Origin of the sequence: Paraburkholderia xenovorans (assembly GCF_046030735.1) — a bacterium.
GTDB classification, from domain to species: domain Bacteria; phylum Pseudomonadota; class Gammaproteobacteria; order Burkholderiales; family Burkholderiaceae; genus Paraburkholderia; species Paraburkholderia xenovorans_A.
The window spans coordinates 113,966-223,774 of the sequence record NZ_JAQQBV010000009.1 but is presented as its reverse complement, the minus strand read 5'-3'; the positions used below and the strand labels follow the sequence as shown (position 1 = coordinate 223,774).

Here is a 109,809-nt window from a genome sequence, read left to right as displayed (position 1 = left end):
TCCTATACCCAAAAACGCAAGAAGCAACGCTTTACCAGAAACCGCATAACGGGTCTGGATTTTGAAAAAGAAATGTTCGATAGCCGCAAGAGCTATCAGATACTTTTCCCTACCTTGAACATCCAAGAGCTATTCCGTGATGACGTAGGCTTTAGAACGATGCAGAAGTTCCGCGATACGCTATTCCAGCGCATAAGGGATGCCCAAGCCTATGAACGCAAACGTAGGCGTATGGGTAGGCCACTAAAAGACCATGAGCGCACCATTCTGCATGACATACACGCATTGATTTGGCGACAGGAAAGTGGAAATGGCCGTGCTCGTGATAGCGGTGATGGGAACCATCATCTCCATATCGTGGCATTCGTATCAGTCAGCAGACGCGATCACGTAAGGGCCTGCGAGGAACTGGGTCTGGCGTGGCAGCGTATTACGCAGTGGGGCGATTTTGACAACGCAAACCGTTATGCTCATTCGTACAAAAACAAGTGGGGCGTAGCCATCGGCTATGTCCACCGCGATGACGAGAAAAAGCGTGAGGCATTACGCAAGCTCATCGGTCTGTATATGGCCAAAGTCACGCAGGTTCCTATCGATTGCGATGAGGACGACAAGCTGTTCGGCACTCGGAAATTTTCCGTCGAGTAGCGCTCCTCGGCTTCGGGGGAAGGATAGCCGGCCATATGCAGAATCAGAGGTTAGCAGGCGACAGCTCTATTCGTTCCCGTGCTTGTGGTGGCGCAACGTGCTCTATAGCCCGCAAGATCCGGCGTTTGCCGAGTTCGAACGCGAGCGCGAGTTGCCGTGGCATGGACGCACGTTTGGCACTTCGAGACTTGACTGAAAGTTTCTACTTCATTTGACGGACTAGGTTCCGGAGGCCGGAAGCTGAAGCAAACTGTCCTCGCATGAAAGCCTCCTGCACGGCTGGAAGCCCCGCTGGGCATAGGTTTCAGGGGGGGCGGCGCAGCCTGTGAGTGTAAGCTGAGCTAGCTAAAGCGGCGGATGTGGCGACGGCCTGACCAGCGGTTCGGCTCCAAAATCCCTCCTCATCGAGAACTATACGGCAAGCGCTACCTCGGTGCCGAGAGATTGCGCCGCTGCCGACAGGCTGTTTGCTGTGGGGTTCTTCGACCGGAAGCGCAGAACTTCATTAGTCGCGGAGACCGAAATCGACCCAATTTGGTCACAGAGAATCGCGAGGCCGAACGACAGCTATGAAGGTACAGCCGACCTACGACCAGCTTACCCCCATGCCTGCTTCCTTCTTTGCAATGCAGCTTACGTCACCACAGATGCCGGTCCCAAAATGCACGGTCCGTCAAGTCAGGCGTTTCCCCCTCGTAAGCGCTGGAATACCACTCGAAAAACTCTTCGGGCGCTTCTCCATCATTTAGCCACTGGCGAAGCTTTCCCACCGCTTTATCTGCGCGTTTTACGGATTTGTTCGAATCGTTCGGGCAAACCCCGTTTTCAGTTTCGTTAAGCCTCAACTCTTTATACTGCAGAGGCTTTTGCGCATCATCCCAGGAATATTCGGAAGTATTGCCGGGGAAAAAGTCCTCTCCGAGCTCGGAGACGTAGATTGCTTCGCGAGTTATTCCTGCCAGTTCAGCGAGCGCGACGTTCGCGTCCGTACACATCGTTTCAAAATACTCCCCCGCGTCCATCGCTTCGGCAAGGATGCCCGAGACAGCCTTCGCATCCTTCGTTTTTTTTAGTTTCTCATTGAGCTCTCTCACCTTCTTGAGTTCGGCCTGAGCTTCTCGCAGAGAATCTGCATACTCTTCCTTTTCCTTCAAAGAATTTTCGAGCAGAGTGCGCTGAACGGTCGGGGAAGGGGGAATTTTCCCCAAATTTCCCGACAGTCCTTCCAAGAATTCGTCGCGCTTCGCGTTCCATCTGGGTGTAGGCAGCGCCGTAATCTCTAAGCGGCTAGCGAGTTCGTCGCGAAGTTCATCAAGGTCCTCTGCTGAATTGATGCGTTGTGCCTGGAGCCCAGCGAGAACTGCTTTCATTTCACCGAAATGTACCGGTGGGACCAGGACAGGAATAAAGTCCTTTGATTGGAGCCAGACTCCTCCAAGCTCACACATGCAAAAAGGGCTGTTATAAAAATTCTCGGATATCAAGGCCACTACCGTGGTCGCGCCGTCCAAATGCTGATGGATAGATGACTTGAAGTCCGTTCCAGGTCTGATTCCTTGGCCCTTGATGGATGAACAGAAAATGTCAGTCGGTTGAACGCCAATCCCCGATTCGAGTAACGTTACGAACGACTTGACTACCGGTCCATCGGCGACTGCATGACTGATGAATAGCTTTTTGTTTTGTGTTTGTATCTTCTTCGTCATGTTCTCGAAAATAAAAGTGACGCACAATTTTGTGCTGCGGTTGACAGCGGACGCCAAGAAAATGATGGTGCGCTTTACTGGCATCTCGCCTGACGGGAACGTTCTCTAGCATTCATGGCTCAATTCGGCCATGACGTCTGAGAGGTCCTGCGGTTCAGGCTCGCGAGCATTGACGGGCAGCAGAGCCTGCTCGGAATTTTACTAGATAGAAGGCGCGTGCTTCGATTGCGCGGGTTCGGTGGACGGGGTAGCCAAAGGCTTGTAACGCCCATTCGCAGGCTCGTTGCGCGTGCTCGTCATCCACCAAGTCGACTCCTTCTTTGTAGGTACGGTAATAATCTAGGCGGTATGAAGACTCAGGCGGCTTCCCGCTCAGGCGTTGGAGCCAATCGTCGGTGATGGGAAACCTTGCGGGGTCATAGAAATGCAAAAATTTTGAACCACTAACCATTGAGTTCTTTGCGACGCGACTCGCCAGTTGAATCAGTTGCGATGTGTCTGTCCGCATGTTCAACTCCTGTGCAAGCGCCCGCGCCGAGTCGAAGTCGATGCGCAGCGCGCCCCGCATAGGCATCCATCTATATTGGCGGTAGATGCGCTCAAAGAAATCGACCACGAGTTGCTCGGTCCAGCCGTCCCTCGTCGCAGACTCGAAGTCACTCAGAATTCCCTGATATGTCTCAATGTAACGGTCTGATGGGAGCGCATTCGGAAAGTCGGCCGCATCTATTGCCTCGTGAAGCCGGTCACGGATAGTTTCTCTCGAAAAAAGCATCGGACACCAACGATTCAGGACAAACTCGAAGTGTTCGCGTTGCTTTTTCCGCTGTCAATCCTGGGCGTTGCAGTTCAACAATGTTCGAGTAGATTGACTGATTGACACTGCCTCGCGTCTGGCTCGCTCGGCTCATCGGTTCCCAAGGTCCGGTGCTTTTCGTGGGGTTAGTGGCGTCGCTCCGAGTCGGCTTTCTGGAATCCGCAGGCGAGAACCAAAGTTTCCGTTTATGCCGCGCGGAATTTCCTCAGAAAAATCCCGCTCAATTGTGATCTGAGCGAGCGCAAACCGGGCGCTGAGGTCGACGTACCCTAGAAGTTGCTCAGACGTCGGTACACGACTGCAAGCCAGCCGCGCATCGTGGTCATCGGCTGGAATGAGTCGTTAGACCGCACGAGAAATAAGAAGCAGGAATCTGGGAAACTTAAAACCTCGCCCTGACAGTTCCCGCACCTTCGTCACAGGGAGCCCGACGCCTTCGAGAGCAGACATGTATCGATCAAGGGGATGGTGAAAGTGAGTTGTAAGCATGTCGCTGGCTTGCTTGCGAATTTTGAATTCGCCCTCCACAGCAAACGACTTGCCGTAATCGAATTTGGGATCGGATGCATACCCCCAGTAGAGAGGCCAGAAGCAGGGATGCGGAACAGTCGCAATAAACAGCGCATCCCTCTTCAATATCCGTCGCGATCCTGAGAAAAAGGCCTCTAAGTCGGGCGCGCTACTCGCAGCCATGTTTGAGATCGCAGCATCAAAACGCGGACGCGACCGTCGATGCGCATATTCTTCAATGCTTTCAGCATGGTAAGTTATCGACGGGCTCGCGTGTCGTGTCTGAGCAATCGCAATTGACTCGCGACTCGGATCTAACCCGACGGCGATCTTCGCTCGCGACGCGACGCGAGAAGTGAGCCAGCCCGTGCCACAGCCGACGTCTACCAAGCAGTCAACGGCCGTAAGCTCGTCAAGTATCGCAGGCGCCAGTACGTGATTGGCGCTGTGATCTTTTCCTGAGGAGATTTGCTGCTCTCGCAACCCCGCTATTGCGTCCCACTCACGCGTAATACGCGACAAGCTTTTAGTTTTTCTTAAACTTATCATTGGCGGACCTAATAGAGCGAATGACATCGTGTGCCATCGAGTAAGTGGGGTGTGAAGAGTCAAGTTCCTCAATAATGTGGGGCTCGTGGGGCTTTTTTCGACCGACAGCCACGTATGAAGAGGCGTGATTGCCTGCATTCACGACCGTGAAGCGGGTAACTGGCTCGAATCCGAATGCGCCGTATTCGATTATTTCCGCACCCATCGCACCGAGTGCCTTGATCTTTTCCGTGCTTTGATGGACTAGAAATGTCAGTTCGCCTCGGCGAGCCTTATCCTGAAGCAGCGAATAGATCCGCGTTTCCGAAATCCAGCTTGCGTCACGAGAGCAAATTTCACATCTGCCGCCGTTTCGCAGCATTGCATACATGTAGTTGTTGATCGCGGCAGTATCTTTGTATCGCTTTGCGGACCGCTTACGCGCTTCACGAAGGTCCCAGATGGCGGCGCCGCCGAAGACCACCGCCGTCAGCACGACAAAGCCGATTTGCGTGTGACTGAAAGAATTTTGTGGCGGTCGCAGCGTGAAGAACAGCCCAATGAGCGAAGCCGCTGCGGCGAGCCAGTTGAGAATAGATCTCATAGATTTCCCCGAGTTTTAGCGCAATACATTCCGCGGGAGATGCAGGACAAGCTGGTTCCTGCACTATGTTCGAGACATTTTCTCTTGGAATTTTCTTTTGGTATAGGTCTGCGTCCGAATGCGAACGCGTTGCAAGTATACAAGACCTATCAAACTCGAATTGCTTATATGCGCATATGGCCGGTTACGGGGCGGAGGCGGCGCCTGAGCGTCCACCGACGACCCATGTGAACTGCGGGTTGTGGCCGAACGCGGCAGTCCATGGTCAGCTATCCGGGCGCTGAACGCTGTCGCCGATTCTAGCGGCCAGATCTACCCCAAGAAAGCGAAGCTTCTATGCGACGCTCCATCATGCCGATGCGAACTCCATTTGCAGAACGTCAGCGAGGCGGCGCACTTTGACGCGTCTGCCGGACATCGACGAATTGGCCCAGACGAAGTTCTGGTGTTCGACGATTTTGTCGGCGGCGAGATGCGGAGATGAGCTTGCACGTGCTGGCCTACAACATGAAGCGCGTGATCAAGCTTCTCGGCATGTCGGCGGTAATGGAAGCAATGCGGGCGTGAGGGCTCACGCAATGAAGCATTGAAGTCAGGGTATCGTGTGCATCTTCATCCCGTTCAAAATCGCGGTAAAGCCAATTCTTCAGTCCGGCACGAGCGCAGGTACCCGCGAGCCAACACCTCTGCACCCAGCAGATTTCTGTGTTTTGACACACTCTTATATGGACACCGCCCGGTTTGCCAGGTCGATCTTGATGTGATGCCTTAACGAGGTATCGGCTACGGTCTTATATTCGGCCTTTTGCAGGCCGAAGCCGCGGGCCCTGATGGAATTCGCCAAGAACGTCCTCATCTGGGCCGGTGACGGACCGATGACACTCTTGGGCGGCAAAAAAAATGCCGCCCATACTGGCGCGGCATGTTGTTCTGGCTTAGCCAGACTCTCCTCTTGCCAGACTCGTATTGGCGGCCTGTACTGGTGCCGATGGCTACTGGTCGGGGACGATGTTGTCCAGGACGTTGAGCACCGCATGAACGTGATCGTCGCCCCGGTGATTGAGCAAATCCCACATGGTCTGCTGCTACGCTCTGTCTTGGCGCACGGTGCTGCCGTCCTGCTTGGTCAGCGCGACACCGGACCAGGTCGGCATGACATTGGTATCCCGGACAAACCACTGAAATACCTCACTCGCTTGCGTGACATTCCCGTATGTCCTGTCGATCTGCGCGAGCGCATCCTTCTCCGCCTGCTCGAAACGGACACGCTCCTGCTGCACGCCGGTCAGGCCATTCCGGGCATCATCTAGCTCCCGTTGTGCTGACACGATCACTCAAGTCTGGGTTGTTTGCTGCCGTTGCAGCCGGGGCTGAAACAAAAAAAATGTCGCCCAACTTGGCGTGGCACGTTGTTCTGGCTCAGCCAGACAAACTGGCATAACCCGGCAAAGCGCACGGCGTTGCGTGCGAATCTACGCCATCTCGCCGAGGACGATCAGCATCCTGATGGCCGAGATCGGCATGGCGAAGCGTTCGAGATAAGTTGATTGCGTTAAGGCAGAGTGGCCTTATCGGGGCTTAGGATGCTCTGCCTTAGCGCCATGCTTGGGCTGTGCGGCCACAAGCGCTTCCCGCAATTGCGCGTTCTCGCACTCAAGCGATGCGACACGGGCATGGGCCTCAGCGAGAGCTTCCAGAGCGTGACGTATTGCCTTGTTGTCTTCGTCAGACCGGGCAAGCAGCGAATCCAGCAACTGACGCACCGCTGGGGGGAGGGCCGCACCAATCTCGTTGCCTGGAGGCGAAGGTAGGCGTGTGCTGCGAGTACCAACGATCTCCTGGTTTGCTTCTCGATAGCGTTCAATTGCGCGTTGGATGGTAGGAGCGGACGGACGGCGCTTCGTGCCATTGACGCCAAGTGCCGCCCGGATCAAACGGTCGTAAGTTGACTGGCCGTAAACGCGGCCAGTCACTTCTGCGATTTTGCTGATCACCTCGCCGAGGAACTGCTCGTTGTCAGTCGGTTGGGTTCGATGAGCGTTACTGATCGCACGCGTGATCGCCTCCGTCTCATTTTCTTGCCAATTGAGCGACGCGCGTCCCATCGCTTCAGGCCTCCGGCTTCAATTGCAAGTGGGGGAGCCAGTCCGACAGATCGTCCACGACTGCGCCTTCGAAGCCGTCCGGCCAGATGCGTTCGTCGTGATTGGCTTCGATATAAGCGTCGGACTCAGGCAGGTTGCCGGGTTCCGCGCTCAAGCGAATCGGGCGCACCGCCTCGTGGCGCAGTTCGGCGAAGATCTCGCCGACCAGTTCGCCGCGGTAGTGCTTGCGCATCGAGTGGAAAGCAGCGGGATGCAGGGTGTAGCGGGGCGGATCGTTCAGTGCAACCGGTACGCGGCCGCCACCGTCTTTCAACTCGACGATGTTGATGTAGTAGCCGGTAAGACGCGACGTTAAGGTGATCTCGAACGTGCGCGTGGACTTCGTCACGCGGCCGCGGGGCTGAAACCTGATCGTATGCTCGGATTCGGTGTCGAAGGACATTAAAATGAACCTGCGGTGATGGGGCCGAGTGGCCCCGGGGTTGTAGATCCAGCGCTAAGGTGCCGGGCCGGTGACATTATGGCGCAGAGTTATAAAAATAACTATAAAAATTACTCGATATGATCGCCGCGTCGTTTCGGTTCGTGAAGTCGGCGGTGAAGGCGTCTTCATCGCCCATCCCATCCCGTCGCGGAAGTCTTCCGGCTTCACGTCGTAGCAGGCTGAGCCTGGTTGCTGGGTGCCCGAACAGTATCGGTTGCGTTCGTCGCTGGGGTTGCCGATCAGGATGCCGACGGCTGCTGGCTTGGCACGATGTTGTCGGGGACATTGAGCACGGCATGAACGTGATCGTCGCCGCGATGGTTGAGCAAATCCCCCATCGTTTGCTGCCAGCTTCTATCCTGGCGTGCAGTAGTGCCGTCCTGCTTCGTAAACTCGACGCCAGACCAGGCGGGCACTACCTCGCCATCTCTGACGTGCCACTTGAACACCTCGGTTGCAGTGGTAACGCCGCCATATGTCTTGTCGATCTGCGCGAGCGCGTCCTTCTCCTGTTGCTCAAAACGCGCCCGCTCCTGCTGTGCGCCGATCAGGCCATTCCGGGCATCATCCAGATCCCGTTGTGCCCGCTCGACGGCGGATTGAGCCGTTTCCAACGTACTTTCGCGATTGACGATGCGCTGTTTCAGTGCCTCTGGCGTATCGGCACCGGACGGCGCGCCATTGGCTTGAAACTGCGCGAGCTGACTCCGTGCATCGGCAAGCTGCTTCTCCAGAGCCTCAGGATTCTGCTGGTGAAGGCTCTCGGCTGTCTGATCAAGGCCGTGATAATAGCCCTGGAAATCGTGCTGCGTATCGATGATCTTCCGCTGTCGGAACTCCGCAAGCAGCGCCTCGCCGTTCTTCAGCTCGCAGCGGTATTCCACGACCGTCCGGTTCGTGTCGTCCTTGAACGTGTGCCAGCTATCCTTCTCGCATGAGGCCCGATTCGACAGAGCCGTCTCGTAGGTATGGGTCGAGTCTTGCGGAACGGTTGCAGCCTTGACCGTGTCGATTTCGGAATGGCCGCAGCCGGCCAATGCTAGGCTCAGGAACGCCGCCGAGGCAAGCGTGGTGAATTTCATGTTCATCAGTGAAAAAGTGAGTAGAGATTGGCGCGCGTAGCCGACGGAAGCTCGCTCGCCTGATAAAGAAAGCGCAGCCGGCCGGAACAACTAGCCGCTGCGCTGAGAAAGATGCCGCCGCACCCGGTCGGGACATCAGGCCACGGATAGCTGGATGCTTACCGCGACAATCCGATCGTCACGTACTTCGTGTCGGTATCGAACGTGAGCGGATCGTCGGTGCCCGTCGTGCCGTTGATCGTGATGTAGGCATACCGTGCGGCGCCTGTCGAATCGGTGTACTTGTAGACCCTGGCATGCTCTACCGAATGGTTTGCGGGGTCGGGAGCGCCCGCCGCAGTGAGTGCCTGCACGATGCTGACCGGAGCGTCCGTCTGACCGTCATTGCCCGTGAACGTGACGATACCGTTGTTAGCGAACGTCGCCGTACCCGACTGCATACAGTCTTCCACTTCGTCGAATGTCCGGTTGTTCAGCTCGCTCAGATCGGTCACCTCCACCATATCGCTCGACACATAGACGTACTGTCCCGGCTGACCTTCCGACACAGATCCGACGCCGTTGGCAGTGCACAGTTCGCCGACGCGGTTGCCCAGAACGCTCACGATGGCCGTGAACTTGCCGGGAGTCGCGAACGAGCTGACATTGCCGCTCGCATCGAGATTTGCCTTGGCAACGTACAGGCCACGATTCGGATCGGCGATAGCGATACCGAAGGTGTTGTCGAGATTGAGCGAGGTGCCCATCGGTGTCGCGGTGATGCCCGGAGTCGTATACGCAATCGCCGAGTAAGGCGTCTTCGTCATCGCCGTGCCAGCCTGCGTGTGCGTGACAGCATCGGCTTGCGTCAGACCCGCAGCATCGAGCGCCGCCGCATACTGGTCGAGTAGTGCGTCATTGGAATCGCCCACGCTGAATTGAGAATTCAGCGGATTGAAGCCGCTCGCAATTGCCAGCTTGCCGGGCAAGGTTGCGATCGCAGTCTGGACCTTCGTGAGCGCGCTCGCCAGGTTGTCGGCCGTAATCGCGCTCGACAGGGCGCTCGACGTAGCGCCATCAAGCGCCGAAGCGTTTCCATTACCCAGCACGCCGACGATCAGATCGGTGAGTGGCGTGACGTTGGTCGTGCCAGGCGCGGCAGAGGCCGAGTGCAGCGCCGACGCAAGGGCTGCACCGTTCGCCTGGCCGCCGGCGACCTGCACGACACACGGGTAGTCTGCCGACTTCAAGGTTACGGAATATGTACCATCGCCGGCGGTCGTTGCCGATGCCGTTGCACCCGAGGCACATTTGAACGACACGGTGCCGCCAACAATCGGCGCGCCAACGGCGGCCGTGCCGTTCGTGGTGACGCTCGGGGTACTGGTGCCCGAACTGCTACCGCCGCCACATGCGACGAGCGTTGCACACATGAATGCGCCGAGCGCCAGTTTCGTGATCCCCGTATTGAGCGTGTTCTTCTGCACAGTGTGGTTTCCTCTCAAGTATATGGATGTGGTGTTTACTCGACAAAGACGGGCGCACGATGGCCTGGGATGTGAGCTCACAATTCTCAATATCGGCCTGATAAAGAGAAAATGAAGTGTAAACGCTACATTAAATGTAGAGTATGAAACGTCGTTAATCAGTCGACGGGCGGGCATCCTGCACGCCATGACTGCGAAGCGCCCAACTCCTTCTCCTGCAGCCCGACCCGCCCCGATCTCGATTGCCCTCGGCAAGCGGGTCAAGGAATGCCGGCATGCGGCCGGGAAGTCGCAGGAAACGCTCGCCTTTGAGGCGCACATCGACCGGACGTACATCTCGGCGATCGAGCGAGGCATTGCCAATCCGTCCATTGAGACCCTGGCGAACATCTGCCATTCATTGAACGTAACGCTGGCCGCGCTGTTTGCACCGCTGGACGATGTGTCGCTGATGCCGACTGGTGAGCGCCGCGCGAACGCAGCGACACCGCCCGAAATCAAGCGCAGCAGGCTCCGGTAGAATTTTCTTTCAGCGTGCGGATAGACACCGCGCCATCTACGTCTGCCCGCACGCTCGTTTCGGGCGTGATGTATGAGGCGTACGACTCTCTAGGTTCCAGCCGTGCGTTGCACACACCGAGCACCGGCGCAGTCCCAGACGGATCGAGCAGAAGAAGTGCCTTTGCGATCATGTCCCGCTCCTCAATCCCGACGACCAGCGCGGCATGCCGGTCATCGGTGCGATGGTTGACGATCCAGACGATGACCGGCCACCCGGCACTCAACTCCTGCGCGCAGAATCGAACGAGTTCGGCGGGAGAGCCTTCGGCCTGAACAGGCTGTACGCCGGTATTGAGTTCGTAGACGAAACTGGCTAGTCCGGAAGGCGTTAGGCCATGCAGGTAATGCGGCCATGCGTGATCCCAGAAGTGCGCGGCAGGGCCGCTTGCGTAAGCGGGTAGATCGACCGGATCGGCGAGCATGCCGAGCATTGCGAGAGCCATCGCAACGCAATGCAGGGCACTGCCGCCGTCCCAGTCGCCTTGCCGGCTGAAGAGCGGCTGGCGGGTTCCGGCAAGCATTAGCTGCTGTCCCGGACGTAGCGCCGGGTGCAACTTCTGGACGAGGGCGGGCATCAATAGTCCTCTGGCAGCAGGATCGTCGTGACCGAGCGGTCGGCTTCGGTGATGACCCAGACCTTGCCGCCACCCGGTATTACGTAGCTCGACAGCAGGCGCTTGCCGGTCAGCAACGCCAGTTCGTTTTCGGCGATGTCGTCAGCTTCAAGTTCGCCCCAGTCTCCGCCGCAGTGCCGATCCAGCAGGGCGACCGGCGAAAGCCCGACCTGTTCCAGCATGGACCGTGCGGCGGGCGTGATGACCGTCCTGCCCATCGGAAATCGTAGGCGAGTGCGCGTCTGTCCGCTCATGCTGCGATCCTCGCCTGGTAAGTCACCTCGGGCCATGCCGGATAGCGGCAACGGGTAGTCGGTTGCGGGTGGGAAATTCCTCCCGGGGCGGCTTCCTCAAGCAACTCGATGGTGGTCTGAGAGCGATCCCACTCGGTGACGACGAGGATGCGAGCGCCGTCCGGCAGCGGATAGATTGACAGCAGACGCAGGCCGGCTACGATCGATAGGTCGTTTTGCTCCCGGTCTTCGTCGCACACGCAGCCCCAGTCACCAGCGATATGTCGCAACATGACGCTGATAACGGGAATCTGACTGGCTTGCAGTTTTGCGTGCGCCTCGGGCGTGATCAATAGCCGGCCCGGATGGAACAGCGGTTTGAGACGGGTGATATTGCTCATGAATACCTCCGGAAACAGGACGAGCACGGGCCTCCGGCGGAGCCGGATAACGTGATCGCAAGATGAATGGGAACCTGGCGCAGGACGCGCCCGGATTACGGCGTGAGGTCGGTGAGCTGGCGGCGCAGTGTCGTAGCTCTGGCCTGCGAGCACCGCAGATGCAGGCGGATGCCGGTAACGGTGGGCTTGACGATGCCAGCCTGAACGTCGCGAACGAGCTTCACGAGGTCGGTTTCCGGTTCCGTCGTCGCCGTGACAGCGGGCAGTGATTCGGACGAAACGGCGGGCGTGACTGCCGAAGGCGGGTTCAGTCGTTCCGGCGTGACCGAAGCGACGGCCTCGTGACGGGGTGCCGTCCCGGTAGTCGTGCGTGGAAGTAATGCGAGCCACCAGAGCAGACAGGCCATGCTTTCGAGGATGGCGGCGAACACCAGCCCGGCCAGTAGATCGAGTTTTGTGACCGTCAACCCACAAAGCGCTGAGAGCCGGAGCGTGACCGGATCGGCGCGAACCACATCGCGGCGCGTTTCGGCTCGATCTTCGACGGCCTGCGCCCGCCGGACTTCGCGGGCCTCGGCATCCAGTGCATCGAATCGCGCGGCTAGTCCGGCACGGCGCCCACGCAGTAGCGGACAGTCACCGAAACAACGGTGCGCATTGGCCTGAGCCAGTTGCACCGTCACCGATGCGCGATCCGACATGACTGCGGTGAGACTGCGATGCGCGGGCGTATTGGCGTCCCCCAATGGCGATACCCGAGCATCGCCCGCGTGCGACTGCGACAGCAGGAAGAACGTCGCGTGGCCGAATGAGGCTGCCGCCATGCAGCCGAGCCATAGCAGCGTACCGACACCGCGCACGGCAAGCGGCGCTGACCGGCACAGTGTGGGAAGCAGATGTGCGCCGGCAACCAGCACGATGCCGACTGCGACCCACACGAGCCGTTCCGACAGCCACCCGCCGCGCTGCCAGCCGGCCAGTACCGACATACAGATGGCAGTGCCCGTTGTCACGACTGCCAGAACGAGCGCTACGCGACGGATCATGCGGCCTTCCCGCCGAGCAGTGCGGCACGCTGATCCAGCCGGTCTTTCAGGCTAGGCGTACTGGTCACCGTGGCATTGACGCGACCAGCATCGTGACTACCGCCATCGCCGGACTCCTCCGGATAGAACTCTTCGGCAACAGCGGCGCTTTCTTCGATACTGTCCTCGAATGCACCATTGGCGAATCCAGCACGCGCAGCAGCATCGAGTGCGGTCTGGTCGAAACCTGCCGCACGGCGTCGCGCATCCAGCTCACGCGCACCGATGATCGTTGCTTCGAGCGTGCTGCCCGTGCGCACGCCGAGATCAACGTAGTAGATCGCGCTCCGGTAGCTTTGCGTGGTGGACTTGCCTCGCAGCTTCAGTTCCAGTGGCAGGCAGGCGAGCAGACCACCCGAGACTGCCGAGAAGTAGTGCAACCGTGCAGCCAACGTGCGGATCGAGTTAATCGAAGTCGTGCGGAAGCAGAAGCTCCCCATCTCGTCCTCGTCGCCGATCAGCACGTTCAACCGACCATAGGGTTTGCAGGCTCCGCCCTGGCCGAACGCGCAGCCATCTGGCGATGGGCACGGGAGTTCCTCGATACCGGCATCCGTAGCGCGGCGGCACGTCTCACCATTGCCGACACACACTGGCCGTCCGGTATCGCGATCGAAACACGAATACTCGGCGCGCAGGTTCAGATCGGGATCGTTGAACAGGAAGCGCACGGGGATCGAGCGCAGCTTGCCCGATGTCGCCTTGCGGAGTTCTTCGTTGAGCGGGTGCAGCATCCACTCTCCGCGCTGCTGCACCTGGGTTGTGAGCGTGAACTGGTCGTCCTTTTCCGGCAGACGTTTACCGTTCTTCTCGACCACACGGCCGATGGAGATTCTTCCGACAACGGGAGGCGAAATCACAAGACCCTTCAGCATGACAATGCTCCTGTGGGTAATAGAGAGATTGGAACAACGGGTCAGATAGAGACCAGAAACCGGCGCGAACCCGGTTTCGTGATGGCGTACTGCGTGGCGAACTGGGGGTGATCGGCGAGCAGCCGTTTGAGATCGACGCCGGAGCCATCCTTGCTGCGTTTGAACGACACAGAACCCGTCTCGAACTGGGCACGGTCCGCTTCGCCCATGCTTTGCACGATGGTCTGCTTCAACCGGGTTTCAAACGTCTGGCGGGTTTCAATCTCGGCTCGCACGGCGACCAGATCAGCGAAGGCCGACGAGAGGCGACGGTCATCCGTGAAATCGACCGTGCCGCCTGCACCCGGATACAGGCAGCGCAGCGCACGATCGGCAGATTCCGATCCATCGGCGGGAGGCGGTGTATCGGTTTCCACATACCGCCAGAAGACCGCTTCCAGTTCGATGAGCCGGGCGATCAGTGCGTCGTCGCGCACGATGCGATGCACGTCGAGCTTCTGGCCACACAGCAGCACGGCGACATCGGCTGCCTGCTTGCCCGTCACGGCCAATTGGTGTTGAACTTGGCACACGACGTACTCGGGAACACCGTCGCGCCAGAGTCGCGCACCAAATTCTCCCGAGGTTTTGCATTCGAGCAACTGGACATCACGATTGCCGACGACTTCGCGATCCACATTCGCGAGCATCCATGGGATGGTGGGGTGCTGGAGGACCGCATTGACGCGTCGCACTCGATTGCCCGTCTGTTTCGTGTAGGACGCCGCGACGATCGGCTCCAGAATCGTTCCCCAGTAGACGGGCTCGGTTGTATCGTCCGGATCGGGCTTTGGCAGGTTCGCATCCCTGCCTGTCTTCGTCAGCCAGAGTTCCAGCATCGACTGATACGGACTGACCCCAACAGCAGCTGCGGCATCACTTCCACCGATGCCGGATTTCCTCACTTCAAGCCAGTCCTCACGCGGCATGTCCTTCGTTTCTACGAGTCGCAATGCCGGGCGGCTGCGATGACGACCAGTGGGTTCAGGCAAAGCCATTTCGACCTCCACAAATGAAAATGCCCGGCGGGGAAGACTCTGGCCGGGCATGGATGGAAAGGAAGCGTGAATTCATGCGACAAGCCGCATGGCTTCATCAAATGCTTTCTGCTTGAGGGCGGCGCCCGTACCGAACCACGCAGCATCGCGGCGGTGATCGTCGCTGCGCGCACGGCGCTGGTGATCGACGAACTCTGTGACCGAGTTCAGCAGGCCCCACGCCGTACCAGCCGCTGAAGCCATGTCCGAGCCCTTGCCGCGGCCGGTGAACAGTGCCTGAACGGTTTTGATCGCACTGTCGTTGGTCGCGGCGACGGGCGTACTGGCGCTGGTTGTGGGGTAGGTCAGCACACGGCGCAGGAAGGTTTCGGCTGCGGTGTCGTTGACCAGACATTCACTCAGGGCTTTCATGCGGGCCATGAAGCCGTCCCACGAAGAAATTGCTATCCCGAGCTGGCGCTTGACGGCCTGTGCGTCGAACTGGCTGCGGTGCGGCACCTTGACCGCCCCGATATTGTCGCCAAGCGCAATGGCCAGCGTGTTGTTGCAGACGACGCGGACCGACGTGAATTGCGCGGTCGTCGCCAGGCTGCCATCACACGCGGTTGCAAGCAGCAGATAGCCATTCACGCGATCACAGCCTTTGAGCGTTGCGCTTTGACCGGTTTTCGCGAGCGCCCAAAGTTTCTTGCCATCTTTGAGGACCCCGGCGGTTTCCAGTTCGAACCCGCCGACCTCCGTCAAATCGCGGTAGAACTCTAGGATGGATTCCGGTTGCACTACCTGATAGCGTGACGAGACGACGGAGAGCGGCAGCTTTGTGTCCGAGCGGTAAAGCACCTTCTGCTCGGGAAATGCGTGGATCGAGCCGAGGGATGAGCCGGCCATTCCGGAGAGGAAACGTACTTCGGCTTCCTCGATGCTCCAGTCCATGCCGCACTGCTTCTTCCAGACATCGATGGGCTGGTTCGGGGCGAGCTGATTGCCCAGCCCATGCCACGGGGTGTCGCCGACATACGCCATGCTGGATACGAGATGCATTTTGCTATCCTTACTAAAATGAGTGGGAGAAATAGAAGGCAAAAATGCCTACAGCCCGAGGGGCTGTAGGCATTGAGCGAGAAGCGGGGAGCGAAGAGCGGGAGGGTGTCAGGTAGCGGACGGCTTCCTGAACGTGTGGCCGCATTCCAGGCAGGCATAGTTGTCGAGCACGCGTTCGTCGATCTGCTCTCCGACAGCGGAGCCAGCGGCACACCCCGCAGCGCCACCGAAAAGCGCGCCGAGTAGGCCTCCGGCAAGGCCGCCAAGGATCGAGCCGACTGGCCCGGCGACCAAGCCGAGGGCAGCGCCAGCTTCGGCACCGCCAAACGCTGCGGCGGCACTACCAGCGGCACCAGCGACCGTGCCGACTGCACCACCGACCTTGCGGGCCGTGTCGCGCGTCGTAGTGCGGAGGGAATTGCAGCGGGGACAGGAAAGCGAATGGGTCATATATCAGCCTCGTGAAGATTCAGGGCAAGCAGCGTTGCCCAGGCATTCCGGATGGATGCTTACGTCGGTGATATATCGATGAAATTTTTCTGGGTTTGATCGATTTTCAAGCCGAAGCGATTGCTGTCGTATTTGTCTGTCAATGCCCTGTTCAGAACGTCCAAGGTAGTGTGACGGCTCCCTAGCGCAGTCGATCACCAGCAAGTTTATTATCTGTCCCCAATATCTATTGGCATAATTGCGGATAAATACCATAGCAGCCACACACATGAACGCAGTTGAAATCGAAGCCGCTGTCTCCGAGCTGGCAGAGTCCCCTTTTGACGCTCAAGGATTCCCTTTTGCTTTCTTGGCCGCTTTTGGTAACAAAGAGACCACGATCGCCCGTCTTCGCAAAGGGGACACCAACAAATCGGACGTGCCCGGCGGCGTCCTGCAACGCAGCCACATCCACTTGGCTACCTGCGCATCTGGCAAGGTCAATGCGACGCTGAGCGCGTTGCGCGCGAGCTCGGAGACCACGAAGGGCAAGGTTAAGTTCATTCTGGCGACGGACGGCGACACGCTTGAAGCCGAGGATATGGCGAACGGCGAAACGATCGCCTGCGAGTACGCAAAGTTCGCCGGCCACTTCGGCTTCTTCCTGCCGCTCGCGGGCATCTCGACGATCAAGGAAATCAAGGACAGCGCGATCGACGTTCGGGCAACCGGCCGACTGAATAAACTGTACCTGGAACTGTTGCGTGAGAATCCGGATTGGGCGACGGACGAGCGCCGACAGGACATGAATCACTTCATGGCCCGCCTGATCTTCTGTTTCTTTGCTGAGGACACGGGAATTTTCGACGGTAGAGGTCTGTTCACGAAGACCGTCGATCGGATGAGCGATGCGGCGTTGGGCAATACGCACGAGGTGATCCGCACGATCTTCCACGCGATGAACCTATCGACCAAGGACAGCAGCGCCCGTGCGGACGCAAAAATCCCGGGGTGGGCCGATGCGTTCCCGTACGTGAACGGCGGCCTGTTCGGTGGCAGCAACAAGGTGCCGCGCTTCACGCGCATGGCAAGGCAGTACCTGCTTCACGCCGGCAATCTCGACTGGCACGAAATCAACCCCGACATCTTCGGATCGATGATTCAGGCGGTCGCCGACGATGAGGAGCGCGGCGCGCTCGGTATGCATTACACGAGCGTTCCGAACATCTTGAAGGTGCTCAATCCACTGTTCCTTGACGATCTGCGCTCCCAATTGGAAGCCGCTGGTGACAACAAAGCCAAACTGCTGAACCTGCGCAAGCGCATGGCACGGATCCGTGTCTTTGATCCAGCGTGCGGTTCGGGCAACTTCCTGGTCATCGCGTACAAGCAGATGCGTGAGATCGAGGCCGAAATCAATCGTCGTCGAGAGGAGCCTGATCTACGGTCGGCCATTCCTCTGACCAACTTCCGTGGCATCGAACTCCGCAGTTTTCCCGCAGAGATTGCTCGTCTCGCGCTCATCATCGCTGAATACCAATGCGACGTGCTGTATCGAGGCCAGATGCAAGCGGTACAAGATTTCCTCCCGCTCGAAGCGGAGAACTGGATCACGACCGGTAACGCGCTTCGTCTCGACTGGTTGTCGCTTTGCCCGACTGCTGGGACAGGCGTAAAGGTAGTCTCGGATGACCTCTTTGAAACGCCACTCGATCAGCCTGAAATCGACTTCGAAAACGAAGGAGGGGAAACCTATATCTGCGGTAACCCACCGTACAGTGGTCAGTCTGAAATGTCAGACCGTGAAAAGGACGATCTAGCCGCTGTTTTCGCCAGATCGAACGTTCAGTGGAAGTCTCTGGACTATGTGTTGGGGTGGTTCCAGAAAGCGACGGAAATTTGCTCTGGGGGAAGTGCCGATTGTGCGTTCGTGTCTACAAATTCGATCTGCCAAGGTCAACAAGTCGCGATTTTTTGGGAACCCTGTCTTGCGATGGGAGTCAGGATTCACTTCGCACGCACATCGTTTAAGTGGAAAAATCTCGCCCGTAATAACGCTGGGGTTACTGTCGTTGTTGTCGGTATTTCTGCGCGGGCGTCCAAGATAAGGCTGTATGAAGAAAGCGAAGCAGATAGTCCATCTGAGAGGTTTGTAGATTATATTGGCCCATATTTGGTACCCAATACTGAAACGATAGTGCATAAGACTAATATGCCTCTGAACGGGCTGCCTCCAATGGATTATGGGAGCAAACCGGCCGATGGAGGAGGGCTGGTGATAAAGTCATCCGACTACTTGTCCATCAATGACGATGCCGTAAAGACGTTCATCAAGCCTTATTTGGGAAGTGACGAATATATTGACGGAAAATCTCGATATTGCCTTTGGATCCCTCCTAACAAGGCGAAAGAAGCAAGTATGCTGCCGTTCGTCCGCGCTCGATTGGAGATCGTTCGGCAGTTTCGAGCAAACAGCAAAAAGGACAAGACCCGGGAGCAGGCCGAAACTCCATATGCCTTCTCGGAAGTTCGTCATGGCGAAAGCGATAGTGAGAACATCCCGCTAATAGTCCCCATCCATACCAGTGAAAATCGTAGTGCTTTACCAGTGGGCGCACTGATCAGAGGTGCTGTTGTATCTAATGCCGCTTTCGCACTCTATGATGCTCCGCTTTGGAGTATGGCTCTTATTGCCTCTCGACTTCATCTGGTTTGGATTGCAACCGTCTGTGGCAAGCTTGAAACCCGGTATCGCTATTCCAACACGTTGGGTTGGAACACCTTTCCGGTCCCCACACTCACGGAGCAGAACAAAGCTGATCTGACCGAATGTGTGGAGAACATCCTGCTTGCTCGAGAAGCGCACTTCCCGGCGACGATCGCGGACCTTTACGATCCGGACGACATGCCGGAGGATTTGCGTCGTGCCCATGAGCGAAACGACGAAGTGCTTGAACGCGTCTACATTGGGCGTCGGTTTCGCAACGACACCGAGCGACTGGAAAAACTGTTTGACCTATACACGAAGATGACGTCGGCGGAAGCGAAGCCGGCCAAGAAAACCATTCGAGCACGGAAGACCGCGTAATGAGCAACGGAGAGACCAAACGCTATTCGATTCCGACCGTTACCATCAAGACGGATCGGACGGGGGCGTCCAGCAAGTCGAACGCATTGGGTATGCGTCCCATGCAGGAACGCGCCTACGCCAAACGGGGTGAGCAATATCTGCTGATCAAGTCGCCACCGGCCTCCGGCAAGTCGCGTGCGTTGATGTTCATCGCGCTCGACAAACTGACGAACCAGGGCGTCAAGCAGGCGTTGATCGTGGTACCCGAGCGCTCGATCGGCGGTAGTTTTGCCGACGAACCGCTGTCCATGTACGGCTTCTTCGCCGATTGGATTGTGAGGCCGCAGTGGAACTTGTGCAACGCGCCCGGGGCGGACGACGTGAGGGTGGCACCGTCCAAGGTCAAGGCCGTCGGCGAGTTCCTTGCTAGCGACGACAAAGTGCTGGTCTGCACGCACGCCACCTTCCGCTTTGCCTTCCAGGAACTTGGACCGGCCGCCTTCGACGATCGGTTGATCTCGGTGGACGAGTTCCACCACGTCAGCAGCGACCAGGACAACATCCTGGGCCGGCAGTTGACCGAGCTGATTCAGCGGAACAAGGTACACATGGTCGCCATGACTGGCTCCTACTTCCGTGGCGACGCTGAGGCCGTGCTGGCACCAGACGACGAAGCACGCTTCGAGACGGTGACGTACACCTACTACGAGCAGTTGAACGGCTACGAGTACCTGAAATCTCTCGACATCGGCTACTACTTCTACACTGGCCCGTACTTGGACTCGATCACGGGTGTGCTCGATCCGTCGTTGAAAACGATCGTGCACATCCCGAACGTCAACTCGCGCGAGAGCCTCAAAAGGAAGCACCGTGAGGTCGAGGAGATTATGGACAGCCTCGGCACTTGGAAAGGCACCGATCCCCAAACGGGCTTTCATCTGGTTGAGTTACCCGAGGGCCGCGTGATCAAGGTTGCCGATCTGGTGGACGACGGCGACGGCCGTTCTGCCGTTCTGTCCGCGTTGAAAGACCCTAAGCAGAAGAACAACCGCGATCAGGTGGACATCATCATCGCGCTCGGCATGGCGAAGGAAGGCTTCGACTGGATTTGGTGCGAGCACGCGCTGACCATCGGTTACCGCAACAGCCTGACCGAAATCGTTCAGATCATCGGTCGTGCCACCCGCGACGCACCGGGCAAGGAAAGCGCACGTTTCACGAACCTGATCGCGGAACCGGATGCGTCCGAGGACATGGTGGCCGATGCGATCAACGACACATTGAAGGCGATCGCCGCAAGCCTGCTCATGGAGCAAGTTTTGGCCCCGCGTTTCGAGTTCACGCCCAAGAACGCTGGCGAGCAACCCGGTTTCGACTACGGCCCCGACGGCTACAAGGACGGCCAATTCAACATCGGCGTGAACCACGACGACGGGCGTGTGCACGTCGAGGTCAAGGGGCTGGTCGAACCGAAGTCCGAGGAAGCGGCGCGCATTTGCCGCGAGGACATCAACGAAGTGCTCGCCTCATTCGTGCAGAACAGCAAGACGCTCGAACGCGGTTTGTTCGACCACGACAACACGATTCCTGAGGAACTGACGATTCTTCAAATGGGAAAGATCGTGCGCGAGAAGTACCCACACCTGGAAGAGGACGACCAGGAAGCCGTGCGCCAGTACGCGGTCGCTGCCCTGGCCTTCACGCAGAAGGCAAAGCAGGTTGAAATGCTTGCTGCCGATGAAGCAACCGACGACGGCACGCCGAAAGCGAACCTTGCCCTCATTGAGGGGGTTAAGCAGTTTGCGATGAGCGTCAAGGAACTGGACATCGACCTGATCGACCGAATCAACCCGTTCGACACCGCCTACGCGATTCTTGCGAAGGCGATGGACGAGAAGACTTTGAAGCAAGTGCAAGCCGTGATCGCGGCACGCAAGATTAACATCCCGATCGAGGAGGCGCGCGACCTGGCGAAACGGGCTCTGGCGTTCAAGCATGATCGTGGTCGCCTGCCGGACATCAACGCTGCCGATCCGTGGGAGAAGCGCATGGCCGAAGGCATCGCAGTTCTTGCCCGCTTCAAGGCTGCCGAGAAGAGGAAGGAAGGCAATGGCAACGCGTAAAAAGAGCCAAGTACGGGACGACGTGTCCGACGACGACCTGCTTGAACAGTTGGGCATCTCGGTTGAGGTCGAGGTAACGGGGGGGCGTACGGCCCGGGAGGAACGCATCATCGCCGGTTTCGAGGAGATCCAGGGTTTCGTCGACCAGCACGGCCACGCGCCTCGTCACGGTGAAGGTTTGGACATTTTCGAGCGTCTTTACGCGGTTCGTCTGGATCAACTACGCCGCAACACGGCCGCGCTTGCACTGCTTGCAACGTTCGACACCCAAGGTCTCCTCGCAGAGTCGGCTGGCGAGGTCGTCGTCGACCCGGACCAACTGGAGGACGATGATCTGCTCGCGGAACTCGGGGTCGAGCCGCACGGTGACGAAGACATCACAGTACTTCGGCATGTTCGTTCCGCCGCGGAAAAGACGGCGGCTGAGCAAATCGCGGACCGTACGCCTTGCATCGACTTCGACAATTTCAAGCCTCTGTTCGACGATGCCAAGGCCGGACTGATGGACGGCACCTGGGAGTCTCAACCGTTCGCCCAAGACTCTGAAATCAAAACAGCCAATATCCAGCAGGGTGATTTTTTCATTCTGCAAGGGCAAATTGCCTATATCGCCCATCGCGGTGAAGCGATTCGAACGTCCGTTGGTGATAATCCAGATGCGCGGCTTCGCGTTATTTACGACAACGCAACGGAAAGTGATCTGTTGCTACGCTCATTCCAGAAAGCGATCTACCGCGACGAGACACCGCGCCGCTTGCGCAAAATCGAAGTCGGCCCGCTATTCAGCGGCGACTGGGAGGACGGTGATGTGCAGAGCGGTACGATCTACGTGTTGCGTAGTCTGTCCGACGAGCCACTCATTGCGCAATATCGCCAGTTCATCCACAAGATCGGCGTTACTGGCGGCAGGGTCGAAACCCGCATAGCCGGTGCTGAAAACGACCCGACTTACCTATGTGCGCCAGTTGAAGTCGTGGCGACTTACAAACTGGCGGGTGTCAATCGCACGAAGGTGGAGGGATTGTTCCATAAGGTATTTGCCAGTGCACAGTTCGATATGACTCTGCCTCCGCGTTTCGGTGAACCGGTACGTCCGCGGGAGTGGTTCTTGGTGCCATTGTCTGTTATCGACGAGGCTGTTCGGAGTATTTTGGACGGGACGATTTTGAACAAGGTCTATGACCGAGATACAGGAAAGCTCGTGAATAGATGAACATGCTTGGCTGCTACCGATTTCGCGAACGCTCAATCGACGTGAGAAAATGACGTCATTTGCGTGAAAGTCACGACTATCACAGGAGTTCTGACTCGATGTCTGCAACGGATATGAATGCAGTGCAAGAGGTACGCTTTTTATCTCGCATGCGACACCTGAGGACAGGGGCATTACCGTTGTGCTGATAAACTGATGCCCTCATCTGAGAGTCGATGAGTTTAATTTTTTGGTTCAAGTAAATTAAAAATCAAAATTATGCGACGAGGCCGTTATTATCTTGGTCGGGTCATCAAGATGGGGACATTAGACCAAGAGCGTCTGATGGATGCCATCTCGAATGCGGCGACGATCGCAGTCGGTAAAGCGCGCTGGACTATCACCAACGTTTTAGACAAACGAGGTGAGAACTCCCCATTTATTTTTGGGCGACTTTCAAAATTCTCCGATGAAGGACATGTAAAGCTTGTTGACATCAAAAATCGACATGAAATTGATGCAATCGCAGAAAATCTTCTTATTGCAAGCGCCAATTTTGTATATCTTCCGAAATATTCGGGTTTGGCATACATGCACGTCTGGAATCACGTTGAGGCGGATGTTTTTGCGCGTAGATTCAAAGAAATTATCGAGGCAACGTACGAAAATTTCTTTGTCGGGTGTTCCGTTGAGGCGGTATCGGATTACCGTACATTTGGTGTAAAGCTGCAAGGACTTGAGCGTATCCGCGAGCTATCGGCACGAGTTCATCCTCCCAATCCACTTTTTGGCCGTTTGTGGGGGTCTCTTAATAACTACGTGGCGCAACGAAATGCATCCGAGGTTATTTTAAAAGAGACTCAGGATTCTGGAGCAGGGCTGGTGACAAAAATTGCGGAGCTGGTAACTCGCATTTTGGAAAATTCCAATTACCAACCCGACTTCGATGTCGCAATTGGTGATGCGGCTGTATTGATGGCGGCAGATGGGTATGGCTCAGGTCGAGTTGTTGGGGAGCAAGAGGGTGAGGAAGTCACTATCCGTACATCGGATGCCCAGAAAACCTTCCTATTCTCGAAAGAGCCCGTGCCTAATGACTTGGCTGAAGAGGCTGAAAAGCATTTTCGTCGAACAAGCTCAGAACGGGATATGAGGCATCCATGAGGATAATATTGGAGATCGCGCGGACATTTTTTATTTCTCTAGAATTCCCATTGGTGATTGCCGGAGTTGCGATTCAGTGTGCCCTAGGAAAGAAGATCGATCATCTCTTGTCAGGGGTTAACATCTCTGATGATCTATTCAAGTGGGCGATCGCTATACCTAGTGCTCTTTTGTGCTGGTCGTTAGTGTCAGGCCGGAAACTGCTGTTCCCGGAAAAAGATAAAAGCAGTATCTTGCAAAAATGGCAGGATTACTGGAGATTGAAGGTGTGCTTCCATGTCGCATTGGCATGGAACTTGATTTTTATGCTTATTTCCATATATGCATGGATGGGCGACTGGAAGCATCCATCATCGCTCCATGTTGTTTCTCTTGTAATATCAATTGCCGGGTCTGCGATTTGTACCTTTAGTATCTATAACGCGCAGACCCGCGTGGAGGAGGAAGTTTCGCAATATGCGGGAAAATCGTGATTCGCAATAAGACCTATCATTTCTAGTGCGAGGTAGTCAGAGAACGATCGTTTTTTCTCGGTGTGTGGCTGGCACTACCGGACCGACATGGTAGGAAAATAAGAGGATCGGATGAGACTCATTAGCACGAGTGCGGAACTAAGTAAGCAACTGAAACGGCTTGTAGGGAAGTATTCCTGCATCGCTATTGCAACGGCTTGGGCGTCGGGAGAAACTGAGGTCTTCAAGTCACTGGTGCGAAACGAAGAGCGGATTGTTCAAGCCGTCATTGGCACGCACTTCTACCAAACGCATCCTGACGTTCTCGATCAATTCGTGGGGTCGCAGAAGGTGAGATTCATGCTGCAACCTGACGGAGTGTTTCACCCCAAGGTCTATCTCTTCTGGAGCGATGATGCTTGGGAGGTTGTCATTGGTAGTCCGAATCTTACTGTAGGAGCCTTGACGAAGAATACAGAGCTATCGGTTCTCGTCAGTAGCAGTGACGGCCAACCCACACTGAAGCAGGAAATAGCTGAGGTCATTTCCCAGTATTGGTGTGAGGCCCAGACGGTTCATCAGAGTGAGGCTGACAGCTATCGTAAGTTGTGGAAGCTCAAAGCGCGTGACTTGAAAAAGGTCGCGGACATCTTCGGCGACAGGGCGACATCGAAACCAGCAGTGCAGTCCAAAGTGATGTCAATGGAGTGGGAGGATTATCTGGCTGAAGTCAAGAAGGACAAATATCACGGATTCAAGGATCGGCTTGCCTTGCTCAAGGAGATTCGGGAATATTTCCAGACTTACAGCCACTTCAACGACATGGATCTTGGAGTACGAAAAGGGATTGCCGGGCTTCCCAGTAAAGTGAATGCCATCGAGAATTGGGCATGGTTTGGCAGCATGAAAGGGGCAGGCACTTTCGCAGGTCAAATTAATGCTGGGAACGAAGCTTACTCGCGAGCCCTTGATGAGATTCCGCTGGAGGGGGAAATCAGCAAGGGGCATTACGATGCCTATATCGGGCACTATTTGGCGGCATATACGGGCGGTGGTCATGGTCTTGCAACGGCTACCAGACTGCTTGCAATGAAACGGCCTGACATCTTTCTGTGCGTTGACGCCCAGAACAAGCGAAAGCTTGCGGAGGACGTTGGCCTTGAGAAGTCCGATCAGCTTGACTACGAACGGTACTGGGAAGAAGTGGTTCTTCGCATCATGGAGTCGCCGTGGTGGCAGTCCCCTGAGCCTTCTGACCGTCTAGGACGGGAAGCTTGGCATGCTCGCGCGGCTATGTTGGATGCCATCTTCTACGAAGGGAAGCAGACGGTATAAGCAACAAGGATAGTCTTCGACTAGACCCAGCTTTGACCAGAGTGAAGGTTTTTGAATCAGTCGCAGCTTTCGAGCTTGGCCGTGTAAGCGCGCAGCGGACAACCGATTTGCACAGCACGCAAGTCCAATCGGGGTTCAGCCCTGGTCCGCACGGGAGAAGTGGGCATCAGCGTGCGGCTTATTTTCCTCGAAGAGGGGAAAATTGGGGAGGTGCCGTATGCAGCTCAATGGATTGAGATTGATTCGTGCCGACCTGAAATGCCTACACGGTGCCTACATTTGACCGTAAACGAGAAAAGGGTTACATGCACATGGCATGTAACCCTTTGATTTCTTTGGTAGGCCGTACGGGATTCGAACCTGTGACCAACGGATTAAAAGTCCGCTGCTCTACCAGCTGAGCTAACGACCCAAAAGAGAAGCGAGATTATAGCGATAACGCGTAGGGGCTGTCAACCCGCCAACAGTATCCAGTTTCACCGGCACTTCATTCACAGCACTTCAGATAGTGAAAAGCCCGGGACATGACTCCCGGGCTTTTCAGCGAGAGGCGCGCGTGACTATGAAATCGGACACTGCGCGTTACCGCGAACTACCACTACTTGATCTGCGACAACTTGCTTTGAGCCGATTGCGCGACATCCGAGCCGCTGTATTGCGCGACGATCTGCTCGAGCGTCTTCTTGGCCGCAGCCTTCTGACCTTGCTCGAGCTGATTGTTGGCAATCGCGAGCAGCGCTTCCGGCGCTCGCGGATGCTGCGGGTAGTTCTTCACGACGCCTTGCCACGTCGCCGTCGAACCCTTGTAGTCGCGCAGTGCATAGAGCGCGTTGCCGAGCCAGTATTGCGCGGTCGGCTGGTAAGGGCTGTTCGGATACTTGGAGATGAACGTACGGAACGACGCCGCGGCATTCTTGAAATCGCCGCTGCGGAATTGCTGCGAAGCCGCGTTGAACGAATCGGTCTCACCCGGCTGCACTTCGCCCTGGACGCCGTCCACCGTCTGTTGCTGCGGCTCGAATTTCTTCAGCCGCGTGTCCAGATCGGTGTAGTAGTCCTTCTGCTGCTTTTGCACGGTGGCCAACTGGTTGGCCATGTCCTCGTTCTGCCCACGTAGCGTCGCGACCTGCTGATTCAACTGGTCGAGACGATTGGACTGATCGAGGATCGTGCGCTGTGCCGCCGACAACTGGCTCGACAGGCTATCGGTCTTCGAACGCAGATCGAGGATCGCCTGACGGGCCTGATCGTCGTCGAAGATACCGGCGTGCGCCGGCACAGCCGCGAAGGCCGTGCCCGCGACGCAGGCCGCTGCGGCAAACCGCAGCCAGGAGAAACGATGCGTCATTCGGCTCATCACTCGTTACTTACTGTTGGTAGGCGAGGTCGGCGCGGCGGTTTTGTGCCCACGACGATTCGTCATGACCGTCGGCTTGCGGCTTTTCCTTGCCGAGGCTCACGGCTTCCATTTGCGAGTCCGGCACGCCCAGCAGCGACAGCGAACGGCGCACGGCTTCAGCACGCTTCTGGCCGAGTGCCAGGTTGTATTCGCTCGTGCCGCGCTCGTCGGTGTTGCCCTGGATCAGGACGTGACGTTGCGGATGGCTCTTCAGGTATTGCGCGTGTTGCGACAGCAGCGATTGATAGTCGTCCTTGACCGAGTAGCTGTCGAAGTCGAAGTAAATGCTGCGCTTGGCAAGCGGGCTGTTCGGATCGTTCAGCGGATCGACGTTGACCTGTGCGACATCGGTCGGGTTCGGTTGCGTGCTGACTGCGCCGCCCTTGTTAGCGTTTTCGTCGAGCTTGACGCCCGAGTGACACGCGGCCAGCGCACCGACCATCAATACGGCAAATGCGAAACGAAGTTTTGACATCATTTGGTTACTCTCCTTGTGTTGTTGCATGAACGTTATTGCATAAACGGGCCCCAGGACGGCTCGCGTACGCTGCCGCCCTGAACGGACAGGACCTGCCGAGTACGACCGTCGGTCGATACTGCGGCCAACACGCCACGGCCGTTCACCTGTGTGGCGTAAAGAATGTACTGACCGTTCGCCGCGAAGCTCGGCGATTCGTCACGTGTCGTGTCCGTCAGGCCCGTGGCGGTTCCGCCTTGCAGGTCCTGGATGTACAGCTTGAAGCCGCCGCCGACGCGCGAAATATACGCGAGCTGCTTGCCGTCCGGGCTTACGCGCGGACTGGTGTTGTAGCTGCCCGTGAACGTGACGCGTTGCGCGGCGCCGGCGTTTTCGCCTTGGGCCGACATCTTGTAGATCTGCGGCTGACCGCCGCGGTCGCTCGTGAAATAGATCGATTGGCCGTCAGGAGAGAAGGCCGGTTCGGTGTCGATCGAGCTGCCTTGCGTGAGGCGACGCAGGCCGCTGCCGTCTGCATTGACCGCGAAAATCTGCGTGTTGCCGGTGCGCGAAAGCGCGACGGCCAGCGTGCGCCCGTCCGGCGACCACGCCGGCGCACTGTTGTTGCCCTTCTGGTCCGATACGACCACACGACGGCCCGTGGGCAAATCGTGGATGTAGACGATCGGCTTCTTCTTTTCGAACGAAACGTAAGCGACCTTGGTGCCGTCAGGCGACCATGCCGGCGAGATGATCGGCTCGGGGCTCGACAACGCGATGTGCGCGTCCTGGCCGTCCGAATCGGAAATCTGCAACTGATAACGGCCGCCGGTCTTGATCACGTAAGACAGACGCGTTGCGAACACGCCGCGCCCGCCCATCAGCTTCGCGTAAATGTAGTCCGCGACCTTGTGCGCGCTCATGCGCAAGCCGCTTTCCGGACTCACCAGCACGAGGCCGCCGAGGCTCTCGCCCTTGACGGTGTCGTACAGCTTGAAGCGCACTTCGTACTGGCCGTTCGGCAAGCGGTTCACGCTGCCCGACACGAATGCGTTTGCACCCTTGGCCTTCCAGCTGCCGAGGTCGACGGAATCGGTTTCGGAAACCGGCGTGCCGCCCGCGTCGATGTTCGTGAATTTGCCGCTGCGCTGCAAATCCTGACGCACGATCGTGCTGACCTGCTGTGGCGAGTTCGCTTCATTGGCGAAATTCGCCGTGGCGATCGGAAACTGGGTGGACCCGACGCCCGTCACGAGGACGTTGAGTTGTGCGTTGGCGGCGCCGCCGACGGCGATCAGGCACGACGCTACAAGTGTCCGCAGGCCTAGCTTGGTCATCAAACTCATGCTGTATGGATTCCCCAAAAAACGGTTTTACTAACACTTCACGACAGCAGACAGACCCGCCAAAGTTCAATTCGTTCCCGGGGGCGCCACGCTGGGCGGGGCGCCGCGTCTGCTGTCAACGGCTGCCGACGACTGGAATCAAGGCGCCGGGCGCAACGTAATCAGGAAGCTGGTGGGCGCCTTGCCGTTCACGTCCAGAGGCATTTGCTCCGTACGATTGACGGCCCGTAGCGCCGCCGCGTCCCACGCGGCGTTTCCGCTGCCGCGCGAGATCGACGCGCTCAGCAACGTACCTGTCGGCGAGCAGCGTACTGAAACCACTGTTTCCAATCCGCTTGTTTCGCCGCCCCAGCTAACGTTCGGGAGCACGGCGCGGCGCACCTTGTCCGCATAGCCCGGCGACGTCGCCGTGCCACCCGATCCGCTTCCGGTGCCGCTCTTGCCAAGCCCGTCGCTGCTGGAACTCGTGCCGCCGGCCGAACCTTGCATCATCTGCGCAAGGCGCGCGCGACGTTCCGTGTCGAGCTTCTTCGCTTGCGCCGCGGCATCGGCTTGCGCCTTGGCCTTCGCCGCCTTCTGCGCGTCGGCCTTCTTCTGCGCATCAGCCTCGGCCTGCTTTTGCTGCTCCTGCTGCTGTTCCTTCAATTGCTGCTGCTTCTGCTGCTCGGCCAGTTGCTGCTGTTTCAGCTTCTCTGCCTGCTGCTGTTGCTGTTGTTGCAACTGTTTCTGCTTCGCCGCCGCTGCCTTCTGCGCGGCGAGTTGCGCGGCCTGGTCGGCGGCCAGTTGCTGCTGACGTTTCGCTTCGGCTTCCTGCTGGGCCTGCAGTTTCTGTTGACGCTGCTGCTCCGCGAGTTGCGCCTGACGCGCGGCTTCCTGCTGCTGGCGTTTCTTTTCCTGCAGCGCGATGTCGGCCTGCTCGTCCGGCACCGGCGGGGCGGGGGCCACGGGGATAGGCGGCGGTGGCGGCTGACGGGGGATCGCGGTGTCAGGCACCTCGGTCCAGAGCTCGGCTTCCGCGCCCTCAGGTGTGCTGTTTTGCCACTGGATGCCGTGATACAGAAAGAATCCGAGCAGCGCGTGCATCACCAGCGCGAACGCGAAGGCTCGCCCGGTGCCGCGTTCACGCGGCGGTTGTAGCGGATATTCGGAATTCTTGCGGATCATTGCGATTTGACGAGCAATCCAACGCGCTTGACGCCACGGGCTTTCAGCTCGGACATCACGTTCATCACGACTTCGTACTTCACGGTCTTGTCGGCGGCGATCACGACGGGCTGGTCGGGATGCGACTGCGCACGGTCGGCGATGAAGCCGTTCAGATCGGCCTTCGTCATGTCTTCCTGCTGCTGCGCGCCGGCGTCGTCCTTGTACTTGACGCTCATGTTGCCGTCCGCGCGAATGTTGACGATCACGGGCGGCGTTTGCTGTTGCGGCGCGGCGCCGCCGACGGTCGGCAGATTGACGATCGACGGGGCGACCAGCGGCGCGGTCACCATGAAGATCACGAGCAGCACGAGCATCACGTCGATGTACGGCACGACGTTGATGTCGGCCATTGCGCGGCGTTGACGGCTGCCGCGCATGCTGGAGGAAGAGCCTGCCATCGTGGACTCCTTACTGTGCCTGACGCTGCAGAATATTCGAGAACTCTTCGATGAAGGTCTCGAAACGGATCGCCAGACGGTCGATGTCGTGCGCGTAACGGTTATAGGCGACCACGGCCGGAATCGCAGCGAACAGGCCGATTGCGGTGGCGGTCAGCGCTTCGGCAATGCCCGGCGCAACGTTCGCAAGCGTTGCCTGCTGCACGTTGGCGAGGCCGCGGAATGCATTCATGATCCCCCACACCGTGCCGAACAGACCGATATACGGACTGACTGAACCGACCGACGCGAGAAACGCCAGATTGGCTTCGAGCACGTCCATTTCGCGCTGGAACGCGGCGCGCATGGCGCGGCGCGCGCCGTCGAGAATCGCGCCCGGATCGTTCAGGCGTTTTTCCTTGCCCTTCAGGAATTCGCGCATGCCGGATTCGAAAATCCGTTCGAGCGCGCCGATCGTGTGGCGGTTGTTCGCGGCGCTCTGGTACAGCGCCTGCAAGTCGCCGCCCGACCAGAAATCACGTTCGAAGCGTTCAGTTTGCGCGCGCGCCCGGCGGATCGCAAACCACTTGCGGAAGATAAAGGTCCACGATAACAGCGACAACAACAGCAGCAGCGCCATGACGGCCTGCGCCAGCAGGCTCGCATTGAGTACGAGAGAAACGATCGACAGATCTTGTGTAGTGTTCATAAAGGTTCGTTTTAACGTCCCGGAAGGGGGCGTCCGGCTGCAAGGTCGTTCGAAGCTTGCCGTGAGCAAAACGGAAGCGTCGGCGATATTGCAAGCCGAACCATGCTTTGTGTTGCTTGATCGTTACGAGTTCACTGGCCCCGTAACAACGGGGTTCAGTCGTTGTTCGTTGACAGGCCGAGGTTATCGATGTTGCCGACACCTGGCCCGCGCCGCAAAGCGGCTAGCGTCGTGGCAGGAATCGGGGTCGGCCGCAGCGCGTTGCTATCGACGCATCCGATCCGGATCGAACCGGTAGCAAGCAGTGTGCCGTCCCGCCATGCTTCCTGCACGAATTCGATCGATGCGCGGCCAAGACGTTCGATTTTGCTCACGATCTGGATCAAGTCATCGAGCCGGGCAGGCGCGCGGTAATCGAGCGCGGTGCCGCGCACAATGAACAGTGCGCCGGTTTCGTCCGCGAGCCGCTTCTGGTCGACGCCACATGCGCGCAGCCATTCGGTGCGCGCCCGCTCGAAGAATTTCAGGTAGTTCACGTAAAACACGATGCCGCCGGCGTCGGTATCTTCGTAATACACGCGGATGGGCCACGTGAAGCCGATTTCCGTGCCGGGCTGGCTGGGCGACATATTCATGCGGCGCATTTTACCGGAACGCACACCCGCAGGTCTGTTTCAAGATGTGCGCCCCGCCTGACGGGCCTCAGCGGTAATTGAGCCGGGAATTAGGCCGCAATTCAGGCCGCTCGCGCTGCAACTCAGGTCGCCATTCACGCCGCGCTTCAGCCCCGGTGGATCGCCAACCCCGCGAACGATTGAGCCACCGGCATCAGTTCGATCGTGTTGATGTTGACGTGCGCCGGACGCGTGGCGATCCAGTAGATCGAGTCGGCAATATCCTCGGCCGTCAGCGGTTGCACGTTTTCGTACACTTTGCCGGCTTTTTCGTCGTCGCCGCGGAAGCGCACGTTCGAGAACTCGGTGCCGCCGCACAGCCCCGGCTCGATGTCGGTGACGCGCAGCGCGGTGCCGGCGAGGTCGGCGCGCAGATTCAGGCTGAACTGGCGCACGAACGCTTTGGTCGCGCCGTAAACGTTGCCACCCGCGTAAGGCCAGCGACCGGCCACGGAACCCAGGTTGAAGATATGCCCGCGATTGCGCTCAACCATGCCCGGCAGCAACGTGTGCGTAACCTGCACGAGGCCCGTGCAGTTGGTCTCGATCATCGTGCTCCACTCGTCGAGACTCGCTTTTTGCGCAGGCTCCACGCCAAGCGCGAGGCCCGCGTTGTTGACGAGCACGTCGATGCCGGCAAAATCGGCCGGTAGCGAGGCCGGCACCGCCTCTACAGCGGCGCGGTCGCGTACGTCGAGTTCATAAGGCAGAAGCGAGTCGCCGAGTTCGTCGGCGAGTTCTTGCAGCCGGTCCTTGCGCCGTGCAGTGGCGACGACCCGATGGCCGCCCTTGACGAAAGCGCGAGCGATAGCGGCGCCGAAACCCGCGGACGCTCCGGTGACGAACACAATCATTTCAGTTCCCTGGTCGGTTGGAGAGAAAGGCCCCAAGCCTACTTCCAATGCGGCGCTGCGGCAAGGATGAACCAGCCGTACGGGCAGTTGCGGCAGCGGCGCCGATCCGGCTGCTGGAACGGCTTCGTCAGACGTTTGCAAGGCGCTTGCAGAAGGCCGGCGACCGGCGCCGCGGGCGGCAGGAAGCCGGTTGCCTATTCGATCCTCTTCCAATAAACTAACGCGCTCATCCCTGCGTGACTGGCGATAGAACCGATTCAACCAATCGGATTCAAGGTGGAACAACCCACCGTGAAGCGCAGGGTGCCGTTTTGCCGTTCGCCTGGGCAGCCGTGATCCGCGCGCATCGATCTGCGCTGACGGTGGCTGTCCTGCCTCGCGTGTGCGGCGACTCTCCATCCGCCACGTCAGGGCTGGCCCAGCCGCCAGCAGCGCCGCGTACCCTCTACGCAAGATTCGGCGCACGATCCGGTCAACCTGAACCCATTCAACGGAATCCGTATGTTTGACAGAGCCCAAAGCACCATCGCCAACGTCGATCCTGAACTCTGGAAAGTCATCGAGCAGGAAAACCGCCGTCAGGAAGAGCACATCGAACTGATCGCGTCGGAAAACTACACGAGCCCGGCCGTGATGGCTGCGCAAGGCTCGCAACTCACGAACAAATACGCTGAAGGCTACCCGGGCAAGCGCTACTACGGCGGCTGCGAGTTCGTCGACGTTGCCGAGCAACTGGCGATCGACCGCGTCAAGCAACTGTTCGGCGCCGAAGCCGCGAACGTGCAGCCGAATTCCGGCTCGCAGGCCAACCAGGGCGTGTTCTTCGCGATGCTGAAGCCGGGCGACACGATCATGGGCATGAGCCTCGCGCACGGCGGTCACCTCACGCACGGTTCGCCGGTCAACATGTCGGGCAAGTGGTTCAACGTAGTGAGCTACGGCCTGAACGAAGCCGAAGACATCGACTACGACGCCGCCGAGAAGCTCGCTCAGGAACACAAGCCGAAGCTGATCGTGGCCGGCGCGTCGGCCTTTGCGCTGCGCATCGATTTCGAGCGCCTGTCGAAGATCGCCAAGTCGGTCGGCGCGTACTTCATGGTCGACATGGCTCATTACGCCGGTCTGATCGCCGCGGGCGTCTACCCGAATCCGGTGCCGCACGCCGATTTCGTCACCACCACCACGCACAAGAGCCTGCGCGGCCCGCGCGGCGGCGTGATCCTGATGAAGGCCGAGTTCGAGAAGCAGATCAACTCGGCTATTTTCCCGGGCATCCAGGGTGGTCCGCTGATGCACGTGATCGCCGGCAAGGCCGTTGCGTTCAAGGAAGCGCTGTCGCCGGAATTCAAGTCGTATCAGCAGCAAGTCGTCGAAAATGCGCGCGTGCTGGCTGAAACGCTGGTCAAGCGCGGTCTGCGTATCGTGTCGGGCCGCACCGAAAGCCACGTGATGCTGGTCGACCTGCGCGCGAAGAAAATCACCGGCAAGGCAGCGGAAGCTGCTCTTGGCGCTGCGCACATCACGGTCAACAAGAACGCGATCCCGAACGATCCGGAAAAGCCGTTCGTCACGAGTGGCGTGCGCCTCGGCTCGCCCGCCATGACCACGCGCGGTTTCGGCGTCAAGGAAGCCGAGCAGGTCGGCAACCTGATCGCGGACGTGCTGGACAACCCGGAAGACACGGCCACGATCGAACGCGTGCGCGCGCAGGTCGCTGAGCTGACCCAGCGCTTCCCGGTCTACCGTTAAGCCGCCATGCATTGCCCCTTCTGTCGTCACGCCGATACGCAGGTTGTCGATTCGCGCGTATCCGAAGACGGCGCGACGATCCGCCGGCGCCGCCGCTGCCCGGCCTGCGACAAACGTTTTACGACGTATGAGCGGGTCGAGCTGGCGTTGCCGTCGGTCGTCAAGAAGGACGGTAGCCGTACGGAATTCGATCGCCGCAAGATCGTCGCGAGCATGCAACTGGCGCTGCGCAAGCGCCCGGTTGCGGCGGACGCGATCGACGCGGCGGTTGCCCGCATCGAGTATCAACTGCTCGGCAGCGGCGAGCGCGAGGTGCGCAGCGAGCGCCTCGGCGAACTCGTGATGAACGAGTTGCGTGCGCTCGACACGATTGCCTATGTTCGCTTTGCTTCTGTCTACCGGCGCTTTGAAGACGTCTCCGAATTCGAAGACGTGATCGAAGAATTTCGCCGCGCGTCGTCCCCTCCCAAACCTCCCCGCAAGCGCTGAGTGCCGGCGCGCGCCGGGCTGCGTGCGAGTTGTCTCATCCTGTTGCATTCCATCGCTCATTCGCATCGTCGCTCCAGTTCAGGTTCGTCACGCGTGCATTTTTGCGCGAGATAACGTCTGAGCGCCACCTGGCCATTCGGCCGATTGTGGAGTCGATTTCAAGTCGCTAGATTGGCTGCATTCTTCGAAACGATCAGGGATGCAGATGAAATGGATCGAGGTCCGCTCGCGGCCGCGCCGCGGCTTTACGCTGGTCGAAACACTTGCTGTCGTTGCCTTGATGGCGTTGATCGCGGTGATGGCTACGCCGTCGTTCGTCGCATGGCATGTGCGCGACCAGGTCGATGCACGGGCGAAAGCGTTCGCTTCGACACTCGCCTATGCGCGCAGTGAAACGTTGCGGCGTGGCGCGCGTGTCACCGTCTGCCGGATCGATGCGGCGCGCCGCTGTCTTGCGGCCGGTCAGGCGTGCGGCGACGGCATCGCCGATTGGTCATGCGGCTGGGCTGTGCTGGCCGAGCGCGGCGGCTCGCTTACGCTGCTTCGCGCGCACCCTTTGCTTTCCGCAGTGAGTATTGTCGGGACACAGACGAACCTCACGTTCACGCCGCCCGCGGGCCAGTTGATCGGCACTTTTCGGAGCTTCGACATTGCGCCGCGCGTGACGTCCAAGGCGACACAAGGCGACCGCTGGCGACGCTGCATTCGCATCGCGGCCGGTGGCCGCGCGCGGATCGTCGAGGGCGCGTGCGGAGCTACGTCATGAGGCCGCGTTTTTTCTGTAGGCGCCTCGTCGGAGCCAGCCGCGCCGCGCGCGGTGGTCGTATCCCGCAACCCTGCTTATCGGGCCAACACGCGCGCGGTGCCGGTTCGACGCGCACCGGCAGTTCGCTTATCGAAGTCATGCTGGCCGTGGCGCTGACGGCAGTCACGACGCTCGGTTTGAGCGCCGCTCAATTGTGGACAGCGCGGGAAGCCAAGGCGTCGGCGACCCGCGAACAGGCGGCGTGGATCGCCGACTCTGTCGTTGAAGCGCTGCGTGCGCCTTCTGGAGGCTATGCGGCGATCAAACAATGGAGCGTGCGCGCGGCGACTTTGTTGCCGCATGGCGAGGCGTCGGTGGGAGAGGGCGGTGGGGTGTCGAGTGCTCGCGTGACGTGGACAGCGTTGCGCGATTCGCGCCGCGCGGACGATGTCATCGACAAACCGGAATCCTGTGGTGGCGTGGAGGTCCCGGCAGGATCGTCCTGCGTCGCGCTGGCGTTTGCGAAATGATGCGGCGCGCGTCGCTCGCGAGCGGTCATACGTTGCTCGAGTTCGTGATCGCAATCGCGCTGGGACTCGTAGTGACCGCCGGCGTCGTTGCTCTCTACACGTCTCAACGAACCGCGTTCGGGCACGCGAGCGATGCGTTGCGGATTCGTGATGCAGGTCTGAGCGCGCTCACGCTGCTCGGTCAGCAACTTCAGATGGCCGGCTTCGTGCCGGCGGATGTCGAGCGGTTCAGTGTTCCGCCGCCGCTGTTCGGCTGTTCCGGCGGACGCCCGACCGGCGCCGACAGCAGTTCTGCGTGCGAGACGTTGCCGAGCCACTCGGATGGCGTGGCGGTCCGCTACGTAGGAGACAACGTATCGACGTGGCCATCCGCGACAGGGCAGTCGACGGACTGCCTCGGCCAGGCCGTGACCAGTAATAACGCGGCGCTCGGCACGCAGGGCGTGCAGGTTGTGAATCGATACTTCGCGAGGCTCAGCAGTTCGACGGGCGAGCCGGAGCTTTACTGCGAAGGCAACGGCAAGGCGGGGTCGGCGCAGCCGCTCGTAGAAGGTGTCGAACGTGTTCGGCTTCGCTACTGGGTGGCGGGCGGAGTGAGCGCGCTGGATGCGTCGGCGGTGACGGCCGACCAGTGGGCGAAGGTGATCGCTGTCGATCTTTGCGTGCTGGTGCGCGGTGCGCCACAAGCGCGGCGTTTGCGCTATGTCGATTGCGATGGCGCGAGCGTGCTCGGAGTCGACACGCGAGCGCGCCAGGCGTTCTGGCGGCGAGTGGCGATACGCAATCAGGCGGAGGATTTGCTATGACCGTCGGGTGTAGCAGTTGCGTTGAGCATGAGAAGCACGAGAAGTGCAGGCGATCCAGCAATCGAATCAACCCCAACACGACCGCTCGCATCTCGCGCGCTCGCAGCGGCGGCGCGGTGCTTCCTATCGTCCTGCTGATCACCGCGATGATGTTAGGCACCTCCGCCGCATGGTTTGAAGCGTCGCTCGCGGCAATGCGCAGCACGACCAACGTGCGCGACTATTTGCAAGCTTTTCACGCGGCAGATTCGGCGCTGAATTTGTGTGCACGCAACGTCGTCGCAGCGGTGGCACTCGAGTCGTCCGCGAGCGACCCGCCCGCAACCGGCGAACCGCAGCAATGGAAAAACGCGGCCGCTTTCGAAGCCGGCGCGGTTGCACCCGTTGCGCAATGGCCAGGATCCGTACGAGCGCCTCGATGCCTCATCGAACCCTGGCGACTGAGCGCTCGCGCCGACGCCAAAGCGTATTTGCTGACAGCACGTGGCTTCGGCCGCACCCAGGACTCGCAGGTCTGGCTACAAATGGAGCTTGTCATTGCAGACGAGCATATCGAACGACATTGGCGCCGCGTCGCCGCTCGACCGTTCTGAAAGGAGGTTCATGACGAGGCTGCAAACATCCGCGTTCACACTGCTCGAACTGATGATCGCGCTGGCGATAGCTGTCACGTTGGCCGTCTTTGCTGTGCCGTCGTACCGTGCTTATGTCGCGCGAACTTACAGGATCGACGCGGCGTCCGCGCTTTACCGGGCGGCCCAGTCAGTCGAAGCCGCTCCGGGCGACAGCAATGCCACATTGCCCCCAGGTCTCGACCAGGCGCCGCTGTTCGGCGCACCGATCTATCGGCTGCGCGTATTGCCGTCCGATGACGGAGGCGGTGGCTATTCACTGGAGGCCGCACCGATCGAAACGGGTCCGATGCGCGACGACGCCTGCGGCACCTTCACGCTTGACGCGACAGGTTTGCGCGGCAATAGAAACAGCAGTGGAGTTAGTGGCGCGGGGCCGGCAAGCAACGAATGCTGGAATACGAGCTAATCCATGCAGATGCGCATGCAGACGCGCATGCGGTGCAGACACGACGCACGCAGAAGCGTCGACTCGATCTCAATGCCGCATCGCCCCGACGCGTCAATAGCCGCTATCGGTGCGGTCCACCTGACCTTGCGCCGATGCAGCCGAGTCACGCTTCATCTGCTTCCAGATCCGGTACGCTTCCCAACCGGCGAGGGCAAGACTGCCCCACTTGAGCGCGGGTTTTGCACCAGCCGCGACGGTCGCGCGCAGCGGCTTGGCGAGCACCAGCGAAGCGATGGAGCTGATCAGCGGATACTGCTTGAGTAGTGCGCCGATGCTTCCCGCATTCAGGATGCTCGATTTCGAGCCGCTACCCACGCGTACGCCGCCGAAGCCGGGGATGATAAATTTGAGCCAACTGAAGTGCGTGACTGCCTGACGCAATTCGATGGTCGCCTGAGCAAGCTCCATACGCTCGACTTCCGCGCGCACCAGCAGCAGTTCCTTGCGCAACGCTCGCAGGTGCGGTGCGCTCAAATCTTTCGCCTGGTGGCGCTTATTGCGAAAGGCGGTATCGGAATGGAGTTGGCTCATGGCGTATCGGCGGCAGTGAAGGTGAGGCAACGAAGGCAACGCACTAAAAAAGCATTGAAGCAACGCACTGAAAGCAACGCACCGGGACGGCGCGGCAAGACGAATTCGATTGGCGGCTGCACGGGCGCGAGACATTCCCTCCATCCGAGCTCGCGATGCCGTCAAATCGTCAAGGCTTGTGGAACGCGTCGCGGTCTTTTTCGAACTCGGCAATGGTTGCTTCGAACACCATCGGCGCATTGCGCAAACCGCTGCGCGCCTTGAGTGCGCAAGCTAGACCGGCAATCGCGTAAACCGCCGTGATACCGGCGAGTGCCTGCCAGCGGTAAGTGTCCCAGAAAGCGATGGCGATCAGCGCCGTTAAAGCGATCAGGGCCATCGTAGCGAGCATCATCGCGGCCAGACCGAGGAACAGCACGCCGAGCAGACGGTCCTTTTCCTCGGCGAGTTCGATGCCGACCAGTTCCAGCCGCGTCTGCAGAATGGCAAACACGGAACCGATGATGCGGCGCAAAGGACTTTGTTCCCCGCGCTGCGATTGTGATTCGATCGTCATGGCTGTGGTCGTTGCGCGTGAAAGCCTGGCGGCGCGTGAAAACGAGCGCGCCAGAAGAAGCCGACCGGCCAGTGAGGCGCCGGTCAACTCGAATGACTGATAGGCCCGTTGTCGACGCCTGAATCCGGCGGCGACAACGGCACCCGTGTCTTACTTGCGGTTGATCAACAGACCCAGCAACACGCCGGCACCCGCGGCGATGCCGATGGATGCCCACGGATGCTCATGCACGTAGTCGTCGGTGGCGCGGGCGGCCTTCTTGCCTTTTTCCACCACTACGACCTGCACGTCAGCCGCTTTTTCCTTTGCCTGCTTGAGGCGCGTGAGCGCCGTTTCACGCAGTTCCGATGCGCGCTCGCCCGTGGCGCTCGCGGCTTGTTTCAGCAGATCTTCCGCGTCCGCGAGGACGGTTTTGATATCCGACATCAATCTCTCCTTGTTGACTTCCGACATTGACAGCTCCCCTTCATCACGCCACGCGTGAATCGTAACCAAAGAAACGGCCGCTGGCGAGCGCAGTGCCCGATTGCTTCAAAGCCAACGCACGAACCGTTCCCGGTTGCGGCGATCCGTGAAGGCATAGGCTCTTACCGCGTGAGGTAGCACAGTTTGCCTAAGATGGAGTTGATCTGTCCCGCAAAGTTTCCACTAAATCGGTGAAAATTACAAAAACGCATAAAGTAGTGACGCGATGTTCGTTCGCTCTGTACCGTCACTCCCGTATGCTGTACTTTTGCACCGCGCGCTTTAGCAGAGCGTCGCGCGCGAATGTCCGCGCAGAATGTCCGAACACAATCAAGGAGCTGCATTATGAGTCTACGTCTTGGCGATATCGCACCGGATTTCGAACAGCAATCGAGCGTCGGTCCGATCAGGTTTCACGAATGGGTGGGCGATAGTTGGGGCGTGCTGTTTTCGCACCCCGCCGATTTCACGCCGGTCTGCACGACCGAACTCGGCCTCACCGCCAAGCTGGCCGACGAATTCGAGAAGCGCAATGTGAAGACGATCGCGTTGTCGGTCGACAGTGCCGAGTCGCACAAGGAATGGATCAAGGACATCAACGAGACGCAAGCGGCCAACGTCGGCTTCCCGATTCTCGCCGACGCCGATCGCAAGGTCGCCGAGCTGTACGACATGATCCACCCGAACGCCAACGAAACCCTCACGGTCCGTTCGCTGTTCGTGATCGATCCGAAGAAGAAAGTGCGTCTGATCATCACGTATCCGGCCAGCACTGGCCGCAACTTCGACGAAGTGCTGCGCGTGATCGACTCGCTGCAACTCACGGACAATCATTCGGTCGCGACGCCCGGCAACTGGAAGCAGGGCGATGACGTGGTGATCGTGCCGTCGTTGAAGGACGAGGAAGTCATCAAGCAGAAATTCCCGAAGGGCTACAAAGCGGTGCGTCCTTATCTGCGTCTGACGCCGCAGCCGAACAAGTAAGCGGCTGATCGGTCGCAAAGCACGCCTTCGGCATGCAATACAACGTAACGTAACGCCACGCCGCAAAAGAAAAAGGCCGGTTCAGCGATGAACCGGCCTTCTTTCGTTAAAGCGACGCTAAAGCACAACGCTCGTCAGCGAGCGAACCACCCGGCGCATCAGAAAAACGCCTGAATCCCCGTTTGCGCGCGGCCGAGAATCAGCGCGTGAATGTCGTGCGTGCCTTCGTACGTATTCACGACTTCGAGATTCACCAGATGCCGCGCAATGCCGAACTCGTCCGAGATACCGTTGCCGCCGAGCATGTCGCGAGCGAGCCGCGCGATGTCCAATGCCTTACCGCACGAATTGCGCTTCATGATCGACGTGATTTCGACCGCCGCCGTGCCTTCGTCCTTCATGCGGCCAAGGCGCAGCACACCTTGCAGGCCAAGCGTAATTTCGGTTTGCATGTCGGCGAGTTTTTTCTGGATCAGCTGGTTCGCGGCGAGCGGCCGGCCGAACTGCTTGCGATCCAGCACGTATTGACGCGCGGTGTGCCAGCACGCTTCGGCCGCGCCGAGCGCGCCCCACGCGATCCCATAACGCGCCGAGTTCAGGCAGGTGAACGGACCACGCAAGCCGCTGACTTCCGGGAAACGGTTTTCTTCCGGCACGAACACTTCGTCGAGCACGATTTCGCCGGTGATCGACGCGCGCAGCCCCACCTTGCTATGGATGGTCGGCGCCGACAGACCCTTCCAGCCCTTCTCGAGAATGAAACCGCGGATCGAGTCCTTGCCGTTCTCCTCGAGCTTCGCCCAGACGACGAACACGTCGGCGATCGGCGAATTGGTGATCCACATTTTCGACCCCGACAGCGAATAGCCGCCATCGACCTTCTTCGCCCGCGTGACCATGCTGCCCGGATCGGAGCCGTGATTCGGCTCGGTCAACCCGAAGCAGCCGATCCACTCGCCAGTGGCGAGCTTCGGCAAGTACTTCTGCTTCTGCGCTTCTGAGCCGAACTCGTAGATCGGCACCATGACGAGCGACGACTGCACCGACATCATCGACCGGTAGCCGGAATCCACGCGCTCCACTTCACGCGCGATCAAGCCGTACGCCACGTAGTTGAGCCCGGGTCCGCCGTATTGCTCGGGAATCGTCGGACCGAGCAAGCCGAGTTCGCCCATCTCGCGGAAGATCTCGATATCGGTTTTCTCATGACGGAACGCTTCGAGCACGCGCGGCTGAAGCTTGTCCTGCGCATAAGCGGCGGCGGCATCGCGCACCATGCGTTCGTCTTCGGTGAGCTGCTGATCCAGCAGCAGAGGGTCTTCCCAATGAAACTGCGCGGCCTCGGCCATGACGTATCTCCTGATTCCTTTGACTTGAGCGACTGAGCGGCTCGACAAATTGCCTTAATGAATTGCCTTGACTCAAGTTCCGCTATGCGAAACAATGTTTTGCAAATCACGATCGAGTGTATCACCACATGACGCCAGTAACCACTCTCTCCGAACCGCTCGACGAGCGCAAATTCGTCGTCGCGCTCGCGCGCGGGCTGGACTTGCTGCGTGCGTTCAAGCCTGGCGACACGATGCTCGGCAACCGCGATTTCGTCGAACGCACGGGTTTGCCGAAGGCGACCGTCAATCGTCTCGCGTACACGCTGACCGTGCTGGGCTATCTGCGCCTCGATGAGACGCTCGGCAAATATGCGCTCGACGCGGGCGTGCTGTCGCTGGGTTTCGCGCTGCTATCCGGCACCGACACGCTCGAACTCGCGCGTCCGCATATGCGGGCCTTTGCACGCGAGGTGGGCGCGGCGGTTTCGCTCGGTTGCCGCGACGGCCTCGACATGATTTACCTCGAGACCATTCGCAGCGAAACCGCGCTGACGCTCGGGCTCGCATCCGGCTCGAAACTGTCGATGCTGACGAGTTCGATGGGACGTGCGTATCTCGCCGTGCAGCCGGTGGATGTGCGCGCGGCTTTGTTGGCGGAGCTAACGAAAGCAGTAGGGAAAGAGGCTGCCACGTTGATCGCCGATGCCCAACTGGAGATCGAGGCCTTCGCGAAAGAACGCTGCTGCTATTCGTTCCGTGCGTGGCATGACGACGTAAACGCCGTCGCGGTGCCGTTCCGCGAGCCGCGCGAAGGGCGCTGGCTCGTGCTTAGTTGCAGCGGACCGGCTTCGTCGATGAGCGAGGAGGTGTTCAGGCAGAGTGTGGCGCCGCGTCTAAAAGCTTTGGCGCGACGTCTGGGCGATACGGCTTGAAGCGAACTAAAAAGCTCGAAAGCTCAAAGCACGCTCAAGCCCGATCGTGATAATGCGCAGTAAATAAAGGCCCTTGCACGAAGCGCACATCGTACTGCTGCAATGCGAGGAACTGCGCTTCATCCATCACGCGATTGAAGATCAGCGGAATCCGCAGACGGCTCGCATAACCCGTCAGTGCCTTCACCATCGATTCGCGCAACGCGATCGCCGCATCCATCTTGATGAAGTCGAGCCGTGCGGTATCCGATACCGACAGAATCTGCCCCGCGTTCGACAGATTGCCTGCCACCTTGAACCCATAGCGCTGATAGCTCTTGGTCAGATAGCCGAGGAAGGTCTTGTGTGCGACGGCCGCCGCCGGCAACTCGATCACGACTCGTGCGGGATTCAACCCGAACGACACCAGCACGGTCGAGAAATGCCGGCCGTGGTCGTACTTCACGCTCTTCAGCAAACGCTCGTGCACGCGTAGAAACAGCAGCCCATGCCGCTGCGCGCCGAAGAAGTTGATCGCGTGCAGCGCGCGCGACATGCGATCCAGCGCGACCAGTTCCTGATCGTCGGCGATGCGGTCGAACGGATCGAACATCTCGAACGGCGCGCCGTCGAGCCGCTGTGTGACGGCCTGGAAGCCGAGTTCGTCGCCGAACCGGTCGACACCTTCCGCCCCCGACGACAACGACTGCGCAAGCCCATGCACGCTGACGTCGAAGATCGGCTCATAGGCACTGGCGAGTTCGATGTCCGCGAATCGCGCCAGCGCGATATCGCTATGCACGCCGGTCCCCATCGCCAGATGTTCGCCGAGAAAAGGGTGAGAGGCGGCGCAGGCAATGAGATTGGGGATGGTCGGCGGAATCATGTAGGCGAATGGATGGCAGTAAGTGCGCGATCAGCGTCAATGGGTTCTGACGCGCTTGTCGTATCCATTGATAGTAGCAGTCCGCACCGCGCGTACATGAACAAAATGCTCATAACGTTATCGGCCGAACGCCTGTCGACGCGGCGCGCGAAGGATTCGCCATACGCTGTTCAGGGTATACGTGAATTTCACTATGCGTAATTAGTTTTACCATTCGTAAATATCGATTCGATGATCGGGCCGCTCATCGGCGGACAACTGATCGCGCTGGCCGCGTGCGACGCGTCGACGCGGGCGGCCGTCTGAACAGCCGCCCGCCTGACATGAACGCATCGAGTCTCAACGGAGAAGCTTGTATGGATTCGAAAACACGTACGCCGAACACCGCGAGTTCGCGGCTCGAGATCGAGCCCGGCTATCAATCGGGCTTCGCGAACGAATTCGCCACCGAGGCACTGCCAGGCGCGCTGCCCGAAGGCCGCAATTCGCCGCAGCGCGCCGCGTATGGGTTGTATGCCGAGCAGTTGTCGGGCACCGCGTTCACCGCGCCGCGCGGCCACAATCGCCGTTCGTGGCTGTACCGTATTCGCCCGGCCGCAGTGCATAAGCCGTTCACGCAATTGCCGTCCGACAGGCTCGTCGCCAATTTCGCCGACGTGCCGCCGACGCCGCCCAATCAGTTGCGCTGGGACGCGCTGCCGATGCCCACCGAGCCGACCGATTTCATCGACGGCTGGGTGACGATGGCGGGCAACGGCGCGGCCGAAGCGATGAACGGTTGCGCGATCCACGTGTACGCGGCGAACCGGTCGATGGAAAACCGCTTCTTTTACAGCGCCGACGGCGAACTGCTGATCGTTCCGCAGGAAGGCCGCCTGCATATCGCGACCGAGATGGGCGTGCTCGACGTCGCGCCGTTCGAGATCGCGGTGATTCCGCGCGGCGTGCGTTTTGCGGTGAGCCTGACCGACGGCGCCGCGCGCGGCTACATCTGCGAGAACTTCGGCGCGTTGCTGCGTTTGCCGGATCTCGGCCCGATCGGTTCGAACGGCCTCGCGAATCCGCGCGACTTCCTCACGCCGCACGCCGCATATGAAGACCGCGAAGGCGACTTCGAACTCGTCGCGAAGATGAACGGCAATCTGTGGCGCGCGGAGATCGGCCATTCGCCGCTCGACGTGGTGGCCTGGCACGGCAACTACGCGCCGTACAAATACGATCTGCGCCGTTTCAATACGATCGGCTCGATCAGCTTCGACCATCCGGACCCGTCGATCTTTCTCGTGCTGCAATCACAAAGCGATACGCCGGGTGTCGATACGATCGACTTCGTGATCTTCCCGCCGCGCTGGCTCGCCGCGGAAGATACGTTCCGGCCGCCCTGGTTTCATCGCAATGTCGCAAGCGAATTCATGGGCCTCGTGCATGGCGTGTACGACGCGAAGGCCGAAGGTTTCGTGCCGGGCGGCGCGAGTCTGCACAACTGCATGTCGGGCCACGGGCCGGATGCGGATACCTTCGAGAAGGCGTCGCATGGCGATACGTCGATACCAAAGAAGGTCGGCGACACGATGGCCTTCATGTTCGAAACGCGCACGCTGATCAAACCCACGCGTTTCGCACTCGAAACCGCGCAATTGCAGGCGCATTACTACGAGTGCTGGCAAGGTCTCAACAAACATTTCAACCCGGAGCAACGATGAGCGCATTGAGCGATCTTCACGCGACGCTCGATCCGTCGCGCAGGAGCTGGGTCGAATCGGCGAACGATCCGACCAGCGATTTCTCGATCCAGAACCTGCCGTTCGGTATTTTTAGCGATGCATTGAATTCGACGCGTCGCGTGGGCGTCGCGATCGGCGATCGGATTGTCGACCTGGCTGTGCTCGAAGGGGCGGGCTTGCTGACGGTGCCGTCATCGGCCGCGGGTGGCAACGTGTTCGTGCGTGATGCGTTGAACGACTTTATCGCGCTGGGTCGCGATGCATGGCGCAGCGTGCGTATTCAACTGAGCGGGCTGCTGGCGCACGATCACGCGACGCTGCGCGACGACGCCGAATTGCGCAGCCGCGCGCTGATCCGCCAGGCCGACGCGCAATTGCATTTGCCCGTGCAGATTCCCGGCTACACGGATTTCTATTCGTCGAAGGAACACGCAACCCATGTCGGCTCGATGTTCCGCGATCCGAAGAATGCGTTGTTGCCGAACTGGTCGGAGATGCCGATCGGCTATAACGGGCGCGCGTCGTCGGTGGTGGTGAGCGGCACGCCGGTGCGCCGCCCGAACGGTCAACTGAAGCTGCCGGACCAGGAGCGTCCGGTGTTCGGCGCGTGCCGCAAGCTCGACATCGAACTGGAAACCGGGTTCGTGATCGGGCAGGGCAACGCGCTCGGCGAACCGGTTGCATGTGAGAACGCCGAGGCGCACATCTTCGGGATGGTGCTGCTGAACGACTGGAGCGCGCGCGACATCCAGCAATGGGAATACGTGCCGCTCGGTCCGTTCAACGCGAAGACATTCGCGACGACGATCTCGCCGTGGATCGTGACGCTCGACGCGCTCGAGCCGTTCCGCGTCGCGCAACCCGTGCAAGAACCGGAGCCGCTCGCCTATCTGCGTCACGACGGCAAGCACGGGTTCGATATCGCGCTCGAGGTGACGTTGCGCCCGCAACAGTCGAAACAGCCTACGACGATTTCGCGGACCAACTTCAAGCACATGTATTGGACGATGGCGCAGCAACTGGCGCATCACACGGTAAGCGGCTGCAATACGCGAGTCGGCGACCTGATGGGTTCCGGCACGATCAGCGGACCCACGGCCGATTCGTGCGGCAGTCTGCTGGAGTCGACGTGGAACGGCAAGAATCCGCTGGAGTTGAAGGAAGGCGGGGTGCGCGCGTTTATCGAGGACGGCGACGAATTGACACTGGCCGGCTGGTGTCAGGGCGATGGGTATCGCGTCGGGTTCGGGACGTGTGTCGGCCAGATTTTGCCGGCGCTGAAGTGATCCTGTCGCGGCCTCAGCCGATCGCATTCATCGGCGAGCGCCGCTTTTCCCACCAGATCGCCGCGAGAAACGCCAGTGCGGCAAGCAGCAGCACGCCGACCATCGCATCGTCGCCGACACTTTTCATCAACGCGCCGGCCACCAGCGGTCCGCCGAAACTGGCGGCGCTCCACGACGCGCCCACCAGCGAACTCGCCGACACCAGCGCGACGCCGCGAAAGCGCTCGCCGCACGCGACCAGCGACAACGTGTAGATCGCGCCGGCCGCCGCGCCGAGCACATACAGCAGCGGCCAGCACAGCCACGCCGAACTGATCGCCCACGGCAATAACGGCAACAGCAGCACGACGACCACGCCACACCCGATATGCACACGTTCTCGACCGAGGCGGTCGGCCAGCCAGCCGATCGGGAACTGCATCGTGGTGTCGCCGAGCAATAGCGCCGAGGCGAACAGCACGGCCACCTCGCTCGTTATGCCATGCGACATCGCGAACAACGGCAATAGAGAAAGCGCGATCGTATCGAACAACGCGAAGAATCCAGTGCCGATCACGAGCGCCGGCATCTGCGGCAACAGGCGACGCCAACTGCCGTGCGCCGCATGTTCTTCCTCAGCCGCATGCGGCGTCGTGCGGATCGTCGCGAGCATCGGCAGCGCGAATAGAAAGAGCGCGCCGCAAATCAGGAAACGCCATGGCGTGAAGCCGGCGATCTGGCTCACCAGCACCGGCCCCGACATCTGGAACAGCGTGAAATTGGTTGCGTAGATCGCGACGACGCGGCCGCGCGTGGCGTCGTCGGCGAGCTGGTTGACCCACGCTTCGCCGATCGTGAAGAGCAGCATCAGCGCCGCGCCGCACAGCACGCGCAGCACGGCCCAGAGCCACAGGTTTGTAGTGAGTTGCATCGACGCGGTGGCGAACGCCACCACGAGCACCGCGCCGGTGATCACCTGGCGGCCGCCGAAACGCGCTGCGATCCAGCCGGCCAGCGGCACGACGATCAGTCCGCCGCCCGCTTGCGCGGCGGTCAGAAGGCCGACCACGTCAGTGCCGTAGCCGGCTTGCGTGAGTGCGAGGGCGGTGAGCGGAAGCGTCGCGCCGCTGCCGAGTCCGACCACGGCGACGCTGAGAATCAAGGCGAGGAAATCGCGAGTGAAGATGACTTTCATCGGCCGGGATGCTACTACGGACGCAAGTCATTGGCACCTGCGTACGGGTTTGGTTAGACCCTTGGTGCACGCACGCACGCACGCACGCACGCACGCACGCGCCGCACGCACGCGCCGCACCTGAACTATCTATCGTCGCGTTCGCGCTTCGCTCAGCCGGCCACCGCCATCCGTTGCGCGCGTCGATCGATCGACATCGACCACAGCGTCATCACCAGCGCGCCGATCGAAGTCGCCACGCCGACCCACGGCAACGTGGTGAGCGGCGCACCCGCGCTGATCGCCATGCCGCCGAGCCATGCGCCCGTCGCGTTGCCGAGGTTGAACGCGCCCTGATTCAACGTCGAGGCGAGATTTGGCGCGTGGCTCGCACGGTCGACGATCAGCATCTGCAGCGGCGGCACGATCGCGAAGGCCAGAATGCCCCACACGAAAATCGTGATCATCGCGGGGATTTCGGCGTGCATCGTGCCTGCAAAGATCGTCAGGATTACGACGATCGCGATCAGAAAAGCCACCAGCGAAGGCATCAACCGCCAGTCCGCCAGCTTGCCCCCGAGCGTGCTGCCGACCGTCAGGCCGAGACCGAACAGCAACAGCACGAGTGTGACCGCATGCGGCGTGAAGCCGGTGACGTCTTCGAGAATTGGCGTGATATAGGTGAACGTCGAGAAGAGGCTGGCCGACGCGAGCACGCTGATGCCGAGCACCATCAGCACTTGCGGATTCTTCAGCACGCTGAATTCGCGTACGAGGCTCGCCTTCTGCATGTCGATTCTGGCCGGCAGGCACACGGCTAGCGCGGCCGCCGCAACGATGCCGATGCCGGTCACCGCCCAGAACGTCGCGCGCCAGCCCACCGCTTGGCCGAGCGCGGTGCCGAGCGGCACGCCGAGCACGTTGGCGAGCGTGAGGCCGGTGAACATCAGCGCAATGGCTTGTGCGCGGCGGTTCGGCGCGACGAGGCCGGCGGCCACCACGGAGCCGATGCCGAAAAACGCGCCATGACAGAACGCCGTGACGATGCGCGCGGCCATCAGCACGCCGTAGTTCGGCGCGATTGCGCACAGCAGATTGCCGACAATAAACACGCAGATCAGGCTCATCAACGCCTTCTTGCGCGGCATGTTCGCCACCGCGATCGCGACGATCGGTGCGCCGATCGTGACGCCGAGCGCATACGCGGACACCAGCATGCCCGCGGCCGGAATCGACACGGACAGATCGCGCGCGACGTCGGGCAGCAAGCCCATGATCACGAATTCGGTGGTACCGATTCCAAAAGCGGCAACGGCGAGGGCAAGCAGCGGTAAAGGCATGGCGATGGAGCGTGTGATGGAGCTGGATTCGGCGCGACGGGGAGGCGTGGCGCGGATGGCGCGCGTTTTCGGGGCGAGAACGCTTGCGACATGTAACGGGTAAAGTAGTAGGGGATTCTACCTAAGTAAAATCAGCCGTGCTTACCGTTGAGGCCGTTGTTGTTTTTTTCTAAAGGCCGTTCAACAGCTTGCTGACGACGCCGTTATACGAAATGTGCGTTGAAGATTTGCCGATGCCGCCCGTCTTTTCCTGAACGCGAGTCCTCGAGCCGATGGTTCGTACGCGGTCGTTCATGCCGGTTGATTAATCGAGGTGTCTGTCATGCTTCTTTCACAATCGCCTCGTAGCGTTAGCGCTCTTTTAACGCGTTGGCGGATTCGCGCCAGCTCATCGAGCGTGCCTTTGTCCTTGTCCAATTCATCGCCCGCCGCTGCGCCCGCCTGTGCCGAGACGGTCTGGGTCGTGCCGTTGCTCGACCATCCGTGGTTCGACCATGTGCGCCTGAAACGCGTGTTCGTCATGGACGGCACGCGCCATCAGGTGGTGCTCGTCGACGTGCGCAAGCTGCTCGTCTGCGCGGATCGCGACGATACCGACTACGTGCTGAAGCCGGTCGCCGAATGGCACTCGGGCAAGGTGCGGGGCATACGCGAGTTTCTCGATCCGGACAATCCGCGCATCCCGCAGATGCCGTACGTGACGATTTCGACGCGTCGCGCACCGGGCATGCTCGGTTGGCTCGGTATCGAGCGCGAAGGTGTGGTGGCATTCCGCAACGGCCAGCATCGCGCGCGCTATCTCGCCGATGCCGGCGCGCGCTGGTGTCCGGTGGAAGTGCATGAGCGCGAGGCGGCGCTTCTGCGTGAGCTGTGCGGCGCCGCGGACGACGCCCGCATCGCCCTGCGTCCGACTACGCTGGACGGCGCGGCGGATGCAGTGAGCGGTGGCCTGCCACGATAAAGCAGAGCGCACCGCGCAACGAACGGCTAGCCGCGCGTTTGCACCACGTTATGCGGCGCACCGGCCTGCCACGCGGCGACGTTCCCGAGCGTGGTCTGCGCGATCTCGTTCATTGCCTCGCGCGTGAAGAACGCCTGATGCGCGGTGACGATCACATTCGGGAACATCAACAGGCGTGCGAGCACGTCGTCCTGTAGCGGCAAATTCGAGTGGTCCTCGAAAAACAGGCCGCCTTCTTCCTCGTACACGTCGAGGCCGAGATGGCCGAGCTGGCCGTCTTTCAACGCGCCGATCAGCGCATTGCTTTCGACAAGTCCGCCGCGCCCCGTATTGATCAGCATCGAGCCGCGCTTCATCTTGGCGAGCGCGCGGCCGTCGATCAGATGGTAGGTGTCCGGCACCAACGGACAATGCAGGCTGACGATGTCCGATTCCGCCAGTAGTTTGTCGAGCGGCACGTAGCGCGCGCCGAGCGCCAGCAGATCGTCGGCGGGCTTGCCGGGATCGTAGGCCAGCACCTGCATGCCGAAGCCCGCCATGATGCGGCCGAACACGCGGCCGATCATGCCGGTGCCGATCACGCCGACAGTCTTGCCGTGCAGGTCGAAACCGAGCAGGCCGTGCAACGAGAAATCGCCTTCGCGAGTGCGCGCGACCGCGCGGGGCAAGCGCCGGTTCAGCGCAAGAATCAGACCCACCGCATGTTCGGCGACCGCGTGCGGCGAATAGGCCGGCACGCGTGCGACCGTGATGCCGAGACGTTCGGCTGTGGCGAGGTCGACGTGATTGAAACCCGCCGAGCGCAGCGCGATCATCCGCGTGCCGCCTGCATGAAGCCGTTCCAGCACGGCGGCGTCGACGTTGTCGTTGACGAACGGGCATACGACCTCGTAGCCCTCGGCAAGGATCGCCGTTTCACTGTCGAGATGCGATTCCTGGAAGTGCAGTTCGTAGCGATGCTCGCCGTTGGCTTGCGCAAACGTGTCGATGTCGTATTGGCGGCTGCTGAACAGGATCATGCGCATGAGGAACTCCGAACGATTCGTGCCGACGTTGAATGAGGCGGATGCGCCGTGCGGCCAACAGGCTCGCCAGTATATCGGTCTTTACTAAAGATCATTTTTCGCGAACTTAAATCGACCCGAATTGAAAATCATATTGACAGCCGTGGCGAACTTCAATAATTATTAAAAAAGAAGTCCCGAAAAAGCATGTTCCCGTGCTAAAAAATTGGCCATCTTCAGCGTGTGTGTATTCCACGCCCGTTAGACAACTTTGCGAGGGAAGCATGACAACCGAGTTAGTTGAAGCACAGTGCATATCCGCTGCCACGCAGCAGCACACGGCCGTTTGCGGGTGTCGCGTCATTCCCCTTCCATAAAACAGAATTCGCAAAATGCATCCAGTCATGCTGCCTGGATATTCGTGCGCGATCGGTGAGTCACGGTGTCGCACTTCGAATCCGTTTTTGGAAAGTGAAAGAAGCGATCTTTTCAGTTGCCTACTAATAAACCGCAAAACCGCGAGCCAACATGATCAGTGAATTGCTGAGATCTCAACCGGAGATCGCGCTGTTCGCAAGCCTTGCAATTGGATATTTCGTTGGTTCGTTCCGCATCGGTCCGATACAGCTCGGCGGCGTGTGCGGCACGTTGATCGTCGCGCTCGTATTGGGCCAGACCGGCGCGCGTCTCGCTCCCGATCTGAAGAACATCGCGTTCGCGTTGTTCATCTTCGCGCTTGGCTTTACCGGCGGCCCGCAGTTCTTCGCGAACATCGGGCGCGGCTGGCGCTATGGTTTGCTGTCGGTGATCGAGATCGTTTCGGTGCTGGTGCTGATCATGATCGCGGTGGTCGTGATGCGGCTCGACGTCGGCACCGCGGCCGGCTTGCTGGCCGGCGCCGCGACGGAATCGGCGGTGATCGGCACCGCGTCGGAAGCGATCGCGAAGCTCGGTTTCAGCGACGCCGAAACGCTGCGTCTGCAAGCCAACGTGGTCACCGCGTATAGCGTGAGCTATCTGTTCGGCCTGATCACCATCGTGCTGTTCACCAGCCAGTTCGCGCCGCTGCTGTTGCGCGTCAATCTGCGCGAAGAAGCCGAGCGCGTGTGGCGCAAGCTCGGCGGCGACGGCGCGTTCGGCGAAGGGCAGCAGGCGGCCGCACCGCCGCTCGTCGCCCGTGCATTCAAGATCGACGCGGCGGCCGGCTCGACGGTGTTGAGCGTCGAGCAGCAGCACGGCTTCAACCTGACGATCGAACAGGTCGAACGCAACGGCGAACGCGTGCCGGTCGAGCCGCACCTGACGCTGGCCGCCGGCGATCTGATCCTGGTGGGCGGACGGCGCGAAGCGATCGTGGCCGCGGCGGCGACCCTCGGCGCGGAAGTGCCGGGCGAAGGCTTCAGCCAGCTGGCCGCCGAAAAGCTCGACGTCGTACTCACGCGTAGCGACGCGCATGGCGCGACCGTTGCGCAGTTGCGCGAACGGGCGAAGCCGGAAGATGGACACGGCGTGTACATCGCGGCTGTCACGCGGCTCGAAACCACGGTGCCCGCGCTGCCCGGCACCGAACTCAATCGCGGCGACGTGCTGACGCTGGTCGGCGCGAAAGCCGATGTCGAGCGCGGCGCGCGGCGCCTCGGCTATGTGCTCGCGGCCACCCAGAAAACCGACTTCGTCTATCTCGGCCTCGGCGTGCTGGCCGGCATGGCGATCGGCCATCTCGGCGCGCGCATCGGCGGGGTGTCGATCGCGCTCGGCACCGGCGGCGGCTGTCTGCTATCGGGGCTGCTGTTCGGCTGGATCCGCTCGCGCTATCCGCTGGTCGGCTCGCTGCCGTCGGCGGCCGCACAAATCCTCAAGGACTTCGGACTCGCGACGTTTATCGCCGCGGTGGGTCTGTCGGCGGGACCGGACGCGATCAAGCTGGTGCGTGAATACGGGTTGGCGCTGCCGGTGGCCGGCATTCTGATGGTGCTCGTGCCGGGGCTGCTTTCACTGTGGATCGGCCGTGTGTTCCTCAAGCTCGAAACGCCGATGCTGCTCGGCGCGATCGCCGGCCAGCAGTGCAGTACGCCGGCGATTAGCGCGCTGGTCGGCGTGACCGGCAACTCGACGCCGGTGATCGGCTACACGATCACCTACGCACTCTCGAACATTCTGTTGCCGTTGATGGGACCGGTCGTAGTCGGCCTCGCCGGGAAATTCGGCTAGGCGGCCAGAGCGTCTGCGCGTGAGCGCCACGGGCCTCGCGCGCCTGTATCACCTGTACTCCGCAACGCCAACTATCAAGTGAGGAAAACGATGGACTGGCTACACCATATTTTTCAGAAATCACCCGAGATCGCGCTGTTTCTGTCGCTCGCGGTCGGTTACTTCATCGGGCAGATCAAATTCGGCAAATTCCAGTTAGGCGGCGTGGGTGGTTCGTTGCTGGCGGCTGTCGTGATCAGTCAGGCAGGAGTGACGATCGACAACGGCGTGAAGTCGGTGATGTTCGCCGTCTTCATCTACGCGGTCGGATACGACTCTGGCCCAGGCTTCTTCAACTCGCTGAACCGCAAAACGCTGCGCGAAATTGCGATGGCGATCTTTCTTGCGGTGTCCGCGCTCGTCACCGTGGTGATCTGCGCGAAGCTGTTCCACCTGAACAAGGGCCTGGCCGCCGGGCTCGCGGGCGGCGCGCTGACGCAGTCGGCGATCATCGGCACGGCGGGCGACGCGATCGCGCGTCTCGGCCTGCCCGCCGACGAGGTCAAGTCGCTGCAATCGGACGTGGCGATCGCCTATGCGGTGACCTACGTGTTCGGCTCGCTTGGCGCGATCATCGTCTGCGTGAACATACTGCCGAAGTTCATGGGGCAAGGTTTGCGCGAGGCCGCGATCGACGCCGAACGTGAGCTCTCGTCCGGCGGACCCACGCTCGGCGCGGGACAGATCCAGGCGTTGCCCGAACTGGTTGGCCGCGCGTACAGGATCGACGTCAGCGCGGGCAAAACGGTCAAGGCGGTCGAAACGCTGCATCAGGACATGCTGACGATCGAGCGGATCAAGCGCGATGGCAAGAGCCTCGACCCGACGCCCGATCTGACTTTGCAACTGAACGACGAAGTGCTGGTGGTGGGTCGTCGCGAGGCGGTGGTCGCGTTCGGCGCGAACGGCAACGAGATCGCCAATGTCGACGACATCGGCGTGGTGATGCAAACGCGCGAAGGCGTGTTCACGCGCAAAGGCATGAACCACACGACGATCGCCGCCGCGCGCGAAGTGGTGGATCGCGACTTGCGCCACGGCGTGTTCATCCAGAGCGCGTCGCGGGCCGGACAGCCGCTGCCGATTCTGCCGGAGACCAAACTCGAACACGGCGACGTGATCACCTTCTACGGTTCGCCGAAAGACACCAAACGCGCGGTCGACGCCGCCGGCTACGAGTTGCCGTACACCATCAAGACCGACTTCATCTACATGGGCGTGGGTCTCGTGCTCGGTCTGCTGATCGGCCTGATCGTCGTGAACGTAGCCGGCATTCCGCTCACGCTCGGTTCGGGCGGCGGCTGTCTGCTGGCCGGCTTGCTGTTCGGCTGGATGCGCGGCAAGCATCCGATGTACGGCGTGATGCCGACGGCGGCCTCGCAGTTGCTGAAGGACTTCGGGCTTGCGGCGTTCGTCGCCGTGGTCGGGTTGAATTCCGGCTTGCAGGCGGTCGTGACGGTCAAGCAAAGCGGCGTGACGATTTTCCTGCTCGGCGTGTTCGTCACGTTGTTCCCGCTGTTGCTGACCATGCTGTTCGGCCGCTACGTGCTGGGCTACAAGAACGCGGCGATTCTGGCCGGTGCGCTGTCGGGCTCGCGCAGCGCGAATCCGGCTTTCGGCGGCGTGCTCGACAAGACCGAAAGCGCCGTCTCCACCGTGCCGTTCGCGATCACTTATGCGATCGCCAACGTCGCGCTGACCTTGCTCGGACCGCTGGTGGTCGGGCTGGTCTAGACGCGTTTTAGCGCGCATTCATCTATCGATCTCTCATGCCGGCGACAGGCGACGACCAGGCGACAACCGTTCGTCACGCCGGCGTCATTCCCTTGAACACTGGAGAACGCATCATGGCAAAAGAGAAAGACGGCAAGAAGCAGGGCGGCGACATGGCGCAAGCCGGTTTCGCGGCGCTCAGCCCATTCGAATTGAAGGACGAGCTGATCAAGGCAGCCGGCGGCGGCGCGGTGGAGCGTCCCGCCAATGCGTCGATGCTCAACGCCGGGCGCGGCAACCCCAATTTCCTCGCGACGATTCCGCGCCACGGCTTCTGGCAACTCGGCCTCTTTGCGATGCGCGAATCGGAGCGCTCGTTCGCGTACATGCCGGAAGGCGTCGGCGGTTTTCCGCGCCGCGAAGGCCTCGAAGAACGCTTCGATCTATTCCTGCGCGAGAACAAGGGCGTGTCCGGCATCGATTTTCTGCGTGGCGCGGTGTCGTATGTGCGCGACCAGCTCGGTTTGTCGGCGGGCGATTTCCTCTACGAAATGTGCGAGGGGATTCTCGCGTCGAACTATCCGGTGCCGGACCGGATGCTGAAGTTGTCTGAACTGATCGTCGGCCAGTATTTGCGTAAGGAGATGATCGGCCACCATCCGTTCGTCGGCGAATTCGACGTGTTCGCGGTGGAAGGCGGCACGGCGGCGATGACCTACATCTTCAACACGCTGCGCGAGAACCACCTGATCAAGGCGGGCGACACGATCGCGCTCGGCATGCCGATCTTTACGCCGTACATCGAGATTCCGCGCCTGAACGACTATCAGTTGAACGTGGTCAATCTCGAAGCCGACGTCGCCAACGGCTGGCAGTATTCGAAGAAGGAACTGGACAAGCTGCGCGACCCGAAGGTTAAGGCGTTTTTCCTCGTGAACCCGAGCAATCCGCCTTCGGTGAAGATCGACGACGAGAGCCTTCAGTACATTGCCGATATCGTCAAGGAACGGCCCGACTTGATCCTGCTGACCGACGACGTGTACGGCACCTTTGCCGACGACTTCGTGTCGCTGTTTGCGCTCGCGCCGAAGAACACGATCCTCGTGTACTCGTACTCGAAGTATTTCGGTGCGACCGGCTGGCGGCTTGGCACGATCGCGACGCATCGCGACAACGTGCTCGACAAGCTGATCGCCGAACTGCCGAAGGACGCGAAGAAGCAGTTGCACGAGCGCTATGAATCGATCACGACCGAACCGGACAAGCTGAAGTTCATCGATCGTCTGGTGGCCGACAGCCGTACCGTCGCGCTGAACCATACGGCGGGTTTGTCGACGCCGCAGCAGGTGCAGATGGTGTTGTTCTCACTGTTCTCGCTGATGGACACACCCGACGCGTACAAGAACGCGCTGAAGCGTCTGATTCGCAAACGCAAGCAGGCGTTGTACGAAGAGGTCGGCATTTCGTTCGCCGACGACGATCCGAATCAGGTCGACTACTACACGATTCTCGACATCGAGTTCCTCGGCGAGCGGATGTTCGGGCGCGACTTCGTCGAGTGGCTGTTGAAGAATATCGAGCCATCCGAACTGCTGTTCCGACTCGCGCGCGAGGCGCGGGTGGTGTTGTTGCCGGGGCGTGGATTCGGTACGCAGCATCCGTCGGGACGGGTGTCGCTCGCCAATCTGAACGAGTCGGATTATCGGCAGATCGGCCGCGCGATGCGTAAGCTGATCGAGGAGTATGTGGAGCGGTATAACGCTGCGACTGGGAAGAAGCTTGATAAGTCCAAGGTGAAGTGATGTGAGACGGGCGGCTCGGGAGGGCCGCCCGTTGTTCGGTTTTGCGGCGCTGTTGTCCGGTTTGTGAGGGCCGTGCGTGGCGGGACATTCTGAAATTACGGCCGTTACTACTTCCATAAATTCGTTAATTCACCATTGAATGGTTTGATCCTGAATGCGTCGGGGATGGTATTGTTTAATAAATTTATATAATCGTATAGATTGATTTTTTGTTGTAGTAATAATTATTATTTTTTTCATTAGATCTGCTGTGGCGCCTTGAAAAATAAATCTCGTTTAGTAGAGTACGTTCAGTGCGGTTGAGCGAGATTTTCAGTTGAAAAAATTCGTATTTAAGATTACGGTTTTTCGAGGCCACTATGACAATCGAAGTCAGCTATCCCGGTGTTTATGTCGTGGAGGATGCTTCTCCTATTATTTCAATTAATACACTTCCTACAGCGGTTCCAATTATAGGAAGATATAACACTGGTTATAGCGTGGAAAGGTACGAAAATTATCTCGATGTTGTCGCCGACTTTGGATCGGACGACCAGGTCGTGAAAGATGCCCGTCACCTGAAAGCATATTTTGAATGCGGAGGTGGCCCCTGTTATTCGACGAGTCACGCAAATGTGCTGGCAGTGGTGTCTCACTACGACGACATTACATTGATTGTTGGAGGCGGGAGTAGCGCCAGTGATATCAACACTTCCAACGTCAGAGACCTGTGCGCGCCGGGAACCGGGAGGTTCGCGATTCTGGACTGCGTTCCGAGTGCAGGTGCTTTTGCCGCGGGTACAGCCAATCAGGATTATGTGAGCCAGTCTGGCGCGGCTGTTTACTATCCGGCGTTAAATGTCGACTGGCCTGGTTATGAGACCAAGGACATTCCGGCCAGTGTGATAATGGCCGCACTTTATTGTGTGTCAGATCGAACGCGTGGTGTATGGAAGGCGCCAGCCAATATTGCCTTGCCTTCAAACTACACGCTGCAGGATCGGGTGACTGACGATTTGCAAGGTTTATATAATTCCGGCGCGGCGATCAACATGATTCGGAGTTTCAATGACCGTGGTACGTTGGTGTGGGGAGCCCGAACGCTCGAAGATAGCAGCGACTGGCGCTATATATCGGTAAGACGTCTGTTCAATAGTGCCGAACGTGACATCGGTCTGGCCGTCCAGAAACTGGTGTTCGAGCCGAACAATGCACCAACCTGGGAAAAGCTGCGTCATGCCGCCACGTCCTACCTGAGTAGGTTATGGACAGCGGGAGCATTAATGGGCGATACGGAGAAAGATGCCTATTTCGTTCAGATCGGCGAAGGCGAGACCATGACATCCGATGACATCGCGCAGGGAAAAATGATAATGACAGTGGGAATGGCAGCCGTGCGTCCAGCGGAATTTATTATTCTGCAATTTACCCAGAATATGGCCGCGTAGCGGTTTGTCTCAGGAATGGTAATGAAGCCGCATCTACGGCAATGGCGACAGTGATTTAACAGAAACAGCGGTGCGACAACGCGCCATTCCTTGAAATTGCGCCAGGCATAGACAAAATCCTTGCGCAATCGCGTGCATCGGTGAATGATCGGTCGAACGGCCCCGCCAGTATCACTGCTGGCGGGGCCGCTTGTTCCTTTGCGTCCTGACATTCACGTACCGATCATGCCCACCTCATCTTCTTCCTCCGTTGCGACCCTAGTACCCTGCCCGGTTGTCGAATCGCTCGACGCCATTCTTCCCGAAGAGCCGTTGCTGATGATGGGCGCCGGCCCCGTGCCGATTCCCGCGGCGGTCGCCAAGGCCAATACGGTGGTGATCAATCACCTCGGCAACACGATGGTGAAGGTGATCGGCCAGGTAAAGACGATGGCGCGCTATGTGTTCCAGACGAATTCGAAATGGGTGCTGGGCGTGGCAGGGCCGGGTTCAGCAGCGATGGAAATGGCGATCTCGAATCTCGCGTGGGAAGGTACGCGGGTGTTGAGCATTCGCAATGGTTTCTTCAGCGAGCGGATGGCCGAGATGGGCCGCCGCGTCGGTGCGCGGGTCAGTACGCTCGATGTCGACGACCGCTCGGTGGCGAGCCTCGAACAGGTCGCGGAAGCGATTCGCCGTGAGCGCCCCGAGATCGTGACGGTGGTGCAGGGCGAGACGTCGAACACTGTGTGGAATTACCACCTGAAGGACATCGCCGCATTGGCGAAAGCCGCGGGCGCGCTGGTGATCGTCGACGCGGTGTGTACGCTGAGCACGATGCCGCTCGAGATGGACGCGTGGGGTATCGATGCGGTGATTACCGGTGGGCAGAAGGGGTTGTCGTCGATTCCTGGGGTGTCGTTGATTGCGTTCTCCGACGCGGCCTGGGCGCGGGTGAAGGGGCGCACCGCGCCGAATGCGCATTGGTGTCTGGATGCGTCGCTCGCTGAGAATTTCTGGCACAACGCGGGGTATCACTACACGGCGCCGGTGTCGGGCGTGCTGGCTTTGCATGAGGCTTTGCGGCTGGTTTGCGCGGAGACGCTGGAGAAGCGGTTTGCGCGGCATTTGAAATGTTCGTTGGCGTTGCAGGAAGGCATTTCTGCGCTGGGTTTGAAGCTTTATACGCCGCAGGCTTGCCGGCTCAATTCGGTGGTGGGAATCGAGGCGCCGGACGGCTTGAGTCCCGGCGATATCTGCGCACACATCTCGCGTCAGCATCAGGTGGAAATTTCGGGCTCGTTCGGCTTGCCGATCGTGCGCATCGGGCAAATGGGCGAGCAGTGCCGCGAACACAATCTGTTCAGGACGCTGCATGCGCTGGGTCGTACGATGCTCGATCTGGGCGCGGCGGTGGATTTGCCGGCGGGGGTGGCGGCGTTGGAGAAGTCGTTGTCGGGTGGGGCACGGGCTGCGGTGCGGTAGCGTGTTTGCTTGAGATTCTCTGCCGGGTGACGCGGCCGGATGCGGGCGGCTTGCCGCCCGGTATCATGCGCAGCCGTGTCGCAGCTTCAGACTGTTGATTATTAAAAAATACTGACGCTGATTGAATAATAATGATCGATGATATATGGCTCTCCGTTTGCGAGGATTTTTGTGGATGGGTAGCTGTTTTAATCTGTGCAATACATCGGATAATTGATTTCGGCATCGTAATTTTTCGGGGGAATTTCCAAGGAAATACGCAGAATTTTCTTGGAAATAGATGTTTATCTCTTAAGCTGATATCAACCGCAAACGAGTAGCGAACGCACAAACCGTTCTTCATGCGCAGTCAGGCCAGATCGGCGCTGCTGTTAGTCGGTTCCATTTTATCCGGTTTTCGATCGCCTGCTTTTTTGCCGAAGACGCATTACCGTCCGTGCGGTAGTGATTTTTTGCATACACGACGGTTTGCTGGTTTGCAATTTTTCGGATTCAGGCGAATCGAATGGACTATCAGGAGTAAGCGATGGCTGAAAAAAAAGTATCGGCGTCAGAAGGCGGGAAAGACGATTCGAAGCCGGTAACGGCTAAAAAAACCTCCCGCGCGACGTCGGGAAAAGACGTCGCGGGGGGAGAAGTGAAATCAAACGTATCGACTACCGTTACTGATGTAACGACTTCAGATCTGAAAAACCGTTTTGCCGCCGGCAGTATTCCGCTGTCGACGGATTTCGGTAATCTGATCGACATTGCGGAATGCGGGCGACGCGCGGTGGGGCAGAGCCCGGATCAGACAAACAATACGATCGGGGCCGGGTTGTCGATAGCGTCTGACACCGATCCTGCCAATATGGGGAAGTTGTCGGTTAATTTAAACAGCAGCTCCGGTCTTGAAATCAAGGATGGAGCCGTGGCTGTGAAGGCAGGCAATGGCATTTATTTTGACAGTGGTGCGGTGACGGTTGAGGTACATACCGGCTACGGTCTTGACGTCGACAGTGGAGGCGTGTTCATAAATCGCGGCAATGGTCTTTACTTTGATTCTGATAACGGTGCGTTGACGGTGAAAGTGAAGTCAGCGGGCGGCATTACTGTGAGTTCTGATGGTATCAGTATCGATCCCGCTCACGTTCTTCCGAAAGGCATGATTATGATGTTTTCCAATCCTGATGGGAAAGGCATTCCCACAGGATGGGTATTATGTGACGGAACGAATGGTACTCCAAATTTGCTTAACCGATTTATCGTGGGAGGGGCTGCTAGCGATATCGGTGGCGCGAGTACGAGCACTCTAACGGGAGATAAAAGTAACAAGAATTTCACGGCGGTTACCGACTCTGGAACTCTGAATCTTTCTGGAAAAACGAAGGATGTGGCTTTAACCTTAAACCAGATGCCAGCACACGATCACAACGTGCTTTCGAAGGGGGGGAATACTAATGCTGATCCCATCTACGTGGTAAATTGGGACAATTTCAAAGAGGATGGCGGTGGGAATTATTACATGCCGATGCAAGGTGCCCATAGCGGCGATTATGCGTCGCAACTCTCAACCGAGAAAGTGGGCGGCAGTCAATCTCACGCGCACGATTTAGTTTTTAATACTGGTACACAAAACCATACCCATAATGTACCGATAACTGTGCCATATTATATTTTGGCATTCATCATGAAGACGTAATATTCACGATGGCGTGTTCTAGCAGTTGGCTCAGCGTCCCCACGGCTGATGGTCATGCCAATACAGCTTAGTAAAGCGCTTTGGCCTAAAAATCCGTTCACGCCAGCATCTTGCCAAACTCGGTTTCAGGCTCAACCCGCAGCAGGCACATTCGGCGCCCGCACACTACGCAAATACATCATCGTCGACAAAACAACCGCCGCTGCCGAGGCCGCCGCCGCAAACAGAAACACCGACCCATACCCAAACTCCCCGGCAATATACCCAGCCAGCGGCCCGGTAATCCCCAGCGAAAGATCGAGAAACACGGAATAAGCGGAAAGCGCCGCCCCACGACTCGCCGGCGGCACCAGCCCCACAGCCTCAACACCCAGAGCAGGAAACACCAGCGCAAACCCAAACCCGGTCAACGCCGCTCCTGCGAGAGCGATATGCGGCTCAGGCGCGAGCCACAGCATCAACAATCCGGCGCATTCGAACGTAAACGAAACAATCGCCACGCGAAAACCGCCATACGTCCTGATCGTATTGGCAAACAACAAACGCGCGCCGATAAACAGCGTGCCGAAAACCGTCAACGACAAAGCCGCATTCGGCCAATGCCGCGCGGCATAAAACAGCGTGATGAACGTAGCAATCGAGCCAAACCCGGCCGAACCCAGCGCCAACCCGATCCCATGCGGCAGCACGCGAGTGAACACGCTTCGATACGACATCCGCTCACCGTGCACGATCGGCACCGGCGCAATCGGACGCGCGAGATAAAAACCCAACGCCGCCAGCAGAATCACCAGAATCCCCAGCGCAGCAAACCCGACGCCATGAGCAATCGCTACCCCGAGCGGCGCACCGACCGCCAGCGCGCCATACGTCGCGATGCCGTTCCACGAAATCACCCGTGCGTTATTGCTGGTCCCGACCCGCCCGATGCCCCAAAGAATCGCGCCCGTCCCGCACAAACTTTCGCCGAAGCCCAACACCAGCCGGCTGCACACCAGCAACCCAAGGCTCAGTACCGGCCAGCGCCCGCACAACACCGCCGCCAGCAGCAAAACCCCACTCGCGCCGCAGCCCATCAAACCGATCGACACCGTGCGCTTCGGCCCAAGCGTGTCCGCCGAACGTCCGGCCAGCGGCCGCGACGCCAGCGTTGCGAGGTATTGCACGCTGATCGCCGCGCCGGCCAGCACCGCGCTGTAACCCAGATCGTCGTGGACATAGCCGGGCAGCACCGCCAGGGGGATACCGATCGTCAGGTAGCAAAGAAACGTGAAAAAGACGACCGGAATGATCTGCATGGTGGTCGCAAATTCGCTGCGGGGTGTTGCTGAGTCGGTGGACATGGGGAAAACGAGACTTGAAAACGGCGGGGAAGGTGTGATTTTCCCATGGAACCGATTCTCTTGCAGGATTCGCTTAATAAATTGTCCGATAGAAACGGGGGCAGATAATCATCGGGCGAGCCGTTTCATCCGGCAAACGGTCGCTTTCAGCACCTGATCTCAGGTCTCAAGGGTTTTTTCGATGGCTCAATATCCGCAAAAATTAACAAATATAGCCGAATCGGCCACATCAACATAAGCAGACCGCTGTCAAAACCCATCTCTTTATCGTCCCCGCAATATATCCCGCATGCGACCGTGCCTATGGGTTGGATTTATTGACGGTGATAGTTTTCGAACCATCCTCGCAGCACGTCCCCACGGACACAGAACATTCGAGAGTTAGAGACATGACCGAGCCGATTCGCTTCTACCACCGCAACGCGATCCGCGAGATCAAGGATGCGCCCGTCACCCGCACCGTTCTGCAGTATCTGCGCGAAGACGCGCATTGCACCGGCACCAAGGAAGGTTGCGCCGAAGGCGACTGCGGCGCGTGCACGGTCGTGATCGGCGAGCGCAACGCAAAGGGCGGCGTCGACTTCAAGGCGGTCAACGCGTGCATCCAGTTCGTGCCGACGCTCGACGGCAAAGCGCTCTACACCGTCGAAGATTTGCGCCAGCCGGACGGCTCGCTGCATCCGGTGCAGGAAGCCATGGTGGAATGCCACGGCTCGCAATGCGGCTTCTGCACGCCGGGTTTCGTGATGTCGATGTGGTCGCTGTACGAGAAGCACGGCCACGAACATGGCTGCGCGAACAAAACGGTGCCGTCGCGCGAAACGATCAGCAACGCGCTGACCGGCAACCTGTGCCGCTGCACCGGCTATCGTCCGATCGTCGACGCGGCCGTGCGCATGTTCGAAGCGCCCGCACCCAAGGCGCCGGTGAACCTCGACACGCTGTCGAACACGCTCGCCACGCTCGAGCGTCACGACACGTTCCACTACCAGCACGCCGGCCAGCAATTCAACGCGCCGCGCACCGTCGAAGCACTCGCGCAAATCAAGCAAGCCGCGCCCGCCACGCGCATTCTCGCGGGCAGCACGGACATCGGCCTGTGGGTCACCAAGCAGATGCGCGAACTCGGCGACATCGTCTACGTCGGCCAGATCGCCGAATTGCAGAAGCTCGAAACGAACGGCGAGTGGATCGAGATCGGCGCGGGCGTGACGGTCGAGAAGGCCTACGCGGAAATCGCGAAGCAGTATCCGGAACTGAACGAAATGTGGCAGCGCTTTGCGTCGCTGCCGATCCGCAACGCGGGCACGCTCGGCGGCAATGTCGCGAACGGTTCGCCGATCGGCGATTCGATGCCGGGCCTGATCGCGCTCGGCGCGCATGTGATCGTGCGCGGCGGCGACATCGAACGCGAGATGCCGCTCGAGGATCTGTACCTCGCGTATCAGAAGAAGGACATGGCGGAGCACGAGTTCGTCGTCGGCGTGAAGGTGCCGACGCGCACCGGCGCACGTGCGAACCTGCAATTCCGCACGTACAAGCTCTCAAAGCGTTTCGATTCGGACATCTCGGCCGTGTGCGCCGCGTTCTCGTTCATCGCCGACGGCAACCTGATTCGCGAGCCGCGCATCGCGTTCGGCGGGATGGCCGCGACCTCGAAGCGCGCGACACACGCCGAAGCCGTGCTGCGCGACGCCGAATGGCACGAAGCCACCGCGCAAGCCGCGATGCTCGCGCTCGGCACCGACTACGCGCCGCTGTCCGACATGCGCGCCACCAGCCACTACCGGCTCGAAGCGGCGAAGAACACGCTGTACCGCTTCTGGCTCGAAACGCGTCCGAACAATCCGCTGCCGAAGAGCGCGCTCGACGTGCGCGCGGTCGCCGCCGCCTGCGCGCCGGCCGGCGCGAGCGCCTGAGACGCCACGAGGATACGGAGAACCACACGATGAATCAGCAAGCCGAACCGTTCCTGAAAGACCTTCAGGCAGAAGCAGACTTCACCCAGGTCCACATTTCGCGTCCGCACGAGTCCGCGCATCTGCACGTGAGCGGCCGCGCCACTTACACCGACGACATCCCGACGCTCGCCGGTACGCTGCACGCCGCGCTTGGTTTGTCGCCGAAAGCGCACGCGAAGATCGTGTCGATGTCGCTCGCCAAAGTGCGCGCCACGCCCGGCGTGGTCGCGATCTTTACCGCGGAAGACATTCCGGGCGTCAACGACGTCGGTCCGATCATTCACGGCGACGATCCGATTCTCGCGGACGGCGTCGTGCAATACGTCGGCCAGCCGATGTTCATCGTGGTCGCGACGTCGCACGAAACGGCGCGGCTTGCCGCGCGCCGCGCGGAAGTCGTGTACGAAGAGCTGCCGGCGATTCTGACCGCGCAACAGGCGCGCGCCGCGAACCGGCATGTGTTGCCGCCGATGAAACTCGCGCGCGGCGAGGCCGGCACGAAGATCGCGCGCGCCGCGCATCGCGAAGCCGGCGAGATGCTGCTCGGCGGTCAGGAGCAGTTCTATCTGGAAGGGCAGATCTCGTACGCGGTGCCGAAGGACGACGACGGCATGCACGTCTACTGTTCGACGCAGCACCCGACCGAAATGCAGCACATGGTCGCGCATGCGTTGGGCGTGGCGTCGCATAACGTGCTGATCGAATGCCGCCGGATGGGCGGCGGCTTCGGCGGCAAGGAATCGCAATCGGGCCTGTTCGCGTGCTGCGCGGCGCTCGCCGCGTGGAAGCTGCTGTGCCCGGTCAAACTGCGTCCGGACCGCGACGACGACATGATGGTCACCGGCAAGCGCCACGACTTCCACTACACGTACGAAGTGGGCTACGACGATCGCGGCGTGATCGACGGCGTGACGGTCGACATGACGTCGCGCTGCGGTTTTTCCGCCGACCTGTCCGGTCCGGTGATGACGCGCGCGCTGTGCCATTTCGATAACGCGTACTGGCTCTCCGACGTGACGATCGACGGTTTCTGCGGCAAGACCAACACGCAGTCGAACACCGCGTTTCGCGGCTTCGGCGGTCCGCAAGGCGCGTTCGCGATCGAATACATCATGGACAACGTCGCGCGTTCGGTGGGCGTCGATGCGCTCGACGTGCGGCGTCGCAATCTGTACGGCAAGACCGAGCGCAACCAGACGCCGTACGGCCAGATCGTCGAAGACAACGTGATTCACGAGTTGATCGACGAACTCGAAGCGACCAGCGAATATCGCGCGCGGCGCGCGGCGATCAATGAGTTCAACGCGAACAACGACGTGTTGAAGAAGGGCCTCGCGCTGACGCCGGTCAAGTTCGGCATCGCGTTCAACGTGACGCACTTCAACCAGGCAGGCGCGCTCGTGCACATCTACACCGACGGCTCGGTGCTGGTGAATCACGGCGGCACCGAGATGGGCCAGGGCTTGAACACGAAGGTCGCGCAGGTGGTCGCGCATGAACTCGGCGTCGGCTTCAACCGCATCCGCGTGACAGCCACGGATACCAGCAAGATCGCCAACACGTCGGCGACCGCGGCGTCGACCGGTTCCGATCTGAACGGCAAGGCCGCGCAGGACGCCGCGCGCCAGTTGCGCGAACGTCTGTCGGCGTTCGCCGCCGAGCGTTTCGGCGACGGCAACGTGAGAGCGTCGCAAGTGCGTTTCGCGCACGACCGCGTGCTGGTCGGCGAGGTGGCCGTGCCGTTCGAGGAAGTGATCGCGAAGGCTTACGTCGCGCGGGTCCAGTTGTGGTCCGACGGTTTCTATGCGACGCCCAAGCTCTACTGGGATCAAGCGAAGCTGCAAGGCCGGCCGTTCTACTACTACTCGTACGGCGCGGCCGTGTCGGAAGTGGTGATCGACACGCTGACCGGCGAAATGCGCGTGCTGCGCGCGGACGCGTTGCACGACGTGGGCGCATCGCTGAATCCGGCGCTCGACGTCGGCCAGGTGGAAGGCGCGTTCATTCAAGGGATGGGCTGGCTCACCACCGAAGAGCTGTGGTGGAACGCAGGCGGCAAGCTGATGACGCATGCGCCGTCCACCTACAAGATTCCGACCGTCAACGATACGCCGCCTGATTTCCGCGTGCGTCTGTTCAAGAACCGCAACGCGGAGGACAGCATCCACCGCTCGAAGGCGACCGGCGAACCGCCGCTGCTGCTGCCGTTCTCGGTGTTCTTTGCGGTGCGCGACGCGGTGTCGGCCGTGGGCGATCACAAGGTCAATCCGCCGCTGAACGCGCCCGCGACCAGCGAGGAAATCCTGAAAGCGGTCGGCGCGGTTCGGGCTGCGACCGCGGCCGCGCGGCAGTCGCCGACACACGCTTAACCGTCACGGAGCGCCATCGTGCAGATTTCGAAACCCACGGGAAGGATTGCGATGAACGACCTGTCTTCCGTTCAGATCGGCCGGCGCAGCGCGGTGGCAACGCCGCGGCCGGCGCCGATGCACATCGTGCTGTTCGGCGCGGGGCACGTCGGCCATGCGCTCGTCGCGCTGCTCGGCAGTCTGCCGTGCGTCGTGCAGTGGGTCGACGAGCGCGACGAACTGTTCCCCGACGAGACGCCCGCCAACGTGCAGATCGAAGCGACCGACACGCCCGACGCGATCGTCGACACGGCGCCGCCCGGCGCGTACTTTCTCGTGATGACGCATAACCATGCGCTCGATTTTTCGCTCGCCGAGCGGATCATGCGGCGGCGCGATTTCACCTACTTCGGGATGATCGGCTCGCAGACCAAGCGCGTGAAATTCGAGCGCCGCTTGCTGCAACGTGGTGTGGATCCGGACCGGCTGGTGGAGATGACCTGCCCGATCGGCGTGACGGGAATCGTCGACAAGGCGCCGCCGGCGATCGCCGTCGCGGTGTGTGCGGAACTGTTGCAGGTGCGCTGCCGGCAGGCTGTTGCTCAGGCGGCGACGCAAAGGATTTTTGCGACTGTTTAACCGGCGCGCGCCTTTCACGGCGCTTGACGCATCGAACAGAAAACGTCAGTCCAGCGCGGCTGACGTTGCTTTTTTCGGCGCCGGTTTCGCACGCCGTACCTTCTGCGCGACGAGGCCGTCCGACACGCTCGACATCAACGTGCGCAGCCAGCCGACATCGCTCGGCCGATCCGGCTGCGGATGCCACAACTGATAACACTTGATGCGCGGAAACGGAATCGGCACCTCGACCACCGCGAGCGGCAGGATGCCTGCGTAGTGCGTCGCGAAGCGGCGCGTCGTCGTGAAGATCAGGTCCGATTGCAGCAGCGTTTGCGGCACGAGGCCGAAGTACGGCAGCGTTGCGACGATGCGCCGCTCGGCGCGCGCCCGTGCGAAGCCGATGTCGATCGCGCCGCCGCGCGCGCCGCTATACGGCGTGGGCGCGAGATGCGGCGCGGCGAGATAGGCCTCGCGGGTCAACGGTGCGCGCGTCAACGGATGATCGGCGCGCATCAGGCATACCACCGTATCGGAGAACAGATCGCTTTTTTCGAAACGCGGATCGGGCTTCGGCCAGTTGCCGATCACGAGATCCAGTTCGCCCGCGTCCAGCGCGGCGGAATGATCGAGCGTCGGGTTGAGCGAATCGATTTCCAGCCGCGCATGCGGCGCCGCTTCGCGAAACTGCGCGATCACGGTGGGCATGAAGAAGTCGTTCAGATAATCGGGCGCCGCCACGCGGAAGGTGCGGCGCGAGCGGCTCGCATCGAAATCGCCGTGCGGCGTGGCGACGAAATCGACTTCGCGCAGCACGCGTTGCGCGGACGCAAGCAGCGATTCGCCGTATTCGGTCGGCACCATGCCGGACTTGCCGCGCACGAGGATCGGATCGTTCAGCGTTTCGCGCAGTTTGCGCAGCGCGGTGCTGATGGCGGGCTGAGTCTGGTTCAGACGCAGCGCGGTTTGCGTCACGCTGCGCTCGACCAGTAGCGTGCGCAGCACGCGCACGAGCCAGATGTCGAGAGAGGCGGCGGTGTCGTCCATGGTTCGGGCTGCGTGCGATGCGGGCGGAATCGGTGCGATGAAGCGTGGTACGGAGCCGCTTGCGATGAAGGCGTCGCGAGAGCGGGGCGCGAAGGTCATAACCTTAGGCCCGATTGCCGTGTAGCGGCCATAGCAGGTGCGGTATGGCCGGCATCAGCAGCGCAGTCGGGACATGTCGCGGGGCGCTCACGCCGCGCTCTTGTACTCCTCCGGGGACGAGGCCGATGCGGCTTCGCCGCCCCTACCCGCGCTTCGCCTAAGTGCGGCTTTTCGCCAGTCCCGAAGGCAGGTTGCTGATCCGCTTCACTTCTTTCGAGTCGAGCCAGTTCGGCGTGCGTGCGCAGTACAGCACCATCGGCAGCGCGTCTTCACCCCAGAACAACTGCTTGTTCAGATAGAAGGTCGGTACGCCATACACGCCCAGCTTGATCGCGTCCGCGGTGTTGCGCTGCAACTGTGCGTCGACCTCCGCGTTTTTGATCAGCTCGGGACCGTCCGGCTGACCGACGCGTTCGCATAGCTCGGCGAACGCGGCGTCGCTCGACGGATCGCGGCCTTCGCGCCAGATGAAACGGAAAATCTCGCGCACAAATTGAATGTCGCCCTGAACCGCGGTGGCAAGCAGCAACGGCTTGATCGATTCGAACGGGTGGGCCGGCGGCATCTTGAACGGAATGCCGAGTTGCTCCGCGCGGAACAGCGCGTGCCGGTACAGGAAGGTGCGCTTGGCGGGCACGCTATAGGCCGGCGATTGGCCCCAGTGGCGATACAGGTCGTTCAGCACGACCGGCGTGAACGTGAAGTCGAAGCCCGGCCATTTTTCGTGTTGCTCGAGCAACAGGTAGGTGAACGGCGAAACGAAATCGTAAAACCACAGCGGCTGCGTGGCGTCGTTGCCAGCGTTCATATAGATCTCTCCCAGGTGCTTGATCCGGACAGTGCATCTGCTGGACCGTCGGAATTCTGATGATCTTACGCGGTGCGGCCCCGGCTTGCACCTACGGGATTCCCGTGCGACAGGGGCGTTGTGGATGTTGCGGCGTCAGGCTGTCATGGATAGGGGCGGCGGTGGGCGGGTGCGGTGGCGGTTCGGTGGGCGGGGCGGCAGCTTGGCCGGCAGCCCTCAGCCGGACGCGGTGGGTGGTCGATGCGTCGACTGCCGGGTTGTACCGGCGGCAGCCGCCGCGCGATGTTCCTACGCGTGTCGGCCGGCCGGCGGTGTACTCGGCGCGTCCGGCTCGCCGGTCCGGTTCACTTCGTCAGCCTCGGCTGCGCCGCGTTCTTCTGGCGTTTCCTCTGCAACCGTGGTTCGTCCAGCATCGGGCGGTGGCGCGTCGTTCGAGTCTGGTTCGCCGACCTCGCCGAAGCCGTCGCGCGCCTGTGTCAGACGTCGGCGTACGAAGCCGATGTGCTCGCGCAGCACGTAAAACTGGTCCGCGTACGCGAGCGGCATCTTCAGACCGTTCACCGAATCTTCGATCGCGTCGAGCCGTTCGATCAGCGACGCGCGCTCGGCCGCCGAATGCTCGCTGAGCGCGCTGCGCTCGATCGCGATCAGCGCGCCGTACCAGCGATAGATGCGCGATTTCACGCGCCACGCGTACAGCGAAGGCACGAGGCGCAGCGCCGGCACCAGCAGCACGATCAGCGGGACGACCACCACCAGCAGCCGGTCCGCGAGACTCGCGAGCCAGAACGGCAGCACCCGGTACAGAAAGCTCTTGCCCGACTTGTAGTAGCGCGCGGCGTCGTCGCTGATCGGGAAACTGTGTGCGTGCGGCGCGGGGAATTCGCCGGCGCGCTGCAGCATGTTCGCTTTGCCATGCACTTCGCGGGCGGCTTCGATCAGCAGATCCGATAGCGCGGGATGCAGCGAGTCGCGCGCCACCAGTTCGACGGTCGGCGCCACCAGCTGGAACGGCGCCGACGGCAGGTTCTTGCCGAGGTCGAAAGCACCCATCGGCACGCTGAGTTGCGTCAGATACGGGAAACGGCGCGTGTACGCATCGGCCTGGGTGAAGTCGTAGAACTGCACGTTCGGTGTGCGGTAAAGCTTGCCCATCACCGCCGGTTGTGCGGAGTCGCCCGCGAGAAAGGCCGCGTCGACCTTGCCGGAGACGAGCGCCTGTGCGGCGTCGTCGCCCGATAGCGGCAGCAGTCGGGTCGCGCCGCCTGGCTCGATACCGTTCGCCTTCAACAGCGCGAGCGCCAGTTCGCGCGTGCCGCTGCCTTCTGCGCCGACCGCGAGCCGCTGGCCCTTGAACTCGGAGAGCCGCGTGACCGTCGGCCCGTGATAGAAGATCGCGAGCGGCACGTACGCGACGCTGCCGAGCGACACCAGATCGTCGTTCGAGCCGTGCGTGAGGCCGTCCTGCACGAAGCCGACATCGACGTTCGAGTGCGGGTCCGAGAGCCGTTTGAGGTTTTCCACCGAGCCTTCGGAGGACAACACGTTCAGCGTGATGCGGTTGCGCGCGAGGATCGCCTTGTACTTTTGCGCGGCGTTCCAGAAGGTGCTGCCCGTGGGGCCGGCGCTGATAGTGAGGGTGCTCGGCGGCGCGGGCTGGATCAGGCGCACGGCGACCCAGATCGCCGCGGCGGCGATCAGCAGGATCGGACCGAACGAGACCGCCAGATCGCGCCAGGAGATCGCCACGAAACGGGCGACGAGGCGAGGAGGGCGTTTGCGGCCGGTGGCTGGCTTCATCGGATGACGGGACGGCTCTACGGTCGAAAGTGAATGGAAGCGATGCGGCGCGCAAGCGGCCTCGCGTGGACGGCCACGTTGCTGCGCGCGCCATGCCTGGCTTGCCGCCGGGCATGCGGCGCGGCTGCGGACGTCGCGCCGATGGTACCTGAGATTCGCGCGATGGCGGCACGCGCGGCGGCGTGTGGCGGCGAGAAACGCGTAACAAAACGTGAACTGCGCGTGAACTGCGCGTGAACTGCGCGTGAACCGCCCGTGACCCGCGCATGAAAAGGACGTGACTCGCGCGTGAACAAAGCATGACCCCGCGCATGGCCCGGCTATGAAATCACCGGTGAGCCGAACCCCACCCGCCGCATGCCTCACGCATGCCTCGTCGCGCGCGGATGATCAAACCCTTTGCGATTCTGGCGCGGCTAGATTAAATTGTGCATCGCTGCCGCGATTAGACGTTTCGCGCGGCGCGACCCGGCACGACAGACAAGAACCGGGCGCGCCGACGGACTTCGCGGCTTGCCGGCTTCCGCGCCGCGTTGCATGCCTGCCATCGCATGCGGCAACGGCCGCCGGCTCCTTTCGCCTCTCGCACTCCGTGTTGCACGTCATGGTCGGTCATCGCCGACGCGTATTGTCGCGTCCGCGCCGGCCGCAGGTAGTCGTAACGAAGCCGCTTGGTAGATGCGGTCCAATGTGAAGCAAAGGAGAAGATATGAAATCGGTCGGTTTTCTGAAGACGCTGGGCTCGGTGGTCGCGATGGTGGTGGCATGCAATGTCTACGCTCAGGCGAGCGATGCGCCGGCAACGGGCACGACGGCAGCGCCGGCGGCCAGCGCCAAGGCAACCAAAAAGGCCAACGGTCAACTGGGCCGCAAAGTGCGCGCCGCGCTGGCCAAGGCGCAAGGCATCGACGTGTCGAACATCGCCGTGCGCGCACGTGGCGGCGCGGTAACGCTGACGGGTTCGGTGCCCGACCAGGGCCAGATCGACGCAGCAGGCGAAGCCGCGAAGGGCGTCGCAGGCGTGACGTCGGTGTCGAACAAGCTGAGCGTGCAGCAGCAGTAAGCCGCGCGGCAAATCGGATCGGCTGGCCGGGCGGCGCCCGGCGCCGTTCCGACGTGTGCTGATGCAAGGGCTCCGGCAATCCGCCGGAGCTTTTTTTTCGCTTTATTTTCCGCAGCGCAATATTTTTAAACGGCGATGATGGTTCCAGACGGCCCGGCGCGCCAACTCGGGTGCCGCAGCGACCGTCCGTGCGCTATGACACACAAACGAAATAGCGCGAAGCGTACTGTGATAAGTAGGAACCGGAGCAACGCTATGGAAACCACGCCTTTGCGCTATACCGATCTGCCGATCGGCGATCGGGCCGCCTTCGAACTGGTTTGCGCGCGGCATGGTTTCGCGCCGGCGCATTTTGTCATCAGCGCGTGTCCGGACCCGGACGATGCGGCGCACGAGCGCCTCGTCACCGTGCGGCGCGGCGGCTGGGCGCAGTCGTATCGGGACAGTCAAGGCCGTTGGGTCAGACAGTTCGAGACCGATCTGACCTGCCGCTTCTTCAAATAGCCGTTCGCTCCCTGCGGGCGGTTTGCAGTCAGGTTTGCAGTTCAGGGTTGCGGTTCAGACCGTCCTCAGGCCAGCACGAGTCTTACGCCGACCAGCGTGAGCGTCGCCGCCAGCACGTTGCGCAGCAGCGCATCCGGCGCGCGTGAGGACAGATAGCTGCCGATCGCGATGCCCGGCAGCGAACCCACCAGCAGCGACAACAGCATCGACCAGTCGATCGAACCCAGCAGCCAGTGCCCGGCGCCGGCGAGCAGCGTGAGCGGCACCGCATGAGCGATGTCGGAGCCGACGATACGCGTGGTGGGCAACAGCGGATACAGCAGCAACAGTACCGTCACGCCGATCGCGCCCGCGCCCACGGAGGTCAGCGACACCAGCACGCCGAGTATCGCGCCGGTCAGAATGGTGAGCGCCAGCGTGCGCCCCTGGCTCGTCGGGCGCCGACGCCGCGCGCCGAGCGCCGCGAGTTGCGGGCGAAACACCAGCGCCACCGCGGTCACCAGCAGCGCCGCGCCGAGCACCACCTGGATCAGGCGGCTCGCGCCCGGCGTATCCATCCCATAGCGATGCAGCAGGATCAGCGTGATGGTCGCGGCCGGTACGCTGCCGGCCGCGAGCCGCAGCGTGATACCCCAGTCGACCGAACCCTTCAGGCCGTGAACCAGCGTGCCGGTTGCCTTGGTGGCGGCCGCGTAGAGCAGGTCGGTGCCGACCGCGGTGGCCGGGTGCACGTTGAACAGCAGCACCAGGATCGGCGTCATCAGCGAGCCGCCGCCGACGCCCGTCAGTCCGACCAGAAAACCGACGAACAGGCCGGAGACGGAATACAGCAGTTCGATGTGGGGAAGAGCCATTGATGAGACCGCTGACGGCCGGTGGATTCTGGATGAGGTTGAACGCCGACGCGCGGAAGCCCGTCGAGATCACGTGAATCGTGATCATCGCGAGACGTGCGGGACGCGGCGCGGTGCGGCGAAAGCCGCTATTGTCGCAAAACTGACGTGATTGCGTGGGCGGTGTGGGCAGCGACGCTTTCTCGCGGTGGCTCACACGCGCGAGACCGTTGCGTCGCGGATACGCGTCGGCGAGCAGCACACTTAGCTCGCCAACAGCAATCGATCAAAGCGCGCGGCGAATCTCGACCGCGCCGAATGCCGCGAGCGTGAGCCCGACCACCCGGTCGATCGCAACGCGAAGCTTGCTGCCGATCGCATGGCGCGCGAGCGACACGACCGTCACGAGGAAACACCACCACGCGATCGAGCCGCAGAACACGCCGCTCACGGTGATCAACGCGACACTCGACGAAAACGCGCCGCGCGGCGCCAGCGTCGTGAACAGCGCAGCGAACATGATGACGGTTTGCGGATTGGTCAGCGTTAGCAGCAATGAACTCGCGTAGGCACGCAACGCGCCGGAGCGGCCGACCTGGGCGAGCTTTGCGTCGGAGTCGGAGTCGGCGTTACCCGTCGCTGCGTCGGCAGGGGCTTTCTGCAGCAGCGTGCGCACGCCCAGATAGAGCAGGAACAAACCGGCGAGCAGATGCAAGGGCCGATCATAGGCAAGCATGAATTGCGAAATGCCGACGAGTCCAAGCGCCGCGATCAGTCCATACGCCGCATCGCCGCTCGCGATCCCGAAGCCGATCGCGAGCCCGGCGCGTGGGCCGCCGGTCAGCGTGCGACGGATGCACAGCATGCCCATCGGGCCGACCGGTGCGGCGATCGCGAGGCCGACGCCCGCGGCGGTGAAGAAGAGGCTGGTAGTGGACATGTGCTGTTCCGGGTCCTGGTGGAGTGTTCTGTCTTGTGCTGCGCCGGATGCTCCATCGGCCTTTTTACCTGAGCGTGCCGCGCGCCCCTCAGCATAACGAGCCGCACAATTCCCGACAAGGCGAGACGCAGGATGCTCGCGCCGGCGGAGCCGCGACGTGGTGCCGATCGGCAGTCTCGACATACCTGCGTAGCGAGCCGAACGGGTGAGCTTTGGAGTTTGCGTTGGACGGGAGGGAAATACCGATGCCGGCGATCGGCGTGTGGGAGGTCGTGCTGGAGGATATGTCGAAGTAATGCGGTGCTTCGGTGGCGACCCGCCGGAGTGGCCAGCGGGTCTTTTCATGCGTGGCCGGATCAGTGCTTCTTTTGCGTCGAGGACGTGCTCGGCGCAACACGAATCGGCGGCGCGCCGGACGGCGAAGTAGCCGGCTGCGGCTTCTTCGCCTGCTTCGGTTTCTTCACTTCGCGGTTACTGCGCATTTGACCTTTTGCCATGATGGACTCCCAATTGGCGCCTTCTTTTCGCTCCGCCAGGGAGCTGTGCCGGTAGTGTGCGCTGCTTTTGGTTTTCATGCAGGTGTTTTCATGCCTGCTTTCCGTCATGGTTACTTGTCGTTGTCTGGCGCTGCCTGGCTAGTCTTCCGCTGCGTCGTAGCTATACGCGGTCAGATGAGCGACCGCTTCGGCGGGTGCGCGCTTGCCGCGCTCGAAGTACTCCACCGTATAGTCGACGAACGAACGTGTTTTGGGCGGCACGTATTGCCGCCTGCGATACACGACGGAGATATTCCCATCCGGATCGTCGAAGCGGTAGTCTTTCATCACCCTGTTAAGCGTGCCGGCCGTGAGATCGTCGGCGACCAGCTGTGATGGCAGGATTGCGATGCCCATTCCGGCCAGCGCCGCCTGCCGCACCATCAATGCACTGTTGACCGTATAGACCGGGCGCAATTTGACCAGTTGCGACTGCCCTAAAGAGTCGATGAATTTCCACGCGCCGTCCTGTTCTGCGTCGGGCAGCGCGACAAATGAATGCGATGCAAGCTCGTCGGGCGTGAGTGGTTCCTCCCACCGGTTGAGATACCCTGGCGACGCGCACAACGCGAGCGCATTACTGCCGATCGGACGATGAACCAGGTCCTCGCGCGCAGCCGGCGCCGACGTGACGATCCCGACGTCGTAGCGATCCTCATAGCCGTCGTTGACCACATCGACATAGCTTTCCGCCAGGGTCAGGCGCACTTTGACTTTCGGATAGCGGCGCCGGTATCCGTCGAATAGCGGCGTGAGTGTGGGCAGCGACAATGAGGCTGTCGCGACGATGCTCAACGTACCCGTCGGCTCCTGTTCGCTCTGCACGAGCGTTTTCTCGAGTTGATCGAATTCTTCGAGCACGCCCCGGCATCCCTCGAGGTAGCGCTTACCCGCATCGGTTAGCGCGACGTTGCGCGTGGTGCGGTTGATGAGCCGCGTTTGCAGACGTGCTTCCAGCATTGCGATCGATCGGGTGACAAGGGCGTTCGACACGGCGAGCTGCTGTGCCGCGCGGCGAAAGCTTCGAGTTTCGGCGACGGTAATGAAAACACGCATTGCGTGAATCTGATTCATGGTCTTCCTCGCGGAGGGCGCGCTGATTCATTAGGGAGCGTCTTTCGGCTCATCCGGTCGTACCAGAAACGCTTGATACGAATTGTAAAAAATAATATTCAGTTAAATTTAATATATCAATGATTCGTATGACGAATTAACATTTTTCGCGAGATGACGATACCTATAATATTAATTTTGTGAATGACATCGTGGACCTTATTGGGTGCCACATTGATCCTCTGTTGGGCTGAGTAAACGCTAGTCGAGTTTGTTTCATGCGAATTGAGTTCTGCGACCCAATGCCGCCTCGAAAAACTACGGAATTTGATGTTTATTTTTAATAATTGACAGGAATCCTGACGGTTATCGCAGGGCCATGACGAGCTTTCGCCTGGAAGGGTGGTTCAGTGCATCGTGGCAGGGCGGCTCGACGAAATATCTGGAGCAGGTGTCATCGATTCGGAGTGGGGCCGTTGAAGGTTTGCTCGAGCTTGCGTGTGCCGCTGCCCGGCTCGCCGTTGACGCCGCGTTTGCGGGTTGACGCGACGCCGGGATCAGGTGTTGACACGCGAGCGTTCGCACCGACCGAGCCGTTTTCAGCCAACGCGCGCGCGGCAAAACCCGTCGCAATGTACTGGGTGAGCGCTGTGCCGCCGGTCATGCCGGCTTCCGATGCCGCGACCGGCGACCCGCCACTCGACTGGTCGGAAAAGCTGGCTAGCACCGAGTAGGTATCGCGTGCGTCGGTTCCCCCCGTCTCACTGTTGTTGCCGGTGGTCGCAACAAATGCCTTGCACGAGTCCGACTTGCAAGCGGCCTGCGTTGTCTGATCCGACGCGCTGGCAGTATTCGGAAGCAGTGGTAGCCAGATGGACTCCCGCCGGCGATAACCCAGCGTCATGCCGAGGTTGCCGGTCGGCTCTTGTGACACGTCGAAGGCGATAACGGTGTGAGTGTCGAAAATGAGCGTATTGGCTCGTGGCGCATTCGAACAGGATACTGTGCACGCGGCAACGCCGACGCTCGCTGCAATTATTTTCAATAGCGGGTAGCGCATGAATATCCCTTATCAGGTTGGTCGTCGATCATTCTCTTTGCTTCCAGAAGCTGCGCTTCGGTTTGCACCAGAAACACGATCCGGCAATCGAATGGAATGCGCACATAGCTGTCGTCGAAATATCCGATGCCGGATTCCGTGCCGACAAGAATGCCCAGTGAGCGCAGGCGCGTCGCCACGGGACCCGCTTCGTCGCCGGACGGACTTCGTATGTCCAGATGCGTAAAGCCCAACCATCGCGTCTCTGTTTTTCCGTCGTCGAAATACGTGGTGGTGACCACGCATCCTGTGCAACACGACACGAGCGCCCAGGTGGCCGCAAGTTTTCTGAGCCGCTGCGTTCCTGACAAACTGACCATGAGCTTCTCCGGCCTGTCGCATCTACGAGCTGGCTACGGCATATGCCCGCCGTCGGCGTCGACGACTCGATAACTGTTTTTAGACGAGCGCCGTTGCGATGCCAAGTGAGAGCACATCATTTCCATTGCGGCCGGAAACACTGGCTGCGATCGCGGATAAACATGAAACGGGAGAAGCGAAGTGAAATGAATTAATAGTTGGTACTCCAATAAAAAAATCCGTCGGCAAGCGTGTGCTTGCCGACGGACTTTCGCATCGTCATACCGGTATCGTGAAACCCGGTTGCGTCAGCTACTTTTACATACCGACGTAACCCACCGGCGTCGTCGCATTGCCCTTCGCGAGCGAAGCGTTGTTCGACACCACATACACGGGCGACTCGGTCAGGTTCAGCGCGAGCGTGCCATTGCTGTAGTTGATCGTCGACGCATTGCCCATCATGTCGATCACCTTGACGGTACCGCTCGTACCCGGCGCATCCACGCTGAGGCTATACGGCACGCTGTAGGTCGGGCTGAAGCCGGCGCTTGCGCTCCACACGTTGTTGTTATGCGCCCACAACGCAGTGATCACCGCGCCGTTGCCGACCTGCTGGAACGCGTACGCATAGACGCCGTTCGGCGTGCCGTTCACCGGGCCGAGCGTGGTGGTGCCGTCGAGCGTATGGGTCATCGCGCTGATTGCCATCGCTACCGGCTTCGGACTGATATTCGTCGCGCCGTATGCGCCTTGCGGGTCGCTCAGATCGAAGAACGTGCCGTAGCCCACTTCACCCGGATAGTCCGCGCCGTAGAACACATAGGTCTGATCCGCGCCTTCGCCGAGCGTGATGATGTGCATGCGCGCCGCCACCGCGGCCTGCGCGTACAGCACGTTCGCGCTTGGATAGTTCGGACCGTACGCACTGCCGATGTCGTAGCTGATGCCGGCTTCGGTCGAGAACAGATGCATGCCGGTGCGATAGTCAGTGGCCATTTCGGAGCGCAGTGCGCGCATCTGGCCGCGCAACGAACTGTCGGCGGTCGACGGATCGGCGTCGTAGCGCTCCGGCGGATGCGACGGCGAAGTGCCCGCGTCGTAATAACCGTGAGTGGCCACGCCGTCGATGTACTGGCCGAAGCCGAGCGGAGCGAGGCGCTTCAGGCGCGTGGTGGTGAGGCTCGGAAATGCGTCCGCGGGACCCATCACCACAGCGTGCGGATCGGTCGAATGAATGCCCTGGTAGACGGATTTGTAGAGCGCGACAAAGTTGGCGTCCGTGTCCGTCCACATCTGGTTCGGTTCCCACGTCACCTGGTAGTAGTTGGCCGATTGCGTCGGGAAATACGCGCTGCGGATCGCGTTCGATTCGGTGCCCACGCGGCTCATGTAGTTCTGGTAGTACGCGAGGTCGGTCGGCACGCCGGTGTCGTCCTGGAACGCGCCGGTGCTGCTCGCCCACGCGGGAATCCCGTCGAGGCGGATCAGGCGCATCACGTTGCCGCTCTGGTAGAACGGATCGAGATTGTTTGCCGACGGGTTGAACGTGTTCCGGCCGTTCGGCTCCATCGCCGACAACTGGCGGTCGTCGATCGTCGACGAAATGCCGAGCGCCGCGAGCAGCGGCCCGTTGTCGTTCGCGCCCTGCATGCCGAAGCGATGTTGTTCCTGACGCGCATAACTGACGGCCGGAATCACGCCCGACAGGTTCGGCGTCACGCCAAAGGTCGCGATGCCGACCGGACGCGTGCCCGCTTGCGGCAACTGGCCACCGTTTCTGGCGAGCGTGCCAGTCGCGGCGAAGTAGCCGGCGAGCGTCGACGTGCAACTGAACGTGATGCTTTGCGAACCGCTTGCAACCGGCGTGCTGCCGCTTGCCACTGCGTTGCCGAGGGTGTCCGTCACGGCCCAGTTCAGCGTGTCGGCACTCGGCGCGTTCGTGGTGAAAGCAAGCTGGAAGGTGCTGCCGGCCGCGAAGATCCGCGTGCCGTCGGCACTGGGTGTGTCGGCGGAAATAGTCGCGCTGCCGGAACCCGCCGACGTCGCGGGCGACGCGCAGCTCAGCTTGGCGGTGGAATTGCCGGCGGCATTCAGGCTGGCGGGATTCGCGCCGCCGGTAGCGGCGCCGCTGCTGCCGTTGGCCTGGGTCGACGTGCTGCTGGACGAGCCGTCACCACTACCGCCGCCGCCGCAAGCCGCGAGTGCCAGAGAAAGTGTGGAAAGTACGAGTAGATGCGATTTCATCAGTCTATAAGCAATGAGTTAGCTGAGCGATCGTTGATCTCTTCGCGACGCACGCGGGGGAGATCAATCGAACGTCGGGGTTCATTCATACGAATCCGAGCCGCGTGCAAAAGCCGGCTTGGCGGATTCGAACGACCGGGGAAAGTACGACGAAAATGGCCTGACGTCTGATGGAAAGAGACGGCTGAACCGCCTTGTCCGACTTCATCGCGTTTACGCGACGGAGTATTTACTGTTTCGTCAGGTTGGAAGCCACGAATGGGAAGAATCGACCGCAACGATACGCATTAGTATGCTTAAAAGAAGTAACGAGTCGTTACGTATGAACAAAGTCGAAGTACTAATTGCATTGATCAAACCAATGAAAAAGTCGGGCGAATACAGTCTTTTTCCGCCATCTTCACTTGAGGTCGAAGGCCATTGAAACGGATGCCTAACTATCAGAATTCGCGTAAAGCGATGAGAAATGGGCGCTGCCGCTCATTGGCGCGCCGATAGCGCCTTGGAGTTGGCGTAATACAGCTTATGCTTGGGTGTAACGTTTCCTCGCGATAGTGGCTTCGCAGCGGAACTGTCGCTGTTTCATGGAGACGACGTCGCGACCCGAAAGGGCGTGTACGGATCAACGATCAAAAGATGATGGAATGCCGATAATTTCCCTTATGCCGGTGTATTGGCCGGATCGGCCTGTCCACCCGCTGCGCAAAAAATGCGGTTATCCCGAGAGATAAATCGTGAGAATTCTTCAGCTGGTTCACGCACCACGGCTTTCCGGGGCAGAAGTACTGGTAAAGGGGCTGGCGATTCATCACCAGCGCGCGGGGCATGAAGTCTGCATGGCGTCGCTGCTGCCGCAGCAGGACGATTTCGCCGACATTCGCAGCGAACTCCAGAGCGCCGGCGTCACCTGTATGTTTCCGAAGATGCACCACGGCAGGATCGGCAAGCTGCTGCATCTGTATCGCGTAGTGCGTCAGTTCAGGCCTGATTTCATCGTTGCCCACGCAACGCTCGCGGCGTTGTATGTACGGCTGCTGCCCGTGCACACGCCGATCGCGTGGGTGATGCACTCCGGCGTCAACGACTTCGAGAACGGCTCGTTGAAACATGCGGAGCGTCTTCTGTCGCGGCGCGCGAGAGCGATCATCGGCGTGTCCCAACAGAATATCGACGACTATCTACGCGAGATCGGCGAACACCCGGCCATGGTCGTGATTCCGAATGGCGTCGATGCCGCTCAGTTCGCGCAGGCTATCGACGTGGCCGCGCCGGCGATCGAAGTGCCGTCGAAGCAGATCGTTCAACTCGGCCGCTATATAGAAGCGAAGAATCAACTCGACACGATCCGCGCGTTCGAGCGCGTCGTGCAGAGCGAGCCGGATGCGCGGTTGCTGTTGTGCGGCGTAGTCGAGGAAATCGGCTATTACGAAGCGGTGCAGTCGCTCGTCGCTCAACTCGGCCTGGAAAGCCGCGTGACCGTGTGCGGACCCCGTTCGGATGTCGCGGCGATTCTGCGGAGCTCGCGCGTGTTCGCGATGCCGTCGCGCTTCGAAGCACAGAGCATCGGTTTTCTCGAGGCGCTCGCTTCGGGCATTCCTGTGGTGGCGAACCGGATTCCGTCGTTCGGTTTTGCGAGCGGCTTCGACGGCGTGAGTCTTGTCGATACGACCGACGCGGCCGGCTACGGCCGCGCATTGCTCAGCGCGCTCGACACGCCGCGCGCGAGCCGCCAGCTCTCGGGCTACACGCTGCACGACACGGCGGATCGCTATATGAGCGTCGCCCGTAAGTTCGTGCAGCCTATGCGGGTGTCGGCCTGATCGCGCGGCTCGCGCAGTTCATCACTGCGCGAGCCGGTCGATTCGCAACGTCTCGGAGAAAAGCCCTGGCAGTGCGCCGAGTTCCTGCGCGTCCCCCGGCGCGAAATTCGCGTTCAGTGGGTAGCGCGTCAGCGCGGCCGCACCGCCTGTGAAATAGAAATCGCCGAGCGTGGCGTCGGTTCGTCGATACAGCACGAGCGACGCATTGCCGTTATCGCGCACGACGGCCGGAAAAACATCGGACCATGACATCCCACGTAATGTCGCTGTTTGCACCGGCGTAGTCGTTGCGCCAGTGGCGTCGATAGTCGAGATGTCGATTAACGCGTCGTCGCTCGTGCCGTCGAGATGCGGGGTCAGCAGAAGCAGCGTATTGCTGTCTTTACCCTGGGCGGCGCCGGCGGCGACTTTCACGAAGTCGGGCACGAAAGACGCGGGCAACAATTTGCGTTCGCCGATCGTCATGCGAGCGCCTGCGTTAGCGATCGGCGTGAGCGCGAGCCGGCCGTCCGCGCTATCCACGGCGACGAGCGATGTCCGCGAGCCGGTTCCCTGAAGCGCAAGAAGATTGCTGTTCTGCCGCAGCGTTTTCGCCTGTGCCCATAGTGTCGGCGCAGAGCCGCTCAAGCCGGCAGACGACGCCACCCACAAATCGAGCCCCGCGTCGCTTCGTTTCTGCGCGATCAATATTCCGGCACGTCCGGTTCCATTGAAATCGGCGGCCACGTATTGCTGGGTTATCTCCGGCCGGAACGCGCGACTCGTTTGCAACCACAGACGCGGCGCTTCGAAGCGGCCGCCCGCATTACGCAGCAACCAGAACGCGGTGCCGCCCTCGCGCGCGCCGATCACCATCAAGTCCGCTTTGCCGTCGCCATCGAAATCGCCGAGCAGAAAGCGCACGCTGTCGAAACAGAGTGTGTTGCCGGCGCAACTCGGCGCGGTGGCGCGATAGTCGAACGGCACCACGCCCGCATACCACAGCGCGGGGCGCGATGTTTTCTCGAGCGACGCCGCGAACACATTGAAACCCGGTCCGTCCTTCTGACGCTGCACATACACCGCGGACGGCGCGCCTGTGCCGCCGAGATCCCCATACATGGCGGTCGCGAGCCGCAGGTCGGTTGCCTGCGTGCGCTGCGTGGTGGCCCAGCGATAGCGCGTGGTCAGCGCCGAGCAGCCGCGCACCGCGAGCTTGCCGCCGTTCTCGCCGAGACAATGACGCTGCGGCGTATAGACGAGTCCGAAGTCCCACGGCGTCCAGCGCTGTGTGATGTCCCACTGATCGCAGGTTTCGGCGATCAGATAGCCGTCGCGCTCCGCGATGCATTGCGACGTGGCGACACTGACGAGCGCCGCGTTGCGCGTATTGCCCGGATAAACGGTCAGCGGGTCCCAGCGCCACTGCTGCGTCGGCGAGTCGGTGCACGCGGCGAGCGTCGGCGCGCGACCGTTGCCGGCGGACGTCAGGCAGCGGCTCGACGCCGCATTGAAGAGTTGAATGGGATGCGACTGGAAATCCGCGATGCGGTGATCGCTGCGATCCGCGAACGCATAGCGGCGCGCGACCCAGTTGCCGTCCCACTGAAACTCGCCGAATACGTGTGAGTAGTCGCTGCCGTCGATTGCGAAGTAGCTCGCGACGATATCGCGCTTGCGTTGCACCTCGGCCGCCGGCAGATTGGCCGGCCAGCCGCCGGTCGGATACGTCACGTGGTATTCGATCGGCACGCTGCGGTTCAGCGTCTGCGCGACGTGGCGCGTGATGCGCGCGGCGAAGATGTGATCGGGATGTTCGAGAAACGGAACGGTATCCGGATTGAGCGTGTAGATCTGCGTCGCGTCCGCGAGGATCACTTTCAGCGTCGCCGACAACGAGGTCCGATCGTATTGCACGCGCACGGTGCCGTCGGCGTTCATCGGATAGGTGGAAAGCGTGGCGCGCTGTTCCCACAGCAAGCCGAGCGGTTCGCGGCCACCGCGCACGGCGCCACCGGGCAGGCGGAATTCGAGCAGACGGACCTGCGGCTTCGCCTTCAACACCATCTGGTGAACCAGCTTGCCGGCGATCGTCAGATTCGATTCGAGCCACTCGTTGGGCACGCCTGCCATGCGGGCGTACGCGAGTCGCGAAGCCCGCTCGCGTGTCAGCACATACGCGAAATTCGCACCGTTGGCGCCGCCGATCAGATGAACCGTGGTGATGCACCAGCCGGCGTCGAGCCGCTCGCTGATGGCCGGGTCGACGAACAACAGGTCGTCGTCGAGATGCGCGACGACCGTGACCAGCGTGCCCGCGTTGCAAGCGACCCCGCTGGCCGCGTGGGCCGCACCGGGCAGCAACGTGAAGCATAGAACCGCGAGAAAAGCCTGAAATGAAACGCGAACGAGCCTGGTTGCCGATAGTCGCATGTTGATTCGAGCCCTGACGGTGGGCTCGATCTTACTTCACCTGCTCGACCCGGCACGTTGGCGAGGTCACAGTGCATTAAAGATCGCGTTGCGCGCTCAGCGGAAATACGCCTTGGTGTTGTCGTGGACGTCTTCGCGCGCCAGCAATTCAGGCGGCGTGATCCACAGATAGTCGCTGTGCTGATCGAGCCGTCCGACCGGCGCCGCGCTGTGGATCGGCAACGCGTAGGCCAGTACGATGTAATGCGTGGACACGTCGGGCTCGGCCGCGAAATTGTCGCTGTAATGATGCTCGAATACGCCCTCGAAGCGCGCGGCCGAACGCGCAAGCTTCGCGATACCCAGCTCCGCGTCGGCGATGCGCGAGAACGCCGCGTCGAGCGTTTCGTCCTTGTGAATGCGGCCGCCCGGCACGAACCATGTACCGCGTGCCGGCCGGTTGCGACGGTGTCCGATCAGCACGCGCCCGTCCGTGTCGGTGACGATCAGATCGATCGCGATTAGCGGCGTGAGACGAACCACGTCCAGGAAATCGAGTTGGGTCAGCATGGGTTTGGTTTTCTCCCGAGGCGATGGCGCTGCTGCAATGCTGCAATGTGCTAATAGTCGTCGTAATGGGCGTCGTTTTTCGTGAGCCGCTCTGAAATGCTCGCAAGCAGCAAGGCGAGCAGCACGGCGCCGATTGTCGCGAACAAGGCTGCGCCGATCATTGCGGCTAGCACCAGCATCGTCCAGGCAAGGCCATTCATGTCCGGGCTCCAGAGTATCGATCCGTGTGCCCAATTTTTCTTAGTTCATCTTACGTGCCCGGAAAGCCTGTTGACCTGTCTCATCACGCCGAAATATCGGCGCCGTTCGACATCTACCGCGCGACGTAACCTTCCGGCGTCGTGACGGCATCCCTGAACACGTCGGCGTTCGTGGAGATCACGTAGACGGGTGTCGGCGAAAGCCTGATGCTCGCCACGCCGTCGCGATACGGCAGCGTCGACGCGTTGCCCATCATGTCGAGCACGGCGACATTGCCCGACGTGCCCGCCGCGTCGACCCGTAGCCGGTAGTCCGCGCTCTGGCTCGCGCTGAAGCCCGCCTTCGCGCTCCATTGGTCGTTGTCGTGCGTCCACAGCGCGGTCACCACCTTGCCGCCGCCGAGCCGGCGAAACGCGTAGCCATACACGCCCCTGGGCAAGCCTTTGAGCGGGCCGAGCGTGACGGTGCCGTCGACGATGCGCGTCATCGCCGCCACCGCGAGCGCGGCGGGTTTGGGGCTGATGCGGGTCGGGCCGTACGCGCCGGCCGGGTGCTCGAGTTCGAAGAACACGCCGTAGCCGGGCGCGGTCTCCGGCATGTCGGCGAGGTAGAACACATAGCTCATGTCCGCGCCTTCGCCGAGCAGAATCAGATGCGTGCGCGCGACGACCGCGGCCTGCGCATACAGCACGTTCCAGCCCGGGTAGTTCTTCCCGTACGACTCGCCGATGTCGTAGCTGATACCGGTCTCGGTGACGAACAGCGGCGCGCCGGGCTTCAGATAGCGGCTCATTTCGTGGCGCAGCGCGCGCATGGCAGCGGGCAATGCGCCCGGCACGGTGCCCTGATTGCCGGTGTCGGCGACGCGCTCGGGAGGATGCGACGGCGTCGTGCCGATGTCGTAGTAGCCGTGAATGCTCACGCCGTCCAGATAGCGGCCGATTCCCTGCGGACCCAGGCGCCGCAACCACTTGACGTTCGCCTGCACCGACGCGTACGTCAGCCCCATGACGACAGCATGCGGGTCGGTCTGATGAATGCCTTCCCAAACGGCCTGGTACATCGCGATGAAATTCGCGTCGCTGTCGCGCCACGGCAGTCCGCCGTCCGCGTCCGGCTCCCAGGTGACCTGATAGTAGTTGTCGCGCTGTTTGGGAAAGTAGGTGGTGCGCACGCGATTCGATTCGGTGCCGACTTTCGCCATGTAGTCCTTCATCTGCGCGAGCGACGTGGGCGCGTAGCTGTGCGTCTCCTTGCCGGTGGGACTCGCCCATGGCGGAATTCCGTCGAGTTGAATCAGACGCAGGATGTCGCCGCGCCGGAAGAACGGCGCCAACTGTTTTGTCGCGGGGTTGAAGGTGCCGGCGTTTTTCGGCTCTTCCATGTACCAGTTGCGATTGTCGTTCACCCACGACAAACCGAGCGCCGTGTAGACGGGCCGGTAACCGTCGCCGTCGCAGCAATGCTGGCCGGGCGCGAGATAGGCCGCGCCCTGGCCGCCGAAGCGATGCAGATCGTCATACGGATAGCGCACCGGCGGCAACGTGGCGGTGGTGTCGGGCAACACGCCGAAGGTGGCGATGCCGGTGGGCCGTGTGCCGCGCGATTCGAGCTGTCCGTGCGCGCGCTCGAGCGACACGGAAATCGCGAAGTAACCCGCAATGCTGGAAGCGCATGACAGCGTGGACAGCGTTGCGCCCGCGGCAACCGCGAATTTGCCGCTGGCGCGCACCACGTTCCAGTTGTCGCGAATCTGCCAGTTGAGCGTGTCGTTCTGCGTGGGGCGCGACGTGAAGACGATCGCGAACGGTTTGTCCGCGGCGAAGAGGCGTGTGCCGTCGCCCGGCGTGTCCGCTTCGAGCAGATCGCCGTTCGGCGCGGCGCGGGTTGGTGACGTGGGCGCCGAGCAGCGCAAGCCTTCTCCAGGCGGATTCTGCAATGCAACGGGCGCGGCCGGGGGCTCCGGCGTCGCGGTGGGCGTCGGCCTGGTTGCGGCGAGCGGGGTGCCTTGTTGCGCTGCGTCGTCAGCTACCGCGCAACGCTTGATGACCCCCGGCGCGGGATCGCCGAATACGCCGTTGTTGCAATCGGCGCTGTCCGTGAACGTCTTGATTGCATGCTGCTCGACCGTCCCGTACAACACCTCGCGTGTGCCGCTGAAACGGCAGGTGCCATATTCCGCCGCACACGGCGTCCATTTCCTGCCTTCGGCGCTGAATGCGGCATGGCTCGGGGCCGCTGCGCCGCTTTGCGCTGCTGCCGTCCCGGCCTTGTCTGCCGCTACGCACGTGCTGGATGCGAGTACCGAAGCCGCAGCAAAAACGGCCACGAGCGTACGCGCAACCTCAGTACCCGAGGCACGCCAGACACCGGCGAAAGATCGATACCAAGCGTGCTGCGTGGCCGTTCCGCGTTCATTCGACATGTGATCCCCGTGTCGTTCGATGATGATCCCCGGCGTCGCCGAATTGCTAGTCCACCAGGCAACAGCCGCCGTGCGCAAGCGCACAGTGCGAGGTGTTGCGGAAATGGCATAGTGTATTTCCGCAATCCGGCGGCGGAAACCGACAGTTTCCGGTTCGACCAAATCCGCCATTGGCCCGCCTATTGCCTCGCGGTATGAAGTTGTCTTATTTCCATGTTTCAGGTTTGAAACATTAATCGTCTTCTTTATATTCTCGAGCTCCAATAGCAGCGAATTAAATAATTTTGCCCCGCAAGAATTCCTTATATTGAAGGCTGTTTTACGTTTATCGACCGGCTGTATAAATAGTACGAAGAAAGTCGCGCACACATGCGGTCGCGGCGAATGCCGGCGCGCTCGGAGGCTTACCCTCATTCTGCCGGTGTTACAGAAAAATGTCACTTCAAATCGCCGTGATAAAGGGCGCAATCCGATCTTCACGTCATTGTTTCGAGTAGCGCGAATGTGTGGTCTGGCGCACGAAAAAACGAATTGTTTTTCATTAAGATTCGCAGAATGCAAACTGATTCATATGCGGAATCTGCGTTTAATTCGCTAAAAGAACCGTAATGGCGGGAATGTTCTGAAAATCATTGGCTGGCCACCATTTCAACACGCCAACATGTCTGCACTTTCGGTCATGGCGGCTAAATGCTGGATTACCGGTGCCTATGATGCACTGCACAGAGGATGCCTCTGTACGGCCCTCGAAAGTGACAAGTATCCGTTTCCGGCGAGAGGATGACTATGACCTGCGCGAGTCTCGAGTCTGCAATGCTGCGTTGGGTGCACGCACCGAATAAAGGGATGCGTCGCATCGCGATACTGATGTTCAACGACTGCTCGCTGCAAGGCGCCGGCGTCGTTGCCGAGGTTTTTCAGGCGGCGAACGAGTTGGCGTCGTCGGGTTCGGGCGGCTGGATGTACGACGTGGCGTTCCTGTCGGCCGACGGCGGCATGGTGACTTCATCGTCCGCGCTGCGGGTGTGGACCGACGGGCTCGACGCGCGTCATTACGGCGGCTTCGACGCGTTGTATGTCGCGGGCGGCAAGGGTGCGCTCGCCGCGGCTTCCGATGAACGGCTGATCGCGTGGCTGCGCCGGGTGCGCCGCAACACGGGCATGGTCCGGCCTATCGCGGAAGGACGCGCGTTGCTCGAGGCCGCCTATTCGGCGGAAACGACGGCCCACACGATGGAAGGCGGCGAGCGGCGCCCGGCGCCGTTGCCGTCGTCGCGTCAGTCGGAACCGAACGGCGACGCCGGCGACCGGCTCGAATCGATGCGCAGCGCGCTCGCAATGATCAAGCGCGATCTGGGCGGCGCGGCCGCGCGCACGGTAGCGGAGCGTCTGCTGGCCGATTCGTGCTCGAACCTCGCGCCGCTGCTCGGCGAAGACGGCGGTCTCAGCCCCGGCGACAAGGTGCGCGCCGCGGCGCGCTGGTTGCAGGAAAACTGCCAGCAGTCGATTTCGATCGCCGACGCGGCACAGTTCGCCGCGATGAGCGAACGCAATTTTCTGCGCCGCTTCAAGATGGAAATGGGCATCACGCCGTCGAGTTTCCTGCTGCACGAACGCCTCGCGGTGACGTGCAGCCTGTTGACCGAATCGGAGTTGCCGGTCGACAAGATCGCGCGCCGTACCGGCATGGGCAACGGCGACCGCCTCGCGAAAGTGTTCCGCAAGCGGATGAGAATTTCTCCCACGGAGTTCCGGATTCAGAGCCGTCGGCTGGTCGGCGAATAGCGCGGGTGCCGGGTGCCGCCAGGCGGCCGGTTGCGCTCGCCAGGCCACACTTCGGTGAGTATTTTCGTTGACTTTGAAGAATTATAAGGAATGCGAATATGTTGATTCAGGATGCTGGGAGCGCTGCGTCGGTCGATCCGCGCGGCGTGGGCGTCGCAACGGCTGGAGCGAGCTGCAAGCGCATCGTGCCGGTGATTCTCGCCGGTGGCTCGGGTACGCGTCTGTGGCCGGTATCGCGCGAAAATTTTCCGAAGCAACTGATCGACGTGGTCGGTTCGGATTCGCTGTTGCAGGCGACCGCGCGCCGCATGGATGGATTTCCGTCCGGCTGGTCGGTGGATGTGTCGCCGATCATCGTGTGCGGTGAAGAGCACCGCTTTGTGATCGCGGAGCAGCTTCAGGAAAACGGCGTGAATGCGCGCCTGATCGTCGAGCCCGCACGGCGCGATACGGCGCCCGCGTTGACGCTCGCGGCTTCGCTCGCATGCGCCGATGGTCATGACGCGATTCTGATCGTGATGCCGGCCGACCATTCGATCGCCGACGTGAGTGCGTTGCAACGCGCGTTCGAAAACGCCGCGCGGCATGCGGAGCAGGGCTCGATCGCGACGCTCGGCGTGCCGCCGACCCGTCCCGACACCGGTTTCGGCTATATCCGGATCGGCGCGGAACTGCCCGAAGGCGCGCACGTGATCGACGGCTTCGTCGAGAAGCCGGCAGAAGAGATTGCCGCGCAATACGTGGCAGCGGGTACTTACTGGTGGAATAGCGGCATCTTCATCGTCAGGGCGAGCGTGTGGCTCGACACGTTGAAGCGCTTGCAGCCCGAGATGCATGCGGCCTGCGAACAGGCGTTCACCGGAGGCCGCGTGGACGGCGCGTATTTCCGTCCGCTGCTCGACGCGTTCCTCGCCGCGCCCGCGGATTCGATCGACTACGCGGTGATGGAGCGTCTGACCGACGTACCCGCCGCTGCCGAAGCCGGGGGCGCCGAGTCCGCGCCGAATCCTGCCGGCGTCGTGGTGCCGCTCGATGCGGGCTGGTCTGACCTCGGTTCGTGGGACGCCGTATGGGCCGCGATGGACAAGGACGCCAACGGCAACGCCGGGCGCGGCCGCGTGGCGTTCGAAGGCGCGGTGTCGAGCTACGCGCATTCGGAAGGGCGCCTTGTCGCGTGCGTCGGCACGACCAATGTCGTCGTCGTCGAAACGGCGGACGCGGTGCTGGTGGTCGACCGCTCGCATGTGCAGGACGTGAAGGGACTCGTGTCGCGCATCAAGGCGCAGCACGCACCCGAAGCCGAAGCACACCGGAAGGTGCGGCGCCCCTGGGGCTTCTACGATTCGATCGATCACGGCGAGCGCTTTCAGGTGAAGCGCATCGTCGTCACGCCGGGCGCGCAGCTTTCGCTGCAACTGCATCACCACCGCGCCGAGCACTGGGTCGTGGTGCGCGGCACCGCGCTCGTCACGCGCGGCGAAGAGACCTTCCTGCTGAGCGAAAACGAGTCGACTTACATTCCGCTCGGCACGCGCCACCGCCTCGAGAACCCGGGCAAGGTCCCGCTCGAGATCATTGAAATCCAGTCCGGCGCCTATCTCGGCGAAGACGACATCGTGAGGTTCAACGACAACTACGGCCGCTGCTCCTAACAGCGCGCCGCGAATCATCCGCGGATAAGAACGGCAAGAACGAGGGAAGCAAAATGCGCAAGTTTCAGGATTTGCTCGCGCGAATATTCGATGTCGCGTTAGTGCTCGCGGGTGCGGCGGTGGCGTCGCAGATCCGCTTTGAATATCTCGCTCAATCCGGGTTCTATTGGGCGTTCGTGATGTTTTCCGCTGCCTTCGCGCTGGCGATCTTTCCGGCGTTCGGCGTGTATGAATCGTGGCGCGGCCGTTCGAAGCTCGCGCTGGCGGGCCAGGTGTCGCTCGCATGGCTGATGGTGCAGGGCTGCGCGCTGGTGCTGATGTACTCGCTGCACCGTGCCGATTTCGTATCGCGTTTGTGGTTTTCGTACTGGACCGCGATGACGGGCGGCCTGTTGATCGCCTACCGGCTGATCACGCATGCGGTGCTGGCGCGCGCTCGCGGCGCCGGGATGAATCTGCACCGCGTGGCGATCGTCGGCAGCGGCCAGCAATGCGACACGATCATTCGCCGGATCGAGTCGGAACCCACGACGGGTTTTCGCGCGAGCGCGGTGTTCAACACGCGGCCCGAGGTCGCGGTGACGAGCTCGCGCGTGGCGGTGTTCGAACGGGTGGACGCGCTGGCCGAATACATTCGTACGAACGACGTGCACGAGCTGTGGCTGATGCTGTCGCTCACCGAGGAACCGTTGATCGTGTCGCTCATCAACGAATTCCGCGACGATCTGGTGAACATCCGCTTCATGCCGGACGTGCGCAGCCTCGCGCTGTTCGAAGGCAGCGGCGTGATCGATCTGCTCGGCGTGCCGGCGATCAATCTGGTCGCGTCGCCGCTGTCGGCGAACTCACTGCTGAAGAAGGAAATCTTCGATCGCCTGTTTGCCGCGACCGCGCTGCTGGGTCTCGCGCCGATCATGCTCGCGATTGCGCTCGCGGTGAAGTGTTCTTCGCGCGGCCCGGTGCTGTTCAGGCAGAAGCGTAAAGGCGCGGACGGCCGCGTCTTCACGATCTACAAATTCCGCTCGATGCGCTTGCACGCCGGGCAAAAAGGCGTCGTCCAGCAGGCGACCCGCGACGATCCGCGCGTGACGCGAGTCGGCGCGTTTCTGCGCCGCACGAGTCTAGACGAACTGCCGCAATTCTTCAACGTGTTGCGTGGCGATATGTCGGTCGTCGGACCGCGTCCCCATGCACTCGAGCACGACGACCTCTATCAGAAGGTGGTCGCGGGCTACATCAATCGCTACCGGATCAAGCCGGGTATCACGGGCTGGGCGCAGATCAACGGCTTTCGTGGCGAAACGGACCGCATAGAAAAGATGGAGCGTCGTGTCGAACATGACCTGTACTACCTGGGGCATTGGTCGTTCGCACTCGACATGCGGATTATCGGCGCGACGATCGTTGCAGGACTGGTGCATCGAAACGCTTACTAAGAAGTGGTTAACAAGCACGCTGGGCGCTGCCTCCCCCGAGGACAGATGCCCTGGCGCAAGGAGGAAGATCATGGGTTCGCTCGGAATACGTACGGGAAGTCTGGTGATTTGCACGGTGACATCATTGCTTTCGGGATGCTCGCTCTCGCCGGGGCAAAGAATGATTACGCCGGCCGCGGTGCAGGAAACCGGTGGCGAATACAGCACCGAAGCGTCGCAGCAGGTGCAGGTGCCGATTACGGATATCAACCTCGCGTTGCTGCGCAAGATGAAGGCCGCGCACAAGGCTTCCGAGTTGCCGACGGATACGGTCGGCCTGTTCGGCAAGCCGACCGCGTATAAGGTCGGTCCGGGCGACGTGCTGCAGATCGTCGTGTGGGATCACCCGGAACTCGCGGCGGCGCTCGGCCAGCCCGCGCAAAACGCGAAAACGTCGGATGCGGCGCCGGGGTTCCTGATCGATGAAAACGGCGACGTGCAGTTCCCGTACGCGGGCACGCTGCATGTCGCGGGCAAGGACATCGGCACGATCCAGCGCGAACTGCACAAGAAGCTGAGCGTGGTCTATCAGAAGCCTGAAGTCACGGTGCGGGTCGCGTCGTTCCGTGCCGCGCAGGTTTATGTGGACGGCGAAGTGCGCTTGCCGGGCGCGCAGGCGCTCAACGACATTCCGATGTCGCTGACGAGCGCGATCAACCAGAGCGGCGGCTTCAGCGCGAATGCGGACCGCAGCCGCGTGGACCTGATTCGCGGCGGCTCGACCTACGCGATCAACGTGGACGACCTCGTGAAGCGCGGCCGCAATCCGGGCGACATCTATCTGAAGCCGGGCGACATCGTGCGGGTTTCGTCGCGCGACGACAGCGCGGTGTTCGTGATGGGCGAAGTCAACAAGCCGGCGACCATCCTGCCGATGCGCAACGGCACGCTGACCTTGTCGCAGGCGCTCTCCGACAGCGGCAGCTTCAACCCGGCTACGGCTGAAACCAAGCAATTGTTCGTGATCCGCAATTCGACCAGCGAAACGCCCGAGGTCTATCACCTCGATGCCACGTCGCCGGTTTCGATGGTGCTCGCGAACCAGTTCGAGTTGCAACCGAAGGACGTGGTCTACGTCGATAACGGTGCGCTGGTCCGCTTCAACCGCGTGCTGAATCTGTTCCTGCCGGCGATCAATGCGGCCGTGACAGGTGTGATCGTCGCGAAGTAAAACCACGCCTCGCGCTCCTGAACCGCCGGGCTTTGTTGGGTGAACAAAATGGCTATCAACTTCGAGAACCGCTACACGGATGTGTCCGGACCGGATGAATTGCATCTATCGGACTATCTGCGCACGATCGTGCGAGGCTGGCGCACGATCCTCACTGTGACGGCGATCGCATTGGCGCTGGGGTGCGCCTATGCGTTCCTCGCTCCGCCGGTGTATCGCGCGGACGTGCTGTTCCATGTCGAGGACAAGACGGGCAACGCAAACGCGAACGGCAAGGATTCCTTGCCGCCGCTCACCGGCATGTTCGACACCAAGCCGTCGACTGCCGCGGAGATCGAGCTGCTGAAATCGCGGCTCGTCACCGAGGAAACCGTCAAGCGGCTGCATCTGGACATCTCGGCGTCGCCGCGCTATTTCCCGCTGATCGGCGGGATGATCGCGGGCCTCGTGAACGGACAGTGGGGCTTCAAGCTGCCCCAGTTCATCAACCTGTCCGGTTACGCGTGGGGCAACGAGAGCATTGCAGTATCGCGTTTCGACACGTCGAAGGACATGTACGACACCTCTTTCACGCTGATTGCAGGCACGGAGGGCTCGTATGTGTTGCGCGACAGGAATGGGATCGCGATCCTGTCGGGCCATGTCGGCGAAACGGTGGAAACCGATACCGCCGACGGCCCGATCGCACTGCACGTCGACACGCTGACCGGCCCCCCCGGCTCGCGTTTCGAATTGCAGCGCGCGTCGACGCTGGGCACCGTGGACCGCTTGCAGAAGTCGCTGGTGGTCGCGGAAACCACGCTGCAGTCCGGCGTGATCCGCGCGAGTCTCGAAGGCGGCGACAGTGCGTTGACGGCCGCGATCGTCAACAGCATGGCGCGCGAATTCGTGCGCCAGGACGTGGCAAGCCGGTCGACGGAAGCCGAGCACATGCTCGCGTTCCTCGACCAGCAACTGCCCGGCCTGCGCAAGGAACTCGACGACGCCGAACAGCGTTACAACAAGTTCCGCAACACGCACGGCACGGTGGACCTCGGCGAAGAAAGCCGCCTGCTGTTGCAGCAGATCGTCGACAACAAGACCAAGCTGCTCGATCTGCAGACGCAACGCGCGGAGATGTCGCAACGCTTCACCGCGAATCACCCGGCGGTGGCCGCGCTCGATGCGCAGATCGCCGCGTTGCAGGGCGCGCAGGCCAACATGAACCGCAGCGTCTCGGTGATGCCGGATACCGAGCAGACCGCGTTGCGTCTGCTGCGCGACGTGCACGTGGACACGGAGCTCTATACCAATCTGCTGAACAGCGCGCAGCAATTGCGCGTCGCGAAGGCGGGCCAGGTGGGCAACGTGCGCGTGGTGGATTTCGCCGAAGCGCCTGACGAACCCGTGCGTCCGAAACGCGTGCTCGCGATCCTGATCGCGCTCGGCGGCGGTCTCGCGATCGGCATCATGCTGACCTTCTTCAAGCGCGCGATGTACGGCGGCGTGGAGCGTCCGGACGAGATCGAAGCCGCGCTCGGCGTGCCGGTGTTCGCGATCGTGCCGCGCAGCCAGCAGCAATTGCGTTTGCAGGAAAACGTGATGCTGCGCCGCCGCGGTTTGCATGTGCTCGCGCAGCAGGCGCCGGAAGACATCGCCGTGGAGGGCGTGCGCAATCTGCGCACCTCGCTGCAACTGTCCCTCGATCACGCTGAGAACAACGTGGTGATGATCACCGGTTCGCGGCCCGATGCCGGCAAGTCGTTCCTCTCCGTGAATCTGGCGGCGCTGGTCGCGTCGGCGAACAAGCGCGTGCTGATCATCGACGGCGACATGCGGCGCGGCGACGTCCACTCGCACTTCGGCGTCGGCCATCAGCCAGGCTTGTCGGACGTGCTGGGCGGCGGCGATCTGATGGCGATGATCCAGCGCGACGTGCTGCCGGGTCTCGACGTGCTCGCGAAGGGCGCGCTGCCCGCGCATCCGTCCGAGTTGCTGATGAGCAAGCGCTTCGAGCAGATGCTCGACGAACTGAAGTCGCACTACGACCTCGTGATCGTCGATACGCCGCCGGTGCTGGCGGTGACCGACTCGACGGTGATCGGCAAGCATGTGGGCACCACGCTGCTGGTGGTGCGCCATGGCCGTCATCCGATGAACGAAATCTCCGAGACGGCCAAGCGGCTGCTCAACGGCGGCGTTCATCTGAAGGGCGTGCTGCTGACCGACGTGCCGCAGGAAGGCGCGTTCCTCGGCTCCGGCTATCAGGGCGGCTATTACGGATACGACAGCATCGCCGGTTGAGACGGCGGCCCCGTCATGGGGGCCGACCGCTCGACCGAAACGTGGCACTGGCATCGCATTGTTTAACCAGGAGAATGCTTCATGAAACGTAAGGTCGCGCTGATCACCGGCATTACTGGACAGGACGGGTCGTATCTGGCGGAGCTGCTGCTCTCGAAGGACTACGACGTACACGGTATCAAACGCAGGTCGTCGCTGTTCAATACAGACCGGATCGACCATCTGTACCGCGATCCCCACGATCCGGACCAGCGGCTGTTTCTGCATCATGCGGACCTGACCGACTCGACCAGCCTGCTGCGCGTGATTCAACGCGTCGAACCCGACGAGATCTACAACCTCGCGGCGCAGAGCCATGTGGCGGTGTCGTTCGAAGAGCCTGAATACACGGCGAACGCGGACGGCCTCGGCGCATTGCGCATTCTCGAGGCGATCCGCATTCTGGGCCTGCAGCACAAGACGCGCTTTTACCAGGCGTCCACGTCGGAGCTGTACGGCCTCGTGCAGCAGGTGCCGCAATCCGAGACCACGCCGTTCTATCCGCGCAGCCCGTACGCGGTCGCCAAGCTGTTCGCGTACTGGACCACGGTCAATTATCGCGAAGCGTACGGCCTCTATGCGTGCAACGGGATTCTGTTCAATCACGAATCGCCGGTGCGCGGCGAGACGTTCGTCACGCGCAAGATCACGCGCGCGGTCGCACGGATCGCGGTAGGCATGCAGAAGACGCTGTATCTCGGCAATCTGTCCGCGTTGCGCGACTGGGGTCACGCGCGCGACTACGTGGAGATGCAATGGCGCATGCTGCAACAGGACAAGCCTGAGGATTACGTGATCGCCACCGGCGTGCAGTACAGCGTGCGCGAATTCGTACAGCACGCGGCGGCCGAACTGGGCGTGACGGTGCGGTTCGAAGGCAGTGGCGTGGACGAAGTCGGCATCGTCGAGAAGGTCGAAGGGCGCGAGGTCAAGATGTCGCCCGGCGACGTGATCGTGCGCGTCGATCCGCGCTACTTCCGGCCGGCCGAAGTCGAAACGCTGCTCGGCGATCCGTCGAAGGCGCACGCGCAACTCGGCTGGCAGCCGACCACGCCGTTCGAGTCGCTCGTGAAGGAAATGGTGCGCGCGGACTATCAGATTGCGAGACGTGACGCGCTGGTCACGCTGGCCGGCTTCACCGCGCTCGAACATCACGAGTAACGATAATGGACAAACACGCACGCATCTTCGTCGCGGGGCACCGCGGCATGGTCGGTTCCGCGCTGGTCAGACGGCTCGCCGCCGCCGGTTATCCGAATGTGATCACCCGTTCGCGCGCGGAACTGGACCTCAAGGATCAGGCTGCGGTGAACCGCTTCTTCGAGGCCGAGCGGATCGACGTGGTGCTGCTCGCGGCGGCTCGGGTGGGCGGCATTTTCGCCAATGCGTCGCGGCCGGGCGAGTTCATCTACGAAAACCTGGTGATCGAAACCAACGTGATCCATGCCGCGTATCGCGCGAAGGTGGAGCGGCTGGTGTTCTTCGGGTCGTCGTGCATTTATCCGAAGCAATGCCCGCAGCCGATTCGCGAGGAATACCTGCTCACGTCGCCGCTCGAACCGACCAACGACGCCTACGCGATCGCGAAGATCGCCGGGCTGAAACTGTGCGAGGCGTACAACCGCGAGTACGGCACGCATTTCGTGTCGTTGATGCCGACCAATCTGTACGGTCCGAACGACAACTACGATCTGAACAGCAGCCATGTGCTGCCCGCGCTGCTGCGCAAGGCGCACGAGGCGAAGCTGAGCGGCGCCGCGACGCTGACGGTGTGGGGCTCGGGCACGCCGTGCCGCGAATTCCTGCATGTCGACGATCTCGCCGACGCGACGCTGTTCGTGCTCGAACACGACGTGAAGGACGGGCTCTTCAATGTCGGCGTGGGTGAAGACCTGACGATTCGCGAGCTGGCCGAGTGCATTTGCAACGTGGTGGGCTTCGAAGGGCAACTGGTGTTCGACGCGTCCAAACCGGACGGCACGCCGCGCAAGCTGCTCGACGTGTCGCGTCTCACGCAGATGGGCTGGCAGGCATCCATCGGTCTCGAGGAAGGGATCGCGGCGACCTATCGGGAGTTTGCCGAATTGCACGCGGGCTCGACCCCCGCCGCTGTCGCCGCGTAAGCGCGCGACGGCGCGGCTCGCGCAATGACTGCAGGACCGCAGCCGCAATCAGGCGTCGCTGAACGCCTATTAAAAGCTTACCAGGGAACTTGGGGCGGTTCGCACAGGCAGCGCGCGGATCGCACAGGGGGAAGAATTTTCGAGGAGTGGCATCAAAATGACGGCTTCAGTCACGATCTTCCACAACGTCGTATGGTCGCGTCACAAGGGTGTCGTGTTCTCGGCGCTGCACAATATTTCGGCATCCGGAGCAATACGATATTCGATGGTGCAGATCGCGGACACCGAACACGACCGGATCGGTTTTTCGGAAGTCGACTATTCGTTCCATCGCTATCCGATGCAGAAGCTGTTCGACGGTTGCTACGAAGACGTGCCGATGCTCAAGCTCACGTGGCGGCTCACGTGGGAAGTGTTGCGGGCCAAGTCGGATCTGATCGTGCTGCCGGGTTATCACCGCCCCGAGTATTGGGCGATGCTGGCGGCGTGCATCGTCACGGGCAAACGGCGGGCGGTGTTCTGCGATTCGACCGCGCGCGACCGGCCGAAGAAGCTGCTCACGTCGATTCCGAAGCGGGTGTTTTTCGCGCTCTGCGACGGCTATTTCGGCTTCGGCGAGCGTAGCCGCGAGTATCTGCTGTCGCTCGGCGCGAAGCGCGACAAGATTTTCGTGCCGTGCCAGGCCGCGGCCTTGCCGGGCTCGTTCTCGCCGGAGCGGGCGCTCGTCGAACGAGCCGAGGCGCGGGCCGGCAATCCGCCCGTGTTTCTGTACGTGGGGCGGTTGTCCGAAGAGAAGGGTATCGGCACGCTGATCGAGGCGTTCGCCGGTTTGCGGCGGCGCATTCCGGCCGCGCGTTTGCGTATCGTCGGCACGGGGCCGATGGCGGACGTGCTGCATGCGAAGGTGGCCGGGCTGGAACTGAACGATGCAGTGACCTTCGCCGGCAGCTTGCAGGACGAGCCGCTCACGCGTGAGTACTACGGCGCGACCTGTCTCGTGTTGCCGAGTTACAGCGAACCGTGGGGCCTCGTCGTCAACGAATCGCTTGCGCACGGTTGCCCGGCGGTGGTCAGCGAAAGCTGCGGCTGCGTGCCCGAACTGGTGATCGACGGCGTGAGCGGCTATGCGTTCACGGCGGGCGATGTCGCCGCGTTGCAGCGCACGATGTTGAAAGCGATGGAAGCGTTCGCCGACGCCGCCGGCACCGCGCATCGCTGCATGGATGTGATCCGGCGCTTCGACCCGCCTTCCGCAGCCGCGAATATCGCCCGCGGCTGCGCCCTGATGCTCAGCGACTGATGCGCGTGGCCGGCGCGGCGGGTCGCCGCGTCGCCCGTGCAATGCCCTGGAACCGTTCTGGCTGCCACAATGAAGATCCTTATCTACGGCCTCAACTACGCACCGGAACTGACGGGAACGGGCAAGTACACGGCGGAGATGGCCGTGTTGCTGGCACAGCGCGGGCACGACGTGCGGGTGGTGTGCGCACCGCCTTATTACCCGGAGTGGCGTGTCGCCGACGGCTATGCGTCGTGGCGCTACCGGCGCGAGACGCGCGACGCGGTGACGGTCTGGCGCGCGCCGTTGTGGGTGCCGTCGCGTCCCGGCGGCATGAAGCGCATGCTGCATCTCGCCACGTTCGCGGCCAGTTCGCTGCCGGTGCTCGCGTGGCAGGCGCTGTGGCGCCCGCACGTGGTGATGCTGATCGCGCCGACGCTGATGTGTGCGCCGGCCGCGCTGAGCGTCGCGGCGCTCACGCGCGCGCGCACGTGGCTGCATATTCAGGATTTCGAAGTGGATGCGGCATTCGATCTGGGCCTGCTGAAGAGTTCGCGCGCGTCGCGTATCGCGCGCTGGATCGAAAGCGCGTTGTTGCGGCGCTTCGATGCGGTGTCGTCGATCACGCGGCAGATGACCACGCGCGCGGCGGCCAAGGGTGTGTTGCCGGCGCGGATCGTTTGCCTGCCGAACTGGGTCGACGTGGCGACGATCTTTCCGCTGCCGCGCGCGAGCGACTACCGCCGCGTATTGGGTATTTCGGCGGGGCAGAAAGTCGTGCTCTACTCGGGCAATATGGGCGCGAAACAGGGGATCGAAACACTCGCGGACGCGGCGGCATCGCTTGCCGCGCGCGCCGATCTGACCTTCGTGTTCTGCGGCAGCGGCGCCGCGCGGGAGAGTTTGCTCGAGCGCTGCGCGGGCTCGGCCAATTGCATTTTCATGCCGCTGCAACCGGCCGACCGGCTGAACGAACTGCTCAATCTCGCCGACATTCACGTGCTGCCGCAACGCGGCGACGCCGCCGATCTGGTGATGCCGTCCAAGCTCACCGGCATGTTCGCGAGCGGCCGCGCGACCGTTGCGATGGCGCGCCGCGGCACCGCGCTTTACGAAGCGGTGGCGCCGCGCGGCGTGGTCGTGCCGCCGGACAACGTCAAGGCTTTGGCGGCGGCGCTCACGGTGCTGGCGAGCGATCCCGAACGGCGCGCGGCGCTCGGCAAGGCGGCGCGCAATTATGCGGAGCGCAGTTTGTCGCCGGAGTCGACGATGCGCGCGTTCGAAGAGCGGCTTGCGATTCTGTGCCCGCAGGCAGCGGGCGAACCGGTGAAGCAACGGCCGTCGCCATTCGGCACGGGTTCTTCAGGTGTTGCGGCCCGGCGGCGTCACAAGACCGCGGACGCGGAGGAAGCCGCGCCGGATTGATCCGGCACGCGGCCCTGTCATGAATACGCACTCACCACGGCGAACGATAGACGGCGCGCTTGCCGGCGCCGGTGGTGCCGTACGGGTCGGCGTAAGTGGACTTCGCGGCGCCGGCGGCCATCAGGTTGTCGCCCGCTTTGGGCGCATCGGCGGGCGCCTTGTTATTGCGCGCGGCTTTGCCGGGCGCGGGCATGCCGCCGCCTTGCGCGCCACCGCCGCCCACCCGCATGCGTTGTTCGTCGAGCAGATCGGCCTGCTGCGCGTCGGCGGTGTCGTTGCCGGCGCCGGGCGTGCCGTATTCGCGCGGGGCGCCGAGCAGGCCCTGTTCTTTCTTGCGACGCGCGGCCTGACGATCGACGGGCGTCGGCGCGGCGGTGCCGTAAGTGGCGGTGGTGGCCGCGGGAGCCGCAGCTTTGGGCGCCGCGTTCTGCGCGAATACGGGCGCCGCGCAAGCGGCGATGGCGACCGCCAATGCGGTGCTGGTGTGTCGAAGCGATCTGTTCATTGTGTTCCCCCGAGTGATGCGTCTGGATACAGCTATCGTGCGCCAACCTTCACGCGTGTAGCCGCCAAAACGCTTCCCTGTACAGCCACTACGCGAATTTGGGTAGTGGACCGAAACATAATGTAAGCAAGCTGGCAGGCTTGTATGGGTGTGTTCACCACCTTGTGTGGTCCGGAGAAAGCTGATGGGTAACGTTGCCGACGATCCGCTGATCGGGCGTATGCCGCAGGAACAGAGAACGCGTGAGGACGGCCGCGTGATCGATCTGAGTCTTGCGGGAAAGGGCAATTACCGCGCGAAACGCGGTGTGCTGATCGAGATGCTGTGGTTCTTCCTCGAAGCCTGCGTGATCAACAACAAGCTGCTGCCGCTGTCGTTCGTGCGGGTCGCGCTGCTGCGCCTGTTCGGCGCGAAGATCGGCCGCGGTTGCCGCCTCGTGCATCCGATCCGCGTGAAAGCGCCGTGGAATCTGGAGGTGGGCGATCACTGCTGGTTCGGCGTGGACGTGTGGATCTACAACCAGGCGACGATCCGCATCGGCTCGAACGTGTGCATCTCCCAGGGGACATTCCTGAGCGCGGGTTCGCATGACATGAGCACCAATATGGATTTGCGCGTCGCGCCGATCGTTATCGAAGACGGCGTATGGATTACGTCGAAATGTGTCGTGCAGATGGGCGTGACGATCGGCCGGTCGGCCGTGGTGACGCCGTTGTCGGTCGTGCATCGGTCCCTTGAAGCGGAGGGCGTGTACGGCGGAAATCCGTGTCGTTTTATCCGGAATCGCTTCGGTTCCGTGACCTGAACCACATAGATAGAACCGCAGCGTTTGTACGCTGAGGAGGCCAAGTCGTTGAGCACCGGAATATCGGCCGCCGCGATGCGCTTTATCGATCGACTTTTGAAGATCGGCGCGACGTGATTCGTTCGATGGATGGATCCGGCAACGATGTGTGCGTTGGCTTGCTTGCTAGCTCCGGCTGGCGAGCCGCCGGGTGGACGCACTCAAGACATGCAGCAAGAAGATGGGGAGCAGGGATGTTTATCGATACTCGCAACGTCGAACAGAACACGGTCATCGAAACGACAGTCTGCATCATCGGCGGCGGGGTAGCCGGGATCACGCTTGCGTTGGAGATGTCGAGGGCCGGTGTCGACACGTGCATGCTGGAAAGCGGCGGGTTCGGGCCGGACGACGAAACGCGCGATCTCTATCGTGGCGAGAACGCCGGCCTGCCGTATACGTTCGCCGACGGCTCGCGCAGCCGCTATTTCGGCGGCAGCAGCAATTGCTGGGGCGGCTGGTGCCGTCCGCTCGACCCGTGGGACTTCGAGAAGCGCGACTGGATTCCTCACAGCGGTTGGCCGTTCGGACTCGACGAACTCGCGCCGTACTATGCGCGCACGCACGAGCTGCTGAAGCTCGGCCCGCAGAATTTCGATCCGGCCTACTGGGAGCGAGAAATCGGCCGCGAAGACGTGCGCCGCATACCGCTCGCGACGGGCGACATGCGCGATACCGTCGCGCAGTTCAGCCCGCCGCTGCGTTTCGGCAAGGTGTATCGCGAGGAGTTGTCGCGCTCGCCGCGCGTGCGGGTGTTTCTGTACGCGAACGTGCTGAATATCGATGCCGACGCGCAGGGCACGTCGATTTCGCGTGTGCAGGTGGGCACGATCAGCGGCCGCAGGATTTCGGTGACGGCGAAGACTTTCGTGCTGGCTACCGGCGGCATCGAAAATGCGCGCCTGCTGCTCGCGTCGAACGATGTGCAGAGCACGGGCCTCGGCAATGCGAACGATCTGGTGGGCCGCTATTTCATGGACCATCCGCGTGTGATGTCGGGCAAGGTGCGGTTCCGGCAAGGCATCCCGCGCAACAAGCTGTACGACATCAAGTACCACTATCAGAACGCGGCGGTATCGGCGCACGGCACGAAGATTTCGTCGCAGTTCGCGCCGAAACAGGAGTGGATGGAGCGCGAAAAGCTGCTCAATTCGCGGGTGTGGTTGTACTCGCGCTGGTACGGTGAGGGCAGCGCCGGTTCCGAGGCGCTGATCCGCTGCAAGGAAGCGCTGATGCAGAAGGATCAGCCGGGCCGCAGCCTGAAGGCCGACCTTGCGACGATGGCCGCGCATCCGCTGGATACCGTGGGCTTCGGCCTGACGCGTCTGCTGCAATGGCCCGCGCTGATCACCGACGTGACCTTGCAGGCGATCGCCGAAGCGGCGCCCGATCCGGACAGTCGCGTGACGTTGTCGGCCGAGCGGCGCGACCGCTTCGGCATGCCGCGCGTGAAAGTGGAGTGGCGGCTCGGCGAGCAGGTGCAACGCACCTTCGACAAAACCTTCGCGTTGCTCGCGCGGGAATTGCAAATGGCGGGCGTCGCGGACGTCGAACTCGATGCGCCGCTCGAAGGCCGCCGCTGGCCCACGAAGCTCGAAGGCACCTGGCATCACATGGGCACCACGCGGATGCACGATTCGCCGCGCGAAGGCGTGGTGGATCGCGATTGCAAGGTGCACGGCATCGGCAATCTGTATATCGGCGGCAGTTCGGTGTTTCCGACCGTCGGCGCGAATTTCCCGACCATTACCATCGCGGCGCTGTCGTTGCGTCTTGCCGCCCATCTGATCCGGCAGCTCGATTTGCCGGACATCGTCGGCAACACGAGGGCCGATGCCGCCAATAGCGCGATGATCACGATCCCGGTGCAATCGCAGGTCGATGCGTTGCCGATCGCGGCGTCTGCGTTGACGCCGTTGATGAAGGAGCAGTGACGGTGGGGGGTGGCTTGCGGCCGGGTGCCGCAAGCAGGTGGGTCTGAGTGAATGAGCGTGGCTTAAGTAGCTTAGCGCCCGACGATCGAACGCAGCCCGATCAACCCCGCTCAGCAGCCGTTTTGCGCAGAGAAGTAAGCGGCGCGCGGCGCGTATCGCCGGCGTCGACGCCTTTCGATTCCAGCAGCGCGGTCAACGCGCCGACCATGGTCTCGATGCGAAAGCGTGAATGGAACGTGCGGCGTGCCTGAGCACGCATTGCATCGCGGGCGGCGTTGTCGAGGTCGAGCCAGCGCAGCAGATTCTTTTCCGTTCCGTCGACCGTATCCGACGCCACCAGGCCCGCACCGTCCTCATCGATTTCGCGCCACACGTTGACCTTGTCGGAGATCAGCGCCGGCAGACCGCAGCCGAGCGCCTCGGCCACCGCCACGCCAAAATTTTCCTGATGCGACGGCAACACGAACACGTCGCTCGCATGGAATGCGCCCCACTTGAGATCGCCTTGCAGCATCCCCGGCAGCGTGAGCCGGTCCGCGATGCCCGCCGCCTGCGCCTGTGCGCGCAGCGCCGGCGCCCAGCCGGTTTCGTCCGGACCCGCGATGACCAGATGCAGAGCCGGATCGCGACCGGCGACGCGGGCAAATGCGTCGATCAGCAAATCACAGCCTTTCTTCGCATGCACGCGGCCGAGAAACAGCACGATGCGTTTGCCTTCGAGACCGGGCACCGCTTGCAGAAACGCTTCGCGTACGCGAGCCGCGTCGAGTTCGGGCACCGTGGTGCCGAACGGAACGATCCGTTCGTGCGCGCGATACAGCCAGAACGATTGCCGCGAGCGCGTGCGTTCTTCTTCGGTCGTGAAGATCACGGCGCGCGCGTCGCGCAGCACCCGATAGTCGGCCCACGGCCAGTACAGCCACTTCTTCAGATGCTTGAGCGGGTACGCTTCCTTGAACCACGGGTCGAGCATTCCATGCGTGTACACGTAATAGGGCACTTCGCTTCTGCGCAACGCTTTCCATGTGCCGAAGCCGTGGTATTGCCACAAGCCGTGCACGACCACCGCGTCGAAGTGTTTCGCGTTCGCGGCGAGCCAGGGCGTGAGGCGCGGGCTATAGCCGTAGCGTCCTTTGACCGGACCGAACGAGTGAACCGGAAACGGGAACGCCGCGAGGTAGGCTTCGCCGGGTGCATCGCAGGTCGCCACTTCGATTTCGTGTCCCGCTTCCTGCATCGCCATGCCGCTGCGGCGTACGCCTTCAACCGGACCGCCGGCGCGTGGATCGACGCTGGCAAGCAGATGGAGGATTTTCATCGGACGATGTCTTGTCGGTCGGTGCGGTGAGCCGATGGCTTATGCGGGACGAGCGCGCCGAAGTTGCCGGACACCGATGAGGCGGTGCGCGCGGTGCTGGGGCTGCCGAGCGTCGTCGCGAGATCGGCGCGGCCCATGCCGGGCTGAATACGGCCCGGCAACTCGGGCATCGCGGCCGGGCGCAGATGCGGCGGGGTCGGCATGCGTCTCTTGCGCGCGGGCAGCGCGCGTTGCAGACGCGCGTGGGTTGCCACCATCAGTCCAAGCGCAAGGCCGAAGATCAGCCCCGAGAAGCGCGGCCCGAGCGGATTGCCGCCGATCGACGTGGCGGGCAGCGCGGCGAACAGCATGATCGCGCGGCCGAGCACGGGCAACAGCGGCGCGTCGGGCACGACCGAGCGCCAGTATCGATACGAGAAGATGCAGATCACGAGCGCGGCGAGCGACGCGAGCGGCATCGCGACGCCGAACAGCAGGCCGCCGGCGAAGAATTGATAGACCCAGAAATTGTGACCCGCGGCCCATTCGTTGACCGCGTAAAAGTCTTTCTCGCTGAACTGGCCGGCGAGGTCCGGCAGATAGAGCGGCGAATAGCGGTAGTAGTGTCCGTAGCCCTGGCCGAACAACAGCGCTTCGGGCGTCGCCGTCACCTGATCGTATTGATCGCGGATCTCGGCAAGCCGTGTGATGGTGGTCGGATCGCGGCCGGATGGGGTTTCCTGCGACGCGAAGATGCGCTGCGCCCAGTGTTCGGTGACGGTAGGAAACGCGACGGTGGCGATGCCGGCCACGCCGGCCAGCACGGCGAGAACGATCACCGACCGGGCGCCCGCGCGCCACACGTAGCGGATCGACGGCGCGCACAGCGCCAGTACGAGCACGAACAGCAGGATCGTGCCGAGCATCATGCTGCGCGTCACGCTCAGCAGTTCGACGATCACGCTGACCGCGAAAATGCCCACGGTGAAAAACGAAAAGCGTTTCGCGACCACGAATTCGTGCAGCAGCACGCCTTGCAGTCCCAGCAGCGTGACCGACAGAATGCGAAAACGCACGTCTTCGAGATCGCCGCCGGTCGCCATGCCGAACGCGAACGTGAACAGCAGGCAAATAACGTTGGCGACGAAAATCGCTTTCTCGAACTGCGAGATCCGGTATTCGCTCCACGGGCGGCAGGCCACCACGTAGCCGAGCAGAAACAGCATGAACGGCAGCAGCACGCGCAGATAATTGCCGGTGTCGTTATCCTGGATCATCTGGGTCAGCACGCTGCCGAATACGCACATCAGCATGCTGATGGTGACGATCGAGCGCAGGCGCGAGCGTTCGCGAAAACGCGGCGCGATCAGCGCGAGGCCGATGCCCGCGGCGACCACCGGTAGAACGAACACGAACTGGGCGAAGTGCCCGGTATTGGCGTCGGTGGCCTTATAGTCCACCGCAAGCGGTAGTATGAAAATCCAGATCCAGAGCGTCGCATACTGATGGCGCATTGCTGATTCCTCCCCGTGGCCGTCGTTTCGCCGTTGTTTTGCCGCCGGTCTGTAGCCGGCAGTCTCGCAAGAACTCATTGTGCGGGAATATCCCCGCTTGCCAATCCGGGCGGCCGCTTTCGTCTCCGATCGCCTGGGTTCTGGCGACAGGAGCAAGGACGCCGCCTGCAAGAGCCGCGCGAACTTTGCCATCTTGTCGGCCAATGTCTTGATGTTGGCGCGCGCGCACGGCTTTAGCCACCGAAGATGCCGGAAGGGACATGCGGGACATGCGCCCACGAATGGCGCCAGGGGAGAACAACATGAAGTTATTCGGCGGGGGACCCGCGACGACCGGCAGGGCGATCGAGCTCGACTTCGTCCGCGGCATTGCCATCATCATGGTGATGGGGTTTCACTTTCATGCGGTTCATACCGGCAACTTCCTGATCCAGATCATCGAATATCCGCTGAAGAATTTCGGCCGTGAAGGCGTGAATCTGTTCTTCACGCTGAGCGGCTTTCTGGTGGGGGGCCTGTTGCTGCGCCAATACGCGGAAACCGGTCACGTCGACGCGCGGCGCTTCATCATCCGGCGGATTTTCCGCATCTGGCCGGCGTATTACGTGCTGATCGTGTTCCATGTGCTGGCCGGGCGGCATCCGTGGAATAGCTTCCTGTTCCAGAATCTCGTGCATCTGCAGAATTATCTGGGCACGTCGATCACGCAGACCTGGAGTCTTGCGGTCGAAGAACATTTCTATCTCGTGCTGCCCGCGCTGCTGTTGCTGTTCGCGCGCTGGCGCTTTCGTGTGTGGACGATCGTCGGCGTGCTCAGCGCGATTTGCGTGGTGGTGCTCATCGCGCGCTGCTTCGCGGTGGCGGACGGCGATCTGCAAGGCGCATTCGCGTACACGCAGTACCGGATCGACAGCTTGCTGGTCGGCGTGATCCTGTCGGCGATCTACTGGATGAAGCCGGCCGTTTATCAGCGCTTCGCAAAGAACAAGTGGCTGCTGGTCGGCATCGTCGCGCTGCTGTGCGCGTGGCTCGCGTTCGCGACCAAAAACATTCCGCTCGACGAAAGCATCGGCTATACGCTTCAGGCGCTCGGCTTCGTCGGTCTGATCGTGCTCGTGCTCGAGCATTCCGGATCGCTGCGTAATTCGCTGCTCTATCGGGGCGTCGCGTGGATAGGTCTGTACTCGTATGGGATTTACCTGTGGCATTCGCTCGCGCTCGCGCCGGGCGACATCATCATCCGCAAGGCGACCGCGCTCGGTCTGCCGCCGAGCGCGATCTGGATCATCGCGCTGACCGCGCAGTTCGCGATCGCCATCGTGATCGGCTATGCGACCACGCGCGCAATCGAGTATCCGTTCCTGCTGATACGCAACGCGCTGTTTCCCGAGAAGCGCAGCAGTTCGGTGCGCGAGCAGCCTGCGCCGGAGCCGGTGCCCGTTACCGGCGGCCAGTTGTCCTGATCGCGCATGGACAGATCACGCTGCCGCATCGTGCGTCGGACGTGCTGGCGAATCTGTTGTGTTAAGAGTGAATCGGCGGTGAGCGGTGGAGCTAGCGGCCGCGAGCCGACACAGTGAGCAAGCGGTCAGTGACCCGACGAAGCGACCAGGAGTCGCATGTAGGTGCGATTTGCTGCAGCGACGCGTGCAGAACGTCAAGCCATCTGCCGAAGCAGCGTCTGCTTGAACTGACCGAGCGTGTGCCGCGACAGCAGATCCTCGCGTTCCGACGGCACCGCGTGGTCCGGATGCGGCCACGACGTCATCGTCTCGGTGATCGCGCGGCCGATCGACGCCGAGCTCAGATCGCTCAGAATCGGTCCCAGCTCGCAGCGCCGGCTGAACCAGCCGATCAGGCCGTCTTCGGTGGCGATCACCGGCTTGCCGAAGCGGTACGCCTGCACCAGCACGCCGCTCATTCCATAGTGACCCTTGTAGCCGAGCCACACGGCATCGCAGGCGGAAAACAGATCGCGTTCGATCTCGTTCGAGATGAACGAATCGATTATCAGCGGCGCAGGCTGCACGCTGCGCACATGGTTGCGCATGAAGTGGCGCGTGCCCGCATCCTGTTCCCCGGCGACGATCAACGTGGGCGCATGTTCCATCCGCGACAACGCGTGAACCAGTTCGTAAATTCCTTTGCGCTCGGTAATCGCCCCATACACCAGCAGATAGCGTTGCGTGGGATCGAGCCCGAGCCGCTCGCGTGCGAGCGCGGGGTCTTCCGCGCGCTCGTCCGGAAACGGATCGGCCACATAGGCGACCGTCGCACTGCCTTTCGATGCATGGCGCGCGGCCCACTCGGGCAAGGTCGGATCGATGGTCAGCAGCGTGCGCAGTCCGGCTGTGCGGATCGCGCGCTTGAACAGCAGCGCCTTCACCGCGTTGACGACCGGACGATCCGGCGCCTTGATGCCGACCTTGTGATGATGAAACGTCGAACGCATCGTGATGCCGATCCACGGCGTCTTGCCGAACGGCGAGCCGAGAAACGGCAGCGAGTAGAAGAAATAGTCGGCATAGGGCACGACCGCGAGCCTGATCGGCTGCACGCGCCGCACCATCCGGTGCACGCGCTTGAAGTAACGATGAAAGCGCCAGTATTCGTTGGGGTCGCGCAGCAGACCGCGTGGCCGCTCTTCGGGATCGACGAACGCAATCTGCATGTCCGGGCGATTGGCCGCCACGATCTGGCGCGGCAGCCGGTGGTCCTCGTTGGCGGATTCGGTCGCAAGAATGCACGGATAGCCGGCCTCCGCGCAAGCCTGCATCGTCCACTCGGCGTAACGCCAGCGATGGCCGGTGAGGTTGGGTTCCACAATCAGCACGTAGTCTTGTTGCATCGCGCGTATCACCGTAGTCGTTGTAGTCGCTGTCGCTGTCGTTGCCGTTGCGCAGGATGCCCGTGCGCAGGCCCGCCGGACGGCTAACGTCCCGTCGACGGACTGCTGACTGACGAACGTTAGCATCCGTCGCGCAAGGTCGAACGGTCAATTTGCCCCGTTCTGTGGCTAAACGTA

General features: G+C 61.3%; 97 protein-coding genes, 1 tRNA gene and 1 riboswitch. Of the genes, 46 read left to right on the top strand and 52 right to left on the bottom strand.

The window, feature by feature from the left end; translation table 11 throughout:
• The coding region (locus PQQ51_RS11685; protein ID WP_408496926.1) for a hypothetical protein at positions 1-648 on the top strand (648 nt) is incomplete at its 5' end.
• A 638-nt stretch (positions 649-1,286) separates the two neighbouring features.
• Here PQQ51_RS11685 and PQQ51_RS11680 read toward each other — a convergent pair.
• From PQQ51_RS11680 to PQQ51_RS11665, 4 genes are all read right to left on the bottom strand, one after another.
• A complete protein-coding gene (locus PQQ51_RS11680; RefSeq protein ID WP_408496925.1) occupies positions 1,287-2,354 on the bottom strand; it encodes a toll/interleukin-1 receptor domain-containing protein in 1,068 nt (355 codons plus the stop codon).
• 154 nt (positions 2,355-2,508) lie between these two features.
• Positions 2,509-2,970 carry a hypothetical protein gene (locus PQQ51_RS11675; RefSeq protein ID WP_408496924.1) on the bottom strand — a complete coding sequence of 154 codons (462 nt, stop codon included), beginning with the start codon at positions 2,968-2,970 and terminating at the stop codon, positions 2,509-2,511.
• A gap of 543 nt (positions 2,971-3,513) precedes the next feature.
• Positions 3,514-4,257 carry a class I SAM-dependent methyltransferase gene (locus PQQ51_RS11670; RefSeq protein ID WP_408496923.1) on the bottom strand — a complete coding sequence of 248 codons (744 nt, stop codon included), beginning with the start codon at positions 4,255-4,257 and terminating at the stop codon, positions 3,514-3,516.
• Entirely contained in the window at positions 4,208-4,813 is a 606-nt protein-coding gene (locus PQQ51_RS11665; protein ID WP_408496922.1) for a hypothetical protein, read from the bottom strand. Before PQQ51_RS11665 ends, PQQ51_RS11670 begins: the two co-directional genes overlap by 50 nt.
• An 830-nt stretch (positions 4,814-5,643) precedes the next feature.
• On the opposite strand from PQQ51_RS11665, the gene PQQ51_RS11660 reads away from it, so the two are divergent.
• Complete coding sequence (locus tag PQQ51_RS11660; protein WP_408496921.1) at positions 5,644-6,123, top strand: hypothetical protein; 480 nt, start codon at positions 5,644-5,646, stop codon at positions 6,121-6,123.
• 258 nt (positions 6,124-6,381) lie between these two features.
• Here the strand turns inward: PQQ51_RS11660 and PQQ51_RS11655 are convergent, their stop codons facing one another.
• From PQQ51_RS11655 to PQQ51_RS11640, 4 genes are all read right to left on the bottom strand, one after another.
• Positions 6,382-6,918 (bottom strand): hypothetical protein, encoded by a 537-nt coding sequence (locus tag PQQ51_RS11655; RefSeq protein ID WP_408496920.1) that lies wholly within the window; start codon positions 6,916-6,918, stop codon positions 6,382-6,384.
• Positions 6,919-6,922: 4 nt separating this feature from the next.
• A complete protein-coding gene (locus PQQ51_RS11650; RefSeq protein ID WP_408496919.1) occupies positions 6,923-7,360 on the bottom strand; it encodes a hypothetical protein in 438 nt (145 codons plus the stop codon).
• 281 nt (positions 7,361-7,641) lie between these two features.
• Entirely contained in the window at positions 7,642-8,484 is an 843-nt protein-coding gene (locus tag PQQ51_RS11645; RefSeq protein ID WP_408496918.1) for a hypothetical protein, read from the bottom strand.
• A gap of 158 nt (positions 8,485-8,642) precedes the next feature.
• Positions 8,643-9,713, bottom strand: a complete 1,071-nt coding sequence (locus PQQ51_RS11640; protein WP_408496917.1) for a hypothetical protein — start codon at positions 9,711-9,713, stop codon at positions 8,643-8,645.
• 61 nt (positions 9,714-9,774) lie between these two features.
• Here PQQ51_RS11640 and PQQ51_RS11635 point away from each other — a divergent pair, with 61 nt between their 5' ends.
• Both PQQ51_RS11635 and PQQ51_RS11630 read left to right on the top strand, forming a co-directional pair.
• Positions 9,775-10,065 (top strand): hypothetical protein, encoded by a 291-nt coding sequence (locus PQQ51_RS11635; RefSeq protein WP_408496916.1) that lies wholly within the window; start codon positions 9,775-9,777, stop codon positions 10,063-10,065.
• Positions 10,066-10,125: 60 nt separating this feature from the next.
• Positions 10,126-10,470, top strand: coding sequence for a helix-turn-helix domain-containing protein (locus tag PQQ51_RS11630; protein ID WP_408496939.1), 345 nt, complete (start codon positions 10,126-10,128; stop codon positions 10,468-10,470).
• Here PQQ51_RS11630 and PQQ51_RS11625 read toward each other — a convergent pair.
• The 8 genes from PQQ51_RS11625 to PQQ51_RS11590 form a co-directional block, all read right to left on the bottom strand.
• Entirely contained in the window at positions 10,448-11,086 is a 639-nt protein-coding gene (locus PQQ51_RS11625; protein WP_408496915.1) for a cysteine peptidase family C39 domain-containing protein, read from the bottom strand. The two genes, PQQ51_RS11630 and PQQ51_RS11625, sit on opposite strands and share 23 nt — an antisense overlap.
• Positions 11,086-11,379 carry a hypothetical protein gene (locus PQQ51_RS11620; protein WP_408496914.1) on the bottom strand — a complete coding sequence of 98 codons (294 nt, stop codon included), beginning with the start codon at positions 11,377-11,379 and terminating at the stop codon, positions 11,086-11,088. Before PQQ51_RS11620 ends, PQQ51_RS11625 begins: the two co-directional genes overlap by 1 nt.
• Positions 11,376-11,759, bottom strand: coding sequence for a hypothetical protein (locus tag PQQ51_RS11615; protein WP_143885838.1), 384 nt, complete (start codon positions 11,757-11,759; stop codon positions 11,376-11,378). Before PQQ51_RS11615 ends, PQQ51_RS11620 begins: the two co-directional genes overlap by 4 nt.
• A gap of 95 nt (positions 11,760-11,854) precedes the next feature.
• A complete protein-coding gene (locus PQQ51_RS11610) occupies positions 11,855-12,805 on the bottom strand; it encodes a hypothetical protein (protein WP_143885839.1) in 951 nt (316 codons plus the stop codon).
• Positions 12,802-13,719 carry a recombination directionality factor gene (locus PQQ51_RS11605; RefSeq protein ID WP_408496913.1) on the bottom strand — a complete coding sequence of 306 codons (918 nt, stop codon included), beginning with the start codon at positions 13,717-13,719 and terminating at the stop codon, positions 12,802-12,804. The genes PQQ51_RS11610 and PQQ51_RS11605 overlap by 4 nt, the downstream gene beginning before the upstream one ends.
• Before the next feature lie 41 nt (positions 13,720-13,760).
• Complete coding sequence (locus PQQ51_RS11600) at positions 13,761-14,756, bottom strand: YqaJ viral recombinase family nuclease (RefSeq protein ID WP_408496912.1); 996 nt, start codon at positions 14,754-14,756, stop codon at positions 13,761-13,763.
• Positions 14,757-14,828: 72 nt separating this feature from the next.
• On the bottom strand, positions 14,829-15,797 hold the full coding sequence (locus tag PQQ51_RS11595) for a DUF932 domain-containing protein (protein WP_408496911.1): 969 nt from the start codon (positions 15,795-15,797) through the stop codon (positions 14,829-14,831).
• Between the two features lie 108 nt (positions 15,798-15,905).
• Positions 15,906-16,247, bottom strand: a complete 342-nt coding sequence (locus PQQ51_RS11590) for a hypothetical protein (protein WP_408496910.1) — start codon at positions 16,245-16,247, stop codon at positions 15,906-15,908.
• 268 nt (positions 16,248-16,515) lie between these two features.
• On the opposite strand from PQQ51_RS11590, the gene PQQ51_RS11585 reads away from it, so the two are divergent.
• The 6 genes from PQQ51_RS11585 (at position 16,516) to PQQ51_RS11560 (ending at position 25,562) form a co-directional block, all read left to right on the top strand.
• Complete coding sequence (locus tag PQQ51_RS11585) at positions 16,516-19,314, top strand: class I SAM-dependent DNA methyltransferase (protein ID WP_408496909.1); 2,799 nt, start codon at positions 16,516-16,518, stop codon at positions 19,312-19,314.
• Entirely contained in the window at positions 19,314-21,419 is a 2,106-nt protein-coding gene (locus PQQ51_RS11580) for a DEAD/DEAH box helicase (protein WP_408496908.1), read from the top strand. Before PQQ51_RS11585 ends, PQQ51_RS11580 begins: the two co-directional genes overlap by 1 nt.
• On the top strand, positions 21,406-22,632 hold the full coding sequence (locus tag PQQ51_RS11575) for a GIY-YIG nuclease family protein (RefSeq protein WP_408496907.1): 1,227 nt from the start codon (positions 21,406-21,408) through the stop codon (positions 22,630-22,632). Before PQQ51_RS11580 ends, PQQ51_RS11575 begins: the two co-directional genes overlap by 14 nt.
• Positions 22,633-22,956: 324 nt before the next feature.
• Entirely contained in the window at positions 22,957-23,775 is an 819-nt protein-coding gene (locus PQQ51_RS11570; RefSeq protein WP_408496906.1) for a hypothetical protein, read from the top strand.
• The gene (locus tag PQQ51_RS11565) at positions 23,772-24,248 is read left to right on the top strand and encodes a hypothetical protein (protein ID WP_408496905.1); all 477 of its coding nucleotides are present in this window, start codon (positions 23,772-23,774) and stop codon (positions 24,246-24,248) included. The genes PQQ51_RS11570 and PQQ51_RS11565 overlap by 4 nt, the downstream gene beginning before the upstream one ends.
• A gap of 111 nt (positions 24,249-24,359) precedes the next feature.
• A complete protein-coding gene (locus PQQ51_RS11560; RefSeq protein ID WP_408496904.1) occupies positions 24,360-25,562 on the top strand; it encodes a hypothetical protein in 1,203 nt (400 codons plus the stop codon).
• A 336-nt stretch (positions 25,563-25,898) separates the two neighbouring features.
• Here PQQ51_RS11560 and PQQ51_RS11555 read toward each other — a convergent pair.
• The 9 genes from PQQ51_RS11555 to ydfG form a co-directional block, all read right to left on the bottom strand.
• Positions 25,899-25,974 (bottom strand) — tRNA-Lys (locus PQQ51_RS11555).
• Positions 25,975-26,160: 186 nt separating this feature from the next.
• Complete coding sequence (gene ybgF / locus PQQ51_RS11550; RefSeq protein ID WP_408496903.1) at positions 26,161-26,910, bottom strand: tol-pal system protein YbgF; 750 nt, start codon at positions 26,908-26,910, stop codon at positions 26,161-26,163.
• 19 nt (positions 26,911-26,929) lie between these two features.
• Positions 26,930-27,439 (bottom strand): peptidoglycan-associated lipoprotein Pal, encoded by a 510-nt coding sequence (pal, locus tag PQQ51_RS11545; protein WP_408496902.1) that lies wholly within the window; start codon positions 27,437-27,439, stop codon positions 26,930-26,932.
• Between the two features lie 32 nt (positions 27,440-27,471).
• Positions 27,472-28,764 carry a Tol-Pal system beta propeller repeat protein TolB gene (gene tolB / locus PQQ51_RS11540; protein WP_408496901.1) on the bottom strand — a complete coding sequence of 431 codons (1,293 nt, stop codon included), beginning with the start codon at positions 28,762-28,764 and terminating at the stop codon, positions 27,472-27,474.
• Between the two features lie 138 nt (positions 28,765-28,902).
• The gene (gene tolA, locus PQQ51_RS11535; protein ID WP_408496900.1) at positions 28,903-29,928 is read right to left on the bottom strand and encodes a cell envelope integrity protein TolA; all 1,026 of its coding nucleotides are present in this window, start codon (positions 29,926-29,928) and stop codon (positions 28,903-28,905) included.
• Complete coding sequence (gene tolR / locus PQQ51_RS11530) at positions 29,925-30,368, bottom strand: protein TolR (protein WP_408496899.1); 444 nt, start codon at positions 30,366-30,368, stop codon at positions 29,925-29,927. Before tolR ends, tolA begins: the two co-directional genes overlap by 4 nt.
• Positions 30,369-30,378: 10 nt before the next feature.
• Positions 30,379-31,056 (bottom strand): protein TolQ, encoded by a 678-nt coding sequence (tolQ, locus tag PQQ51_RS11525; RefSeq protein WP_007179119.1) that lies wholly within the window; start codon positions 31,054-31,056, stop codon positions 30,379-30,381.
• A gap of 155 nt (positions 31,057-31,211) precedes the next feature.
• Complete coding sequence (ybgC, locus tag PQQ51_RS11520) at positions 31,212-31,700, bottom strand: tol-pal system-associated acyl-CoA thioesterase (RefSeq protein ID WP_408496938.1); 489 nt, start codon at positions 31,698-31,700, stop codon at positions 31,212-31,214.
• A gap of 137 nt (positions 31,701-31,837) precedes the next feature.
• Complete coding sequence (gene ydfG, locus PQQ51_RS11515) at positions 31,838-32,584, bottom strand: bifunctional NADP-dependent 3-hydroxy acid dehydrogenase/3-hydroxypropionate dehydrogenase YdfG (protein ID WP_408496898.1); 747 nt, start codon at positions 32,582-32,584, stop codon at positions 31,838-31,840.
• A 226-nt stretch (positions 32,585-32,810) separates the two neighbouring features.
• Positions 32,811-32,919, top strand: a riboswitch (ZMP/ZTP riboswitch).
• A gap of 166 nt (positions 32,920-33,085) precedes the next feature.
• Between ydfG and glyA the strand changes: the two genes are divergently transcribed.
• From glyA to PQQ51_RS11480, 7 genes are all read left to right on the top strand, one after another.
• Positions 33,086-34,333: a serine hydroxymethyltransferase gene (gene glyA / locus PQQ51_RS11510; protein ID WP_408496897.1), complete on the top strand. Its 1,248-nt coding sequence runs from the start codon at positions 33,086-33,088 to the stop codon at positions 34,331-34,333.
• Between the two features lie 6 nt (positions 34,334-34,339).
• A complete protein-coding gene (gene nrdR / locus PQQ51_RS11505) occupies positions 34,340-34,822 on the top strand; it encodes a transcriptional regulator NrdR (protein ID WP_091796645.1) in 483 nt (160 codons plus the stop codon).
• A gap of 199 nt (positions 34,823-35,021) precedes the next feature.
• Entirely contained in the window at positions 35,022-35,588 is a 567-nt protein-coding gene (locus PQQ51_RS11500) for a GspH/FimT family pseudopilin (protein ID WP_408496896.1), read from the top strand.
• Complete coding sequence (locus PQQ51_RS11495) at positions 35,585-36,097, top strand: type IV pilus modification PilV family protein (RefSeq protein ID WP_408496895.1); 513 nt, start codon at positions 35,585-35,587, stop codon at positions 36,095-36,097. Before PQQ51_RS11500 ends, PQQ51_RS11495 begins: the two co-directional genes overlap by 4 nt.
• Positions 36,094-36,903: a PilW family protein gene (locus tag PQQ51_RS11490; protein WP_408496894.1), complete on the top strand. Its 810-nt coding sequence runs from the start codon at positions 36,094-36,096 to the stop codon at positions 36,901-36,903. The genes PQQ51_RS11495 and PQQ51_RS11490 overlap by 4 nt, the downstream gene beginning before the upstream one ends.
• A complete protein-coding gene (locus PQQ51_RS11485) occupies positions 36,900-37,496 on the top strand; it encodes a pilus assembly PilX family protein (RefSeq protein ID WP_408496893.1) in 597 nt (198 codons plus the stop codon). Before PQQ51_RS11490 ends, PQQ51_RS11485 begins: the two co-directional genes overlap by 4 nt.
• 10 nt (positions 37,497-37,506) lie before the next feature.
• On the top strand, positions 37,507-37,944 hold the full coding sequence (locus PQQ51_RS11480) for a type IV pilin protein (RefSeq protein WP_408496892.1): 438 nt from the start codon (positions 37,507-37,509) through the stop codon (positions 37,942-37,944).
• Between the two features lie 93 nt (positions 37,945-38,037).
• Here PQQ51_RS11480 and PQQ51_RS11475 read toward each other — a convergent pair whose 3' ends face one another.
• The 3 genes from PQQ51_RS11475 to PQQ51_RS11465 form a co-directional block, all read right to left on the bottom strand.
• Positions 38,038-38,517: a DUF3318 domain-containing protein gene (locus PQQ51_RS11475; RefSeq protein WP_408496891.1), complete on the bottom strand. Its 480-nt coding sequence runs from the start codon at positions 38,515-38,517 to the stop codon at positions 38,038-38,040.
• A 169-nt stretch (positions 38,518-38,686) separates the two neighbouring features.
• Positions 38,687-39,073, bottom strand: a complete 387-nt coding sequence (locus PQQ51_RS11470; protein ID WP_408496890.1) for a phage holin family protein — start codon at positions 39,071-39,073, stop codon at positions 38,687-38,689.
• Between the two features lie 150 nt (positions 39,074-39,223).
• A complete protein-coding gene (locus PQQ51_RS11465) occupies positions 39,224-39,526 on the bottom strand; it encodes an ElaB/YgaM/YqjD family protein (RefSeq protein ID WP_028198798.1) in 303 nt (100 codons plus the stop codon).
• A gap of 357 nt (positions 39,527-39,883) precedes the next feature.
• Here PQQ51_RS11465 and PQQ51_RS11460 point away from each other — a divergent pair, with 357 nt between their 5' ends.
• Entirely contained in the window at positions 39,884-40,522 is a 639-nt protein-coding gene (locus PQQ51_RS11460) for a peroxiredoxin (RefSeq protein ID WP_408496889.1), read from the top strand.
• Positions 40,523-40,680: 158 nt separating this feature from the next.
• Here the strand turns inward: PQQ51_RS11460 and PQQ51_RS11455 are convergent, their stop codons facing one another.
• On the bottom strand, positions 40,681-41,871 hold the full coding sequence (locus PQQ51_RS11455) for an acyl-CoA dehydrogenase (RefSeq protein ID WP_408496888.1): 1,191 nt from the start codon (positions 41,869-41,871) through the stop codon (positions 40,681-40,683).
• A gap of 128 nt (positions 41,872-41,999) precedes the next feature.
• On the opposite strand from PQQ51_RS11455, the gene PQQ51_RS11450 reads away from it, so the two are divergent.
• The gene (locus PQQ51_RS11450; protein ID WP_408496887.1) at positions 42,000-42,785 is read left to right on the top strand and encodes an IclR family transcriptional regulator; all 786 of its coding nucleotides are present in this window, start codon (positions 42,000-42,002) and stop codon (positions 42,783-42,785) included.
• Positions 42,786-42,819: 34 nt separating this feature from the next.
• On the opposite strand, the gene PQQ51_RS11445 is transcribed toward PQQ51_RS11450, so the two are convergent.
• The gene (locus PQQ51_RS11445) at positions 42,820-43,650 is read right to left on the bottom strand and encodes an EAL domain-containing protein (protein ID WP_408496886.1); all 831 of its coding nucleotides are present in this window, start codon (positions 43,648-43,650) and stop codon (positions 42,820-42,822) included.
• A 356-nt stretch (positions 43,651-44,006) separates the two neighbouring features.
• On the opposite strand from PQQ51_RS11445, the gene hmgA reads away from it, so the two are divergent.
• Together hmgA and fahA are read left to right on the top strand one after the other, a co-directional pair.
• Positions 44,007-45,353, top strand: coding sequence for a homogentisate 1,2-dioxygenase (gene hmgA / locus PQQ51_RS11440; protein WP_408496885.1), 1,347 nt, complete (start codon positions 44,007-44,009; stop codon positions 45,351-45,353).
• Complete coding sequence (fahA, locus tag PQQ51_RS11435) at positions 45,350-46,660, top strand: fumarylacetoacetase (protein ID WP_408496884.1); 1,311 nt, start codon at positions 45,350-45,352, stop codon at positions 46,658-46,660. The genes hmgA and fahA overlap by 4 nt, the downstream gene beginning before the upstream one ends.
• A gap of 13 nt (positions 46,661-46,673) precedes the next feature.
• On the opposite strand, the gene PQQ51_RS11430 is transcribed toward fahA, so the two are convergent.
• Complete coding sequence (locus PQQ51_RS11430) at positions 46,674-47,834, bottom strand: MFS transporter (protein WP_408496883.1); 1,161 nt, start codon at positions 47,832-47,834, stop codon at positions 46,674-46,676.
• A gap of 152 nt (positions 47,835-47,986) precedes the next feature.
• Positions 47,987-49,153, bottom strand: coding sequence for an MFS transporter (locus PQQ51_RS11425; RefSeq protein WP_408496882.1), 1,167 nt, complete (start codon positions 49,151-49,153; stop codon positions 47,987-47,989).
• A gap of 322 nt (positions 49,154-49,475) precedes the next feature.
• Between PQQ51_RS11425 and PQQ51_RS11420 the strand changes: the two genes are divergently transcribed.
• Positions 49,476-50,114 (top strand): plasmid fertility inhibition factor family protein, encoded by a 639-nt coding sequence (locus tag PQQ51_RS11420; protein ID WP_408496881.1) that lies wholly within the window; start codon positions 49,476-49,478, stop codon positions 50,112-50,114.
• A 26-nt stretch (positions 50,115-50,140) separates the two neighbouring features.
• Here PQQ51_RS11420 and PQQ51_RS11415 read toward each other — a convergent pair whose 3' ends face one another.
• Positions 50,141-51,139, bottom strand: coding sequence for a 2-hydroxyacid dehydrogenase (locus PQQ51_RS11415; protein ID WP_408496880.1), 999 nt, complete (start codon positions 51,137-51,139; stop codon positions 50,141-50,143).
• Positions 51,140-51,646: 507 nt separating this feature from the next.
• Between PQQ51_RS11415 and aspT (PQQ51_RS11410) the strand changes: the two genes are divergently transcribed.
• The 6 genes from aspT (PQQ51_RS11410) to PQQ51_RS11385 all read left to right on the top strand — a co-directional run bounded on the left by aspT (PQQ51_RS11410) (position 51,647) and on the right by PQQ51_RS11385 (position 61,455).
• Positions 51,647-53,329 carry an aspartate-alanine antiporter gene (gene aspT, locus PQQ51_RS11410; protein ID WP_408496879.1) on the top strand — a complete coding sequence of 561 codons (1,683 nt, stop codon included), beginning with the start codon at positions 51,647-51,649 and terminating at the stop codon, positions 53,327-53,329.
• A gap of 90 nt (positions 53,330-53,419) precedes the next feature.
• Positions 53,420-55,102, top strand: coding sequence for an aspartate-alanine antiporter (gene aspT, locus PQQ51_RS11405; protein WP_408496878.1), 1,683 nt, complete (start codon positions 53,420-53,422; stop codon positions 55,100-55,102).
• 113 nt (positions 55,103-55,215) lie between these two features.
• Positions 55,216-56,883, top strand: a complete 1,668-nt coding sequence (locus PQQ51_RS11400) for a bifunctional aspartate transaminase/aspartate 4-decarboxylase (protein WP_408496877.1) — start codon at positions 55,216-55,218, stop codon at positions 56,881-56,883.
• Positions 56,884-57,242: 359 nt separating this feature from the next.
• Positions 57,243-58,310 (top strand): phage tail sheath family protein, encoded by a 1,068-nt coding sequence (locus PQQ51_RS11395; RefSeq protein WP_408496876.1) that lies wholly within the window; start codon positions 57,243-57,245, stop codon positions 58,308-58,310.
• Between the two features lie 225 nt (positions 58,311-58,535).
• Positions 58,536-59,774 (top strand): pyridoxal-phosphate-dependent aminotransferase family protein, encoded by a 1,239-nt coding sequence (locus tag PQQ51_RS11390; RefSeq protein ID WP_408496875.1) that lies wholly within the window; start codon positions 58,536-58,538, stop codon positions 59,772-59,774.
• Positions 59,775-60,300: 526 nt separating this feature from the next.
• Positions 60,301-61,455 carry a hypothetical protein gene (locus PQQ51_RS11385; RefSeq protein ID WP_408496874.1) on the top strand — a complete coding sequence of 385 codons (1,155 nt, stop codon included), beginning with the start codon at positions 60,301-60,303 and terminating at the stop codon, positions 61,453-61,455.
• 131 nt (positions 61,456-61,586) lie between these two features.
• Here the strand turns inward: PQQ51_RS11385 and PQQ51_RS11380 are convergent, their stop codons facing one another.
• Positions 61,587-62,798 (bottom strand): MFS transporter, encoded by a 1,212-nt coding sequence (locus PQQ51_RS11380; RefSeq protein WP_408496873.1) that lies wholly within the window; start codon positions 62,796-62,798, stop codon positions 61,587-61,589.
• A 389-nt stretch (positions 62,799-63,187) separates the two neighbouring features.
• Between PQQ51_RS11380 and xdhA the strand changes: the two genes are divergently transcribed.
• From xdhA to xdhC, 3 genes are read left to right on the top strand one after another with little or no spacing between them, the layout of a single operon-like run.
• Entirely contained in the window at positions 63,188-64,717 is a 1,530-nt protein-coding gene (xdhA, locus tag PQQ51_RS11375; RefSeq protein WP_408496872.1) for a xanthine dehydrogenase small subunit, read from the top strand.
• A gap of 29 nt (positions 64,718-64,746) precedes the next feature.
• Positions 64,747-67,128: a xanthine dehydrogenase molybdopterin binding subunit gene (xdhB, locus tag PQQ51_RS11370; RefSeq protein WP_408496871.1), complete on the top strand. Its 2,382-nt coding sequence runs from the start codon at positions 64,747-64,749 to the stop codon at positions 67,126-67,128.
• Between the two features lie 51 nt (positions 67,129-67,179).
• Positions 67,180-67,746 carry a xanthine dehydrogenase accessory protein XdhC gene (xdhC, locus tag PQQ51_RS11365; RefSeq protein ID WP_408496870.1) on the top strand — a complete coding sequence of 189 codons (567 nt, stop codon included), beginning with the start codon at positions 67,180-67,182 and terminating at the stop codon, positions 67,744-67,746.
• 45 nt (positions 67,747-67,791) lie between these two features.
• On the opposite strand, the gene PQQ51_RS11360 is transcribed toward xdhC, so the two are convergent.
• The 3 genes from PQQ51_RS11360 to PQQ51_RS11350 all read right to left on the bottom strand — a co-directional run bounded on the left by PQQ51_RS11360 (position 67,792) and on the right by PQQ51_RS11350 (position 71,479).
• The gene (locus PQQ51_RS11360) at positions 67,792-68,772 is read right to left on the bottom strand and encodes a LysR substrate-binding domain-containing protein (RefSeq protein WP_408496869.1); all 981 of its coding nucleotides are present in this window, start codon (positions 68,770-68,772) and stop codon (positions 67,792-67,794) included.
• 256 nt (positions 68,773-69,028) lie between these two features.
• A complete protein-coding gene (locus PQQ51_RS11355) occupies positions 69,029-69,679 on the bottom strand; it encodes a 2-hydroxychromene-2-carboxylate isomerase (protein WP_408496868.1) in 651 nt (216 codons plus the stop codon).
• A 288-nt stretch (positions 69,680-69,967) separates the two neighbouring features.
• On the bottom strand, positions 69,968-71,479 hold the full coding sequence (locus tag PQQ51_RS11350; protein ID WP_408496867.1) for a TAXI family TRAP transporter solute-binding subunit: 1,512 nt from the start codon (positions 71,477-71,479) through the stop codon (positions 69,968-69,970).
• A gap of 709 nt (positions 71,480-72,188) precedes the next feature.
• Between PQQ51_RS11350 and PQQ51_RS11345 the strand changes: the two genes are divergently transcribed.
• Positions 72,189-72,542 (top strand): BON domain-containing protein, encoded by a 354-nt coding sequence (locus PQQ51_RS11345; protein WP_408496866.1) that lies wholly within the window; start codon positions 72,189-72,191, stop codon positions 72,540-72,542.
• 255 nt (positions 72,543-72,797) lie between these two features.
• Positions 72,798-73,046 carry a hypothetical protein gene (locus PQQ51_RS11340; RefSeq protein ID WP_408496865.1) on the top strand — a complete coding sequence of 83 codons (249 nt, stop codon included), beginning with the start codon at positions 72,798-72,800 and terminating at the stop codon, positions 73,044-73,046.
• Positions 73,047-73,111: 65 nt separating this feature from the next.
• On the opposite strand, the gene PQQ51_RS11335 is transcribed toward PQQ51_RS11340, so the two are convergent.
• The 7 genes from PQQ51_RS11335 to PQQ51_RS11305 form a co-directional block, all read right to left on the bottom strand.
• Positions 73,112-73,900: a sulfite exporter TauE/SafE family protein gene (locus PQQ51_RS11335; protein ID WP_408496864.1), complete on the bottom strand. Its 789-nt coding sequence runs from the start codon at positions 73,898-73,900 to the stop codon at positions 73,112-73,114.
• Between the two features lie 265 nt (positions 73,901-74,165).
• A complete protein-coding gene (locus PQQ51_RS11330) occupies positions 74,166-74,819 on the bottom strand; it encodes a LysE family translocator (RefSeq protein WP_408496863.1) in 654 nt (217 codons plus the stop codon).
• 356 nt (positions 74,820-75,175) lie between these two features.
• Positions 75,176-75,394 (bottom strand): hypothetical protein, encoded by a 219-nt coding sequence (locus PQQ51_RS11325; protein ID WP_408496862.1) that lies wholly within the window; start codon positions 75,392-75,394, stop codon positions 75,176-75,178.
• A gap of 60 nt (positions 75,395-75,454) precedes the next feature.
• On the bottom strand, positions 75,455-76,429 hold the full coding sequence (locus PQQ51_RS11320; protein WP_408496861.1) for a LysR family transcriptional regulator: 975 nt from the start codon (positions 76,427-76,429) through the stop codon (positions 75,455-75,457).
• 433 nt (positions 76,430-76,862) lie between these two features.
• Positions 76,863-77,468, bottom strand: coding sequence for a hypothetical protein (locus PQQ51_RS11315; RefSeq protein ID WP_408496860.1), 606 nt, complete (start codon positions 77,466-77,468; stop codon positions 76,863-76,865).
• Complete coding sequence (locus tag PQQ51_RS11310; protein WP_408496859.1) at positions 77,450-77,749, bottom strand: hypothetical protein; 300 nt, start codon at positions 77,747-77,749, stop codon at positions 77,450-77,452. Before PQQ51_RS11310 ends, PQQ51_RS11315 begins: the two co-directional genes overlap by 19 nt.
• A 376-nt stretch (positions 77,750-78,125) precedes the next feature.
• Positions 78,126-80,051: a hypothetical protein gene (locus PQQ51_RS11305; protein ID WP_408496858.1), complete on the bottom strand. Its 1,926-nt coding sequence runs from the start codon at positions 80,049-80,051 to the stop codon at positions 78,126-78,128.
• 734 nt (positions 80,052-80,785) lie between these two features.
• On the opposite strand from PQQ51_RS11305, the gene PQQ51_RS11300 reads away from it, so the two are divergent.
• Positions 80,786-81,871, top strand: coding sequence for a glycosyltransferase family 4 protein (locus PQQ51_RS11300; protein ID WP_408496857.1), 1,086 nt, complete (start codon positions 80,786-80,788; stop codon positions 81,869-81,871).
• A gap of 21 nt (positions 81,872-81,892) precedes the next feature.
• Here PQQ51_RS11300 and PQQ51_RS11295 read toward each other — a convergent pair whose 3' ends face one another.
• The 4 genes from PQQ51_RS11295 to PQQ51_RS11280 form a co-directional block, all read right to left on the bottom strand.
• Complete coding sequence (locus PQQ51_RS11295) at positions 81,893-84,283, bottom strand: FG-GAP-like repeat-containing protein (protein WP_408496856.1); 2,391 nt, start codon at positions 84,281-84,283, stop codon at positions 81,893-81,895.
• Between the two features lie 96 nt (positions 84,284-84,379).
• Positions 84,380-84,832: a GDP-mannose mannosyl hydrolase gene (locus PQQ51_RS11290; RefSeq protein ID WP_408496855.1), complete on the bottom strand. Its 453-nt coding sequence runs from the start codon at positions 84,830-84,832 to the stop codon at positions 84,380-84,382.
• 50 nt (positions 84,833-84,882) lie between these two features.
• Positions 84,883-85,032 carry a hypothetical protein gene (locus PQQ51_RS11285; protein ID WP_408496854.1) on the bottom strand — a complete coding sequence of 50 codons (150 nt, stop codon included), beginning with the start codon at positions 85,030-85,032 and terminating at the stop codon, positions 84,883-84,885.
• Between the two features lie 113 nt (positions 85,033-85,145).
• Positions 85,146-87,362, bottom strand: coding sequence for a hypothetical protein (locus tag PQQ51_RS11280; protein WP_408496853.1), 2,217 nt, complete (start codon positions 87,360-87,362; stop codon positions 85,146-85,148).
• 882 nt (positions 87,363-88,244) lie between these two features.
• Between PQQ51_RS11280 and PQQ51_RS11275 the strand changes: the two genes are divergently transcribed.
• The 9 genes from PQQ51_RS11275 (at position 88,245) to PQQ51_RS11235 (ending at position 100,690) form a co-directional block, all read left to right on the top strand.
• Entirely contained in the window at positions 88,245-89,243 is a 999-nt protein-coding gene (locus tag PQQ51_RS11275; RefSeq protein WP_408496937.1) for a helix-turn-helix domain-containing protein, read from the top strand.
• A 98-nt stretch (positions 89,244-89,341) separates the two neighbouring features.
• Positions 89,342-90,895, top strand: coding sequence for a mannose-1-phosphate guanylyltransferase/mannose-6-phosphate isomerase (locus PQQ51_RS11270; protein WP_408496852.1), 1,554 nt, complete (start codon positions 89,342-89,344; stop codon positions 90,893-90,895).
• Between the two features lie 53 nt (positions 90,896-90,948).
• Positions 90,949-92,331 carry an undecaprenyl-phosphate glucose phosphotransferase gene (locus PQQ51_RS11265; RefSeq protein ID WP_408496851.1) on the top strand — a complete coding sequence of 461 codons (1,383 nt, stop codon included), beginning with the start codon at positions 90,949-90,951 and terminating at the stop codon, positions 92,329-92,331.
• 70 nt (positions 92,332-92,401) lie between these two features.
• Entirely contained in the window at positions 92,402-93,541 is a 1,140-nt protein-coding gene (locus tag PQQ51_RS11260) for a polysaccharide biosynthesis/export family protein (RefSeq protein ID WP_408496850.1), read from the top strand.
• A gap of 48 nt (positions 93,542-93,589) precedes the next feature.
• On the top strand, positions 93,590-95,824 hold the full coding sequence (locus PQQ51_RS11255; RefSeq protein WP_408496849.1) for a succinoglycan biosynthesis protein ExoP: 2,235 nt from the start codon (positions 93,590-93,592) through the stop codon (positions 95,822-95,824).
• A gap of 81 nt (positions 95,825-95,905) precedes the next feature.
• Positions 95,906-97,024 (top strand): GDP-mannose 4,6-dehydratase, encoded by a 1,119-nt coding sequence (gmd, locus tag PQQ51_RS11250; protein ID WP_408496848.1) that lies wholly within the window; start codon positions 95,906-95,908, stop codon positions 97,022-97,024.
• A 5-nt stretch (positions 97,025-97,029) separates the two neighbouring features.
• Positions 97,030-97,986: a GDP-L-fucose synthase family protein gene (locus PQQ51_RS11245; protein ID WP_408496847.1), complete on the top strand. Its 957-nt coding sequence runs from the start codon at positions 97,030-97,032 to the stop codon at positions 97,984-97,986.
• Between the two features lie 157 nt (positions 97,987-98,143).
• A complete protein-coding gene (locus PQQ51_RS11240) occupies positions 98,144-99,286 on the top strand; it encodes a glycosyltransferase family 4 protein (protein ID WP_408496846.1) in 1,143 nt (380 codons plus the stop codon).
• Between the two features lie 69 nt (positions 99,287-99,355).
• The gene (locus PQQ51_RS11235; RefSeq protein ID WP_408496845.1) at positions 99,356-100,690 is read left to right on the top strand and encodes a glycosyltransferase WbuB; all 1,335 of its coding nucleotides are present in this window, start codon (positions 99,356-99,358) and stop codon (positions 100,688-100,690) included.
• A 31-nt stretch (positions 100,691-100,721) separates the two neighbouring features.
• On the opposite strand, the gene PQQ51_RS11230 is transcribed toward PQQ51_RS11235, so the two are convergent.
• A complete protein-coding gene (locus PQQ51_RS11230; RefSeq protein WP_408496844.1) occupies positions 100,722-101,195 on the bottom strand; it encodes a hypothetical protein in 474 nt (157 codons plus the stop codon).
• Between the two features lie 184 nt (positions 101,196-101,379).
• Between PQQ51_RS11230 and PQQ51_RS11225 the strand changes: the two genes are divergently transcribed.
• Positions 101,380-102,000 carry a DapH/DapD/GlmU-related protein gene (locus PQQ51_RS11225; protein WP_408496843.1) on the top strand — a complete coding sequence of 207 codons (621 nt, stop codon included), beginning with the start codon at positions 101,380-101,382 and terminating at the stop codon, positions 101,998-102,000.
• A gap of 233 nt (positions 102,001-102,233) precedes the next feature.
• Positions 102,234-103,973, top strand: a complete 1,740-nt coding sequence (locus PQQ51_RS11220; RefSeq protein WP_408496842.1) for an FAD-dependent oxidoreductase — start codon at positions 102,234-102,236, stop codon at positions 103,971-103,973.
• Between the two features lie 100 nt (positions 103,974-104,073).
• On the opposite strand, the gene PQQ51_RS11215 is transcribed toward PQQ51_RS11220, so the two are convergent.
• Together PQQ51_RS11215 and PQQ51_RS11210 are read right to left on the bottom strand one after the other, a co-directional pair.
• Complete coding sequence (locus tag PQQ51_RS11215) at positions 104,074-105,291, bottom strand: glycosyltransferase (RefSeq protein ID WP_408496841.1); 1,218 nt, start codon at positions 105,289-105,291, stop codon at positions 104,074-104,076.
• The gene (locus tag PQQ51_RS11210; protein WP_408496840.1) at positions 105,288-106,784 is read right to left on the bottom strand and encodes an O-antigen ligase family protein; all 1,497 of its coding nucleotides are present in this window, start codon (positions 106,782-106,784) and stop codon (positions 105,288-105,290) included. The genes PQQ51_RS11215 and PQQ51_RS11210 overlap by 4 nt, the downstream gene beginning before the upstream one ends.
• A gap of 302 nt (positions 106,785-107,086) precedes the next feature.
• Between PQQ51_RS11210 and PQQ51_RS11205 the strand changes: the two genes are divergently transcribed.
• Positions 107,087-108,247, top strand: coding sequence for an acyltransferase family protein (locus PQQ51_RS11205; RefSeq protein ID WP_408496839.1), 1,161 nt, complete (start codon positions 107,087-107,089; stop codon positions 108,245-108,247).
• A gap of 194 nt (positions 108,248-108,441) precedes the next feature.
• Here PQQ51_RS11205 and PQQ51_RS11200 read toward each other — a convergent pair whose 3' ends face one another.
• The gene (locus PQQ51_RS11200) at positions 108,442-109,632 is read right to left on the bottom strand and encodes a glycosyltransferase (RefSeq protein ID WP_408496838.1); all 1,191 of its coding nucleotides are present in this window, start codon (positions 109,630-109,632) and stop codon (positions 108,442-108,444) included.
• Positions 109,633-109,809 lie beyond the last annotated feature (177 nt).

Coding starts and splice junctions, on each gene's coding strand:
- PQQ51_RS11240 (WP_408496846.1), top strand. CDS start 98,144: ATGACGGCTTCAGTCACGATCTTCCACAACGTCGTATGGTCGCGTCAC.
- PQQ51_RS11660 (WP_408496921.1), top strand. CDS start 5,644: ATGGAATTCGCCAAGAACGTCCTCATCTGGGCCGGTGACGGACCGATG.
- PQQ51_RS11670 (WP_408496923.1), bottom strand. CDS start 4,257: ATGTCATTCGCTCTATTAGGTCCGCCAATGATAAGTTTAAGAAAAACT.
- PQQ51_RS11385 (WP_408496874.1), top strand. CDS start 60,301: ATGGCTGAAAAAAAAGTATCGGCGTCAGAAGGCGGGAAAGACGATTCG.
- PQQ51_RS11360 (WP_408496869.1), bottom strand. CDS start 68,772: ATGGACGACACCGCCGCCTCTCTCGACATCTGGCTCGTGCGCGTGCTG.
- PQQ51_RS11295 (WP_408496856.1), bottom strand. CDS start 84,283: ATGCGACTATCGGCAACCAGGCTCGTTCGCGTTTCATTTCAGGCTTTT.
- PQQ51_RS11340 (WP_408496865.1), top strand. CDS start 72,798: ATGGAAACCACGCCTTTGCGCTATACCGATCTGCCGATCGGCGATCGG.
- PQQ51_RS11595 (WP_408496911.1), bottom strand. CDS start 15,797: ATGCATCTCGTATCCAGCATGGCGTATGTCGGCGACACCCCGTGGCAT.
- PQQ51_RS11605 (WP_408496913.1), bottom strand. CDS start 13,719: ATGCTGAAGGGTCTTGTGATTTCGCCTCCCGTTGTCGGAAGAATCTCC.
- PQQ51_RS11465 (WP_028198798.1), bottom strand. CDS start 39,526: ATGTCGGAAGTCAACAAGGAGAGATTGATGTCGGATATCAAAACCGTC.
- PQQ51_RS11390 (WP_408496875.1), top strand. CDS start 58,536: ATGCCCACCTCATCTTCTTCCTCCGTTGCGACCCTAGTACCCTGCCCG.
- xdhC (WP_408496870.1), top strand. CDS start 67,180: ATGAACGACCTGTCTTCCGTTCAGATCGGCCGGCGCAGCGCGGTGGCA.
- PQQ51_RS11450 (WP_408496887.1), top strand. CDS start 42,000: ATGACGCCAGTAACCACTCTCTCCGAACCGCTCGACGAGCGCAAATTC.
- PQQ51_RS11645 (WP_408496918.1), bottom strand. CDS start 8,484: ATGAAATTCACCACGCTTGCCTCGGCGGCGTTCCTGAGCCTAGCATTG.
- PQQ51_RS11400 (WP_408496877.1), top strand. CDS start 55,216: ATGGCAAAAGAGAAAGACGGCAAGAAGCAGGGCGGCGACATGGCGCAA.
- PQQ51_RS11650 (WP_408496919.1), bottom strand. CDS start 7,360: ATGTCCTTCGACACCGAATCCGAGCATACGATCAGGTTTCAGCCCCGC.
- PQQ51_RS11445 (WP_408496886.1), bottom strand. CDS start 43,650: ATGATTCCGCCGACCATCCCCAATCTCATTGCCTGCGCCGCCTCTCAC.
- PQQ51_RS11325 (WP_408496862.1), bottom strand. CDS start 75,394: ATGAAAACCAAAAGCAGCGCACACTACCGGCACAGCTCCCTGGCGGAG.
- nrdR (WP_091796645.1), top strand. CDS start 34,340: ATGCATTGCCCCTTCTGTCGTCACGCCGATACGCAGGTTGTCGATTCG.
- PQQ51_RS11495 (WP_408496895.1), top strand. CDS start 35,585: ATGAGGCCGCGTTTTTTCTGTAGGCGCCTCGTCGGAGCCAGCCGCGCC.
- aspT (WP_408496878.1), top strand. CDS start 53,420: ATGGACTGGCTACACCATATTTTTCAGAAATCACCCGAGATCGCGCTG.
- fahA (WP_408496884.1), top strand. CDS start 45,350: ATGAGCGCATTGAGCGATCTTCACGCGACGCTCGATCCGTCGCGCAGG.
- PQQ51_RS11590 (WP_408496910.1), bottom strand. CDS start 16,247: ATGACCCATTCGCTTTCCTGTCCCCGCTGCAATTCCCTCCGCACTACG.
- PQQ51_RS11485 (WP_408496893.1), top strand. CDS start 36,900: ATGACCGTCGGGTGTAGCAGTTGCGTTGAGCATGAGAAGCACGAGAAG.
- PQQ51_RS11430 (WP_408496883.1), bottom strand. CDS start 47,834: ATGAAAGTCATCTTCACTCGCGATTTCCTCGCCTTGATTCTCAGCGTC.
- PQQ51_RS11615 (WP_143885838.1), bottom strand. CDS start 11,759: ATGAGCAATATCACCCGTCTCAAACCGCTGTTCCATCCGGGCCGGCTA.
- PQQ51_RS11600 (WP_408496912.1), bottom strand. CDS start 14,756: ATGGCTTTGCCTGAACCCACTGGTCGTCATCGCAGCCGCCCGGCATTG.
- tolB (WP_408496901.1), bottom strand. CDS start 28,764: ATGAGTTTGATGACCAAGCTAGGCCTGCGGACACTTGTAGCGTCGTGC.
- xdhB (WP_408496871.1), top strand. CDS start 64,747: ATGAATCAGCAAGCCGAACCGTTCCTGAAAGACCTTCAGGCAGAAGCA.
- PQQ51_RS11380 (WP_408496873.1), bottom strand. CDS start 62,798: ATGTCCACCGACTCAGCAACACCCCGCAGCGAATTTGCGACCACCATG.
- PQQ51_RS11585 (WP_408496909.1), top strand. CDS start 16,516: ATGAACGCAGTTGAAATCGAAGCCGCTGTCTCCGAGCTGGCAGAGTCC.
- PQQ51_RS11480 (WP_408496892.1), top strand. CDS start 37,507: ATGACGAGGCTGCAAACATCCGCGTTCACACTGCTCGAACTGATGATC.
- PQQ51_RS11205 (WP_408496839.1), top strand. CDS start 107,087: ATGAAGTTATTCGGCGGGGGACCCGCGACGACCGGCAGGGCGATCGAG.
- PQQ51_RS11215 (WP_408496841.1), bottom strand. CDS start 105,291: ATGAAAATCCTCCATCTGCTTGCCAGCGTCGATCCACGCGCCGGCGGT.
- PQQ51_RS11225 (WP_408496843.1), top strand. CDS start 101,380: ATGGGTAACGTTGCCGACGATCCGCTGATCGGGCGTATGCCGCAGGAA.
- xdhA (WP_408496872.1), top strand. CDS start 63,188: ATGACCGAGCCGATTCGCTTCTACCACCGCAACGCGATCCGCGAGATC.
- PQQ51_RS11560 (WP_408496904.1), top strand. CDS start 24,360: ATGAGACTCATTAGCACGAGTGCGGAACTAAGTAAGCAACTGAAACGG.
- PQQ51_RS11235 (WP_408496845.1), top strand. CDS start 99,356: ATGAAGATCCTTATCTACGGCCTCAACTACGCACCGGAACTGACGGGA.
- PQQ51_RS11270 (WP_408496852.1), top strand. CDS start 89,342: ATGTTGATTCAGGATGCTGGGAGCGCTGCGTCGGTCGATCCGCGCGGC.
- PQQ51_RS11575 (WP_408496907.1), top strand. CDS start 21,406: ATGGCAACGCGTAAAAAGAGCCAAGTACGGGACGACGTGTCCGACGAC.
- PQQ51_RS11210 (WP_408496840.1), bottom strand. CDS start 106,784: ATGCGCCATCAGTATGCGACGCTCTGGATCTGGATTTTCATACTACCG.
- PQQ51_RS11350 (WP_408496867.1), bottom strand. CDS start 71,479: ATGAAGCCAGCCACCGGCCGCAAACGCCCTCCTCGCCTCGTCGCCCGT.
- PQQ51_RS11680 (WP_408496925.1), bottom strand. CDS start 2,354: ATGACGAAGAAGATACAAACACAAAACAAAAAGCTATTCATCAGTCAT.
- tolA (WP_408496900.1), bottom strand. CDS start 29,928: ATGATCCGCAAGAATTCCGAATATCCGCTACAACCGCCGCGTGAACGC.
- PQQ51_RS11395 (WP_408496876.1), top strand. CDS start 57,243: ATGACAATCGAAGTCAGCTATCCCGGTGTTTATGTCGTGGAGGATGCT.
- PQQ51_RS11315 (WP_408496860.1), bottom strand. CDS start 77,468: ATGCGCTACCCGCTATTGAAAATAATTGCAGCGAGCGTCGGCGTTGCC.
- ybgF (WP_408496903.1), bottom strand. CDS start 26,910: ATGACGCATCGTTTCTCCTGGCTGCGGTTTGCCGCAGCGGCCTGCGTC.
- PQQ51_RS11245 (WP_408496847.1), top strand. CDS start 97,030: ATGGACAAACACGCACGCATCTTCGTCGCGGGGCACCGCGGCATGGTC.
- PQQ51_RS11570 (WP_408496906.1), top strand. CDS start 22,957: ATGGATGCCATCTCGAATGCGGCGACGATCGCAGTCGGTAAAGCGCGC.
- PQQ51_RS11620 (WP_408496914.1), bottom strand. CDS start 11,379: ATGAGCGGACAGACGCGCACTCGCCTACGATTTCCGATGGGCAGGACG.
- PQQ51_RS11290 (WP_408496855.1), bottom strand. CDS start 84,832: ATGCTGACCCAACTCGATTTCCTGGACGTGGTTCGTCTCACGCCGCTA.
- PQQ51_RS11265 (WP_408496851.1), top strand. CDS start 90,949: ATGCGCAAGTTTCAGGATTTGCTCGCGCGAATATTCGATGTCGCGTTA.
- PQQ51_RS11355 (WP_408496868.1), bottom strand. CDS start 69,679: ATGAACGCTGGCAACGACGCCACGCAGCCGCTGTGGTTTTACGATTTC.
- PQQ51_RS11490 (WP_408496894.1), top strand. CDS start 36,094: ATGATGCGGCGCGCGTCGCTCGCGAGCGGTCATACGTTGCTCGAGTTC.
- PQQ51_RS11220 (WP_408496842.1), top strand. CDS start 102,234: ATGTTTATCGATACTCGCAACGTCGAACAGAACACGGTCATCGAAACG.
- tolQ (WP_007179119.1), bottom strand. CDS start 31,056: ATGAACACTACACAAGATCTGTCGATCGTTTCTCTCGTACTCAATGCG.
- glyA (WP_408496897.1), top strand. CDS start 33,086: ATGTTTGACAGAGCCCAAAGCACCATCGCCAACGTCGATCCTGAACTC.
- PQQ51_RS11425 (WP_408496882.1), bottom strand. CDS start 49,153: ATGCCTTTACCGCTGCTTGCCCTCGCCGTTGCCGCTTTTGGAATCGGT.
- ybgC (WP_408496938.1), bottom strand. CDS start 31,700: ATGCGCCGCATGAATATGTCGCCCAGCCAGCCCGGCACGGAAATCGGC.
- PQQ51_RS11200 (WP_408496838.1), bottom strand. CDS start 109,632: ATGCAACAAGACTACGTGCTGATTGTGGAACCCAACCTCACCGGCCAT.
- PQQ51_RS11330 (WP_408496863.1), bottom strand. CDS start 74,819: ATGTCCACTACCAGCCTCTTCTTCACCGCCGCGGGCGTCGGCCTCGCG.
- PQQ51_RS11500 (WP_408496896.1), top strand. CDS start 35,022: ATGCAGATGAAATGGATCGAGGTCCGCTCGCGGCCGCGCCGCGGCTTT.
- PQQ51_RS11415 (WP_408496880.1), bottom strand. CDS start 51,139: ATGCGCATGATCCTGTTCAGCAGCCGCCAATACGACATCGACACGTTT.
- PQQ51_RS11625 (WP_408496915.1), bottom strand. CDS start 11,086: ATGCCCGCCCTCGTCCAGAAGTTGCACCCGGCGCTACGTCCGGGACAG.
- PQQ51_RS11275 (WP_408496937.1), top strand. CDS start 88,245: ATGACCTGCGCGAGTCTCGAGTCTGCAATGCTGCGTTGGGTGCACGCA.
- hmgA (WP_408496885.1), top strand. CDS start 44,007: ATGGATTCGAAAACACGTACGCCGAACACCGCGAGTTCGCGGCTCGAG.
- PQQ51_RS11475 (WP_408496891.1), bottom strand. CDS start 38,517: ATGAGCCAACTCCATTCCGATACCGCCTTTCGCAATAAGCGCCACCAG.
- PQQ51_RS11665 (WP_408496922.1), bottom strand. CDS start 4,813: ATGAGATCTATTCTCAACTGGCTCGCCGCAGCGGCTTCGCTCATTGGG.
- PQQ51_RS11455 (WP_408496888.1), bottom strand. CDS start 41,871: ATGGCCGAGGCCGCGCAGTTTCATTGGGAAGACCCTCTGCTGCTGGAT.
- PQQ51_RS11305 (WP_408496858.1), bottom strand. CDS start 80,051: ATGAAATCGCATCTACTCGTACTTTCCACACTTTCTCTGGCACTCGCG.
- PQQ51_RS11320 (WP_408496861.1), bottom strand. CDS start 76,429: ATGAATCAGATTCACGCAATGCGTGTTTTCATTACCGTCGCCGAAACT.
- PQQ51_RS11230 (WP_408496844.1), bottom strand. CDS start 101,195: ATGAACAGATCGCTTCGACACACCAGCACCGCATTGGCGGTCGCCATC.
- PQQ51_RS11460 (WP_408496889.1), top strand. CDS start 39,884: ATGAGTCTACGTCTTGGCGATATCGCACCGGATTTCGAACAGCAATCG.
- PQQ51_RS11610 (WP_143885839.1), bottom strand. CDS start 12,805: ATGATCCGTCGCGTAGCGCTCGTTCTGGCAGTCGTGACAACGGGCACT.
- PQQ51_RS11345 (WP_408496866.1), top strand. CDS start 72,189: ATGAAATCGGTCGGTTTTCTGAAGACGCTGGGCTCGGTGGTCGCGATG.
- PQQ51_RS11565 (WP_408496905.1), top strand. CDS start 23,772: ATGAGGATAATATTGGAGATCGCGCGGACATTTTTTATTTCTCTAGAA.
- PQQ51_RS11470 (WP_408496890.1), bottom strand. CDS start 39,073: ATGACGATCGAATCACAATCGCAGCGCGGGGAACAAAGTCCTTTGCGC.
- PQQ51_RS11580 (WP_408496908.1), top strand. CDS start 19,314: ATGAGCAACGGAGAGACCAAACGCTATTCGATTCCGACCGTTACCATC.
- pal (WP_408496902.1), bottom strand. CDS start 27,439: ATGATGTCAAAACTTCGTTTCGCATTTGCCGTATTGATGGTCGGTGCG.
- PQQ51_RS11420 (WP_408496881.1), top strand. CDS start 49,476: ATGCTTCTTTCACAATCGCCTCGTAGCGTTAGCGCTCTTTTAACGCGT.
- gmd (WP_408496848.1), top strand. CDS start 95,906: ATGAAACGTAAGGTCGCGCTGATCACCGGCATTACTGGACAGGACGGG.
- PQQ51_RS11655 (WP_408496920.1), bottom strand. CDS start 6,918: ATGGGACGCGCGTCGCTCAATTGGCAAGAAAATGAGACGGAGGCGATC.
- PQQ51_RS11255 (WP_408496849.1), top strand. CDS start 93,590: ATGGCTATCAACTTCGAGAACCGCTACACGGATGTGTCCGGACCGGAT.
- aspT (WP_408496879.1), top strand. CDS start 51,647: ATGATCAGTGAATTGCTGAGATCTCAACCGGAGATCGCGCTGTTCGCA.
- PQQ51_RS11285 (WP_408496854.1), bottom strand. CDS start 85,032: ATGAATGGCCTTGCCTGGACGATGCTGGTGCTAGCCGCAATGATCGGC.
- PQQ51_RS11335 (WP_408496864.1), bottom strand. CDS start 73,900: ATGGCTCTTCCCCACATCGAACTGCTGTATTCCGTCTCCGGCCTGTTC.
- ydfG (WP_408496898.1), bottom strand. CDS start 32,584: ATGATTGTGTTCGTCACCGGAGCGTCCGCGGGTTTCGGCGCCGCTATC.
- tolR (WP_408496899.1), bottom strand. CDS start 30,368: ATGGCAGGCTCTTCCTCCAGCATGCGCGGCAGCCGTCAACGCCGCGCA.
- PQQ51_RS11260 (WP_408496850.1), top strand. CDS start 92,402: ATGGGTTCGCTCGGAATACGTACGGGAAGTCTGGTGATTTGCACGGTG.